At 69.6% G+C, this 98,613-nt stretch carries 83 protein-coding genes and 6 pseudogenes; 41 read left to right on the top strand and 48 right to left on the bottom strand.

Going from position 1 to position 98,613, the window contains the following annotated elements; translation table 11 throughout:
• A pseudogene (locus ACFWHU_RS34295) lies at nt 1-116 on the top strand (ABC transporter ATP-binding protein); the annotation flags it as partial.
• An 84-nt stretch (nt 117-200) separates the two neighbouring features.
• On the opposite strand, the gene ACFWHU_RS34290 reads toward ACFWHU_RS34295, so the two are convergent.
• Nucleotides 201-1,133, bottom strand: a complete 933-nt coding sequence (locus ACFWHU_RS34290; protein WP_385795740.1) for a MerR family transcriptional regulator — start codon at nt 1,131-1,133, stop codon at nt 201-203.
• Between the two features lie 34 nt (nt 1,134-1,167).
• Nucleotides 1,168-1,488 carry a hypothetical protein gene (locus tag ACFWHU_RS34285; RefSeq protein WP_387229795.1) on the bottom strand — a complete coding sequence of 107 codons (321 nt, stop codon included), beginning with the start codon at nt 1,486-1,488 and terminating at the stop codon, nt 1,168-1,170.
• A 158-nt stretch (nt 1,489-1,646) separates the two neighbouring features.
• Between ACFWHU_RS34285 and ACFWHU_RS34280 the strand changes: the two genes are divergently transcribed.
• The 4 genes from ACFWHU_RS34280 to ACFWHU_RS34265 all read left to right on the top strand — a co-directional run bounded on the left by ACFWHU_RS34280 (nt 1,647) and on the right by ACFWHU_RS34265 (nt 6,297).
• The gene (locus tag ACFWHU_RS34280) at nt 1,647-2,414 is read left to right on the top strand and encodes a hypothetical protein (protein WP_385795736.1); all 768 of its coding nucleotides are present in this window, start codon (nt 1,647-1,649) and stop codon (nt 2,412-2,414) included.
• The gene (gene cseB / locus ACFWHU_RS34275; RefSeq protein ID WP_387229793.1) at nt 2,414-3,154 is read left to right on the top strand and encodes a two-component system response regulator CseB; all 741 of its coding nucleotides are present in this window, start codon (nt 2,414-2,416) and stop codon (nt 3,152-3,154) included. The genes ACFWHU_RS34280 and cseB overlap by 1 nt, the downstream gene beginning before the upstream one ends.
• A gap of 2 nt (nt 3,155-3,156) precedes the next feature.
• Entirely contained in the window at nt 3,157-4,392 is a 1,236-nt protein-coding gene (locus tag ACFWHU_RS34270; protein WP_387229791.1) for an ATP-binding protein, read from the top strand.
• A 150-nt stretch (nt 4,393-4,542) separates the two neighbouring features.
• Nucleotides 4,543-6,297: a transglycosylase domain-containing protein gene (locus tag ACFWHU_RS34265; protein ID WP_387229789.1), complete on the top strand. Its 1,755-nt coding sequence runs from the start codon at nt 4,543-4,545 to the stop codon at nt 6,295-6,297.
• A gap of 82 nt (nt 6,298-6,379) precedes the next feature.
• On the opposite strand, the gene ACFWHU_RS34260 is transcribed toward ACFWHU_RS34265, so the two are convergent.
• The gene (locus ACFWHU_RS34260; RefSeq protein ID WP_385795728.1) at nt 6,380-6,841 is read right to left on the bottom strand and encodes a DUF5954 family protein; all 462 of its coding nucleotides are present in this window, start codon (nt 6,839-6,841) and stop codon (nt 6,380-6,382) included.
• A 58-nt stretch (nt 6,842-6,899) separates the two neighbouring features.
• On the bottom strand, nt 6,900-7,751 hold the full coding sequence (locus tag ACFWHU_RS34255) for an NmrA family NAD(P)-binding protein (protein ID WP_387229787.1): 852 nt from the start codon (nt 7,749-7,751) through the stop codon (nt 6,900-6,902).
• A 217-nt stretch (nt 7,752-7,968) separates the two neighbouring features.
• Here ACFWHU_RS34255 and ACFWHU_RS34250 point away from each other — a divergent pair, with 217 nt between their 5' ends.
• On the top strand, nt 7,969-8,376 hold the full coding sequence (locus ACFWHU_RS34250; RefSeq protein WP_387229785.1) for a nuclear transport factor 2 family protein: 408 nt from the start codon (nt 7,969-7,971) through the stop codon (nt 8,374-8,376).
• A gap of 48 nt (nt 8,377-8,424) precedes the next feature.
• Here the strand turns inward: ACFWHU_RS34250 and ACFWHU_RS34245 are convergent, their stop codons facing one another.
• The 5 genes from ACFWHU_RS34245 to ACFWHU_RS34225 form a co-directional block, all read right to left on the bottom strand.
• Nucleotides 8,425-9,915: a UDP-N-acetylmuramoyl-L-alanyl-D-glutamate--2,6-diaminopimelate ligase gene (locus ACFWHU_RS34245; protein ID WP_387229783.1), complete on the bottom strand. Its 1,491-nt coding sequence runs from the start codon at nt 9,913-9,915 to the stop codon at nt 8,425-8,427.
• 551 nt (nt 9,916-10,466) lie between these two features.
• Nucleotides 10,467-11,483 (bottom strand): DUF2510 domain-containing protein, encoded by a 1,017-nt coding sequence (locus ACFWHU_RS34240; RefSeq protein WP_387229781.1) that lies wholly within the window; start codon nt 11,481-11,483, stop codon nt 10,467-10,469.
• Nucleotides 11,484-11,546: 63 nt separating this feature from the next.
• Complete coding sequence (locus tag ACFWHU_RS34235) at nt 11,547-12,923, bottom strand: carboxyl transferase domain-containing protein (protein WP_385795719.1); 1,377 nt, start codon at nt 12,921-12,923, stop codon at nt 11,547-11,549.
• Nucleotides 12,916-14,370 (bottom strand): acyl-CoA synthetase, encoded by a 1,455-nt coding sequence (locus tag ACFWHU_RS34230; RefSeq protein WP_385795717.1) that lies wholly within the window; start codon nt 14,368-14,370, stop codon nt 12,916-12,918. Before ACFWHU_RS34230 ends, ACFWHU_RS34235 begins: the two co-directional genes overlap by 8 nt.
• A 52-nt stretch (nt 14,371-14,422) precedes the next feature.
• Nucleotides 14,423-15,700, bottom strand: coding sequence for an SLC13 family permease (locus ACFWHU_RS34225; protein ID WP_385795715.1), 1,278 nt, complete (start codon nt 15,698-15,700; stop codon nt 14,423-14,425).
• Between the two features lie 171 nt (nt 15,701-15,871).
• Here ACFWHU_RS34225 and ACFWHU_RS34220 point away from each other — a divergent pair, with 171 nt between their 5' ends.
• From ACFWHU_RS34220 to ACFWHU_RS34205, 4 genes are all read left to right on the top strand, one after another.
• A complete protein-coding gene (locus ACFWHU_RS34220; protein ID WP_387229778.1) occupies nt 15,872-16,579 on the top strand; it encodes a FadR/GntR family transcriptional regulator in 708 nt (235 codons plus the stop codon).
• A 357-nt stretch (nt 16,580-16,936) separates the two neighbouring features.
• Complete coding sequence (locus tag ACFWHU_RS34215) at nt 16,937-17,578, top strand: histidine phosphatase family protein (RefSeq protein WP_385795711.1); 642 nt, start codon at nt 16,937-16,939, stop codon at nt 17,576-17,578.
• 213 nt (nt 17,579-17,791) lie between these two features.
• Nucleotides 17,792-18,391: a hypothetical protein gene (locus ACFWHU_RS34210; RefSeq protein ID WP_385795709.1), complete on the top strand. Its 600-nt coding sequence runs from the start codon at nt 17,792-17,794 to the stop codon at nt 18,389-18,391.
• 113 nt (nt 18,392-18,504) lie between these two features.
• Nucleotides 18,505-19,266: a fibronectin type III domain-containing protein gene (locus tag ACFWHU_RS34205; RefSeq protein ID WP_387229776.1), complete on the top strand. Its 762-nt coding sequence runs from the start codon at nt 18,505-18,507 to the stop codon at nt 19,264-19,266.
• Here the strand turns inward: ACFWHU_RS34205 and ACFWHU_RS34200 are convergent.
• The gene (locus ACFWHU_RS34200) at nt 19,263-20,420 is read right to left on the bottom strand and encodes a fatty acid desaturase family protein (RefSeq protein ID WP_387229774.1); all 1,158 of its coding nucleotides are present in this window, start codon (nt 20,418-20,420) and stop codon (nt 19,263-19,265) included. The genes ACFWHU_RS34205 and ACFWHU_RS34200 overlap by 4 nt on opposite strands.
• A 439-nt stretch (nt 20,421-20,859) precedes the next feature.
• Between ACFWHU_RS34200 and ACFWHU_RS34195 the strand changes: the two genes are divergently transcribed.
• From ACFWHU_RS34195 to paaI, 4 genes are all read left to right on the top strand, one after another.
• A complete protein-coding gene (locus ACFWHU_RS34195; RefSeq protein ID WP_387229772.1) occupies nt 20,860-21,609 on the top strand; it encodes a TetR/AcrR family transcriptional regulator in 750 nt (249 codons plus the stop codon).
• Between the two features lie 49 nt (nt 21,610-21,658).
• Nucleotides 21,659-23,221, top strand: coding sequence for an MDR family MFS transporter (locus ACFWHU_RS34190; RefSeq protein ID WP_385795753.1), 1,563 nt, complete (start codon nt 21,659-21,661; stop codon nt 23,219-23,221).
• A gap of 226 nt (nt 23,222-23,447) precedes the next feature.
• Nucleotides 23,448-24,824, top strand: a complete 1,377-nt coding sequence (locus ACFWHU_RS34185; protein WP_387229770.1) for a cytochrome P450 — start codon at nt 23,448-23,450, stop codon at nt 24,822-24,824.
• Between the two features lie 74 nt (nt 24,825-24,898).
• Entirely contained in the window at nt 24,899-25,321 is a 423-nt protein-coding gene (gene paaI, locus ACFWHU_RS34180) for a hydroxyphenylacetyl-CoA thioesterase PaaI (RefSeq protein ID WP_387229768.1), read from the top strand.
• A 73-nt stretch (nt 25,322-25,394) separates the two neighbouring features.
• On the opposite strand, the gene ACFWHU_RS34175 is transcribed toward paaI, so the two are convergent.
• The 4 genes and pseudogenes from ACFWHU_RS34175 to ACFWHU_RS34160 all read right to left on the bottom strand — a co-directional run bounded on the left by ACFWHU_RS34175 (nt 25,395) and on the right by ACFWHU_RS34160 (nt 33,126).
• Nucleotides 25,395-28,859 carry a phosphodiester glycosidase family protein gene (locus ACFWHU_RS34175; RefSeq protein ID WP_387229766.1) on the bottom strand — a complete coding sequence of 1,155 codons (3,465 nt, stop codon included), beginning with the start codon at nt 28,857-28,859 and terminating at the stop codon, nt 25,395-25,397.
• A 274-nt stretch (nt 28,860-29,133) separates the two neighbouring features.
• Nucleotides 29,134-30,822, bottom strand: a pseudogene (locus ACFWHU_RS34170) (SpoIIE family protein phosphatase); the annotation flags it as partial.
• 121 nt (nt 30,823-30,943) lie between these two features.
• Nucleotides 30,944-31,627, bottom strand: coding sequence for a TetR family transcriptional regulator (locus tag ACFWHU_RS34165; RefSeq protein WP_387229765.1), 684 nt, complete (start codon nt 31,625-31,627; stop codon nt 30,944-30,946).
• Nucleotides 31,624-33,126 carry an MFS transporter gene (locus ACFWHU_RS34160; RefSeq protein ID WP_387229763.1) on the bottom strand — a complete coding sequence of 501 codons (1,503 nt, stop codon included), beginning with the start codon at nt 33,124-33,126 and terminating at the stop codon, nt 31,624-31,626. Before ACFWHU_RS34160 ends, ACFWHU_RS34165 begins: the two co-directional genes overlap by 4 nt.
• 195 nt (nt 33,127-33,321) lie before the next feature.
• On the opposite strand from ACFWHU_RS34160, the gene ACFWHU_RS34155 reads away from it, so the two are divergent.
• Entirely contained in the window at nt 33,322-33,594 is a 273-nt protein-coding gene (locus ACFWHU_RS34155) for a chaplin (protein WP_385795690.1), read from the top strand.
• 166 nt (nt 33,595-33,760) lie between these two features.
• On the opposite strand, the gene ACFWHU_RS34150 is transcribed toward ACFWHU_RS34155, so the two are convergent.
• The 3 genes from ACFWHU_RS34150 to ACFWHU_RS34140 all read right to left on the bottom strand — a co-directional run bounded on the left by ACFWHU_RS34150 (nt 33,761) and on the right by ACFWHU_RS34140 (nt 36,184).
• Entirely contained in the window at nt 33,761-34,627 is an 867-nt protein-coding gene (locus ACFWHU_RS34150; RefSeq protein ID WP_385795688.1) for a tyrosinase family protein, read from the bottom strand.
• A 21-nt stretch (nt 34,628-34,648) separates the two neighbouring features.
• Nucleotides 34,649-35,053, bottom strand: a complete 405-nt coding sequence (locus ACFWHU_RS34145; protein WP_387229761.1) for a tyrosinase family oxidase copper chaperone — start codon at nt 35,051-35,053, stop codon at nt 34,649-34,651.
• Between the two features lie 279 nt (nt 35,054-35,332).
• The gene (locus tag ACFWHU_RS34140) at nt 35,333-36,184 is read right to left on the bottom strand and encodes a glycoside hydrolase family 19 protein (RefSeq protein WP_385795751.1); all 852 of its coding nucleotides are present in this window, start codon (nt 36,182-36,184) and stop codon (nt 35,333-35,335) included.
• A gap of 353 nt (nt 36,185-36,537) precedes the next feature.
• Between ACFWHU_RS34140 and ACFWHU_RS34135 the strand changes: the two genes are divergently transcribed.
• Nucleotides 36,538-36,666, top strand: a complete 129-nt coding sequence (locus ACFWHU_RS34135; RefSeq protein WP_385795684.1) for a hypothetical protein — start codon at nt 36,538-36,540, stop codon at nt 36,664-36,666.
• A gap of 10 nt (nt 36,667-36,676) precedes the next feature.
• Here the strand turns inward: ACFWHU_RS34135 and ACFWHU_RS34130 are convergent, their stop codons facing one another.
• Nucleotides 36,677-37,207 carry a GNAT family N-acetyltransferase gene (locus tag ACFWHU_RS34130; protein WP_385795682.1) on the bottom strand — a complete coding sequence of 177 codons (531 nt, stop codon included), beginning with the start codon at nt 37,205-37,207 and terminating at the stop codon, nt 36,677-36,679.
• 10 nt (nt 37,208-37,217) lie between these two features.
• Nucleotides 37,218-38,012 carry an SDR family NAD(P)-dependent oxidoreductase gene (locus ACFWHU_RS34125; RefSeq protein ID WP_387229758.1) on the bottom strand — a complete coding sequence of 265 codons (795 nt, stop codon included), beginning with the start codon at nt 38,010-38,012 and terminating at the stop codon, nt 37,218-37,220.
• 196 nt (nt 38,013-38,208) lie between these two features.
• On the opposite strand from ACFWHU_RS34125, the gene ACFWHU_RS34120 reads away from it, so the two are divergent.
• Nucleotides 38,209-39,195, top strand: a complete 987-nt coding sequence (locus ACFWHU_RS34120; RefSeq protein WP_385795676.1) for a fibronectin type III domain-containing protein — start codon at nt 38,209-38,211, stop codon at nt 39,193-39,195.
• Between the two features lie 21 nt (nt 39,196-39,216).
• On the opposite strand, the gene ACFWHU_RS34115 is transcribed toward ACFWHU_RS34120, so the two are convergent.
• Both ACFWHU_RS34115 and ACFWHU_RS34110 read right to left on the bottom strand, forming a co-directional pair.
• Entirely contained in the window at nt 39,217-40,323 is a 1,107-nt protein-coding gene (locus tag ACFWHU_RS34115) for a DUF6397 family protein (RefSeq protein ID WP_387229756.1), read from the bottom strand.
• A gap of 96 nt (nt 40,324-40,419) precedes the next feature.
• Nucleotides 40,420-40,833, bottom strand: coding sequence for a roadblock/LC7 domain-containing protein (locus tag ACFWHU_RS34110; protein ID WP_385795671.1), 414 nt, complete (start codon nt 40,831-40,833; stop codon nt 40,420-40,422).
• 587 nt (nt 40,834-41,420) lie between these two features.
• Between ACFWHU_RS34110 and ACFWHU_RS34105 the strand changes: the two genes are divergently transcribed.
• Complete coding sequence (locus ACFWHU_RS34105; RefSeq protein ID WP_387229754.1) at nt 41,421-43,430, top strand: ATP-binding cassette domain-containing protein; 2,010 nt, start codon at nt 41,421-41,423, stop codon at nt 43,428-43,430.
• 106 nt (nt 43,431-43,536) lie between these two features.
• Here ACFWHU_RS34105 and ACFWHU_RS34100 read toward each other — a convergent pair whose 3' ends face one another.
• Together ACFWHU_RS34100 and ACFWHU_RS34095 are read right to left on the bottom strand one after the other, a co-directional pair.
• A complete protein-coding gene (locus ACFWHU_RS34100; protein WP_385795665.1) occupies nt 43,537-44,331 on the bottom strand; it encodes a SigB/SigF/SigG family RNA polymerase sigma factor in 795 nt (264 codons plus the stop codon).
• A gap of 200 nt (nt 44,332-44,531) precedes the next feature.
• Complete coding sequence (locus ACFWHU_RS34095) at nt 44,532-45,941, bottom strand: NADP-dependent succinic semialdehyde dehydrogenase (protein ID WP_387229752.1); 1,410 nt, start codon at nt 45,939-45,941, stop codon at nt 44,532-44,534.
• 102 nt (nt 45,942-46,043) lie between these two features.
• On the opposite strand from ACFWHU_RS34095, the gene ACFWHU_RS34090 reads away from it, so the two are divergent.
• From ACFWHU_RS34090 to ACFWHU_RS34080, 3 genes are all read left to right on the top strand, one after another.
• Complete coding sequence (locus ACFWHU_RS34090; protein ID WP_387229750.1) at nt 46,044-46,643, top strand: class I SAM-dependent methyltransferase; 600 nt, start codon at nt 46,044-46,046, stop codon at nt 46,641-46,643.
• A gap of 101 nt (nt 46,644-46,744) precedes the next feature.
• Nucleotides 46,745-47,050, top strand: a complete 306-nt coding sequence (locus ACFWHU_RS34085) for a hypothetical protein (RefSeq protein WP_385795656.1) — start codon at nt 46,745-46,747, stop codon at nt 47,048-47,050.
• A gap of 113 nt (nt 47,051-47,163) precedes the next feature.
• Nucleotides 47,164-48,051, top strand: coding sequence for a hypothetical protein (locus ACFWHU_RS34080; RefSeq protein ID WP_387229748.1), 888 nt, complete (start codon nt 47,164-47,166; stop codon nt 48,049-48,051).
• A gap of 96 nt (nt 48,052-48,147) precedes the next feature.
• Here ACFWHU_RS34080 and ACFWHU_RS34075 read toward each other — a convergent pair whose 3' ends face one another.
• Complete coding sequence (locus ACFWHU_RS34075) at nt 48,148-48,330, bottom strand: hypothetical protein (RefSeq protein WP_031228443.1); 183 nt, start codon at nt 48,328-48,330, stop codon at nt 48,148-48,150.
• A 126-nt stretch (nt 48,331-48,456) separates the two neighbouring features.
• Nucleotides 48,457-49,536 (bottom strand): fatty acid desaturase family protein, encoded by a 1,080-nt coding sequence (locus ACFWHU_RS34070; protein ID WP_385795650.1) that lies wholly within the window; start codon nt 49,534-49,536, stop codon nt 48,457-48,459.
• A gap of 314 nt (nt 49,537-49,850) precedes the next feature.
• On the opposite strand from ACFWHU_RS34070, the gene ACFWHU_RS34065 reads away from it, so the two are divergent.
• From ACFWHU_RS34065 to ACFWHU_RS34020, 10 genes and pseudogenes are all read left to right on the top strand, one after another.
• Nucleotides 49,851-52,922, top strand: coding sequence for a DEAD/DEAH box helicase (locus tag ACFWHU_RS34065; protein WP_387229801.1), 3,072 nt, complete (start codon nt 49,851-49,853; stop codon nt 52,920-52,922).
• Nucleotides 52,919-54,268: an SWF or SNF family helicase gene (locus tag ACFWHU_RS34060; protein WP_387229745.1), complete on the top strand. Its 1,350-nt coding sequence runs from the start codon at nt 52,919-52,921 to the stop codon at nt 54,266-54,268. Before ACFWHU_RS34065 ends, ACFWHU_RS34060 begins: the two co-directional genes overlap by 4 nt.
• 250 nt (nt 54,269-54,518) lie before the next feature.
• Entirely contained in the window at nt 54,519-55,787 is a 1,269-nt protein-coding gene (locus tag ACFWHU_RS34055; RefSeq protein ID WP_387229743.1) for a GAF domain-containing protein, read from the top strand.
• Between the two features lie 256 nt (nt 55,788-56,043).
• The gene (locus ACFWHU_RS34050) at nt 56,044-57,513 is read left to right on the top strand and encodes an aldehyde dehydrogenase family protein (RefSeq protein WP_387229741.1); all 1,470 of its coding nucleotides are present in this window, start codon (nt 56,044-56,046) and stop codon (nt 57,511-57,513) included.
• A complete protein-coding gene (locus ACFWHU_RS34045) occupies nt 57,510-59,156 on the top strand; it encodes an APC family permease (protein ID WP_387229739.1) in 1,647 nt (548 codons plus the stop codon). The genes ACFWHU_RS34050 and ACFWHU_RS34045 overlap by 4 nt, the downstream gene beginning before the upstream one ends.
• Nucleotides 59,157-59,227: 71 nt before the next feature.
• Entirely contained in the window at nt 59,228-60,799 is a 1,572-nt protein-coding gene (locus ACFWHU_RS34040) for a GMC family oxidoreductase (protein ID WP_385795636.1), read from the top strand.
• 128 nt (nt 60,800-60,927) lie between these two features.
• Nucleotides 60,928-62,451, top strand: a complete 1,524-nt coding sequence (locus tag ACFWHU_RS34035; protein ID WP_385795633.1) for an aldehyde dehydrogenase family protein — start codon at nt 60,928-60,930, stop codon at nt 62,449-62,451.
• Between the two features lie 1,417 nt (nt 62,452-63,868).
• Nucleotides 63,869-64,048, top strand: a pseudogene (locus ACFWHU_RS34030) (helix-turn-helix transcriptional regulator); the annotation flags it as partial.
• A 630-nt stretch (nt 64,049-64,678) separates the two neighbouring features.
• Nucleotides 64,679-65,113 carry an MMPL family transporter gene (locus ACFWHU_RS34025; RefSeq protein WP_387229799.1) on the top strand — a complete coding sequence of 145 codons (435 nt, stop codon included), beginning with the start codon at nt 64,679-64,681 and terminating at the stop codon, nt 65,111-65,113.
• 96 nt (nt 65,114-65,209) lie between these two features.
• Nucleotides 65,210-65,464, top strand: a pseudogene (locus tag ACFWHU_RS34020) (transposase); the annotation flags it as partial.
• Nucleotides 65,465-65,637: 173 nt separating this feature from the next.
• On the opposite strand, the gene ACFWHU_RS34015 reads toward ACFWHU_RS34020, so the two are convergent.
• The 9 genes from ACFWHU_RS34015 to ACFWHU_RS33975 form a co-directional block, all read right to left on the bottom strand.
• Nucleotides 65,638-66,300, bottom strand: a complete 663-nt coding sequence (locus ACFWHU_RS34015; RefSeq protein ID WP_387229736.1) for a hypothetical protein — start codon at nt 66,298-66,300, stop codon at nt 65,638-65,640.
• 597 nt (nt 66,301-66,897) lie between these two features.
• Nucleotides 66,898-68,733 (bottom strand): asparagine synthase (glutamine-hydrolyzing), encoded by a 1,836-nt coding sequence (gene asnB / locus ACFWHU_RS34010; RefSeq protein ID WP_387229734.1) that lies wholly within the window; start codon nt 68,731-68,733, stop codon nt 66,898-66,900.
• 476 nt (nt 68,734-69,209) lie between these two features.
• Nucleotides 69,210-69,731, bottom strand: a complete 522-nt coding sequence (locus ACFWHU_RS34005; RefSeq protein ID WP_385795625.1) for a YcxB family protein — start codon at nt 69,729-69,731, stop codon at nt 69,210-69,212.
• Nucleotides 69,673-70,527 (bottom strand): RHS repeat-associated core domain-containing protein, encoded by an 855-nt coding sequence (locus tag ACFWHU_RS34000; RefSeq protein WP_387229797.1) that lies wholly within the window; start codon nt 70,525-70,527, stop codon nt 69,673-69,675. The genes ACFWHU_RS34005 and ACFWHU_RS34000 overlap by 59 nt, the downstream gene beginning before the upstream one ends.
• Before the next feature lie 12 nt (nt 70,528-70,539).
• Nucleotides 70,540-70,902, bottom strand: a complete 363-nt coding sequence (locus tag ACFWHU_RS33995; RefSeq protein ID WP_387229732.1) for a hypothetical protein — start codon at nt 70,900-70,902, stop codon at nt 70,540-70,542.
• A 197-nt stretch (nt 70,903-71,099) separates the two neighbouring features.
• On the bottom strand, nt 71,100-71,645 hold the full coding sequence (locus tag ACFWHU_RS33990) for a hypothetical protein (protein WP_387229730.1): 546 nt from the start codon (nt 71,643-71,645) through the stop codon (nt 71,100-71,102).
• Entirely contained in the window at nt 71,642-72,502 is an 861-nt protein-coding gene (locus ACFWHU_RS33985; protein WP_387229728.1) for a DNA/RNA non-specific endonuclease, read from the bottom strand. Before ACFWHU_RS33985 ends, ACFWHU_RS33990 begins: the two co-directional genes overlap by 4 nt.
• Nucleotides 72,472-72,897, bottom strand: a complete 426-nt coding sequence (locus tag ACFWHU_RS33980; protein ID WP_387229726.1) for a hypothetical protein — start codon at nt 72,895-72,897, stop codon at nt 72,472-72,474. Before ACFWHU_RS33980 ends, ACFWHU_RS33985 begins: the two co-directional genes overlap by 31 nt.
• A gap of 314 nt (nt 72,898-73,211) precedes the next feature.
• Nucleotides 73,212-75,077 (bottom strand): CocE/NonD family hydrolase, encoded by a 1,866-nt coding sequence (locus ACFWHU_RS33975; RefSeq protein ID WP_387229724.1) that lies wholly within the window; start codon nt 75,075-75,077, stop codon nt 73,212-73,214.
• A gap of 220 nt (nt 75,078-75,297) precedes the next feature.
• On the opposite strand from ACFWHU_RS33975, the gene ACFWHU_RS33970 reads away from it, so the two are divergent.
• Nucleotides 75,298-75,765: a zinc-binding dehydrogenase gene (locus ACFWHU_RS33970; RefSeq protein ID WP_387229722.1), complete on the top strand. Its 468-nt coding sequence runs from the start codon at nt 75,298-75,300 to the stop codon at nt 75,763-75,765.
• A gap of 322 nt (nt 75,766-76,087) precedes the next feature.
• Nucleotides 76,088-76,573 (top strand): hypothetical protein, encoded by a 486-nt coding sequence (locus ACFWHU_RS33965; RefSeq protein ID WP_387229720.1) that lies wholly within the window; start codon nt 76,088-76,090, stop codon nt 76,571-76,573.
• A 410-nt stretch (nt 76,574-76,983) separates the two neighbouring features.
• Here the strand turns inward: ACFWHU_RS33965 and ACFWHU_RS33960 are convergent, their stop codons facing one another.
• The 3 genes and pseudogenes from ACFWHU_RS33960 to ACFWHU_RS33950 form a co-directional block, all read right to left on the bottom strand.
• Complete coding sequence (locus ACFWHU_RS33960) at nt 76,984-77,370, bottom strand: hypothetical protein (protein ID WP_387229804.1); 387 nt, start codon at nt 77,368-77,370, stop codon at nt 76,984-76,986.
• Nucleotide 77,371: 1 nt separating this feature from the next.
• On the bottom strand, nt 77,372-77,932 hold the full coding sequence (locus ACFWHU_RS33955) for a GNAT family N-acetyltransferase (RefSeq protein WP_387229718.1): 561 nt from the start codon (nt 77,930-77,932) through the stop codon (nt 77,372-77,374).
• 226 nt (nt 77,933-78,158) lie between these two features.
• Nucleotides 78,159-78,351 (bottom strand): annotated as a pseudogene (locus tag ACFWHU_RS33950) (sulfite exporter TauE/SafE family protein); the annotation flags it as partial.
• A gap of 207 nt (nt 78,352-78,558) precedes the next feature.
• Here ACFWHU_RS33950 and ACFWHU_RS33945 point away from each other — a divergent pair.
• The 3 genes from ACFWHU_RS33945 to ACFWHU_RS33935 all read left to right on the top strand — a co-directional run bounded on the left by ACFWHU_RS33945 (nt 78,559) and on the right by ACFWHU_RS33935 (nt 82,173).
• Entirely contained in the window at nt 78,559-79,200 is a 642-nt protein-coding gene (locus tag ACFWHU_RS33945) for a GNAT family N-acetyltransferase (protein ID WP_387229716.1), read from the top strand.
• Between the two features lie 553 nt (nt 79,201-79,753).
• Nucleotides 79,754-80,386: an SMI1/KNR4 family protein gene (locus tag ACFWHU_RS33940; protein WP_387229714.1), complete on the top strand. Its 633-nt coding sequence runs from the start codon at nt 79,754-79,756 to the stop codon at nt 80,384-80,386.
• Between the two features lie 1,232 nt (nt 80,387-81,618).
• Complete coding sequence (locus tag ACFWHU_RS33935; RefSeq protein ID WP_387229712.1) at nt 81,619-82,173, top strand: peptidoglycan-binding protein; 555 nt, start codon at nt 81,619-81,621, stop codon at nt 82,171-82,173.
• 396 nt (nt 82,174-82,569) lie between these two features.
• Here the strand turns inward: ACFWHU_RS33935 and ACFWHU_RS33930 are convergent, their stop codons facing one another.
• Nucleotides 82,570-83,058, bottom strand: coding sequence for a hypothetical protein (locus tag ACFWHU_RS33930; RefSeq protein ID WP_387229710.1), 489 nt, complete (start codon nt 83,056-83,058; stop codon nt 82,570-82,572).
• A 242-nt stretch (nt 83,059-83,300) separates the two neighbouring features.
• Between ACFWHU_RS33930 and ACFWHU_RS33925 the strand changes: the two genes are divergently transcribed.
• Both ACFWHU_RS33925 and ACFWHU_RS33920 read left to right on the top strand, forming a co-directional pair.
• Nucleotides 83,301-84,290, top strand: a complete 990-nt coding sequence (locus ACFWHU_RS33925) for an NAD(P)-dependent alcohol dehydrogenase (protein ID WP_387229708.1) — start codon at nt 83,301-83,303, stop codon at nt 84,288-84,290.
• A gap of 611 nt (nt 84,291-84,901) precedes the next feature.
• On the top strand, nt 84,902-86,131 hold the full coding sequence (locus ACFWHU_RS33920; protein WP_387229706.1) for a PQQ-binding-like beta-propeller repeat protein: 1,230 nt from the start codon (nt 84,902-84,904) through the stop codon (nt 86,129-86,131).
• Between the two features lie 262 nt (nt 86,132-86,393).
• On the opposite strand, the gene ACFWHU_RS33915 is transcribed toward ACFWHU_RS33920, so the two are convergent.
• The 5 genes from ACFWHU_RS33915 to ACFWHU_RS33895 form a co-directional block, all read right to left on the bottom strand.
• Nucleotides 86,394-87,062 (bottom strand): hypothetical protein, encoded by a 669-nt coding sequence (locus ACFWHU_RS33915; RefSeq protein ID WP_387229704.1) that lies wholly within the window; start codon nt 87,060-87,062, stop codon nt 86,394-86,396.
• A 221-nt stretch (nt 87,063-87,283) separates the two neighbouring features.
• Nucleotides 87,284-87,490, bottom strand: a complete 207-nt coding sequence (locus ACFWHU_RS33910) for a hypothetical protein (protein ID WP_387229702.1) — start codon at nt 87,488-87,490, stop codon at nt 87,284-87,286.
• Nucleotides 87,487-87,675, bottom strand: coding sequence for a hypothetical protein (locus ACFWHU_RS33905; protein ID WP_387229700.1), 189 nt, complete (start codon nt 87,673-87,675; stop codon nt 87,487-87,489). Before ACFWHU_RS33905 ends, ACFWHU_RS33910 begins: the two co-directional genes overlap by 4 nt.
• 210 nt (nt 87,676-87,885) lie before the next feature.
• Nucleotides 87,886-88,575: a response regulator gene (locus ACFWHU_RS33900; protein ID WP_385795587.1), complete on the bottom strand. Its 690-nt coding sequence runs from the start codon at nt 88,573-88,575 to the stop codon at nt 87,886-87,888.
• Nucleotides 88,572-89,870 (bottom strand): sensor histidine kinase, encoded by a 1,299-nt coding sequence (locus ACFWHU_RS33895; RefSeq protein ID WP_387229698.1) that lies wholly within the window; start codon nt 89,868-89,870, stop codon nt 88,572-88,574. The genes ACFWHU_RS33900 and ACFWHU_RS33895 overlap by 4 nt, the downstream gene beginning before the upstream one ends.
• A gap of 220 nt (nt 89,871-90,090) precedes the next feature.
• On the opposite strand from ACFWHU_RS33895, the gene ACFWHU_RS33890 reads away from it, so the two are divergent.
• A complete protein-coding gene (locus ACFWHU_RS33890) occupies nt 90,091-90,783 on the top strand; it encodes an ABC transporter ATP-binding protein (protein WP_387229696.1) in 693 nt (230 codons plus the stop codon).
• A complete protein-coding gene (locus ACFWHU_RS33885; RefSeq protein WP_387229694.1) occupies nt 90,780-93,230 on the top strand; it encodes an ABC transporter permease in 2,451 nt (816 codons plus the stop codon). Before ACFWHU_RS33890 ends, ACFWHU_RS33885 begins: the two co-directional genes overlap by 4 nt.
• A 198-nt stretch (nt 93,231-93,428) precedes the next feature.
• Here ACFWHU_RS33885 and ACFWHU_RS33880 read toward each other — a convergent pair whose 3' ends face one another.
• The 4 genes and pseudogenes from ACFWHU_RS33880 to ACFWHU_RS33865 all read right to left on the bottom strand — a co-directional run.
• The gene (locus ACFWHU_RS33880) at nt 93,429-93,887 is read right to left on the bottom strand and encodes a peptidase inhibitor family I36 protein (RefSeq protein ID WP_385795577.1); all 459 of its coding nucleotides are present in this window, start codon (nt 93,885-93,887) and stop codon (nt 93,429-93,431) included.
• 55 nt (nt 93,888-93,942) lie between these two features.
• Nucleotides 93,943-94,887, bottom strand: coding sequence for a hypothetical protein (locus ACFWHU_RS33875; RefSeq protein WP_387229692.1), 945 nt, complete (start codon nt 94,885-94,887; stop codon nt 93,943-93,945).
• 94 nt (nt 94,888-94,981) lie between these two features.
• Nucleotides 94,982-95,980, bottom strand: a complete 999-nt coding sequence (locus ACFWHU_RS33870; RefSeq protein ID WP_387229690.1) for a helix-turn-helix domain-containing protein — start codon at nt 95,978-95,980, stop codon at nt 94,982-94,984.
• 347 nt (nt 95,981-96,327) lie between these two features.
• Nucleotides 96,328-96,476: pseudogene (locus ACFWHU_RS33865) on the bottom strand (IS481 family transposase); the annotation flags it as partial.
• 48 nt (nt 96,477-96,524) lie between these two features.
• On the opposite strand from ACFWHU_RS33865, the gene ACFWHU_RS33860 reads away from it, so the two are divergent.
• Entirely contained in the window at nt 96,525-97,295 is a 771-nt protein-coding gene (locus ACFWHU_RS33860) for a D-Ala-D-Ala carboxypeptidase family metallohydrolase (RefSeq protein WP_385795571.1), read from the top strand.
• Nucleotides 97,296-97,672: 377 nt separating this feature from the next.
• Here the strand turns inward: ACFWHU_RS33860 and ACFWHU_RS33855 are convergent, their stop codons facing one another.
• Nucleotides 97,673-98,056, bottom strand: coding sequence for a hypothetical protein (locus ACFWHU_RS33855; protein ID WP_385795569.1), 384 nt, complete (start codon nt 98,054-98,056; stop codon nt 97,673-97,675).
• Nucleotides 98,057-98,613 lie beyond the last annotated feature (557 nt).

The raw sequence follows: 98,613 nt of genomic DNA, 5'->3' as shown, positions 1-98,613 counted from the left end.
TCCTCGCCGACGGCCGCCTCGCCGGACACATCGACCACCCCACCGTCGACACCGTCGCCGAACGCCTCGCCCACCTCGGCGACACCATCCACCAGAGCGTCGCCTCGGGGGTGTGAGTCGTGTCGGGCGAGGGCACCGCCTGCCGGGTCCCGCGCACACCGGCCGTCGAGGCGGGGGGACTTGCCGCGTGACCTGACCCGTCAGCCGGCGATCTCGGCGCGAAGTGCCGTGACCAGCCAGGCGAACTCGTCGGTGTACGCGGGCTGCGGCTCGCGCCCGCGCACCCGCGCGACGAGTTGCCGGTACCGAACGGCGCCCGCCGCCGAACCGGCCTCCAGACGCAGCAGCACCTCGGCCGGGTCTGCGTCCCCGAACAGGTCGTGGAGCACCCGGGAGGCCTCCGGTCCGGTCGGTTCGACCCCGCGTTCCCGCGCCTCGCCGACGACCTCGACGACCTGCTTCGCGAACCAGATGGAGGCGCCCGGCGCCGGTTCACCGCTGCCGGGCAGCGGCGAGTTGAGCCGCATCATCGTCCGCATCCCGGTACGGAATTCGGGGTCCTGGAGCAGTTCCGCCAGCTCGATCCAGGCGTCCACCTGGTCGGGGGTCGGATCGTCCGGCAGGTCGATGGAGGCGCGCCGTACCCGGTCGCGCAGTTCGGCGTCGATGTCAAGATCACCGAAGACCTCCTCCGTGAAGTCCTCGATGATTCGCCTGCGTTCGTCGGCGGAGAGCCTGGCCAGTCTGTTCATGAGTGCTGTCTCCTCGGTCGTGGAACCACGTTTGGCGACGGACGACAGGACGGCTCTGCTCACCCTGAGGGCACGGATCTGCGCGTCGAGGGCGGCCACATGCACCGCTGCGACCTCGGCGACGCTCGTCTCGCCCGCGAGGACCCGCCGCACGTCGTCGAGTCCGAGGCCCAACTCGCGCAGTGTTCGCACGAGTTCGAGCCGGGCCACGGATTCGGCGTCGTACAGCCGGTAGCCACCGGGCGAGCGGCCGACCGGGGGCAGCACCCCGAGGTCGGACCAGTAGCGGATGGTCCGTACCGACATGCCGGTACGGCGGGCCAGCCGCCCGATGGTGAGCTGGTCGTTCAGACCGTCGTTGTTCGGACCGTCGTCGTTCATGCGACCGAGTCTGCTGCTTCCAGCGGGTGGAGACTCAAGCCGATTCGGGCCCGTTGATCTTCTCTATCGCCTGCCGGGCGTGTTCGCCCGGTGTGCGGCCCGCGAGCGACGACACCGGGGCCGGTGGCGCCCCGACGGGCCGGCCCGGCTCCTGCGCGGGCTTGGCGTGTGTGGCCGAGCGAGTGCGCAGCCGGTGGCTGACCGCCTCGTCGAGACTCACGGGGCGCTGCATCTGGTGCGCCAGTCGGCCGGCCTCCTGCCCGAGCGCGGCGACGTCCTCCCACTGAAGACGGACGACGAGGCGGAGTTCGGCCTCACCGTCGGGGAGGGCTTGCAGATTGATGTACTCGTTCATGGGCTGGTCTCCTCGGCATGGCGGGGACGGAGGTGCACAGAGGGATACGGGCGTCTTCGCCGGCATGTTCAGGACCCCGGCCACCCGGCCGCTCCGGTCGGCGCCCCGGCGGACGCGCGCGGGGCCCGCCGTACCCGCCCCGGTACGCTGACCTGTCTATGCGCCGTCTCCCCCACTTCGATCCCTCGCATCTCGGGCGGCCCGTCGTCCTCGCCGCTCTTGCCGCAGCCGCGGCCCTCATGGGTGTCGCGGGCTGCGCCGCCGAGACCGGGGCACGGGACGACGGTCCGGCGCCCCGGCTGTCGCCGCCGGTCAGATCGGCGCCGCTGTGGCCGGACTACGCGCCGCCGGTGCCGCCCACGGACGGGAACGCCGATCTGGCCTTCGAGCCGTATCTGCCGGTGAGTGACGTCAGTGTGCCGGCGGGCGGGCTGAAGGATGTGCCGGTGCGGAAGTTGCTGGCGAAGGACCCCAACGTGCCGGAGTTCGTGCGCGTCGCGCTCCGGAACTGCCCGGGGGCCGAGTGTGGTCTGCGCGACGCCGTGTACCGCGATCTGACGGCCGACGGCCGGGACGAGTTGGTGGTGGCGCTGGACGAACCCTCCTCCGGGCTGACCCTCATTCAGGTCTACCGGGCGTCGGGCGACACCGTGCGGCCGGTGCTGATCAACTGGGGTCCCGAGGGTCTCACCGGCGAGACCTTCGGCACGGACCTGATCCTGACCTCGACGGGCCAGAACGGCCGCGTGACCACCCGCTATCGGTGGAACGGCGAGGTGATGACCGTCGAGAACCCGTGGAAGTCGTCGGACGACGGGACGCGGGCGCCCGACCCGCTGGCTCCCGAGAAGGCGGTGCCGCGACAACACGCCGGGCCCGTTCCCAAGCCGCGGACAGGTATTGACGCCGGGGAGCGGACACCGTGATGAGGTCGTCGGCACATTCCTCCCCGCCCGCCACGGCGGCCGAGGCGCGTCTGCTGCTGGTCGAGGACGACGAGGTGATCCGCAACACCGTACGGATGCTCCTGGAGCGCTACGGATTCACCGTGTCCACGGCGGAGGACGGACTCACCGGGCTCGAGATGTTCCGGGAGACCGACCCCGATCTGTTGCTGCTCGACATCATGCTGCCCGACCTCGACGGCATCGGACTGTGCCGCCGGGTGAGGGAGTTGAGCCTGGCGCCGATCCTGATGATGTCCGCGCGCGGTGACGCGCTGGACGTCGTGGCGGGTCTGGAGGCGGGGGCCGACGACTACGTGGTCAAACCGTGCGAGAGCGCGGTGCTCGTCGCCCGTATCCGGTCACTGCTGCGGCGGGCGTCGTTCACCCCTGCCGCCGCCGGAACGGGTGCGGGCAACGGCGGGCAAGTGGATTCCGCCGTGCTGGCGTTCGGCGACCTGACGGTCGACACCCGTGGCATGGAGGTACGCCGCGCGGGCGAGATCGTCGCGCTGACGCCCACCGAGCTGCGGATGCTCCTGGAGTTCGCGGGTTCACCCGGAGTCGTACTGGAGCGCCGGACCCTGCTCAGCCGGGTGTGGGACCACGCCTGGCACGGCGACACCCGGGTGGTCGATCTCCATGTGCAGCGCCTGAGGGCGAAAATAGGCGCCGACCGGATCGAGACGGTCCGCGGCTTCGGCTACAAACTGCGGCGCTGACGGTGGCCCTGAGATGGCGCATCGCCGCTCTGGTGGCGGCTGCCGCCTGCGCGGTCGCCGCGGCGGTCGGTGTGCTGGTGCACCAGTTCTCGCGGGACCGTGAGCTGTCGCAGGCGCGTGAGGCCGCCCGTGTCACCCTCGACCGGGCCGCGGTGACCTACGCCCGGACCGGCGATGTCGAGGGGTCGGGAGCGGTCCTCGACGCGCCGGGGCTGCCCGGCGGTCTGCGGGAGCTGGTCGCGGAGGGGCACCGGGGAACGGAGTTCACCAGCGGCTCCACCGGGCCCGCGATGTGGGCGGCCAGGCCCGCCGGCGGCCGGGTCCTGTCCGTACGGGTCGACCTCACCACCACGATGCGGGACATCGGCGCGCTCGACGCGAGCATCGTCGTGGCGGGTCTGATCACCACCGTCGTGGTGGTGCCACTGGGGGTGCTGACCGCCGGCCGGATGAGCCGCAGGCTGCGTACCGCCGCCGGCACCGCGCGCCGTATCGCCGCCGGGGACCTGGACGCGCGGATCGCGGCGGGAGCGCGTCCGCGCGACGAGATCGCCGACATCTCGACGGCCGTGGACTCGATGGCCGGCGCGCTCCAGAAACGGCTGCTCGGCGAGCAGCGCTTCACCGCCGACGTCGCGCACGAGTTGCGTACGCCGCTGATGGGTCTGGTGACCTCGGCCGAACTGCTGCCGGAGGGTGAGGCCGCCGGATATGTGCGCGACCGGGTGCGGGTGCTGAGCACGCTGGTCGAGGAGTTGCTGGAGATTTCCCGGCTGGACGCGGGGGCGGAGCACGCGGATCTGTCACCGTGTCCCGTGGAGCCGCTGGTCAGGGATGTCGTGGCGCGCGCCGGGCTGGACGCGAAGATCCTCTCGGCGGGTCAGGAAACCGAGGCGGCGACGGTACGGACGGACTCGCGACGGCTGGAGCGCATCCTCACCAACCTGGTGGTCAACGCGCACCGGCACGGCCGGGCCCCCGTCGAGATCACGGTGTCCGACGACGGCAGGACCGTGGACGTACGCGATCACGGCCCCGGCTACCCGGCCACGCTGCTCGACGACGGCCCGCAGCGCTTCCGGACCGGCGCGCGCGAGCGCGGTACGGGCCATGGGCTCGGCCTCACGATCGCGCTGGGCCAGGCCCATGTCATCGGCGCCGCACTGTCGTTCGCCAACGCGCCCGACGGCGGGGCGCAGGCCACTCTCCGGCTGCCGCAGGGCACGTCCGGCGATTGACCACAACACGCCTGCCCTGCCCGGCAGTTGAGGACGAACCGCCCATCACGGCCGCCCCGCGGACCGCTGATACACGGCCGATACATCTCCGCGCGCCAGTCGACACGTTCCTTCTCCTTGACGAAGATCTTCGGCGCCGAGGATCACACCATGCGTATGCGTATCCGTCGCCTTTTCACCTGGCGCAAGGCTCTGGCCGCCTGCGTCACCGCGTGCCTCCTGCTCATCGCGGCATTCACCGTGATGTATCTGGTCATCGACATCCCGAGAGCCAATGAGCAGGCGAAGGCCCAGAGCAATGTCTATCTGTTCGCCGACGGCACCAGACTCGCCCGCACCGGAGAGGTCAACCGCGAGTCCGTACCGCTCGGCAGAGTCCCCGAGGACGTGCGCCAGGCATTCGTCGCCGCCGAGAACAAGGACTTCTACAGCGACTCCGGTGTCTCACTCTCCGGCACGGCGCGCGGCATCTTCAGCACGGTGACCGGCGGCGGCAAGCAGGGCGGCTCGACCATCACCCAGCAGTACGTGAAGAACTACTACCTCAGCCAGGAGCAGACGGTCACCCGGAAGGTGAAGGAGCTGTTCATCTCCCTCAAGGTCGACCGGCACAACTCGAAGGACGACATTCTCGCGGGATATCTCAACAGCAGCTACTACGGCCGCCTCGCGTACGGCGTCCAGGCGGCCGCGCGTTCGTACTACGACAAGGAGGTCGAGGACCTCACCGTCGAGGAGGGCGCGTATCTCGCCGCACTGCTCCAGGCGCCCAGCCAGTACGACTGGGCCGTCGCCTCCCCCGCCGACAAGAGGAACGCGAAGGCGCGTTGGGGCTATGTGCTGGACAACATGGTCGGCGAGGGATGGCTCGACGAGAACGACCGGTCGGCGATGCGTTTCCCGGTGCCCCTGGAGCCGAAGGCCTCGGCGGAGCTGGCCGGGCAGGCCGGCTATCTGGTGGACACCGCTCGGCGTGAGCTGATCGCCGCGGGCGTCGGTGAGCAGGAACTGGCGGGCGGCGGCTGGCGGATCACGCTGAACATCGAACCGAAGAGGCAGCAGGCGCTGCGCGAGGCGGTGGCCGCCGGGCTGGGCGCGTCGGGCCCCGCCCCTCGGTCGAAAGCGCCGAAGGAGTCGAAGGCGGATCCGGACCGGCAGGTGGGCGCCGCGTCCGTGAATCCGAGGACCGGCCGCATCGTGGCGCTGTACGGCGGCGACGACTATCTGCGGCACTACCTGAACAACGCGACACGCGCCGACTACCAGGCGGGGCCCACCTTCGCGCCCGTGGCTCTCGCGGCACGGATGGAGGCCGAGCGGGGCCACGGTGCGGTGGACGCGAGTGCGATCAGGCGGACCGCGAAGCGGCTGGGAATGACCGCGGACAAGGCCGGCTTCGCCGCACCACAGGCGACGTCCCTCGGGCTGATGGGCGCGAGTCCGCTGGAGATGGCCGGGGTCCACGCCACCCTGGCCAACGACGGCGAGAAGGTCACCCCGTCGATCGTGAAGTCCGCGCGGCGCGGCGACCGGACCGTCGAGCTGCCCGACGCGACCGGCGACCGGGTGATCGGCAGCGTGGCCGCGAAATTCGCCCACGCGTCTGTCTCGGGGAAGGGCCCGGCGGGAGAGACCCGTTGGCCGGACGAGTCCGTGCCGCCGCTGTCGGAAGCGGCGGACGTGGGTGTCGGTACGGGGGCCTCGGGCCGCACCGACGACGGGAAGGCGAGATGGTTCATCGGTGCCACCCCGGACCTGGTGTCCTCGATCGGACTGTTCGGCGAGAGCGCGAAGACGGGCAAGCAGGTCGCGCTCAAGAACGTCGGGGACGACCCGACAGCGCTGATCTGGAGCGCCTATCTGGTGACCTCGGCGGCCGAACCGGTTGCCGTGAAAGGTTCCTGACGGTACGTCAGGAAAGGAGTGCGCCGCCCCGCCCCACCCCCGTTCGGGCGGGACGGCGCACTCGATCCCCCTGTCCCGGACGTCAGTCACCGGCCCCGGGCCGCTCGTCCAGTTCGTCGGGAAACTCACGGTCGCCGGCCCGGGGGGTCTGCGGCCCGTGACCCGTCATGATGACCGTCTGCTCGACCCGTACCATCCGGAAGACGTCCTCCGCGATGATCACCTGGTCCTCACCACGTTCCACCGCGTCGGCCGCCCGGCCGAAACGGCCGGCGAACTCCCCCGCGTGCGCGCCCCGCGCGCGCAGCACGGCGCCGAGATCGAGCCGCGCCTCCTCCTCGAAGGGCACGGCCGGGAACAACTGCCGCCAGCCGCCCTCCTCGTGAATCATTGCGGCGTAGGCCGTGTAGTGGGAGACGGACATCCGCTCCCACTCGGGGCCGTCCACCCGGAACTCCTCGCGGAGTTCCTCCTCACGCTTCCCGACCTCCAGCAGCCGCCGGGCCGCCGCGTCGTCGAATGCATCGTCTGAGCTCGCGTCCATACCCCCAGCGTGCCGCACCCCGCGCCTACCGGCGCGCGGAATCATCGATATGGCCGGGTCAGGGCCGCCAGACGCCGGTGCGCGCGACGTCCGCGGCGAAGTCGGTGAAGTCCTTGGGCTCACGGCCGAGGGCTTCTTCGACGCCGTGCACGAGATGCGCGTTGCGCCCGTCGTTGATCAGCTCGAACAGTTCGGCGAAGGCGGCGGGAGCGCCCACCGAGAGAAGGAAGTCGCGGTACGCATCGAGCGTGACCGGTGCGTACGTGATCTCCCGGCCGGTGGCCCGGGACAGTACGCCGGCGATCTCCGCGAAGCCGAGCAGCCGGGGGCCGGACAGCTCGTACGTCCTGCCGATGTGCCGGTCGTCGGTGAGCGCCGCCACGGCGACATCCGCCACGTCGTCGACATCGACGAAGGGCTCGACCGCGTCCCCGGTCGGCAGCGCCAGCTCCCCGGCGAGCACGGACTCCAGGAAGAAGCCCTCGTCGAAGTTCTGGTTGAACCAGCTCGCCCGGACGACGGTCACATCCGCTCCGCTGCTCCGCACCTTGCCCTCGGAGATCAGGGCACCTTCCTCACCACGCCCGGAGAGCAGCACCAGGCGGCGTACGCCCCTGGCGACGGCGCGCTCCGCGAAGGCTCCGACTGTCTCGGCGGCGCCGGGGAAGGCGAGGTCCGGGTAGTAGCTGATGTAGACGGCTCCGACACCGTCCAGTGCGTCGTCCCAGGTGTCGGGCTCCTCCCACACGAAGGGGATCTCGCTGCCGCGTGAGGCGATACGCACCGGCAGTCCGCGCTCCGTGAGCCGGGCGGCCACGCGCCGTCCGGTCTTGCCCGTGCCACCGGTGACCAGGGTCGTCCTCTCCGCCGCTGCCCGCGTGTTCTCTGTGTTGTGCGTGTTCTGTGTCATGCGTTCAGTCAAGTACGGGGCGGCCCCGCCGGACATGGCCGTGAAGCTCACTCGCATAAGCGTGCGTCTACGCCGGTGGTAGCACTTTCGTCCCCGCGCTCCCCCGGTACTCCCCGCGCAGTAGTCGCGGGCCATCCGGCGAGCGGATGCGCCCTGAGCCGTACCGGTGGAGTCTGGGGCGACGACGGAGCACGTGTGGCGGACGGGGAGAGAGCGGATGGACAGGGATCTGGCCGAGTTCGGCCGACGGTGGGCGAAGGCCGAACTCAACGGCGACATCGACACGTTGGACCGGCTGCTCGCGGACGACTTCCGCGGGGTCGGTCCGCGCGGATTCATCCTCGACAAGGCGCGGTGGCTGGAGCGGTACGCCTCGGGCGACCTCATCCATGACTCGTTCGACTGGACGGAGGTCGAGGTGCGCCGGCACGGCGACGCGGCCGTGGCCATCGGTGTGCAGTGCCAGCAGAGCATCGTCGACGGCCGGGACGCCGACGGACGCTTCCGCGCGACCCAGTTCCTGGCGAAGGCCGGAACCGCCGTAGATGGAGACGGGGACGGAGACGGAGACGGGTGGCGGCTCGTCGGCATCCATCTGAGCGCCATGGCCGAACCGCTGCCCTGAGCAGCCCCCGCCCGGTCCGGGCGCCGGGCTGTCAGTCGCGTACGGCGATCAGCCCTGTACGGCGGCCAGTTCGCGCACGGTCGCCATGTCGCTGAACGGGATCAGCGTGTCGCCGACGGTCTGATACGGCTCGCTCCCCTTGCCCGCGATCAGGACGATGTCCCTCTCGCCCGCCACGGACAGTGCGAACTCGATGGCGGCGCGGCGGTCGGCGTATCGCTCGAAGCGGGTGCCGGTGGCCGCGATCCCGGGCGTGATCTGGTCGAGGATCGCCTCGGGGTCCTCGTGGCGGGGGTTGTCGGAGGTGAGCACGCACAGGTCGGAGTGGGTGCCCGCGATCTCGCCCATCTCCGCGCGCTTGGTGATGTCACGGTCGCCGCCGCAGCCGAACACGGTGATGACCTGCCCGGTGGCGAAGTCGCGGATGGTGCTCAGCACCTTGTCGAGCGAGTCCGGGGAGTGCGCGTAGTCCACGATGACCGAAGTGCCGCGCGGGGTCTCGAAGCGCTCGAAGCGCCCGGGGACCGGCGGCATCGTGTCGAGCGCCGCGACCAGCCCGCGCAGGTCGTGCCCGAGGAGATGGCAGGCGGCGACGGTGGCGAGCGCGTTGGCGACGGAGAACCGGCCGGGTACGGGAATCGCCGCAGGGTACTTGCGCCCCGCGTGGTGCAGGGTGAAGCGCGTACCGAAGGCGTCCATCGTGAGGTCGGTCGCCCGGTAGTCGGCGTCGGTGTCCAGCGCGTACGTGGTCACCGCGCCCGGCATGAGCGCACCGATCCCGGCGCCCACCGCGTCGTCCACGTTCACCACGGCCCGCCGGCAGAGCCCCTGGAACAGCCGGAGTTTGGCGTCCCGGTAGTTCGCCATCGTGCCGTGGTCGTCCAGGTGGTCCTGGGTGAGGTTGGTGAAGATGCCGACGTCGATGTACGAGTGGTCGATCCGGTGCGTCAACAGCCCCATGGACGTGGCCTCCAGGACCACGGTGCTCACGTCGCGGTCTCGCATGACACCGAGCAGGTACTGGAAGTCGGGGGACTCCGGGGTGGTGAGAACCGAGCGGGGCATGGGGATCAGTTCGTCCCCGATGCGGCTGCCCGCCGTGCCGATGACACCGACGACGGCCTGCTCGGCGATCCGCAGCACGGACTCGACCATGTACGAGACGGAGGTCTTGCCGTTGGTACCGGTGATGGCGACCATGTCCATCGCGAGGCCGGGATCGCCGTGATAGCGGGAGGCGACGACGGCGGCCGCGGTACGGGTGTCCGGGACCCGTACGACGCAGACGGCCGGGTCGGACATCCATGCCGCGGTCGGCAGATCGGCCGTCGCCCCGTCGATGAGCACGGCGACGGCGCCGCGCGCGATCGCGGGGCCGACGGCTTCGGGGCCGCCCTCGCGGTGGCCGGGAACCGCGATGAACAGGGAGCCGGGTGACACCCGGTGGGCGTCGAAGCAGGTTCCGGCGGTGATGACCGTACCGGGGTCGCCCTGCAGAATCTCGTGGTCGTGCCCGACGAGCAATTCGCTCAGCTTCACAGGGGGATCCTCTCGAAGGTACGGCTCGGTCGCCGCCCGGCGGCCACCTTGGAGGCGCCGACGGCACGCCGAGACGTCGCGGGGGTGCGGCGCGGGCGCGAGTTGCGAAGTGCGGGTGTCGCTGGGGAGAGTGGTGCGGCTCTGGGAGCGGGCGGCTCAGCGCGAAGGCGCGGACAGCGGAAGGACGCCTCGGGGAGGAGTCCCACCGGGCGCCGGAGGCCGAGAATCGGCGGCGAAGTTGCTAGCCGTGACCGTGCAGGGCATGACACTGCGCGCACGAGGAACGCCGAAGGCTCTCCGTCGCGGCGTGTGTATTACCCATGAGTGGAGTGTACGTCCCACGAGAGTGTCCCGGCTCCGTCGTCCCGCGCGTGCGGCCCGTCCGGCGATCGGGGACAGGCGCGGCCCACCTGCCGCGCGACCCGGCCGAAGCACCGGAGGCGTGCCGCGAGAACGCCGGAGGCCGGTGTCCGGTCGTGACGACCGGACACCGGCCTTGGGTTGGATCCGTACGCCCTGCCCGGCCCCCGCCGCTCGGACGGGGTCCGGTCTCAGACCTTCTCGCCCGCGCCGGCGCCGCCGCCCGCCGCGACCTTGATGCCGCCGGTGATCTCGTCCATCACGGGCAGCTTGGGCGCCTTGTCGTTGATGTCGAATCCGGAGCGCACGATGATCAGCATGTCCTGTGCGCCGGGGGCGGGTGACGGGAAGGCGAGCGACTGTACGTACCCGTCGTCGCCCTTGCCGGTGACGACCTTCCACCGCACGAGATAGCCCTTCTTGCCCGCGACGGTCACCGCCTCGGACTTCAGTTCCTCGTGCGAGGAGATCTCTCCGTAGCTCTCGCCGCCGTAGGACTCCTCGGCGTTCTTCTTGATGTCGGCCTCGGCCGCCGCCTTGGCGGTGGTGGCCTTGATCTCCAGTGCGATCGCCGGGACGGAGTTCACCCCGCCGCGTACGCAGGACTCGTCCGGGTTACCCGGGCACGGGTGCTCCCCGGTGCTCACTCCGGCGCCGACGGGCCCCGATTGGCCGCTCCAGCCGTCCGGCACGGGGATGCTGATGCCGCTGGCCATGTCGGTGGCGTAGCCGTCCTCGGTCGGGATCTCCTGCTGGGGTCCGCCGTCCTCGCCACCACCGCCGCCTCCGTCGGGCGCGTCGGGGCCGCCGGGCGGCTGCGATTCGCCCGGCGCCGGCCGCTCCTGACCCGGCTTGCTGGGTGCGGTCGACGGCGTCGAACTCGCGTTGTCCGGCGAGCTGTCGCCGTCGTCCTGGAGGAGCAGGAAGCCTCCGACGACGGCCAGCACCACGACGGCCGCGGTGGCGGCGAGGGCGATCCGCCGGCCGCGCCCGCCGGCGCCCGGTGGCGGCGCCGCCGGGTAGGGCGGCAGGCCGGGCGCGCCGGGGCCGGAAGGTGCGCCAGGTCCGGAAGGCGCGCTCCAGGCCGTCGCCGAGTCGGCGCGGACCATGTCGGTCCAGGCCGACCCGTCCCACCACCGTTCCTGAAGCGGGCCTTCACCTTCATGTCCTGGGTCCGGATACCAGCCGGGCGGAGTCGTCTGCGTCACCCACTCACCATAGGCATATGGTCCGACAAACCTGGTGAGAGGCCCATGAGAAATCGGCGGACTTCACTTCTCCGCCGGTGGGACGATCCCCCGGATCACCCCCAGCGACAGCAGGTCCTGGGGGCGCAGTTTCAGTTCGTCGGCCGTCGCGCGGGTCTCCTCGGGAGGCCGCTTGAGGATGGCCGTCGCCAGTTCGGGCGCGATGACGGAGAAGTAACTGTCCGGCGTGGCCCATGTGTTGCCCGGCGCCGCCAGCGCCAGCGCTCCGCCGGAACCACCTTCGCCGATCAGCAGACTGGTGACGGGTACGCGCGCCGTGGCCACTGCGGCGAACAGATCCGCGATCGCGCCCCCCGCTCCGGAGCGCTCCGCCTCGGCGTCGTTGGCGGCGCCGGGGGTGTCGACGAGCGTGAGGACGGGCAGCCCCAGCCGGTCCGCGAGCCTGATCAGTCTGGCCGCGGTGCGGTAGCCGGCCGGGAGGGTCGCGGTGCCGCACTGAGCGGCGTAGGCGACCGTACGGCCTTGGTGTACGCCGAACCCGCACAGCATTCCGGGGTCGGTGCCACCGCCGCGGTCGCCGTGGATGGCTTCGCGGTGGGTGAAGTACGCGGCCAAGTACGCCTCGGCGCGGGGGCGTCGGGGGTCACGGGCCAGGCTCACCGCTTCCCAGCCGGTGGCGGGCGGTGCGGCGTGACCGAGTCCGGCGGGGGGCTCGGCGGGCGTTACGGAAGCGGGCCCGTTGGCACCGCCCGTCAGCAGCGCCAGCCAGCGGGCGACGGCGCCCCGCAGGTCCTCCTGCCTTACCACCGCGTCGATATGACCGGCCGTCAGTTGTGCCTCGGCGGTGTACGCGTACGGGTCGGCGTCCGGCGGCCGTACCCGCGAACCCGCGAATCCGATCTGGGCGCCCGGCAGGGCCAGGATCACATCGGCGCCGGCGCCGAGGGTGGCCCAGCCACCGCCCGCCGTCGGGTCGCGCACCACCGCGATCTGGGGCAGACCCGCCGCCCTCGTCAGCGCCGACTGCCGTGCCACACGCTGGAGTTGGAGCAGGGCGAGCATGCCTTCCTGCATACGGCTGCCGCCGGTGGCGATCAACGAGACGACGGGCAGCCGCCGTTCGCGGGCGTGGGTGTACGCGGCCTCCAGCCGGTCGCCGGTGCGCTCCCCCAGCGATCCGCCGAGGAATCCGAACTCGAAGGAGATCAGGACCGTTTCGGTGTCGCCGACGCGTGCGGTGCCGCAGATGACCGACTCGTCCTCGCCGGTGCGCCTCGCCGCGCGGGCGCGGGACTCGTCGTACCCCTGCCAGGCCAGGGGGCCGTCCGGGGCCGATGTGTCCTTCGGCGTGGGCAGTTCGGTGAAGCCGACCGGAGCGCCCTGCGGGGTCGCTCCGGTGAGGGAGGCGACCGCCTGGCGCGCGCTCATCCGCTCAGCCACGGAGGGCCCGCTTCATGATCTTGCCCATGTCGTTGCGGGGCAGCGCGTCCAGATACCGCACGGTGCGCGGCCTCTTGTGCGAAGCCAGCTGAGCCCCGACGTGCGCCGCCAACTCCTCGGCCGACGGCGGGGCGTCGGCCTGCGCGGGGACGATCCAGGCGACGATCCGCTCCCCCAGGTCCTCGTCGGGCTCCCCGGTGACGGCCGCCTCACGTACCCCCGGATGCTCCAGGAGCACGTTCTCGATCTCACCGGCGCCGATCTTGTAACCGCCGCTCTTGATCAGGTCGGTGGCCTTGCGGCCGACGATGCGGACGTAGCCGTCGGGGTCGCGGATCGCCATGTCGCCGGTCCGGAACCAGCCGTCGTCGAAGGCGGCCTCGGTGGCGTCAGGGCGGTTCAGGTACTCGGTGAAGAGGTTCGAGCCGCGCACCTGGATCTCGCCCACGGTCTCGCCGTCGTACGCGGCGATCGCGGCGCCCGTCTCGTCGACCAGCCGCAGCTCCACCCCGGCCAGCGGTACGCCGACGGCGCCGGCCCGCGGTTCGCCGTCCGCCCGCACGCTGGTGTTCATCAGGGTCTCGGTCATGCCGTAGCGCTCGATGACGCGGCGTCCGGTGGCCGCCGCGATGCGCTCGTGGTCATGGACGGGCAGCGCGGCCGATCCCGACACCAGCAGACGCGCGCCGGTCAGCGCCTTCGCGAGCGCGGGATCGTCGGCGAGCGCCTCGGCGATGCGGTGGTACATCGTCGGTACGCCGAAGAGCATCGTGGCTCCCGAGGACAGCTCGCGCGCGACGCCGTCCGTGGCGAACCTGCCGAGATGGCGTACCGAGCCGCCGCGTCGCAGCGGACCGAGGATGCCGAGGATCAGGCCGTGGACGTGGAACAGCGGCAGCGCGTGGACGAGGACGTCGGACTCGGTCCACTGCCAGGCGTCCTCCAGCGCGTCCAGCGTGGCGGCGACGGCGCGGCGGGGCAGGACGACGCCCTTGGGGGGTCCGGTGGTGCCCGAGGTGTAGACGATCAGCGCGGGTGCTTCCGGGGAGGGCTCGGCGGGCAGCGGTGTGGCGGGACCCGCCGCGCCCGGGACACCGGTGACGTCGGTGTCCAGGCGCGCCAACCCGGCCAGGATCGGCGGCAGTTCGACCCCGCGTTCGGCGAGCACGAGGGCCGGCGAACTGTCCGTCACGATGTGCGTCAGCTCCCGTTCGCCCGTCTTGGGGTTCACCGGCACGACGGGCACTCCCGCCAGCAGCGCGGCCACCACGCCCACGGCCGTACCGAGGGTGGGCGTGGCCCAGACGGCGACCCGTGGCGCACCGGCGATACGGGCGGCCAGGGCGCCCGCCACCGTGGCCAGTTCGGCGTGGCTCAGCGCCTGGTCGCCGAATTGGAGTGCGGGCCGGGTGGAACCCGCGGCGAGGGCCGGGAAGAGAGGGGACACGCGTCGTTCTCCTTGCTGTCGACGAGTCTGACCGGTCGTCCGGGTGACCTGATCATCCGAAGCCTGGCACCACCAGTACGAGCCACACGGCCGCGGGTACCACCGCCACCACGATGCCTCCGTACACCATCAACTGCCGGAAGAAACGCTCCCGGTCGACATCGGGTGCGGCGGCCAGTACGAGGGCGCCGTTGGTGGAGAAGGGGCTGACGTCCACGACGGTCGCCGAGACGGCGAGCGCGGCGATCATGCCGACCGCCCCGATCTCGCCCTGGGCGAGGAAGGGCACGGCGAGCGGGATGAGCGCGCCCATGATGCCGACGGAGGACGCGAAGGCGGAGATGACGGCGGCGATGTAGCAGAGCAGGACGGCGGCGAGCAGGGGGACGCCGATGTCGCCGACGGCGTTGCCCGCGTAGTCGATGGTGCCCATCTCTTCCAGGACGCCGACGTAGGTGAGGACACCGCAGATGAGCAGCACGGTCGGCCAGGCGACCTCGCTGACGGCCTTGCGGCTCGCGTCCGGCCAGAAGGCGCTGAGGATGACGGCGAGGGTGATGGAGGAGAGTCCGGCGTCGAGGTCGAACACGAGGACGGCGACGACGAGTGCCGCGAGGGCGGTCAGGGTGGCGATACGGGCGGGGGTGAGGTGCGCGGAGTCGGCCGCCAGGGTGCCGTCGCTGTCCTTGGCCTCGGCTTCCCTGCCCTCGGTGGCGAGGTCACGGCCTTTCAGTTTCAGCCCGCCGAACAGGACGAACACGACACTCGCGATGATCAGGTTGACGACGAGCGAGGCGAAGAAGAGTACGAGTTCGTTGCCGGGCAGGTTCTCGCGTTCCACCACACCGTTGACGATCGAGCCGTAGATGCTGATGGGTGAGAAGCCGCCGGCCTGGGCGCCGTGCACGACGAGCGCGCCCATCAGCAGGGGGCTGATCCCGTACCGCGCGGCGAAGCTCAGCGCGATGGGCGCGACGATCGCGACGGCCGCCGGGCTGACGGCGCCTATCGCGGTCAGTGCTCCGGTGATCGCGAACATCACCCAGGGGATCAGCACTATTCGGCCGCGTACGAGCCGGATCGCGGCATGCACCAGCCAGTCTGTGGTGCCGTTGGCCCGCGCGATGGCGAAGAGGTAGGTGACGCCGACGAGCACGACGAACAGGTCACCGGGAAATCCGGCGAAGATACCGTCCGCGTCCAGGTCGGCGACGAGTTCGCCGACCCCGAAGGCGGCGGCGAAGGCGAGCGCGCCCATGTTGATCGAGCGGGTCGTGGCGATCACGAAGACGACCACAAGTACAAGGATCGAGATCAGTTCGGCGGACATCGGGGGGCTCCCGTCCCTGGGGCCGTTGATTACTGGCCAAGCGGTATTGGCCAAGTGGCTGGACCACTTTGAACACCGGTCCACCGAGGCGTCAAGGGATTCGACAGGAATTGGCTCAGCCACTTGGCCGCCCGGTGTTAGGCTGCGAACGACCAGTTATGGGGGGTTCGTGTGTCCGACGCACTGCGGCCGATGACCCGGCCACGACTGTACGAACAGGTCCTCGACAGGCTCCGCCACCATGTGGCGGAAGGCGATCTGCGGGCCGGCGACCGACTGCCGCCCGAGCGTGAACTCGCGGCGCGACTGGGCGTCAGCCGCGCGTCGGTGAAGCAGGCGATCGTCGTCCTCGAAGTACAGGGACTGGTCGAGGTACGGCACGGCGGCGGTACGTATCTCGTCCGCGACAGCCTCGACGCCGAACCGGTCGAACAGCTCGTGGAACGCAAGCGCCGGCTGCCCGACGTCCTTGAGGCGCGCGAGGCGCTGGAGACCAAACTCGCCGAACTGGCCGCCGAGCGACGTACCGCTGACGATCTGACCGCCATGCGGGGCGCGCTCGATCACATGGCCGAGGAGATCGAGGCGGGCGGTCCCGGCGTTGAGGGCGACCGGCTCTTCCACGCCGCCGTGACGGCGGCGGCCCACAGCGGTCTGCTGGCCGAGTTCATGCGCTCCATCGCCGAGCAGATCACCGAGAGCCGTAACGAGTCGCTGCGCCAGCCGGGCCGCCCGCACCGCTCGCTCACCCAGCACCGGGCGATTCTCGAAGCGATCGAGTCGCAGCGCGGCAAGGCGGCGGCGACGGCGATGCGCCGTCATGTGCGGACGGTGGCGAAGGTGCGCCTGCTGGACTGGAATCCGGGCGACGACGCCTGAGCCGTACGGCCCCGACTCCGCCCCTGGGCCGGGACGGCGAGAGCCCCGGCTGGTTCGGGGGATGGACCAGCCGGGGCTCGTTCAGGGTGGCCGCGGAGCCGTCACTTCTACCTCCGCGACCACATATGGATGAACGCTCAACCACGGCACGGTGTTCCCTCCGCCTGGTGGGGGCCTGTGAGTCGCACCACGGGCACGCGCTCCCGCGCCGGGCGCGCCCCCGGGCGCACGGAGCCCGGCGTGATGGGATCGTGGAGCCGGACCGGCCCGAAGATCGGCTCAGCCGCACGAGGGCCCGCGCATCAGAGCTCCAAGTACTCCTCAGTACGCCCCAGTACGAACGAACGGACAGCACCCATGGGCGAGTTGATCCTCATCAGACACGGCGAGACCGAGTGGTCGCTGTCCGGGCAGCACACCAGCCACACGGATCTGCCACTGACCGCCCACGGTGAGAACCAGGCCCGCGCCCTGGTCCCCCTGCTGGCCGACCGGCGGATCGGTGTGACCCTCGTCAGCCCCCTCGCGCGGGCCCGTCGCACCGCCGAACTCGCCGGGCTGCGGTCCACCCGCATCAGTCCCGATCTGCACGAATGGAACTACGGCGGATACGAGGGCGTGACCACCGAGGAGATCCGCCGAACGCTCCCGGACTGGAACCTCTGGACGGACGGGACGAAGCCGGGACCCGGCGACCATCCGGGCGAGAGCCCTTCGGACGTCAGCGACCGCGCCGACCGCGTGCTCACAGAGGTCCGTGCCGCCGCCGAACGCGCGGGCGACGAGGACATCGCGCTCGTGGCCCACTCACACTTCCTGCGGGTGCTCACCGCTCGCTATCTCGGGCTCACCGCGGCCGAGGGAGCGCTGTTCCAACTGGAGACCGGAACGGTGTCCAGGCTCGGTACGGAACACGGCAACCCGGTCATCACCGCATGGAATCTGGCGCTCCCCGAGACTCTGCTGCGCACCGTCCAGGACCTGCCGCACAGCGCCTGACGACGGGCCGCACCCGGAAAACTCGTTCATATACATAGCCCCGCCGGTCGCATATGACCGGCGGGGCGTTGCTATATGCACCTTTCATTACCAATGCACTTTCATGAACATGAACCTTGTGAAGTTCCGCTGAATCTCTTGTTGCTTGACGTGGACACTTCTACTCTGATGCGACTCCAGCGCGATGCCCCCACCGAAACGGAGAAACGAGACGTGCCCAGAATCAAGCGCACCGTCACTGTTCTCTCGGCCGCCACAGCGATGCTGCTGACGGCGCCGAACGCATACGCGGAAGTCGAACCCGGAGGGTGGACCTCGACGTCACCCTCCTTCACCGTCCAGGAGAGGGGCTGCGGCCAGGTCGACAACCTGACCTTCACGCTCACCTGTTCAACCGGCAGCGGCGACCAGCGCGCCGAGCGGCGGTACGCCACCTACACCGGAGGGACCCGGCAGTTCGAGGGCTACTTCCGGATCGCGAGCATGGGCGGCACCCGTATCAGCCTGAAGCAGACGTTCAACGAATCGGCCTCCGGGCCGTTCTTCATGCTGGCCGGCGAGCGCGGCGGACGCCTGTACGCGGTCCACGGCGGCGCCACCTTGTCCAACGCGGGCACGGTCGGCGCGACCGTGCGGGTGAACACCGTGCACCAGGTCGGCAGCGAGCACCGTACGTACATCAACGGCTCGCTGAAGCACAATTACGCGAGTCCTGGCGGCAGCTTCTACGACAAGTTCGGTGCCTATCGCACGAACAGCGGCAGCGGACCGGCCACCGTGGTGTGGAGCGGCGTCAAGTTCTGGCGCAAGTAAGGCGGTCGAGGCACCTCCCGGCCCGGTGACCGCGCGGCGCGACGCCCCGCTAGCGCATGCCGCGCGGTCACCGGGCACTCCCACACGCGCCACAGCCCGGAAGGACGGACACCGTGCCTCTTCGACTCCGCGCCGCCAACGCCGCGGCCCTCACCGTCCTGACGCTGGCGGGCTGTTCCTCGTCCCCGGAGGAGAGGAGCGAGCCGGATGCCTCGGCGCCGCTCGCGGCGACGCTCGACTCCCCCATCGACATCACACTGCGCTGGAAGGACGACGAGCCCGCGGTGGCGGGGCGGGCGGTGGAGTTCGCGACGGAGAAGGCGGGCCCGTACACGGTGCTGGAGTTCATGCCGCCGGGCCGTACGACGTACCGGCATCCGGATCTGATGCCCGAGACGCCCTTCTACTACCGGCTGCGCCCCTACTTCGGTCCGGCGTCCGCGGCGGTCGAGGTGTCCCTGCCACCGGGTGAGCCCTCGGAGAAGGAACTCACCGACAACCAGGAGTGGATGACTCCCCGCACGGTCAAAGGTCCCAAGGTGCGGACGGCGCCGCTGACGGCGCGTGGCGCGGGCGGCGCCGACGCTAACGCGTCAGCCGCCCCGACGGACTTCGAACCGACCGTCAAGCACGCGACCGGCATCCACTTCACCTGGACGGACCGCGCCGCCGGCGAGGACGGTTACCTCCTGGAAGTACGACAGGCCGGCAGCGAGGGCTACCGGCCTGTGGCACTACTGAATCCGGACATCAATTCGTTCGGACTGATCACCCTGCCCGAGGAGAAGCGGGCGTCGTACCGCGTACGCGCCTTCGCCTACGGCGAGCAGTCCAACGTCGTCCATCTCACGACGGGTCCGGACCCCGAAGCCTAGGCGTCGACCTTGACCTCGGCCTTGGTCTCGGGCTCGATGTCGACCTCGACGTCCGCCTTGGCGGCCGCCGACTCCCTGATCGGGGCGCCCGCGTCGTGCAGGCTCCGCAGGGCCTGGCTGTACGAGGTGATCAGGCTGGTCTCCAGATAGCTGATGCCCAGCTCCTCGCAGTGCTGCCGGACGATCGGCTGCGCCTCGCGCAGCTGCGGCGACGGCATGTTCGGGAACAGGTGGTGCTCGATCTGGTAGTTGAGCCCGCCGAGCGCGATGTCGGTGAACCAGCCGCCGCGCACGTTGCGGGAGGTGAGCACCTGACGCCGCAGGAAGTCCGGGCGGTCGTCGCCGGACAGGGTGGGCATTCCCTTGTGGTTGGGCGCGAAGATCGAGCCCAGGTAGAGACCGAACAGGCACTGGTGGACGGCGAGGAAGGCGATGGCCTTGCCGGGCGGCAGCACCACGAACAGCGCGCCGAGGTAGAGCGCGAAGTGCGTGAAGAGCAGGATGCCCTCCGAAGTCCGCTGCTTCAGCGAGCGGTTGGCCAGCGCGCGCACACCGGCGACATGCAGGTTGAAGCCCTCGAGCGTGAGGAGCGGGAAGAACAGGAAGGCCTGCGAGCGGCCGATGAGGCGGGGAAGCCCCTTGGCGGCCCTGGCCTGCCCCTGCGTCCAGACGAGGATGTCGGGGACGACGTCCGGGTCCAACTCCTCGTGGTTCGGGTTTGCGTGGTGCCTGGAGTGCTTGTCCTGCCACCATCCGTAGCCCATGCCGATGCCGAGGTTTCCGGCGATCTTCCCGGCGCGCACACTTGCCTTGCGCAGCCGGAACACCTGACGGTGGCCCACGTCGTGAGCGACGAGCGCGACTTGGCCGAAGACCACGGCGAGGTAGGTGGCGACGGCGAGCGTCCACCAGCTGTCGCCGACGAGCGCGAAGGCGACCCAGCCGGCGGCGAAGAGGGCGGTGATGATGCCGATGCGCAAGGCGTAGTACCAGGGCCGGCGCCGCATCAGACCGGCCGCGATGATCTTCTTGGAGAGTCGCGCGAAGTCGCTGCCCGTCTCCTTGCACGCCTGTTCCGCGGCCTCACCCGCGGCATCCGCGCCTGGCTCCGTTACCGCGGAATCCTCCACGGTACCGGCGGTGTTGACTGACATACGGCCACGCCTTTCGAAATGGGTCACGACCGTGTGCCGGTGTATGACGGCGCGGCAGGCAGGTTGGCAGGTGGGGACACAAGCCAGGGGGGACGGCGCTGCCGGTCGTGGACGGGTGGGCGACTGCATCACGCAGTTCGATCACTGCGTGCGGTTGGACGTGGACCACTCCGGCGACGCGACAACTGGGTATGGCCGCTGCGAATGCCGCTGACATCCTCACCGAGGACCAGTGCTGCTGCCCACACTCATGGGGCAGCGGGAAGTCAGGGGCTGGGGCCTCCTGATCTCCAGTGTAGCCTGCGCGGGAATTGTGATTCTTACACCGCACGGACAATGGGCCGCAAACGGTTTCTGAACAGCGCCAATACCATTCCGAGCGCCGACCGGCACAGCCGCGCCCTTTATTAATTTTGCAGAGACTGCACATTTGCATACCATGCAAAGTGTGACGACCAAGGGTGCCGGAGCGGGTCTCCGGGAGCGCAAGAAACAGGCCACGCGTGCGGCGCTGAGTGAGGCGGCCGTACGGCTCGCCGCCGAGCACGGCGCGGAGAACGTCACTGTCGAGGCCATCAGCAACGCCGCCGGTGTCTCCCCGCGGACGTTCTTCAACTACTTCGACAGCCACGACGACGCGTTCGTCATGATGGACACGCAGATCGGGGAACGGATCCGGTGCGCCGTAAGGGACGCCCCGGCCGAACTGTCCCCCCTCGACGCGGTACGCGAGGCCATGGCCGCCGAGCTGGCCGACGTCGAGCAGCGGCACGAGGTGTGGAGCCTGCGCGCCAAGGTCCTCCAGAAGTCCCCGCATCTGCTGGCCCGCGGTCTCGGCCTGCACATGGCCGAGGAACTCGACCTGGCGCGGACCATCGCGAATCGGCTCGACGCCGGCGGCGGTTCGCGGGGCGACCTCGGCGCCGGGAGCGACACCGGGGCCTCTGACACCGGGGCCTCCGACGGCGACACCTGTGGCGGCGCCGACATCGGGCTGTATCCGCGGCTGCTCGCCGCCGTCGCCGGCACGGCCGTACGAGTCTCCGTCGAGCACTGGTACGCGCAGTCTCCGCCGGTCGCGTTCCCCGACATCTTCCGGGACGTCTTCACGCATCTCTCCGCCGGGCTGAGTCAACCGCCCGCACAGACCGACGACGGTCCCTCCGACCGTCGTTCCACGGAATCATAAGAAGGCCACCTTGACCGCAATCGAGGCGCCCGACCAGGCGCCCACCTCCATGACCAACCGGCAGATACTCCAGGCGATGTCCGGGCTGATGGCCGGCATGTTCGTCGCCATCCTGGCGGGCACCGTGGTGGCGAACGCGCTGCCGCGCATCATCGCCGACCTGGGCGCCAGCCAGTCCGCGTACACCTGGGTCGTCACCTCCGAACTGCTCGCGATGACCGCGACGGTGCCCCTGTGGGGCAAGCTCTCCGACCTCTACAACAAGAAGCTGCTGCTCCAGCTCTCGCTCGGCATGTTCGTCGTCGGCTCCCTGCTGGCCGGGTTCTCACAGGGCGTCGAACTGCTCATCTTCAGCCGTGTGATGCAGGGCATCGGCGCCGGCGGTCTGACCGCGCTCGCACAGGTCGTGATGGCGGCCGTGATCCCGCCGCGCCGACTGGGCAAGTACGCGGGCATGTTCGGCGCGGTCTTCGCCGTCGGCACCGTCGCGGGACCGCTGGTCGGCGGTGTCATGGTCGACACCTCGTGGCTGGGCTGGCGCTGGTGCTTCTTCATCGGTGTGCCCTTCGCGCTGATCGCGATCGCGCTGCTCCAGCGCACGCTGCACCTGCCGACCGTCCGCAGGGACGTGAAGATCGACTACCTGGGCGCGTTCCTGATCGTCGCCGGCGTCTCCGCGATCCTCATCTGGACCTCCCTGGCGGGCAACCAGTTCGACTGGGCGTCCTGGCAGACGGCCACGCTGACCGGTGGCGGTGTGCTGCTGCTCGTCGCCGCGGTCTATGTGGAGGCGCGGGTGCCGGAACCGGTCATCCCGCTCACCATCTTCCGCAACCGCACCGTCACGCTCACCACGATCGCGAGCCTGCTCGTCGGTGTCGCTATGTTCGGCGGCACCGTCTTCCTCTCGCAGTACTTCCAGATCGCGCTCGGCAAGTCCCCGACCGTGGCGGGGCTGATGGGCCTGCCGATGATCCTGGGCCTGCTCGTCTCGTCCACCGTCGCGGGCCAGCTCATCAGCTCCACCGGCAAGTGGAAGGTCTATCTGGTCGCGGGCGGCATCATCATGACCGCCGGTCTGGCCATGCTGTCGACCATCGACGCCGACACCGGCTTCGGACTACTCAGCCTCTATATGGCCGTTCTCGGTGTCGGCGTCGGCCTGCTGATGCAGAACCTGGTCCTCGCGGCCCAGAACGACGTCCCGGCCTCCGAGTTGGGCGCCGCCACCTCCGTACTGTCGTTCTTCCGCAGCATGGGCGGCACGATCGGCACCAGCGTCCTGGGCGCCATCCTCGCCAACCGGGTGGCCTCGGAGATGGCCAAGAGCCTGGGAACGGGCGACGGAGCGGCGGCCGGCGGATCGAGCGACGCCGTGCCGGACGTGACGAAACTCCCCGCGCCGATGCGGGAGATCGTGGAGAACGCGTACGGTCTGGCGACCGCGGACCTGTTCCTGGTCGCCGCCCCGTTCGCCGCGCTCGCGCTGGTGGCCGTGGTGTTCATCAAGGAGAAGCCGCTGAAGACGACCAGCGGCATGGAACGGCTCGCCGAGGAGGCCAAGCAGGCGGCGGAAGGCGACAAGCCGTCCGCGCCGACGCCGGTGAGCTGAGCCGGGGCCGAGGAGGCCCGAAGCCGAAGTACCGTTCCCCCCACCGCCGTTCGGCGGTGGGGGGAACTTCTGTGTCACGCACTCCCGCCGGGCCCCGTCGCACGCCGGATTCGGACCGCGGTCGTGCGATCACGGGCCGAATGTCGTCTGGCGCGCGGCGCGCGTGGCGGCTTTGCTGATGCCGTACGGAACATCGGTACGCCGCCTCCAGCGCCTAGGACTTCAGATGACCACGGGTACGTCCTCCCCCACCGGCCACGACACGCCCGGACCAGAGCTCTCCGCCACACCGGTGCCCGGCCCCCGGCAACTGCCGCTGATCGGCAATCTCCCGGCCTTCTCCCGTGACCCGCTCGGTTTCTTCGCCCGGCTGCGCGCTCACGGCGACGTCGTCTCCTGGCGGCTCGGCCCGCAGCGGGCGCTGTTCCTGTCCCAGCCGGAACACATCGGGGAGCTGCTCAAGAAGGTCGAGACCGACTACCGCCACCCCGAACTCGGCTGGGCGTTCAAGCTGGTGCTCGGCGACGGCGTCGTCACCTCGGAGGGCGCCGCGTGGCGGCGCAAGCGCGCACTGGTGCAGCCGGTGGTCCGCCCCCGCCAGGTCCGCAGCTACGCGGTCACCATGACCGACTGCGCGTCCGCGCTGGCCGACACCTGGCAGCCGGGCCGGCACATCGACGTACGGCGGGACATGCTGGGCCTCACGCAGCGCATCGCCGTACGGACCCTCTTCGGCACGGACACGGCGGGCCGTGAGGACACCATCGGCCCGGCCATGGACATCGCGCAGCAGGCCATCGGCGACGAGTTCAGGGGCCTGACCCTGTTCCTCCCTTCGTGGATCCCGACGCCGGGACGGCAACGGCTCAAGAAGGCCGTCGCGGTCATCGACAGCGAGGTGAACCGGGTGACCGAGGAGCGGCACCTGAGCGGCGCGGACCGTGACGACCTCCTCAGCAGGCTGCTCGCCGCGCGCGACGAGCAGGGCGACCGGCTGAGCGACAAGGAGATCCGGGACGAGGCCGTCACCCTCTACATCGGCGGCCATGAGACGACCGGGACGACGCTGACCTGGGCCTGGTATCTGCTCTCGCGCAATCCGCAGGCGCGGGAGCGGCTCGCCGAGGAGCTGGCCGACGTCCTGGACGGCCGTACGCCGGGCTTCGACGACTTCAAGGATCTTCGCTGGACCGAGCAGATCATCAAGGAGACCCTGCGCCTCTACCCGCCCGTGTGGCTGATGACGGCGATCGCGAAGGACGGCTCCACGCTGGGCGGGCGGCCCGTTCCGGAGGGGACGGTGCTGTGGGCGAGTCAGTGGAGCGCGCAGCGCGACGAGCGGTGGTTCCCCGAGCCCGACGAGTTCCGCCCCGAGCGGTGGGACGAGGAGGCGCGGCCCGCGCCCGACCACGCCTGGTTCCCGTTCGGTGGCGGCGCCAGGGCGTGTCTGGGCGCGCGCTTCGCGACGGTCGAGGCCGTTCTTGTTCTGGCCACGCTCGCGCAGCGGTTCCGTCTCGACCTGGACCCGGGTGAGATCACGCCGAAGACGGGCCTGACGCTCCAGCCGAGTGTCCCGGTACGCGCGACGCTGCGGAGCGCCTGACCGGGGGCTCTCCTCGGCGTCCCCCATCGCCCTCGATCGCGGGCCGGGCCCGGCACGGCACTACGATCGGCCGTATGACCAGTGCGGGTGACACCCCCGGCGGCGACCCCGGTCGGGACTACTTCGCCGCCGACCCGACCTCGCGGAGCCTCGGCATCGCTCTCGTGGGGACCGGTCCCGGCTGGGCCACCCTGCGGATGAGCGTGCGCGCCGACATGGTGAACGGGCACGGGACGGTCCACGGCGGCTATCTCTTCCTCCTCGCCGACAGCGCCTTCGCGTGCGCCTGCAACAGCCACGGTCCGGTGACCGTCGCGGCGGGCGCCGACATCGACTTCGTACGTCCGGCCCACGAGGGCGACGTCCTGACCGCGACCGCGCGGGAGCGGACCCGGCTCGGGCGTGGCGGCATCTACGACGTCACGGTCATGCGCGGGGACGACGTACTGGCAGAGTTCCGTGGCCGCAGCCGTGCCCTCCGCAACGACCGGAACTGACCCGCCCGACAGCGACCGACGAGGGCCCGCACCCGGTACCGGGTGCGGGCCCTCGTCATCGCGTACGGCCGGCCTATCCGGCGGCCGTGATCCGGATCTCCGCGCGCTCCGTGACGCCGTTGACCGTCACGGCGAGGGTGGCCGCCCCGCGCCGCAGCGCCGTGAGCGTCCCGGTGACCGGGTCGAACGCCGCCACGTCGCGGCGGCTCGCCCGGTCCGGGTCACCGATGTACACGTTCGGCGACGCCGTCCAGTCCGCGCTCAGCGGGAAGCCGACCGGTACCTCTCTGGTCCCCTGGACGACGGTCGCGGCGACCGGCGCCTCGTGTCCGGCCGCCAGTGTCCCGGGCGCGTCCAACTTCAGCGCGTCGGTATGCGCACGCGTCTGTACGGAGACCCAGTCGGGTCCGCCTTCCCAGGGCTCGCGCCGGGCCTCGGACTGCTCGCTCCTGGAGACCTTGTCGACGCCGACGAGCGACCAGCCAGTGAACCCGCCCTCGTCCGCCGGGGCCGCCGGGTTCTTCCCGGAGTTGCCGTTGATCAGATACGGGACACCGTCGACGCGCGAGGCATCGAAGACCCCTACGTGGCTGCCGATGAAGCCGGCGCCCTTGCCGGTCGTACGGCGGAACTCGGCGAGCCAGTCCTCCAGCAGCGCCGCCTCCTTGCGGTCCCCGAGCTGGCTCCCCTTCTGCACGGTCGGGTCGCGCGGCGGCACATGCTCGATGACCATCACCGAGCTGACTCGGGAGTCGTCGGCCGCCGCGTCCAACTGGGCGCGCAGGGCCTTGATCTGGGCGAAGCCGCCGCCGCGCAGGGAGAGGCTGGAGGTGTCGAGCGTGACGAAACGTGTCCCGCCGTGGTCGAACACCCGCTGCGCGGGGCCGAATTCGCCGACGAAGTTGTCGATCTTCCCGCCCATCACCTCGTGGTTGCCCGGCACGTAGTACCAGGGCACCTCGTCGCCAAGCTCCTCGGTGAGCACCCGCCGCGCGAACGCGAGGTCCGCGGGCGAACCCTCGTCGACCAGGTCACCGTTGACGACGAGGAAGTCGGGCTTCGCCGCCTTGATCTCGCGCAGCGTGCGGCGGGCCTGGACCACGATCGCGCTGTCCGGCTCGCGGGCCACGAACTGCGCGTCGGACATCACGGCGAACTGCCAGTCCCGGCCCCCGGTCTCGGCGGCCGGGTCGATCAACGGGTCGGCGGCGGGCCGCTGTTCGGGCAGGTCGACGGTGGGCGGCACCTGTGCCGTCAGCCCGTCGATGACGATCTCGCCGGTGTACTGCTTGTCGGCGGCGGTCTCCGCGAGATAGAAGCGGAACACGGACAGCGGCATCGCGGCCCCCTGCGGCACCGCGAACGTCACCTGCCGCCAGCCGGTCCAGGTGACGTACGGCCCCCGGAGCAACTGGTCGGATCCGGCGACGTCCTTGAGGTGCAGGGTCGGCCAGGCCCCCTTCCCGTCTCCCTTGATCCACATCGTGAATGACTGCGGCTGGCCGGGCACGGTGATCTGCTGCGGCGGGCTCGCGTACGCGGCGCGGGTCGCCGTCGAGAGTGAGAAGTCGTAGGTGAGCTTCAGGCCGGTGCCGGTCTGTCCCTCGGGTGTCGCCGCGACCGAACCGGCGGCGCGGGCGTGGCTGAACTTCCAGGCCGCGGCGTCGTCGAAGGCCGAGACCGGCTGTTCCTCGAGTCCGACGCTCACCGCGAGGGCGGTGGTGACGCCGTTCACGGTGGCCGTGATCCGTCCGGCGCCGCCGCCGGTCCTGGAGGTGACGGTGAAGGCACCCTTGCCGTCGTCGGCGATGGCGAAGAGGACGCGGTCGTAGGCCAGTTCCACGTCGCGCGGCTCCACCGGCGCGGACGCGCCGTGCGCGTCGAGACCGACGATGCCGAACGTGCCGGTGGCCTCGCCGTCGGCGAGGCCGACGCGGCTGGTGGTCGGGCGGATCCGCGCGAGGTCGTCGAGGACCGTCAACTCGATGGATCCGTCGGCGCGTCCGCGCTCCGCGCGCACCTCGGTGGTGCCGCTGCGGCGGGCGGTGAACAGGCCGTCGTCGCCGACCCGGCCGACCGACGACCGTTCGGTCCGCCAGCGCGGTTCGCCCTGCGCGGGACCGTACGTCTCGTCGTAACCGGCCGCTGTGAGGGCTCGCGTCAGTCCGGGGAAGACGCGTTCGGGGTGGCCGCCCCTGACGGGGTCGTCGCCGGGCGCGGTTCCGGCGGGCGTACGGGTCTCGACCCAGAAGCCGTCGAGACGTCCGCTGCCGTCGGGCGCGGTGAGGGCGAGGCCGTTGGGCACGGTGCGCTCGCTGCCGTCGGACGGGGCGTTCTCCACCTGGAGGGCGTCGCTGCCGGGTTCGCGGGCGACGAGTGTCGAGGAGCCTCCGCCGTCGAGGTTGAGCGCGCTGTAGGCGCCGGCCCGCTTCATCATCACGGCCAGCTCGGTGAGGGTGACGCCGCCGCTGTCGGCCTGCCGGCCGTCGACGGTGATCACCCGCATCTCGCCGCCGTCCTTGGTGAATCCGACGGCGGTGCGGGGCGCGGCGGTGTTGTTGCCCTGTCCCTCGTGGTTCTGCGCCACGCCGTCCACGACGAGGAGTTCGCGTCCGCCGACGGCGGTGCGCGGCAGGGGTCCGCCGTTGGTGCGCGGGCTGTACTCCATCGCCACCGGGTCGCCGGGGCGCAGCTCCTTGAGCTGTACGGCGCCGGCCTCCCGGCCGACCAGCACGGTGGTGCCGGGCTCGATCGGACCTGTGCCGGGTGTGCCGGTGACGGTGACGACCTTGCCGTCCCGTACGGCCACCTCGGCGGTGGGCGTCGCGGTGTCCACGGTGAGCGCGCGGTTGGCCTGGCCCCAGGCGGCGGTGTAGGCGCCGATTCCGCCGGCCGGCACGTTCGCGGCGTTGTACGCGGCGAGGGGGTGCGGTCCGGTGGGCAGTGTCAGGGTGCCGTCGAAGTACAGCTCCAGGACGCGCCCGGCGTTCTCGGGGCCGATGCCGACGGCCCGGTTGGCACCGGCGGCGGGCGACTGTGTGAGTGCGCCGTCCTTGATGCCGGCTCCCTGGGGGGCGCCGGTCTCGTTGATGTCGAAGAAGTCGGCGTTGATGGCGGCGACGGTGCGGCGGCCCTTGCCGGGGTCGTGCGCGGCGGCGAGTTCGGAGACGCTGCGGCGGTCGGCGACCTTGCCCGACGAGAGGTAGTCGGCCCGTGCGCCGCCGTCGAGGTCGACCGACAGCGCGTCGACGCGCAGCCATTTGTCGGATTCGAGGCGGTCGTACGAGGTGAGGCTGACGCCCGGCGCGATGGGGCGGGTGCCGCGCGCGGTCTCGATGCCGTCGCCGTCCACGACGGATCTGGGGGTTCCGGCCGGTCTGCCGGCCGGCGGTGGCGCGACGGGGCGCAGCACCTCGGCGGCGTTGCGGGGACGGGGGTCGGGGGTGGAGTCGGCGACGGACGGGGTGATGGCTCCCGTTGTCAGTGCGGTGACCGCCGCGAGCAGCACGACGGACCGGCGGGCAATGCCTGGGCCCACAAGTTCTCCTGTAGTACGGGGGGTTGGCGCGGGTAGTAAGCGCTGTCAGCCGCCCAGCATCGCCGTGTGTGCCCCGGTTCGCCAGGGGTTCACGGACACGTCGGGGAGAACAGGGGGCACCGTGGAAGTGACGTGGGGTGCCTGCCGAGGTGCCCGCGCACACCAACCGGATCAACTGATGAAGCGTCAGAAGAACGCGGGGGACGCTCAGATCCGCCGACGGGCGTTCACGTGCCACGGGCGGCGCACGGCGCCCGTCTGCCACCCGTCAGATGCCGTTCGGCGCGGGGTCCCTGCGCATGAGCAGCAGGGCCATGTCGTCGCCGCCACCACCGTGCTCCCCCACCATCTCGCCCAGACGGTCCGCCAGTTCCTGAATATCGGCGGGGCCGTCCTGTACGGCACGTGCCAGGCGTTCGAGTCCGTCGTCGAGGGTGGCGCCCGGCCGCTCCACCAGTCCGTCGGTGTAGATCAGCAGCGTCTCGCCGGGAGCGAGGGTCGTCAGGGTGACCGGATAGTCGGCGCCGCCGCGCCTGCGGGAAGTGTTCGTGATCCCGAGCGGCAGTCCGCCCTCGGTGTCGATGGTCACGCATCTGCCGTCGCCGTCGCGCACCATCGGTTCGAGGTGTCCGGCCCGGACGATCTGGAGCGCTCCCGTCGCCAGATCGGCTTCCACGTATGTGCAGGTCGCGAAGCGGTCCGTGTCCAGCTCATGGAGGAGGGTGGAGGCGCGTGCCATGGCCGTCGCGGGCGAGTGGCCCTCGGAGACGTACGCCCACAGCACGATCCGCAGCTGCCCCATCACTGCGGCGGCGTCCGTGTCGTGCCCCTGGACGTCGCCGATCATCAGTCCGACCCGGCCGCCGGGCAGCGGGACCACGTCGTACCAGTCGCCGCCGATGTCACGTCCGGCCCTGGCCGCCCGGTAGCGGACCGCGATGCGGGCGCCGGGGACCTCGGGGATGTGGTGCGGCAGCATGGCCCGTTGCAGGCTGTCGGCGATATCGTGCTCCTGCTCGAAGAGCATCGCGCGCTGGAGGCTCTGGGCGATGCTGCTGCTGAGCGTGACCAGCAGGTTGCGTTCCTCGCCGGTGAAACCGCCGTGCCGGGAGTACAGCATTCCGAGCGCGCCGATCGTTCTGCCCTGCACGATCAGCGGCAGATAGGCACCCGAGGCCACCGGGAGATGCTGGATGTGGTGCCACAGCGGGGGGAAGGAGCGCCGGAACTCCTCACGCGACGTGATGTATCGGGGCTGTAGCGTGCGGACGACCTCGCTCATCGGGAACCGCGCGTCGATGCGTGTGTACTGGAGTTCAGGGACGTACAGACCCAGCCGCCCCTCGGTGACCGTATGCACGTGCCCGTTCTCGACGACGCCGAGCATCACGCTCACCGCGCCGAGGTTGCTCAGCGCCTCGGCGTCCTTGAGCGCGTCGGTGACGTCCTGCACGGTGGTCGCACGGGCCAGCAGGGCGGTGACCCGGCGGACCATGCCGGTGAGCCGGCGGCGGGTCTCGACCAGCTCCGTGCGCTTGGCGGCGTCGTCCAGTTCCCGGGTGGCGTCGCGCACGATGCCGATGGCCCGGCGGAGGTTGCCCTTCGAGTCGCGCAGGACATGGCCCTGGGTGTGGAGCCAGCGGCGTGATCCGTCGCGGCAGCGGATCCAGAAGTACGCGCCGTAGACGCTGCTGCCCTTGTCCAGCGTCCGCCGGATCAGCGTGTCCAGGCGCTCCAGTTCCTCGGGCGGCACCCGGTTGGCGACCTCCATGCTGCCGTCGTATTCGTCGGGGCGGAGATCGAACACCTCCAGCGCACCGGGGTCGAGATGCATGTACTCGCGGACGAGATCGATGTCGAAGCTGCCCATGCGGTTGTACGCGAGGGTGAGGTCGGGGCCGGCGGGCCAGTCCGGCTCGGACCCTCCGGGGAGTGGAAGGCCGGATGGCGGTTCGACACTCACGGGCCCCTCTTCCCAGTCGCGGGCACGGCCGGTCGGTTCGTTCTGTGCCTTCTGGTGTCAATTGTGTGCGCGGTACCGGCGCGGACCGCAAGCGGACGGGCGGCCGGGTTCGCGCCGACGCTCAGCGGCCGGCCCGTCCGGGCTCCTGGTCGGGGTGTTCGGGCTGCCCGGTGATCAACCGCTGGAGCGCGGGGGCGTACAGGTCCGCGAGCAGCTCGGGAGTGGCCTCCTCACCCGCACCGGGGCGGTGGAGGCTGAGGGTCGCGCCCAGCCCGAGGAGCTGGCCGGTGATCAGCTCCGCCCTCAGCTCGCTCCGCTCCCCGCCGATGAGACCGGCCAGCCGGGCGGTGACCTGCTCGCGGAAGCGCTCGCGCAGCAGGGTCCGCTCGTCCATGTTGCCGAGGGAGAAGACCACGCGCAGCAGGGGGTCGGAGTGGTTCTCGCGCCGCAGCCGGACCATGGTCAGCACCAGGTGCCTGCCGAGGACGGCGGGCGGTGCGGCGAAGAGTTTGTCGGCGGCGGGGCCGAAGTCGGCGACGGTGTTGAACAGCCGTTCCTTCGTGCCGAAGCGTTTGACGATGAGCGAGGCGCTGACGCCGGCGTCGGCGGCGATGCCGCGCATGGTCACCTCGGCGTACGGGCGCTGGGTGAACGCGCGGCGCGCGGCCCGCAGAATCGCGAGACGGCCGGTGCCGGGGTCGGCGCCGGTGTCTTTCCCGGGGTCGGCGCCCGTGTCCGACCTTGGATCGGCGCCTTTGTCCGCCACCGCGTCCGTCGTCTCGTCCGCCGCATGTCCGGTCGTCACGCGCCCTCCTCGGCGAACGTACGGCTTGCTGTCTGCTCCTTGCCGACGGTACCCGCCTCGGCCGCCGCCGCGCGGCCCGGCAGGCACAGTGTGACCGCCAGGGCGAGCAGGGCCGCGCCGGCCGCGATGAGGAAGACCAGCAGATAGGCGTGGAGGGTGGGCGCGGTGCGGCCGCCGGCCTGGAAGGTGATGTTGGCCAGCACGGCGGCGACCACCGCGCTGCAGAAGGCCTGCCCCACGGACCGCATCAGGGTGTTGAGGCCGTTGGCCGCGCCGGTCTCGCCCGCCGGTACCGCGCGCATGACGAGCGCGGGCAGGGCCGAATAGGCGATCGCGGTGCCCGCCGCGACGACGGTCGCGCCGCCGATGATCGGCCACAGGCTGTGACTGGTGAAGAAACGCACCACGTACCCGACGGCCATCACGCCGGCGGCGAGCGCCAGGGCCGTCTTGGGGCCGTACTTGGCGGAGATCCGTGCCGACACCGGCGACAGCGCCACCATCGCGAGACCGCCGGGCAGCAGACACAGTCCGCCCACGACGATGGAGGCCCCGATCCCGTAACCGGTACTTGTGGGCTCCTGCACCATCTGCGCTGTGACCAGGGAGTTCGCGTAGAAGGCGAAGCCGATGAGGAGGGCGGCGATATTCGTGAGCAGCACGGCGGGGCGCGCGGAGACCCGCAGGTCGACCATGGGGGATGTGGTGCGCAGCTCGTAAGCGCCCCAGAGCAGACCGACGGCGAGCGCGGCGACGAGCAGGCCGACCGTGCGCACGGAGGTCCAGCCCCAGTCCGCGCCCTGGGTGACGGCGATGAGCAGGCTGACGAGCGTGGCGGACAGGCCGAGGGTGCCGATGACGTCGAACCGGCCTCGGGAGCGCAGGGGTGACTCCGGGACGCAGCACAGGACGAGCACGATGTCGACCAGTCCCAGCACGGCGGAGGCCCAGAACATGGTGTGCCAGTCGAAGTTCTGGACGACCAGGGCGGCGACCGGCAGGCCGACGGCGGCGCCGATCCCAAGGGTCGAGCTCATGAGGGCGACGGAGGACAGCAGCCGTGCGGGCGGCAGTTCGTCGCGCATGATGCTGATGCCGAGCGGTACGACGGCGAGCGCGGCGCCTTGGAGTGCCCGGCCTGCGATCAGCACACCGATGTGGGAGCTGACGGCGCACATGACCGAACCGGCGACGAGTACGCCCAGCGAGGCGATGAGGACCTTGCGCTTGCCGTACATGTCGCCGACGCGGCCGAGTACGGGGGTGAAGACCGCGCCCGTCAGGAGCGTGATCGTGACGAGCCAGCTCGCGGCCGCGGGGGTGCTGCCGGTCAGGGCGGGGACGTGCGGCAGCAGCGGTACGACCAGCGTCTGCATCACGGCGACCACGACGCCGCAGAAGGCGAGGACCGTGACGAGGAGTCGGCGGCGCCGGCCTTCCACGGGTTCGAGTCCCGGTGCCGGTGCCGACGCGGGCTCCGGTATGGGTGCTGCGGACATCTGCTCTCCGGTCGTCTGTGATGGCGGGGGTGCACAAGCGTTCACCCCGAGGGTAAACACGCGTGCACCCCTTTGTCACATGACAGTTCCTCACCGATTGGCTCAATTTCGTTACCGAGGGTGAGTTTGCGCGTTGAACGTGCGTGAAGGCCGCACATCGTGCGGCTGTGTTCGAAACGTTCAAGGAGAAACTTGATGTCGCGTATTGCGAAGGCAGCTGCTGTTCTCGCCGGCACGGGCGCCGTGCTGGCCGGCGGTGCCGGTATGGCCGCTGCCGACGCCGGCGCCGAGGCCGCGGCCGTCGGTTCGCCCGGAGTCCTTTCCGGCAACGTGGTCCAGGTGCCGGTGCACGTCCCGGTGAACCTCTGCGGCAACACCATCGACGTGGTCGGTCTGCTGAACCCGGCGTTCGGCAACCAGTGCGTCAACGCCGACGGCAAGCAGCACGGCGGTGGCTACGGCCGCTGAGCCTCCACCGCCCGGGGACATGGGTCCCCGTCCGCGATTGAGGCATGAGGCATGAGGCAGCGGCCTCCCGCATCCGATGCGGGAGGCCGCTGTGCGTCCGGGTCGGGGCGTGCGTGCGGACCGGGTGTGCGCGAGGCGCCGGGGAGGCGCACTCGCGCGAGCCCGATCAGGCGTCGTACCGGTACAGACTCCGGTGGCTGAGCATCTCCGACGGCTTCGTCCGCCACGGCGGCATCGGCTCGTCCGCGCTGATCGCCTGCCCTCGCTGCGGATCGTTCCCGCCCAGCTTCCGCTGCGGAAGATAGGTCGACTTCGGGTGCTTCTTCTGCCAGCGGTCCCAGAGGAGGTCGACGAAGGCGTGGTGGAGCCAGAAGACCGGGTCGTGCGGCGCTGTCGCGCCCAGCATCTGGCCGCCCACCCATCGATGGACGCGGTTGTGATTGCGCCATCGCGTCTTGTCGCTGCCCGCCGTCCAGCCTTCGAGGCGATTACGGAAGCCGCGCGGGGCCGTCGAGTCCCAGGGCGCGGCGTCGTAGACCGACTCGTCCATCGCCCAGGCCAGTTCGTCCTTGGTGGGCAGCGCGATCGGGGAGGTGGGACGGCCGAAGGCACGGACGAGGAACTTCCGCTCCAACACACCGTCGTTGATGGTCCAGTTACCCGCCCCGTAGGCGAACGCCCCGGTCGTGACCTGCCCGTCGGAGGAACGGCCGTCGCCGCCGAGGAAGTCCTCGGACCACAGGGACGCGGCGGGTGTGTTGTCCGTCGTCCAGTCCCAGTACGGCACGGTCACCTTGGGGTCGATGCGCTGAAGCGCCCGCTCGAACTCCAGCAGGTACTTGCGGTGCCACGGCAGGAACGACGGTGCCATGTGCGCGGCGCGCAGCCCGTCGTCACCGTCGGCCCGGTAGTACTGGACATGCTGGCGTACGAACTCGTCGTAGCCGCCCTGGCGTTTGAGCTCAAGGACAGTGGCGACGAAGCGCTTCTTCTCCGCGCCGGTGAGGTTCCGCTGATTCTTTCTGATGTGCACCGTGGAGGGTCCTCCCTGCGGTCAGTGGGATGCCGGTCCGGCGAGCGAGAGCTGGGCACCGCCGAGGTCGTCGACCGCCGCGCGGGCGGTCGCGAGGGCGGTCGGGAACGACTCGTAGTGGTTGACCACGCTGAGATAGCCGCCGTCGGCGCGCCGCATGACGTGCAGCGGTCGGCCGTCGATACAGACGCCCGCGTCCGTCCCCTGGATGTGCCGGCCGCCGTACATCTCGTCGAACAGCTCGATCGGCTCGGCCGGTTCCGCCGGCGGGCCCGCGGCCTCGACGGGCGGGGCGCCGGCTGTGCGGGGGTCCGCCCGGAGGACGGGCAGCAGGGCGGTCGCCGTACCGCCGATCACTCCGACGGCGAACGCCGCACGCAGAAAGAGACGCCGGGAGCGGCTGGGCGGGGGTGGGGGCGACGGCATGGGCGCGCGCGATACGGGCGGCTCATGGCGCCGAAGCGGCCGGGGTGGCGCGAGGGCCACAGGTTCCGCAGGACGGGCCTCGACGGGCCGCGCCTGCAACTGGGTACCGCCTGGCATGGCGAACCTCCACTCGTCCGCCGTGCCCCACCGCTCGCGGGCGGCGGGGCACGGACACTGATCCGGTTCGGGGCAGACGGGTCTCTGCCCCGAACCGGTCAACGAGGAGGTCGCAGAACAGTTCTCTGAACTACGTCCGATTGTCGTAGTGACGCCCCGGACTCAGCAGCTGAGGTTGCCGCCGGGGGTGGTGCCGAGGATCTGGACGAAGCTCTGGTACTTGGCGATCCGGCTCTGGACCTGTCCGGGGTTGCCTCCGTTGCACTCAAGGCTGCCGTTGATGCTGCGGATGGTCTCGCCGAATCCGCGGCTGTTGACCATCGCGTTGTGCGGGGTCATGGTGCCGGGACCGTTCTGGGTGTTCCAGTACCAGAGACCGGTCTTCCAGGCGACGGCCGCGTCGTTCTGGACGAGCCAGGGGTTGCCCAGCAGGTCGATGCCGAGGGCGTCGCCCGCGGCCTTGTAGTTGAAGTTCCAGCTGAGCTGGATGGGACCGCGGCCGTAGTACGCGGCCTGGCCGGCCGGGCAGCCGTACCACTGCGAACTGTCGCAGTAGTGCGGGTAGTTGGCCGTGTTCTGCTCCACGATGTGGACCAGACCGCCGGTCTCGTGGCTGACGTTGGCGAGGAAGGCCGCGGCCTCCTGGCGCTTGATGGTGTCGCTGCCGGTGGTCGCGAAGGCCGGGTAGGCGCTCAGCGCGGCTTTGAGACCGTTGTAGGTGTAGAAACCGTTGCGGCTCGGGAACATCTGGTTGAACTGCGCCTCGCTGACCACGAAGCCACCGGTGGGCGGCGGGTCGGTCGGGCCGCCACCACAGGCGCCGTTGTCGGCCCAGACGTCGACCGTGCCGGGTCTCTCGTTCTGGGTCCACCACTTCGCCGTCCAATTGCGGCCGTTGTACGAGGCGGTGTCGCCACCCCAGTAGACGGTGGACGCGTTCCATCCGGTGGTACACGCGGCGGCCGACGTGGCCGCCGCCGAGGTCGAGGCGGGCAGGAATACCGCGAGAGCCATGGCCGAGACCAGCGCGGTGAACAGTGCAAGAATCCGCTGTCGCAAGCGACTCACTCCTTCGCGCGGCCGTCGTTGAGCGACGGCCGCCATGGGGGTGAGGGAACCAAACCGGAACTCACACTACCTGTCAAGGTCTAGACCAACCCTCGAGTTTCGGCCGGTCGCTCGACCGACCGGCCGTCACCCCCCGTCCCCGGCGGTGGGGATGAGCAGGACTTGTCGGCCGCGCGGTTCGCGGCCGAGCCGTCCCACCTCACAGAACTCACGGCGGTTGTCGGTGGTGTCGACCCCGTCGCACGGCGGATCTGACGCGATCTCGCCCCTGGCCCGCCTACGGCGTAGTCGGCCTGGACATGACCGTCCTGGTCAAGTACGCCGTGATCCCGGTGACTTCACTCGCGCTCACCGTGGTCGCGTACGACGCTCCGGTACGCCGCACACGCGTCACCCGGTTCATGTTCGGCATGCGGGCGCGGCCGTAGTACGCCCGCGTCAGTGGGCCGCCGGATCCGGCTCCTTGGCGGGCGCGGGGATGCCACCTTCGCCGGGCTCGGGGTGCCAGCTGTAGCGCACGTCCGGTTCGTTCTCCTCGTTGCTCCGGCCGTCGGTCTTCTCCACCGGGACGAAGCCGTGGCGCTCGTAGAAGCGCCGTGCGGGCCCGTTCACCTGGAACGTCCACAGCGACAGTCCGCCGGGCCGGCGCCGCTTCGCCAGGTCGAGCAGGCGATCACCGATACCGCAGCCCCGATGGTCCGGATCGAGGTACAGCTGGTCGATGTCCCCGCCCTCGATCACCATCATGCCGACCACCGTCTCCTCGACGGTCGCCACCCAGGTCTCCTGGGTGGGCAGGACGATGTCACGGATCCAGGCGTGTACCTGCTGTTCGCTGTGGGGGCGTGTGACATTCGGGAGGGCGGCCGCGAACGATCTCAGCCAAACTCCGGAGATGCCGGACGCGTCGGCAGGCGCCGCGCGACGGACGACAAGCGTGTTGGTCTGCACAGCGACCCATCCTGTCATCAATGAGAAATCATGGAACGATCGAGTCGATGTATCCACCGTCGACGCGCACCGCGGCCCCGGTGGTCGCGGACGCGAGCGGCGAGCTGAGGTAGACGACCATGTTCGCGATCTCCTCGGGTTCGATGAGCCGCTGGAGGAGCGACTGCGGCCGGTGCTGGCGCATGAACTCGCGCTGGGCCTCCTCCCAGGGAAGGGACTTGTCGACGAGTTCGTAGACGAAGTCCTCGACGCCACCGGTGTGCGTGGGTCCCGCGAGCACGGAGTTCACGGTGACGCCGCTGCCCGCCGCCGCCTTCGCGAAGCCGCGCGAGACCCCCAGCAGCGCGGTCTTGGAGACGCCGTAGTGGATCATCTCGGCGGGGACGACGATCGCGGAGTCGCTGGCGATGTACTGGACCCGGCCCCAGCCACGCTCGGTCATCCCGCCGAGACAGGCGCGCGTGAGCCGGACCGCGGCGAGGACATTGACCTCGAAGTAGCGCCGCCACTCGTCGTCGCTGATCTCCAGCGCGGGCCGGGACCCGAAGATGCCCAGGTTGTTGATGAGGATGTCCACCCGTGGCACGGCTTCGAGAACCCGCTCGGTGCCGCTCTCGGTGGAGACGTCCCCCGGCGCGGCCAGGAACTCGGCGTCCGGACACTCGGCGCGCCGGCTGTCGAGGGCCGCGGCCACGGATTCCTCCGAGCGCCCGTTCACCGCGACACGGGCTCCCGCGCGGGCGAGTCCGGTCGCGATGGCCGCCCCGATGCCCTGTGTGGAGCCGGTGACCAGGGCGGTCTTGCCTGCGAGATCGATCTGCACGTTCAGTTCCTTCCATCTGCCGGTGCATCAGGGTCATTGTGCGTGGGGGTCCGTGTACGGCCCGGTCCGCGGGCCGGGCGGAGTGTCGGCTTCCCCTGATTTCGCATTCCAACTGGCACCAGCTCTTGAAGTGAACCCGACACTGTGTCATATATGTCTAGACCATTGCCCCTCGCCTTGGACGGAGGAGACGATCGTGCGACGGACCCCCACCCAGGTCGCGCTCGTTACCGCTACCGCTCTCACTCTCGTCGCCTGCGGCGGCGGCGGTGACGACAAGGACTCACAGCCGCCATCCGCACCGACCGGCCTCAGCGTTGAGGCCGGCAGCGCCCTGTCCGCGCACGTCATGTGGGAAGCGGCCAAGGACAATGTCGCGGTCAGCGGCTATGTGGTCTACCGAGGCGACACCAAGGTCAAGGACGTTCCCCCCGAGAAGCTGATGATCGACGTCACCGATCTGAAGCCGTCCACCGCCTACTCATTCTCGGTGCGTGCCAAGGACGCGGCCGGAAACCTCTCGCCGCACAGCGAGAAGAAGCCGGTCACCACGCCCGCGGTGGTCGCCGAGGACAAGGAAGCTCCGGCGAAGCCCACGAAACTGCGCGGCAAGCACGACGGTTCGCACGCCGCCGAACTGACCTGGAGCGCACCGGGCAAGGGCCAGGGCATCACGTCGTACGACATCCTCCAGGGCGGCTCGAAGATCCACAGTGTGGGCGGCGACGCGACCACGACCAAGGTCACGGGGCTGCGCCCCGGCACCGACTACTCGTTCACCCTCCAGGCCCGTGACGCCGCCGACAACACCTCACCGGCGAGCGCCCCCGTGAAGATCAGCACCCCGAAGGGGCCCGGCGACGACCCCGACACGGCGCCCCTCAGCTTCGAGGTCGCACGGCACAAGAGCGCCGAGGATGGTGCCTACTACCTCGATCTGTCCTGGCTGCCTCCGAAGGTCGACGGCGAGGTGCCCTCGTACGAGATCCATCTCAACGGGAAGCTGACCACCACGCTGGTCTGGGGCAACAAGGCGCCCGTGGGCAAGACCACCGAGAGCGTCTTCGCGGGCAAGAAGCCCGGCGTCAGCTACAAGGTGAAGATCCGCGCGAAGCTGCCGGACGGGGAGTGGGGCAGCTTCTCCCCCGAAATCACCATGGTCACCGGTGAAGCCAAGTCCTGACCGGGCCAGGCCGGTCAAGACTCATCGGTAGGAGCCGCCGCCTCGGGACAGGGCGACCTCCCGGTCCCGCACTCGCACTCTCCTGATCCTCAGCCGGGTCAGCAACGGACGCCCGCGTCCGACGCCGTACGGGACCGGTTCGGACGTCACGGCCGAACCGGTCACCCGCACCAACTCGGGTGTCGGCGCCGACTCCGCCGCGGACACCACTTCCGGTGTGCGCGTCGGCGCGGGAGCCGTTCCGCTCGGGCGCGGCGCCTGTCGGTCCCGTCGGGCGTCGGCCAGCAGCGCGGTCAGGCTGGAGCGGTGCCAGCTGATCTCGTCCGGATCGTCTGCGATCAGCTGCCGCCCCATGACCTCGCGCCCCGCCTCCGACGCCGGACGGCCCGGCGCGAGGTCCGGCCGCAATCGGTTCAGACACGCGCGCTCGTACGGATCCGGTACGAGCTCGGCCAGTTGGACCGGATCCAGCACGGAACCGACGATCGCGGCGCGCTCCCACCGGTCGTCGCTCTCGTGCAGCAGGAGACCGATACGGCGACCACGCCAGTTGCGCGGACGGCAGTCCTCCTCCCCCGACGCCCTCGCCTCGACCACCTCTGCCGCCTCGGCGTCGAGCGCCGCGTCCGTGTCCGCATCCGTGGCTGTGCCGGAGCGGGAGCCGGAGTCGGCGCGGGCGGTCCGCGTCCGCGTCCGTGGCTCCGTACACGTTCCGGATCGCGGCAACCGGCCCGCCAGCAGGCCCGGTTCACTGCTCGCGAACGCCCGTAGCTCCTCGGCGAGATAGAGCCAGACGACCGCTCGGTAGCGATTCAGATAGAAGCGCACCGGCACCAGATACCCCGCACGCGCGAGCCGGGTGAAGCGGCCGGGACTGATGTCCATCAGCTCCGCCCCCTCGGCCGTGCCCACCGTCCGCACCCGCTCGCGCAGCGCGTCGGGAAAACCCGCCGCCCTCCGCAGCCGCTCGACCTCGCCTCGCGCGACCCGGCGGCGGCCACTCAGGGCCCCACCGACGGTACGCACATGCCCCATCTGCGTCGCCAGCTCGAACTCGCCCCGCTTCAGGCGCAGTTCCTGGGCCGCTCGGCCGGCCGCGAGTGTCTCCGAGACTTCCTTGACGGACATCTACGTCCTCCCCCGTGAGTCGAATACTACTCTCGGTGACGACCGTAGCCCAGCGTCAAATTCCTCGCTCACCCTGTGGATAACTCTCGGAGGCCCTCAGGCGTCGGTGACCGCCGTGTGGCCCGACTGCCGCACCGCGATGCCGAGATGCTCGCCGACCCGGTTGACCATCAGCGTCATCTCGTAGGCGATCTGACCCACATCGGCTTCCGCCTCGCTCAGCACGCACAGACAACTGCCGTCCCCCGCCGCGGTGACGAACAGCAGCGCGTCGTCGAACTCGATCATGGTCTGGCGCGCCTTGCCGGCGTTGAAGTGCCGACCGGATCCCCGGGCGAGACTGTGCAGACCCGACGAGACCGCCGCCAGATGCTCGGCGTCCTCGCGCGCCAGACCGGAACTCGCACCGGTCACCAGCCCGTCGTTGGACAGCACGAGCGCGTGCCGTATGGGCTCGACCCGACCGGTCAGATCCTCCAGAAGCCAGTCAAGTCCGTCTTCCAGCGCCATTGGTGACCACTCTCCCCGTTCAGACAGGTACCGCGCCCTGTGCCCCGTATCTCCCCCGTCACTCGCAAGCCTCGCGCACCGACCTGCTCACGGGCAAGCGATCCAGCGACCCGGCAAGGTCACACGGAACCGGCCGTTCCCGTAACTGAAACGATCAATATTCGGCCTGGCCGTATGCCTTCGCAACGCCTCGCCCTCCCGTCGGCGGCAGACCGCGCCCCTTGCGCAGCCTCCGGCGCCGGGACACCACTTCCGTCAATTCACCACCGCAACGCAATCCCTCGATCGGGTCACCCGTCACTCCGGAGTGAAACGAACACAGGATTACGGTCACTTACCGGGACGTCTGCCCATGTCTGCCGTCAACTCGAACTTTCCGCCGGGAATTCGCGCGATGCTCCCCGTTACGGCCACTTGATCAGCGGCGTTCATCAAACACCGTGCACATCGACGTCGCCTCCGGGAGGAACCATGAAGCCCATCACCCCGCCCTTGGACGTTCACCGCGCGTTCGAGAGACCGCCGATCACCGACAGGTCCCCGATCGGGCCCCCGATGCGTCAGGTTGACGCCGGGGGTGGCGCCGCATGAGGTTACTGAAGCGTCCCAGGCCCGCCGAGAACGTGGTGTCGGACAGCGAACGCGAGTTGTTCGGCGGCCCGCTGCGCTACGACACCGGCTGGTCCGACCACGAGTGGGCACCGCTCGAACTCGGGCTGCTCTCCTCGGTGCGCGCCATGCCCAGAATGGTCACGGGCACCCTGCGCCTCGCCTGGCGGACGGACCGGCCGGCGCTGGTGACCGTCGGCATCGCCGAGGCCGGCCAGGGACTGACAGCCGCGCTGAGCCTGCTGGTGGTCAACTCCGTACTCGGCTCGCTCCTCAGCGGCGGGAGCGCCGCCGACCGGGTCTCCGACGCGCTGCCCGCGCTCGTGGTCGGCGCGGTCGTCGCGGTGGTGGGCGCCCTCCTGGCTTCGTGGTCCACGTCGGCGGCAGGGCGGCTGGAGCCGAAGGTGGAACGGGCCGCGAACGAGGAGTACTTGCGCGCCGCGGTCCGGGTGGAGCTGGAGGCGATCGAGGACGGCGAGTTCCGTCGGCTGATCGACACCGCCCAGTACGGACCACCGTCTGCACGCAACATGATCGGCGCCTGCGTCGCCACCATGAACGGGCTCATCTCGCTGCTCGCCGTCGGCGGTGTACTGACCGTGCTGCACCCACTGTTGCTGCCGATGCTCCTGCTGATCGCGGCGCCGCGCGGCTGGGGCGCGATGCGCGTGTCCCAGCGGCGGTATCTGTCGGTGATGTCCTGGGTGGAGCATCTGCGCGCCAGCCGCCTGATCGCCGGGCTGCTCACCTCCCGCTCCGCCGCGCACGAGGTGCGCGTGCACGGCGTGGGCCGCTTCCTCCTCCGGCACTACCGCAACATGGCCGAGAGCGCGGAGACCGAGGCGACGCGGCTGGCCAAGGACAAGGCGGCCACCGAACTGCTCGCCGCCGCGCTGTCGGGGGTGGCCGCGCTCATCACGTACGGAACGATGGCCGCTCTCATCATGTCCGGGCGGATGGACCTGGCCGTGGCGGGCACGGCCGTGGTCGCGGTCCGGTCGGGCTCGGCGAGTCTGTCCGCTCTCGTGGTGACCACGAACTCGCTGCACGAGGAGTCCCTGTACGTACGTGACATGGAGAGGTTCCTCGCGGAGGCCGGCGACAGGTCCATTCCGTACGGAGGCCGCCCGATCCCCGAGCCCACGAAGGTGATCACCCTGGAGGACGTCTCCTTCAGCTATCCGGACCGGGAGACGCCCGCGCTCACCGGGTTGTCCCTGACGATTCCGATGGGCTCGGTGGTCGCCCTGGTCGGTGAGAACGGCTCCGGCAAGAGCACGCTCGTGAAGCTGCTCGCCGGGCTCCATCTGCCCGACGGCGGGCGGTTGGCCTGGGACGGCGTCGACATCGCGGAGGCGGACCGCGACCAGATCTTCGACCGGGTGTCGCTGCTCACCCAGGATTTCGAGCGCTGGCCGGTGACCGCCCGGACGAACATCGAGATCGGCCGGCCCGATGCCGCCGGGGGCGATCTGGACGCGGCGGCCGGGTACTCGGGCGCGGACCGGATCGCCGAGAGTCTGCCGAAGGGGTTCCACACGCTGCTGGCCCGCGTGTTCCGCGGGGCGTCCGAGCTGTCCGGCGGACAGTGGCAGAAGTTCGGCCTGGCCCGCGCCCACTACCGGGACGCGCAGGTGATCGTGGTGGACGAGCCCACGTCCGCCCTGGATCCGGAGTCGGAGATCGAGGCCTTCGACCGGATCCGGGGGCTGGCCGGCGAGGGCAGAGCGGTCGTACTGGTCACGCACCGCATGTCCGGTGTGCGGCACGCGGACCTCATCTACGTGCTGCACGAGGGCAGGCTGGTCGAACAGGGTGACCACGAGAGCCTGTTGGCGGCCGAGGGCAGATACGCCTCGATGTTCCACATGCAGGCGGAGCAGTACGGCCACGGGGCGGGCGCAGGGACCGGTGGTGTGCCGCGACAGGCGGATGTCGCCGGGCGCGGCGGCCGACCCGTCGACACAACCGCCGAAGAGTCCGTGTGACACCGCCCTGACCGGCCGGTCCGCCTCAGGGTGCCGGACGGGCTCCAAGCCTGTCCGGTGCCTGCGGACCGACCGGCCGGCCCGTACGGCGCTCGAGGAGACGCCCCTACGCGGCGTCGCGCATCACATCCCTACGGATGCGCGCGCAGCAGTCGTTGATCAGCCGTGAGACGTGCATCTGCGATATGCCGAGGTCCTCGGCGATGCTGCTCTGCGTCATCCCGCGGAAGAACCTCAGGTAGAGGATCCGCCTCTCCCGGTCGGGCAGCCGGCGCAGCCGCGGCTTGACCGACTCGCGATCGATCACGGCGTCCAGCGCCTCGTCCCAAGCTCCCAGGGAGTCGCCGAGCGTGGGGCCCTCGTCCGGGGAGGACAGGCTCGCGTCGAGCGACAGCACGTTGAAACAGTCCATCGCCTCGACTCCCATGACCACTTCGTTCCGCGTCATCCCCGCGTGGAAGGCGAGCTCGTCGACCGTCGGCGCCAGAATGCCGTGCCGCTGGGCCAGTTCGTCGCGTGCGTCGCGCACACGGGCCCGCAGCTCCTGCACCCGCCGTGGCACATGGACGGACCAGAGGCGGTCGCGGAAGTGCCGCTTGAGCTCCCCGGTGATCGTGGGCACGGCGAAGCTCTCGAACGCGGTGCCCCGGTGCGGGTCGTACCGCTCCACGGCCTTCACCAGTCCGATCGCCGCGACCTGCCGCAGATCCTCCAGCGCCTCGCCCCGGTGCCGGAACCGCCCGGCCAGCCTGTCGGCCATCGGGAGCCAGGCGCACACGATCTCCCCGCGAGTCCGGTCCTTCTCTGGGCCGTCCGGCAGTCCGGCGGCCCGCTCGAAGGCCGCGGAGGTGTCAGGGACGTCCTCGTGCCTCACCCGGTAGGCCATCACCCGAGGGGTCATGCTCTTCAGCTCCTCGCTCGACGCGGCCGTCGTCACCGGAGGAGCACACAGCGGCCACCGGGCGACGCCCGGAGCGGTACGCCGCTCCACGGACGTGCCTCCTGTCCGAAGCACGACCAGCGTGTGCCCCTGAACACCCTCGGCAAACAAGGGTGCTCAGGGACGGAGGTCCGGCTTCGAGGAGCGCGGGCGCGCGCCTGTCAGCCGTTGCCGTCCGGTTCGGCGCCGTGCCAGACGGTCGTGATGTTGCAGAATTCGCGGATCCCGTGGTCCGACAGTTCCCGTCCGTACCCGGAGCGCTTGACGCCGCCGAAGGGGAGCGCGGGATGGGACGCGGTCATGCCGTTGAAGAAGACACCGCCGGCCTGGAGGTCGCGTACGCAGCGCCGCACATCCTCGTCATCGCGCGTCCACACGTTGGAACTCAAACCGAACGGGGTGTCGTTGGCAACGTTCACCGCCTCGTCGAGATCGGTCACCCGGTACAGGGTGGCGACCGGGCCGAACGCCTCTTCGTGGTGGATGCGCATGTCGGGGGAGACATCCGTGAGGACGGTGGGTTCGTAGTACCAGCCGCGGTCCAGCCCGTCGGGGCGGCGCCCGCCGCAGCGGGCGGTGGCACCGCGGTTGACCGCGTCGTCGACCAGCTCCTCCAGGTCGGCGCGGCCCTGTTCGCTCGCGAGCGGGCCGACGTCGGTCGACTCGTCCATCGGATCGCCGACGGTCAGCTTCCGCATCCCGTGGACGAAACGTTCACCGAAGGCGTCGTAGACGTCGGCGTGCACGATGAAGCGCTTGGCCGCGATGCAGGACTGGCCGTTGTTCTGCACCCGGGCGGTCACCGCGGTCCGCGCGGCGCGGTCGATGTCGGCCGACGGCATCACGATGTACGGGTCGCTGCCGCCGAGTTCGAGTACGGTCGGCTTCACCTCGTCACCGGCGATCGCGGCCACGGAGCGCCCGGCGGGCTCGCTGCCCGTCAGGGTCGCGGCGGCCACCCTGCGGTCGCGCAGGATGCCCTCGATCGCGTCGGACCCCACGAGCAGCGTCTGGAAGCAGCCCTCGGGAAAACCCGCCCTCCTGAAGAGGTCGCCCAGATACAGGGCGGTCTGAGGGACGTTCGACGCGTGCTTGAGCAGACCGACATTGCCCGCCATGAGGGCGGGGGCGGCGAATCGTACGACCTGCCAGAGGGGGAAGTTCCACGGCATGACCGCGAGCACGACGCCGAGCGGGCGGTAGCGGACATACGCGCGTGCGGCGCCCGAGTCCTGGACGTCGGCGGCCGACGGGTGCTCGTCGGCGAGCAGCTCCGCCGCGTGCAGTGCGTACCAGCGCATCGACTTGGCGCACTTCGCCGCCTCCGCGCGTGCCGCGCCGATCGGCTTGCCCATCTCGGTGGTCATGGTGCGGGCGATCTCGTCCCGGTCCTCTTCGAGGAGGTCGGCGGCGCGGTTCAGCAGCGTGGCCCGGTGGTCGAAGTCCGTGGTGCGGTGCTGTTCGAACGCGGCGGCGGCCACGGCCAGCCGCCGCTCGATCTCGTCGGACCCCAGGGCGTCGAACGTCTTCAGGGTCTCGCCGGTGGCGGGATCGACCGTGGCGATGGGCATGGGACAGTCCTCCTCCGATTCGGTTCTTCGACACTCGCGCGGTACGCACGGGCTCGCAACGCGGACGGGACGCGGCGATACGCGACGGGGGATCATGTGCCCATGGCCCATGACCACACGCACGTACAGGAATTCTTCGGCGTCCGGGCGGCGGACTGGGACGCTCGCTTCCCCGACGACGGCCCGGCCTATGCCGCAGCGGTGGCCGAGATGGGGCTGCGTCCCGGCGACAGCGTCCTGGACGCGGGCTGCGGCACCGGACGGGCGCTGACCGCCCTGCGGGCGGCTGTGGGGCCACGGGGCTCGGTGCTCGGCGCCGATCTCACCCCCGAGATGCTCGCAGCGGCCGCAAGGAGCGGTCGCGACGCGGTCGGCGCCCTGCTGCTCGCCGATGTGGCGCGCCTGCCGCTGCTCCCGCGCTCCTTGGACGCGGTCTTCGCCGCCGGGCTGATCGCCCATCTGCCCGAGCCCGCCACGAATCTGCGGGAGCTGGCCAGGGTCGTACGGAGCGGTGGGCGGCTGGCGCTCTTCCACCCCGTCGGGCGGGCCGCGCTGGCCGCCCGGCAGGGCCGGCAAATCACACCGGACGACCTGCGCGCCGAGGGCATGCTCCGTCCGCTGCTGGCGGGGGCGGGATGGCGGCTGCGGTCGTACGTGGACGAGGACGACCGTTTCCTCGCGCTCGCGGTGCGTGAGGGCTGATTCACCGGGGAGGGCCCGTACCGAGTGCACTGTCGCGTCAACGGGTATCGAACCTGTGTAGGAGGCGGGGGCCCGAAGGATGTGCGGAAGGTGGACGGACGATGTTCGACAAGCTGCGCGGACTCTTCGTATCGAACCGGACCGCTCCGCCGGTCGCCGAGCCGGCCGCGTCGTCCAAGAGCCGGACACGGCAGCACAACCTGTTCGAGGCCGCGGCGACGTATGTCGCGGCGACCGCCGACGACGACCAGGACCGGATGGACGAGGCGTCCGGCTGGGTCTCGCCCGAGGCGCTGTCCTTCGGGGTCAGCGAGCTGGCGTGCCGGGCTGTGATAGCGCTGGCGCGCGAGCGGGACGAGTCGCCCCAGACGGTGGCACGCAGCCTCCTCGGGCTGCCCGCGGCCTGACGGCGGGGCACGGAACGGTGTGGGCGGCCGTCGACCTCTCGACGGCCGGGTGGCCGACTGGCTAAGGTGCGCCGACAACCGATCGGACACGACCGATCGGATCGGGAGGTGCCGTGTCAGGTACGGACAAATCCGCCGATGAGGACGCGCTGTTTGTGCTGTCGGCCGTACTGCTGACACCGGCGCAGTTCCCCAGCGTGCTCGGGGACGATTTTCCCGAGGCGTGCGCGGCTCTCGGGCTGGAGCCGTACGACCGCGGGTACGGGCTGGTGCTCGGCCAGGACGGCACCGGCGGGCGCTGGACGGTCGCTGTCGACGACGTGTCGCTGGTCGCGGTCGCCATCGCCGCGTGGGACTGCGGTATGGAGTACGACCTGTCTCCCGGCGAACGTACGGTGGTCGCGGCCATTCCCGGTTGGCCGCTGGCCCTCGCGGTGGCTGCGCCGGGAATCCCCGCGCCCCACGATCCCGATCCGGAGCCGGACGAGGAAGCCGACGGGGCGAGACCGTCGCTCGCACCGCCCGACACGACGAGCTGGGGGCCCGCGCAGCGGCGCCTCGGCGCGGACGAGATCGCGCTTCAGTGGGAGGCGTGGCGTGATCAGTTCGATCACGAGGACGAGCGGCAGCGGGCTGAGACGGGCACCGAAGCAGACGCGGACACAGGCGCGAAGCCGGACGCGGATTCCGCCGCCGCCGCGGCTGCCACCGACGGCGGCGGCCCGGAGATCCTTCACGACGGGGTGAGGCGCGTGCTGAAGGAGCTGCACGGCTATCTGGAGTCGTCGCCACCGCTGGGCAGGGTCCGCTCCCGTTTCGCGCCCGCCGGCGCGCGGATGCTGCGGGCCGACGGCCCCGGCTGGTCCCTCGTCGCGAGGACCGACGACATCGCCTACATCCTGCTGGACGACGAACCGAACGAAGTACTGCCGGTCGGCCGCGGGCCCGAGCTGCCCAAACTCCTCGAAGCGCTCGACAGGATCGCTGTCCGCCCGTCCTGACCGACGCCGCGGCTGACGAAGCCCCCGTACGCGTCCTGGACCCTGCCAAGGGTCCGGCGTGGCATACGGGGGCTGTTTTCGCAGGTCAGCGCAGGGTCAGCGGCCGATCTCCTTGCGCGTGATGCGCTTGAGCCGACGGCGCTGCGACGGGTCGAGCATCAGATAGGCCACCGCGGGCACGCCGAGCACCACCAGCAGCGACATCCAGAATCCGATGAATGGAATCAGGAGAAGACCGACGGCCACTCCCCCGACAGCGATCTTTGCCCTAGTCGACATTTTCGACGCCTCCTTCAGCGGCCGAGGCCGCTCCCTGCTGATTGAACGCTCACGGGCGTCCGCCAGTTCCACTATGCAGCGCTCGCGTGCGCGGCGCTGCGATGGAACGGCGCTCCGTCGTGCGGATCAGGCCGCGGCGCGCAGCGGCGCTCCGACCTCGTGCAGATGCCCGAGCGCCTGCCGGTAGGAGTCGACCAGGCCCGTCTCCACGTAGGAGACGTCCGTCTCGCGGCAGTGCGCGCGAACGAGCGGCTGGGCGAGCTTCAGGTGGGGACGCGGCATGCTCGGGAAGAGGTGGTGTTCGATCTGGTAGTTCAGGCCACCGAGGAACCAGTCGGTGAAGAAGCCGCCCCGGATGTTGCGGGAGGTGAGGACCTGCCTGCGCAGGTGTCCCCAGCTCGCGAACTCCTCCTCGGTCGGGATCTTCATGCCCTTGTGGTTCGGGGCGAACGCCATGCCGAGGTGGAGGCCGTACATCATCTGGTGGATCAGCAGGAAGACGACTGCCTGGCCGACGCTGAGCGTCGTGAAGAGCAGGGCGAGGTAGGCGACGACGTGCGTGATGAGCAGCGAGCCTTCCAGGAAGCGCTCACGCGGCGTCTGGCGGCTGACGCCGCGGGAGAAGACGCTCCGGAATCCGTAGACCTTGAGGGCGATGCCCTCCAGGGTCGTCAGCGGGAAGAACATCGCGGCCTGGTGACGGGTGAGCCAGCGGCGCAGTCCCTTGCGGCCCTCGGTCTGGTGCTGCGCGAAGACGAGGATGTCCGCGCCGACGTCGGGGTCCTTCTCCAGGTGATTGGGGTTGGCGTGGTGCCGGTTGTGCTTGTCGTTCCACCAGTCCTGGCTCATTCCGAGCAGAAGATTGGCGTGGAAAAGCTGGACGAGACGGTTCCGTCCGCGGGTGGCACATATCTGGGCGTGCCCCGCGTCGTGCGCGACGAACGACATCCGGGCCGACAGGAGCGCCAGCGGCGGAGCCAGCAGGAGCGCCCACCAGGACGCTCCGATCAGCACCATGCCGGTCACGACCGCGGCGAGCCCGAGCAGGTTGACGGCGATACCGCGGGCGTACCAGGCGGTTCGCCGTTCGAGGAGGCCCTGCTCCCTGACCGTCCGCAGAAGGGGCGCGAAGTCGCTGCCGCCTGTGCGGGCGGCGGCGGGGCCGGGGGTGGTGGTCTCCGCGACTGCTGCGGGGGCCTGGGGCATGTCGGTCTCCGGTCTGTAGGCCGACGATCGTGTAGATCGTTTAGGTGTGAAATGGGAGGTCTGAGAGGCCGTTCGAGTGGCGCCGCTGGAGCTTGATCGCGGCGACCGGATGAAAACTACGCGGAGTTGGCCCTCCAAGGCCATGCGGCCAACACCCCGAGGTGACGGGGGTTATTCCCGACCGAGGGGGTGGGGCTGCCTACACCCCCGCCGTGGCCCATGATTCTTGTCACCGTCGGGCGCCACCCATCGGCGTCGCGAGCGAGGTAGCCTCGGCCGCTCCACCTTCACTAGTCAAACTTGAGGAATGTGTCATCGCCGTACACAGGCCCCCTGCGGCTACGCCCTCCCAGATCACCGAACTCGCCCGCTGCGACGCGCTCTTCCTGCCGGCCGACCCGGCCCGAGCCGGCCGGATCGCCTTCTGGCACCCGGACGGCGCCGCTCCGCCTGAGTGGCCCACCCCGCCGGACACCTCGGGCCCGACCGACCCGACAGACCTGACGGAGTCAGCGGCCTCGGCGGCCTCGTTCGACGACCTGACCGTCGTCGGCGACGACGTGCGGCTCCGTACGGTTCCGGCCCTGCTGCTGCCCGTACGGGACGCCCTGCCCGTGCTGACCCGAGCGAGGGCGTCGGCACACGCCTCGCCCGCCGCGGCCTTCTGGGGAGCCGCGTCGCTGCTCGCCCTGCAACTCGCCGCGCGCGGCAAGCTGTTGCCCGGACTCTCGGCGGCCGGCCACGACGCCTGGCGGGCCGGCCCCGTCGCCGCCGACGACCTGGAGCGCGTCCGCGCGCTCGCCGCCTCGATGCCGCCCGCCTCACACGCCGTACCTCTCGACCCCGAGGCGACCGGTCCGCTCCTGCTCGCCGATCCGGAACGGTTGTTGCGGCAGTTCCTCGACGCGGTCGCCGACGGTCTCGTGCGCACGCCCGCCGCGCGGATCGCCGCCGGGTCGCCCGCCTTCGCCGCGCCGGAGCCGCGCCGGCTGCCCGAACTGCGCGGCTGGGCCGCCGACGTGGCGGCCGGGCACGACGCGGGCGTACGGCTGTCGCTCCGGATCGAACTGCCCGGCCTGGCAGCCTCGCCGGACGGCTCTTCCGAGGAAGACGGCTCCCCGGACGGTGACGCTTTCGGATCCGCCCCCGCGTTCCGCGCCGTCCTACAGATGCACAGCGTGAGTGACCCGACGGTCGTCGCCGACGCCGCCGAGGTGTGGGCCGGTACGGGGGCCACGCAGGCCACGGGCGAGGCGTTCGGCCCCCGGGCCCGGATGGACGCCCTGCTGGCCCTGAGGCGCGCCGCGCGCGCCTGGCCGCCGCTGGCACCACTCCTGTCGGCCACCGTGCCCGACGTGATCGACCTCGCCGACGAGGAGGTCACCGAACTGCTCGGGGAGTCCTCCCGCGCGCTGGCCGCCACCGGCGTCCAGGTGCACTGGCCGAAGTCACTGGCACGCAAGCTGACGGCGCGCGCCGTCATCGGCCCGCCGGACGACGCGCAGAGCTCCGGCCCGTACGGAACTCGGCGCGACACGCCGCACGACACGCCGGGCGCAGGCCATGACGACCAGGACGACACGCGCGGGAACGGGCGCTCGGACGCGAGCGGTTCGGGCCTGCCTTCCTTCCTGTCCGCCGACTCCCTCCTCGCCTTCAACTGGCGGTTCGCGCTGGGCGACCAGGAACTCACCCGCGCCGAACTGGACCGGCTCGCCGAGGCGACCCGCCCCGTCGTACGGCTGCGCGACCAGTGGGTCCTCATCGATCCGGAGGAGGCCAGGCGCGCCCGGGAGAGCCAGGACCGCAAGCTCACGCCCGTCGACGCGCTGGGAGCCGTTCTCACGGGGTCCACCGAGGTGGACGGGCGCCGGGTCGAGGTGCAGGCAACGGGATGGCTGGAGGCGCTGCGCGAGCGCCTGGCCGACCCGGAGGGCACGGACCAGGAGATCGGCCAGCCGGCGGCTCTCACGGCCACGCTGCGCGACTACCAGCTGCGGGGGCTCAACTGGCTGCACCGGATGACCTCGCTCGGCCTCGGCGGCTGTCTCGCCGACGACATGGGGCTCGGCAAGACCATCACGGTCATCGCGCTCCACCTGCACCGCCAGACCGAGGAGTCGGCGGCGGGCCCCACCCTGGTGATCTGCCCGACGTCGCTGATGGGCAACTGGCAGCGCGAGATCGAGCGGTTCGCACCCGGCACACCGGTGCGCCGCTTCCACGGCGCGTCGCGCGGCCTGGACGCCCTGGCGGACGGCGAGTTCGTCCTCACGACCTACGGCACGATGCGGCTGGACGCGCGGAAACTGGCCGGCGCCGAGTGGGGCATGGTCGTCGCCGACGAGGCGCAGCACGTGAAGAATCCGTACTCGTCGACCGCCGGTCAGCTGCGCACCATCGGCGCCAAGGCGCGCGTCGCGCTGTCCGGTACTCCGGTGGAGAACAATCTCTCCGAGCTCTGGGCGATCCTCGACTGGACGACGCCGGGCCTTCTCGGCCGGCTCGCCACCTTCCGCACGCGCTACGCGCAGGCGGTCGAGGGCGGTGACCCGGGGGCGGCGGAGCGGCTGTCCGCGCTCGTACGGCCGTTCCTGCTGCGGCGGCGCAAGTCGGATCCCGGTATCGCGCCCGAGCTGCCCCCGAAGACGGAGACCGACCGCGCGGTGTCGCTGACGACGGAGCAGGCGGGTCTCTACGAGGCCGTCGTACGCGAGACCCTCGCGGCGATCTCGGAGGCCGGCGGCATGGAACGCCGCGGCCTCGTCATGAAGCTGCTGACGTCGCTCAAACAGATCTGCAACCACCCCGCGCAGTTTCTCAAGGAGGACGACTCGGCACGCGTCGCGGGGCGTTCGGGGAAGGTGGAACTGCTCGACGAGCTGCTCGAGACGATCCTCGCCGAGGAGGCGAGCGTCCTCGTCTTCACTCAGTACGTACAGATGGCGCGCCTGCTCGAACAGCATCTGGCGGCGCGCGGCGTCCCGACACAGTTCCTGCACGGCGGCACACCGGTGCGGCAGCGCGAGGACATGGTGCGGCGGTTCCAGGAGGGCGAAGTGCCCGTCTTCCTGCTGTCGTTGAAGGCGGCGGGCACCGGTCTGAATCTGACCCGCGCAGAGCATGTCGTGCACTTCGACCGCTGGTGGAACCCGGCCGTCGAGGCCCAGGCGACGGACCGCGCGTACCGCATCGGCCAGAACCGGCCGGTGCAGGTGCACCGGATGATCGCCGAGGGCACGATCGAGGACCGGATCGCCGACATGCTGGCGCGCAAGCAGCAACTGGCGGACTCGGTCCTCGGCGCCGGCGGCGAGGCGGCCCTGACCGAACTGACGGACGACGAGCTGGCCGATCTGGTCGAGCTGCGAGGGAGTGCGCGATGACCGGAGCCGACAGCGGTAACAGCGGCGGTCGCGGTACGGGTCGGGGTACGGAAGGGGCCGAGCGCACCTTCGCCGCCCTGCCGCCCGCGCGGGGCCGCGGCTTCGCGCAGACCTGGTGGGGACAGGCATGGCTGAAGGCCCTTGAGGACACGGCGCTCGACTCACAACAGCTCAAGAAGGGACGCAAGCAGGCGCGTGACGGCGCGGTCGGCGCGGTGTCCGTGCGGCCCGGCAGGATCACGGCCGTCGTACGGGACAGGGACGGCACGGCGCAGCGCAGCGACGTGCTGTTGCAGCAGCTCAGTACGGAGGAGTGGGACCGGTTCCTGGACATGGCGGTCGAGCGTGCGGGGCACATCGCCGCGCTGCTGGACCGGGACATGCCGCCGCATCTTGTGGAGGACGCGGCGGGCGCCGGGGTCGAACTGCTTCCCGGCATCGGCGACCTGGAGCCGGAGTGTGCCTGCGACGCCTGGGACCTGTGTCCGCACACGGCGGCACTGTGCTACCAGGTGGCGCGGCTGTTGGACGAGGATCCTTTCGTCCTCCTACTGATGCGCGGCCGGGGTGAGCGCCAGCTGCTCGACGAGTTGCAGGTGCGCTCCGCGCGGGCCGCGCGGACGCGCCAGAGCCCGACCGAGGGCACGGCCACAGACGCGGGTGGAGGGACGGCCGAGGAGCCGGCGGGCATACGCGCGGACGAGGCGTTCGCGGCACGGGGCATCCTCCCGCCGCTGCCCCCTCCCCCGCCGGTCCCGGAGGAGCCCGGCCTGCCACCGTCGCTCGACACGGAGGCGGAGCCACCGCCCGGGATCGACGCGGACGCTCTGGAGTTCCTGGCGGCCGACGCGGCGGGACGCGCGCTGTGGCTGCTGATCGACGCGCTGTCCTCCGGGCACGAACGGCAGCCGATCGAACCGGAGTTGACACCGGGTCAGGACGCCGTGCGGCTGGCGGCCTCGACCGACGATCCACTGATCGCGGTGCGGCTCGCCGGGGGCACGGGCCGACAGCGGGCCGAACTGGACCTGGCGGTCGGCGCGTGGCGCTACGGCGGTGCGGCGGCTCTCGCCGTACTGGAGGAGGAGTGGCAACCGGAGCCCGAGGCCCTGGCACGCGCGAAGGCGGACCTGGCGGGGGCGTGGGAGGACAGCGAACGCCCACGGCTGCGCGCGGGCGCGGGCGCGGCGGGCCGCTGGACGGTCGTGGGGGCGGACACACAGCTGCGCTACGGGCGCGACGGGCGCTGGTGGCCGTACCGCAAGGCGGGGGTCCGCTGGGCCGCTTCGGGTCCGCCGGCCGCCGATCCGGCGGCGGCGCTGGCGAGCCTCGGGGCGGAGGTCTGACGATCCGGCACGGCTGACGCGGGGCGGGGGCAGTGAGAGGCGCGGTGCGCGGGGACCGGCGGTGCGGCCTCCGTACGAATGGGACGCCGTACGGCCACCGCACCGCCGCCCCGCCCCACTGCCGCCCGCCCCGCGGTCGTTTCGCCCCGACACGACCGGCTCGCCCCGTGTGTGACCGGAGCCTTGCCCGGTGGCGCACGCGGGGCGACCATGGTGGAGGCCGGTGCAGTAGTGGCCTCGGGAGGCCGAGTTGACCGACACATGGGTGGCCCTGGAAGAAGGAGCGGATCCGGCGGAGCGACGCGGCGCGCTGCGTCGCGCGTACGAGTCGTTCGCGACCGCGGGCCGGGTCGACCGCCCCGTACGCCCCGTGGTGGCCGATTCCTGGCAGCGTTCCGCCCGCGCGCACGTCCGTCCCGAAGGGACGGCCAGTGTCGAGCTGTCCGACGACGACCTCGGCGCCTACAGGGACGCGCACCCGCTCACACGCGTGATGCCCCTCTTCCGCGAACTGATGGGCGCCTACGCGTCGGACGGCGAACATCTGATCGCGGTGTGCGACGCGCACGGACGGCTCCTGTGGGTCGAGGGCCACACCGCGACCCGCGCGCAGGCGGGCGGGATGAACTTCGTACCGGGCGCCCGCTGGTCCGAGGCCGCGGCGGGAACGAACGCTCCGGGCACCGCCATCGCCGTCGACAGGCCCGTCCAGGTGTTCGCCGCCGAACACTTCCTGCGGCCCGTGCACCCCTGGACCTGCGCCGCCGCGCCCATCCACGATCCGCGCACCGGACGGCTGCTCGGCGCCGTGGACATCACCGGCGGCGACCGGCTGGCCCATCCGCACAGCCTCGCGTTCGTGGGAGCCGTCGCCAGGGCGGCCGAGTCGCAGCTCGCCCTGCTGGCCCCGCCGCAGGCGTCCGGGGCCGTACAGCTGTCGGTCCTCGGACGGGACGAGGCGCTGCTCGTCGTGGACGGCCGCAAGACGCGGCTCAGCCGCCGCCACAGCGAAATCCTGACGGTGCTCTCGAACCGCCCGGAGGGCATCTGCGGCGACGAACTGCTCATGGAGCTGTACGAGGACGAGTCCGTCACGCCGGTCACCCTGCGCGCGGAGTTGTTCCGGCTGCGCGGACTGCTCGGCCCCGACCTGCTGCGGTCACGCCCGTACCGGCTGACGGCTCCCGTCGACACGGACTTCGACACCGTCACCAGGAAACTGGCGTCCGGTGCGGTCACGGGCGCCATGAGCGCCTACGCGGGACCGCTGCTGCCCGCTTCCCTGTCCCCCGCCGTCGTACGGCTGCGGCGCAGACTCGCCGACCAGCTCAGGGCGGCCCTGATCGCGCGTGGGGATCCGGGGCTGCTGGCCGACTGGGCGTACAGCCCCTGGGGTGAGGACGACCTCGCGGTGTGGCGCACCCTCGCCGACGCGCTCCCCGCGCGGCAGCGCCCGGCCGCCCTCGCGCGCGTGCGCGAAATCGACGCGTGGCAGGGAATGAGCCCGTCCGGCGCTTGAGGAAACACCGCCGCTTGAGCCCGTCCGGCGCTTGAGGGGCGGCTCGCGCCTGAGGAAACACCGCCGCTCGAGCCCGTCCGGCCCTGAGGACCGGCTCGCGCCTGAGGACGATCCGGCCGCCGCCGTCGTAGGGGCCCGGCTGAGCCCTCCGGGCGCTCCCGAAAGGCGGACCCGGCCTCTGCTCCTTACTCTCTGTTGATGGAGCACCACAGTCGACTCTCGCGGTGCCCGCTCATCCGAACCCGAGGAGTCCGCCATGCCGGAGCTGTTCATCGGTGGCAAGTGGACCACCGCCGTGGGCCGTCAGGTCCGCGAGATCCGCTGCCCGGCGGACGGCACGCTCGTCGCGACCGTTGACGAGGCGGGCGCCAAGGACGCGGCCGCCGCGATCGAGGCGGCCCGTGACGCGTTCGACAGCGGTCCCTGGCCCGGCACACCGACCGCCGAGCGCGGTCGGCTGCTGCTGCGCGTCGCCGAACTGCTGGAGCGCGACAAGGCCGCGTTCGCGCGGGCCGAGTCCCTGGACACGGGGAAGCGGCTCGTCGAGAGCGAGTACGACATGGACGACATCGCGAACTGCTTCCGCTACTTCGGCAACCTGACGGCCGCCGGCGGCACCGACCGTGTCGTCCACACCGGTGACCCCGGCGTCGACAGCCGCGTGGTGCACGAACCGGTCGGCGTCTGCGCGCTCATCACCCCGTGGAACTATCCGCTCCTCCAGACCTCCTGGAAGGTGGCCCCCGCGCTCGGCGCCGGCAACACCTTTGTACTGAAGCCGAGCGAGCTGACCCCGCACACCGCGATCATGCTGATGCGGCTGCTGACCGAGGCAGGTCTGCCGGACGGCGTGGCGAATCTCGTCCTGGGCGCCGGTCCGACGGCGGGCGCGCCGCTGACCGAGGACCCGCGCGTCGACATGGTGTCCTTCACCGGCGGTCTCGTCACGGGGCGCCGCATCATGGCGGCCGCAGCACCGACGGTGAAGAAGGTCGCGCTGGAGCTGGGCGGCAAGAATCCCAACATCGTCTTCGCGGACGCCGACTTCGAGAGCGCGGTCGACTACGCGCTGACGGCGGTGTTCCTGCACTCCGGGCAGGTCTGCTCGGCCGGCGCGCGGCTGCTGATCCAGGACGAGCTGCACGATGCGTTCGTGGACGAGCTGGTGCGCCGGGCCAAGGCGATCCCGATGGGCGGCCCGTTCGACGAGCACGCCCGCACCGGGCCGCTGATCTCGGCGGCGCACCGCGAGAAGGTCGAGGCGTACGTGGCGGCGGGGCTCGCCGAAGGCGCCGTACTGCGCTGCGGCGGTAAACGCCCCACCGACCCGGAGCTGCGCGACGGGTTCTACTACCCGCCGACCGTGCTGGACGACTGCGCTCCGGGGATGTCGGTGGTGCGTGACGAATCGTTCGGTCCCGTGCTGACCGTCGAACGCTTCAGGGACGAGGACGAGGCGGTCGCGCTCGCCAACGACACCGTCTACGGCCTGACCGGGGCGGTCTGGTCGCAGGACACCGGGCGCGGGCAGCGCGTGGCGTCGCGGATGCGGGCGGGCACCGTATGGATCAACGACTTCCACCCGTACGTCCCCCAGGCCGAATGGGGCGGGATGAAGCAGTCCGGCTTCGGGCGCGAGCTGGGGCCGGCCGGGCTGGCCGAGTACCAGGAGGCCAAGCACGTGTGGCGCAATCTCTCGCCGAGTCCTCAGGGGTGGTTCGAGTGAGCACGCCAGACACGCCGAACGGCCGCGGGGACGGGCAGGGCGCGAACGGTTCCGGCGCCGCGGGCCCCGCGGACCGGGAAGCCGCCGCGAGGACCCAGCTCCAGGACGACGACGACGCGCTCGGCGCGCTCGGCTACCGTCCCGAACTCAAGCGGACCCTCGGCAACTTCCACACCTTCGCCGCCGGGATCAGCTACATCTCGATCCTGACCGGCACCTTCCAGCTGTTCTACTTCGGTGTCAGCTTCGGCGGCCCGGCGTACTGGTGGTCCTGGCCGATGGTCTTCATCGGCCAGCTGATGGTGGCCCTGTGCTTCTGCGAGCTCGCCGCCCGCTACCCGGTCGCCGGCTCCGTGTACAACTGGGCCAAGAACATGGGCGGTCCGCACATCGGCTGGCTCGGCGGCTGGATGATGATGACGGCGACCATGGTGACGCTGTCGGCCGTGGCGCTGGCGTACCAGATCACGTTGCCGCAGATCGACAGCCGGTTCCAGTTCATCGGGGACGGCAGCGGCAAGTACGACGCCGCGGGCAACGCCGTACTCCTCGGCTCCGTCCTGATCCTCTTCTCCACCACGGTCAACGCCTTCGGCGTCAAGCTCATGGCGCGGATCAACTCCGCCGGGGTCTTCATCGAACTGATCGCCGCCGTCGCGCTGATCATCTTCCTGGCCGTGCACATCACCCGCGGCCCCAGCACCGTGCTGACCGACACCCAGGGGCACGGCACGGGCGAGACGCTCGGGTACTTCGGCGCGTTCCTCACCGCGTCACTGGCGTCCGCGTACGTCATGTACGGCTTCGACACCGCTTCGTCGCTCGGCGAGGAGTCGCACAACCCGAGCCGCAACGCGCCTCGCGCGATCCTGCGCGCGCTCGTCGCGTCGTTCCTGATCGGCGGACTGATCCTGCTGTTCGCCCTGCTGGCGGTGCCGAATCTGGCGGACAAGCGGCTGGCCACGGACGGCCTGCAGTTCGTCGTACTCGACACGCTCGGGTCGACCATCGGCGAGATCTTCCTGTGGTGCGTGGTCATCGCGATCACCGTCTGCGTGCTGGCGGTTCAGGCGGCGGGCATCCGGCTGATGTTCGCCATGGCACGCGACAACAACCTGCCGGCGGGCTCCGTGCTCGCCCGGGTCAGTCCGCGTTTCCACACGCCGGTCGTGCCCGCCATGCTGATCGGTGTCGTGGGTGTCGTCATCCTGGTCATCAACATCAACCAGCCGCAGATCTTCTCGGTGATCACGAGCATCGCGATCATCATGATCTATGTGGCGTATCTGATGGTCACCGCGCCGATGCTGGTCAAGCGGCTGCGTGGCCAGTGGCATCCGGTGAAGGGCAGCTTCACGCTGGGCCGGTTCGGGCTGCCCGTCAACATCATCGCCGTGTTCTGGGGCGCCGCGATGTCGCTCAACCTCGCCTGGCCGCGCGCCGCGGTGTACAACGCGACCGGTCCGCAGCACTGGTATCTGCGCTGGGGCGCGTTCCTGTTCGTCGGCGTCGTCGCCGCCGGCGGCTTCGCCTACTACTGGTTCGTCCAGCGGCACAAGACGGGGGTGCTCGCAGAACACCGGGTGCAGGTGACCGACCCGACGTCACCCACCAAGCCGCCGCCCAACACCCCCGCCGAGTAGCCGCCGCACACTCCCCCGCCCCCAACGCCTCCCGCCCCCGCGCCCCCACACCCTCTGCACCTGGAGAAGCGATGTCCGCAGCACGCCCCGTGGCCGAGTTCGACTACGTGGTCGTCGGCGGTGGTACCGCCGGCGCCGTCGTGGCCGCTCGCCTCACCGAGGACCCCGATGTCACGGTCTGCGTACTGGAAGCCGGCCCCTCGGACGTGGGCGACGACAACGTCCTCAAGCTCGACCGGTGGATGGCGCTGCTGGAGTCGGGTTACGACTGGGACTACCCCATCGAACCGCAGGAGAACGGCAACGACTTCATGCGGCACGCCCGCGCCAAGGTCCTCGGCGGGTGCTCCTCGCACAATTCGTGCATCGCCTTCTGGGCGCCCGCCGAGGATCTCGACGAGTGGGGCGCGCTCGGCTGCACCGGCTGGAGTGCGGCGGACTGTTTCCCGCTCTACCAGCGGCTGGAGACCAACGACGCGCCCGGCGACCACCACGGCCGCTCGGGCCCGGTGAACATCATGACGGTACCGCCGAACGACCCTTGCGGCAGCGCCCTGTTGGAGGCGTGCGCGGCGGCGGGGATCCCCACCACACCGTTCAACACGGGTCGCACGGTGCTACGGGGAGCACACTGGTTCCAGATCAACTCCCGTCCGGACGGCACCCGTTCGTCCGCCTCGGTGTCCTATCTGCACCCGATTCTCGGCAAGCGGCCCAATCTCGAGGTGCGCACCGGGCTCCAGGCCAAGCGGCTGCTGTTCGACGACACCGCCGATCGGCGCCGCTGTACGGGAGTTGAGTATCTCGAGCCGGACACCGTGCACAGCGGCGCCGTCTCCGCGCGCCGCGAGGTCGTTGTCAGTTGCGGCTCGATCGACTCGCCGAAACTCCTCATGCTGTCGGGCATCGGCCCGGCCGATCATCTGAGGGCGAGCGGGGTCGACGTACGGGTCGACTCCCCCGGCGTCGGCTCCCACCTCCAGGACCATCCGGAGGGCGTGATCATGTGGGAGGCGAAGCGGCCCATGGTCACCAGCTCCACCCAGTGGTGGGAGATCGGGATCTTCGCCGACACCGAGCCGGGCCTCGACCGGCCCGACCTGATGTTCCACTACGGCTCGGTGCCCTTCGACATGAACACCTACCGACGCGGCTACCCGACCACCGACAACGCCTTCTGTCTGACGCCGAACGTCACCCGCGCGCGGTCGCTCGGCACGGTCCGGCTGCGTTCGCGCGACTTCAGGGACAAGCCGAAGGTCGATCCGCGCTACTTCACCCACGAGCACGACATCCGGGTGATGACGTACGGGCTGCGCCTCGCCCGCGAGATCGCCGAACAGGAGCCCATGGCGGGGTGGCGGGGCCGGGAGCTGGCACCGGGGCCGGACGCGCGGTCGGACGAGGAACTGCTGGACTACATCCGTAAGACGCACAACACCGTCTACCACCCGGCGGGCACGGTGCGGATGGGGGCGGCGGACGACGCCGACTCACCGCTCGACCCGCGGTTGCGGGTGAAGGGCGTGACGGGGCTGAGGGTGGCCGACGCGTCGGTGATGCCGTTCCTGCCGACGGTCAATCCGTGCATCACGACGATGATGATCGGCGAGAAGTGCGCGGACATGATCAAGGCGACCTGAGCGGCGGGGCGTTGAGGGCTGCGGGACTGGGCCGTACGGCGCGCAACCTGGTCGCAACGTCCGCGCTCCTAGCCTCGCGGTGAGCGCCGTCCAAAGGCGGGCGGCACCCTCACCGGGAGGCCACAGAGATGACCCGATACGCAGCGCCGGGCACCGATGGCGCGATCGTCTCGTACGAGTCCCGCTACGACCACTGGATCGGCGGCGAGTACGTACCGCCGGCCCAGGGCAAGTACTTCGAGAACCCGAGCCCGGTCAACGGCCGCCCCTTCACCGAGATCGCCCGAGGCACCGCCGCCGACGTCGAACGCGCGCTGGACGCGGCCCACGGCGCCGCTCCGGCCTGGGGCAAGACGTCGGCCGAGACGCGCGCGGGCATCCTCAACAGGATCGCCGACCGCATGGAGGCGCATCTGGAGGAGCTGGCCGTCGCCGAGACCTGGGAGAACGGCAAGCCGGTACGCGAGACGCTCGCCGCCGACATCCCGCTCGCCATCGACCACTTCCGCTACTTCGCGGGCGCGCTGCGGGCCCAGGAGGGCTCGCTGAGCGAGCTCGACGACGACACCGTCGCGTACCACTTCCACGAGCCGCTCGGCGTGGTCGCGCAGATCATCCCGTGGAACTTCCCCATCCTGATGGCGACATGGAAGCTGGCACCCGCGCTGGCGGCCGGCAACGCCGTCGTCATCAAACCGGCCGAACAGACCCCGGCGTCGATCCATCTCTGGATGAGCCTGGTCGCCGATCTGCTGCCGCCGGGTGTCGTCAACATCGTCAACGGCTTCGGAGCCGAGGCGGGCAAACCGCTCGCCTCCAGCGCACGGGTGGCGAAGGTCGCGTTCACGGGCGAGACCACGACGGGGCGGCTGATCATGCAGTACGCCTCCGAGAACATCAAGCCTGTCACGCTGGAGCTGGGCGGCAAGAGCCCGAACCTCTTCTTCGACGACGTCTGGGCCTCGGACGACGACTTCCGTGACAAGGCACTTGAGGGCTTCACGATGTTCGCCCTCAACCAGGGCGAGGTGTGTACGTGTCCCTCGCGCGCGCTGATACAGCGCGGGCACTACAGCGAGTTCCTGGAGGCGGGCATCGCCCGCACCGAGGCGATCGTGCCGGGCCACCCGCTGGACACGGACACGATGATCGGCGCCCAGGCGTCCAACGACCAGCTCCAGAAGATCCTTTCGTATCTGGACATCGGTCAGCAGGAGGGCGCAAAAGTCCTGACGGGAGGTCAGCGAATTGAGCACGAGGGCGAGTTGGCCGGGGGCTACTACGTCCAGCCCACGATCTTCGAGGGCGACAACAGGATGCGGGTCTTCCAGGAGGAGATCTTCGGCCCGGTGCTCGCGGTGACGTCCTTCAGCGACTTCGACGACGCGATCAAGACGGCGAACGACACGCTGTACGGCCTCGGCGCGGGAGTCTGGACCCGCGACATGAACACCGCGTACCGCGCGGGCCGCGCGATCCAGGCGGGCCGGGTCTGGACGAACTGCTACCACGCCTACCCGGCCCACGCCGCGTTCGGCGGCTACAAGCAGTCGGGCATCGGCCGCGAGAACCACCGCATGATGCTGGACCACTACCAACAGACGAAGAACTTGCTGGTGTCGTACTCACCGAAGAAGCTGGGCTTCTTCTAGACGCTGAGAAAGGGCACCTGACCTGGGCGAATGTCGGTCAGGTGCCCTGGTCACACACGCCTCAGCCGCAAGTCGAAAAGCCCCCTTACTCCCACTGGTATCCCAGCTCTGACCAGCAGTTACGGGGCATTTCCGGGCCAGGATGCCGATGAGGCGCCCTCCTCGTCGTCCGCGGGCTCCTCCCACCGCCGCATCGACGTCTCGATCAAGTGGTTGGCATGATCCCGCGCCTACGCCAAGAACTTCGCATAGTGGCATAAGAGGACCTGAATGCTCTGCCCGGCCCGGCGCGCACACTCTGCAGGATCGACGCCAGAAGCAAGCCAGAACGAGATGCCGGCGTGCCGTAGGTCGTAGGGGCGCTTTGCCAGCTCAAGGAGATGTCGTCGAGAGTGAGAGCAGTCTCGCGCGCTCGCCCCCACGTGATGCCGTACGCAGAGGCATCGATGTACTTTCCCGCGGCGTTCCGGAAGAGCCGGCCATCCGGTGCGACGCCGAACTGTCGCATATGGTCACGCAACATGAAGACGAGCACCGGAGGGATGGGCACCGCCCGTGTGGCTTTGGCCGCCCGCCTCTTGAGCGAGTGGGTCTCGTGAACGACGCCGTTGTCGGTCCACTGCTTGCCCGCAGTCACGACACCGCCCTTCAGGTTCAGGAGCCCCCACCCACTCGCCGGGAGGCGGCACTGGGATTTCTGCAGATGGATGACCTCAGCTGGGCGCATACCGGCGTAGTACATGCAGCCGAAAAACGCGTAGAGATGTGGACGCGACCGGGTAGTGCCCTGACGGCGGCAAGCAGTCTGGCGACTTGGGCGGGGTTAGGCACACAGTCCGGGTCGACTTCCTCCGCGACTTCCGGTGCCGTCCAGCGAAGCCCGTTGAGCGGGTTCTGTGTGAAGTACCCGCGTTCAACAGCTGCGCCGAACACCTCGTTGGCCGCGGCCTTCTTCCGCTTCACGGTCTGACCGGCAGCGAGTGACGCTGCAGCCAGTCCAGTGCGACCTGCCACTCCTCGGGTGGGTCGGTGGCACAGGCTTTTTTGTTGAACGCCCATGGGTACAGGGCGCGGCGCAGCACGCGGGGTCCCGGGGTGCTGCGCCGGGCTCAACGAAGGCCGGCGTGATCGTGGCCAGAGCGTCGGCAAGAGTGCGGCGTGTGTTTCCCGGCGTTCGGTCCCAGCGCTGCTCGATATACTCACCTGCCAGGGCATACCAAGTGGTTCGCTGCTTCAGATCCCGGAGCTCAGCAGCGGGCAGACCAGTCTGCGGGTCGAACGGTTCGCCGTCGCGGGCGGCAATAATCAGCTTCCCCCGCCGGCTCTCCGCGAGTCCCTTAGTGAGGTAGGACTCAGATTTCTCCCGGCCACCAACGGTCCATCGGACCTCAAAACCCTTGCGGCGGTCGGGGCGTTAATGCCCCGTCCTCCCGCACTGAAGCTCTCCGAAGTTCTGGCGGAGATTCGCATGAGTCCATCGGCCTTCTACCGGCTGCGCGCTCGTGGTCAGGCTCCCCGAATGATCAAGCTGCCCAATGGTGAACTGCGCTGCCGCCGATCCGATCTGGACGCATGGTGGGAAGCGTGTGAAAGGGATACGCCTGCATGGCGACGAGCTACAAGGTTCGGTTCTGGGAAATCCGTGACTATCGCCGGTTTGGCTAACCGGCGATAGCGGTCTCTGTTGCTCGCCGCATCAGATGAATCCGGCAGCTTCTCAGCTCGCTGCCAGGAAGCCAGCCGGTATGAGCGCAGGGCCCGGGTCGCGCCGTCCGTGACAAGCACCAGCAGGCCGTCACGTGTCAGGCGGTCAAGGTCTCGCACTGCGATGCGCTCGGGTGCCCCAATGGCGTGAGCCACGTGGCGAGTTGAAGCTCAGGGTATGCCGCGACGTGTGCAAGGACAGCTCCGTCGTGCGGTAACCGTGTTGCAGCAGGTCCTCGCCGAACAGTCCAACTGCGCAGACGCAGACGCACAACCCGGTGGGCACAGCACTGTAGTCACCCGCCACCTGGCCGGACCAAGCGCTCAGCGCGCCGAGCACAAAGAGAGCGGAAGAAGTGAAGCGGGCAGATCGAATCCAGCAGAGGGGGCCTCCTACTCAGCGACCATGCCAGCCAAGAAGTCTGATGTGCCGCGAGACTGCGAATCACGCGCAGCCCTAGTCGCAGCGAATTACTGCACCGTCCGACCTGGCGTGCTGGTGTAGGGCTTCCAGGACGGTCATCTGGAGGGATTCGTCGGCGACTTCACGGTCACCGACACGATCACCTGGACCGTGCCGGTGCTGCTGTTCTGCATCGCGTTCGGCATGTCGATGGACTACGAGGTCTTCCTGCTCTCCCGTATCAAGGAGGAGTGGGACCGCTCGGGCGACAACCAACTCGCCGTGGCGCGCGGGCTGGAGCGCACCGGTGCGATGGTGACCGCCGCGGCGGGACTGATCGCCATCGTGTGGCTGGGCTTCGTCCTGTCGGGGATCTCGTACCTCAAGGCCATCGGTCTGGGCCTGGCGGTCGCGGTCCTGATGGACGCGACGCTCGTACGCGGCGCGCTGGTGCCCGCGTTCATGCGCCTCGCGGGGCGCGCCAACTGGTGGGCGCCGGGGCCGCTGGCCCGCTTCCACCGCCGCTTCGGACTGCGGGACGCCGGGCACACGTGACGAGAAGCCGACGGGCGAAAGCGGAGTTAGAAGTCCTAACGAAATGATCTTCAAGGTGGTTCGATCGCTCCAGGACTGATGATCTGGGAGTGTGGGATGGCACGGCCGAAACCGTGGGAAGTCGACGACGAGTTGTGGGCGGCGATCGAGCCGCTGCTGCCGAAGGTGGAGCGTCGGGCCCGGCACCCCGGGCGCAAGCGGCATCCGGACCGGCTCGTGTTCCACGGCATCCTGTTCGTACTGCACACGGGGATCTCCTGGGAGTACCTGCCGCAGGAACTCGGCTTCGGCTCGGGCATGACCTGCTGGCGCCGCCTGGCCGAGTGGACCAAGGCCAGGGTGTGGCCCCGACCGTGCTTGCAATGCTCAGGACCGGGGCCTCCGATCACGGATGAACAGCCCTTGATTCGGGCGCCGCTGCACGAATACGCATCCGGAGTGTCGGGATACCCGCGAGACTCTGGCGCGGCAGTCGTGACAGCTTGCGGACATGCCAGAGTTGCACGTTCACTCAAGCCGTCAAGTCAATAGGAGTAGCGCCTGCGGGGGACCAACGCCCCGAGCGCGAAACCCGCAAGCCCCACCCCGGCACCGGCCCAGCCGAGCCATGCGGGGATCCTACCGAGCGCCACCGAGCCGGCGGGCTGCGCGCCGTATTCGAGGCTGGTGGCCCGGTCGCCCATGATGTGTGCGTCCACCGAGGCCGGCATCGCGGCCTCGTCGCGATCCAGGACACCGTCGCCACGGTAGCTCTGAAGCTGCTCCTCCGACAGGCGGACAACGACGGACACCCCCTCCTCGGACGCCCGGTGACCGCTGCACTCATTCATGATCACGTCGCAGAACAGCGGGCGGCTCATTTCGACCTGCCCCGGCTCGCCGTACCTCCAGACGTACTCCGGCTCGTTGCGCTCGATCGATCCCATGGTCGCCAGCGCCCCGGCCGTCAGACCGACCCAGGCCAGGAGCAGCGCCCAGACGGGGGCCTTGCGAAAGGCGGGCATCCTACCTTCGGAATGGGCGTAAAAAATTGCGGGGATCACGAACACCCCGGCGAAGCCCACCAGCGCGGCGAGCAGGATCATCCCGGTCAGCCGCGTCTGTGGGTCATCGAGCAGTTCCCACACAGCGAAAGGCAGCGCCAACACGGGCGGCAGGGCCCACAAGGCGATGGTCCGTTTCGACACGCCTCTACCCTGGCACGCTCGCCCCGTACGCATTACCCCCGTACGAGACAGAAAGAGGGGTGCCGTTTACGCCGTGGTAGCTGCTGCCACGTGCTTCGCGCGGACGCCGTCCAACCGCCCCTCAGCAGCCGCCGCGCCGGATGGAGGGTGCCAACCCGGGACGACCTGTACGTCATCCTGGATGCTCACCAGGACGTCGCCCTCCAGGTCCTCACATGACCGCGCGCAGGGCTGCGGTAGCCCCACCGCGGCACTCGAACAGGTCGTGGTTCGTGGAGGTACATCGGCAGCGCACGCCGATCGAACGGATCCATCAAACCGACCTGGAGGCCGACCCATCGTTCTCCTCGGCTGTCAACTCATCGGTTCCTCTACCTACAGCCACAGCGGTCAAATGCCGCCCGGAGCGGCCGTCGTCATGCGACGCGAGGCGGTCCTCCATCACAAGTGCCAAAGTGATCCGCGTCGGATGTAAACGGCCGCCCCGGGGCTCATTTGACCCCGATGGCTGAAGGCGGGGAGTGCGCTGACCGCCGACGTGTACGACCGGCCGGCTTCTGCGACCGTCGGCCTGGCCGAGCGCGCTGTGAGCGCTGCTCAGATGTGCAGGGTGATCCGGTGGGTGGTGAGCCAGGTGTTGAGGTCAAGGGCGAGTTCGGCGGCGTGGCGCAGGGCGGATCCGGGTGCGTGGGTGACCAGTTGGCCGGCGGTGGGGAGGTCGAGGAGGGGGCGGACCGGTGCGTGCGGGTCGGTGAGCAGTTCTTTCATGGTCTGACGCAGGGCGTTGGTGTAATGAGGGTCTTGTGTGGCGGGGTAGGGGCTCTTGACGCGGTGGGTGACGGAGGCGGGCAGGATGTCGGATGTTGCCGCGCGGAGCAGGGACTTCTCCCGGCCGTCGAAGGTCTTCATGGCCCACGGGGTGTTGAAGACGTACTGGAGGATCCGGTGGTCGCAGAAGGGAACGCGGACCTCAAGGCCGGTGGCCATGCTGGTGCGGTCCTTGCGGTCGAGGGCGATTTGCAGGCAGCGGGTCAGGTGCAGATGACTGACCTCCCGCATCCGCCGTTCCGTGCCACTCTCGCCCGGCAGGGCGGGTACGTGGGCGAGTGCTTCGTGGTAGCGGGCCTGGGTGTATCCGGGGAGGTCGACCGCGTGGAGCAGGGCGGGTGCGAGGATGCTCTCGCGCGCGTCGAGGGCGGGGCGTACGGCGTGGAGCCAGGGGAACGTGCCTGCGTGGACGGCCTTCTCGTCGTGGAACCAGGGGTAGCCGCCGAAGACCTCGTCGGCGCACTCACCGGACAGCGCCACCGTGGCGTGCTCGCGTACAGCCTTGAAAAGCAGGTGCAGGGAGGTGTCCGTGTCGCCGAAACCGTGGGGAAGGTCGCGGGCGGCCAGGACGCGGTGCCGGGTAGCCGTGTCGAGCAGTTGGGCGGTGTCCAGGGTGATGTCGCGGTGGTCGGCGCCGACGTGCGCGGCCAGGGTGTGGGCGTAGGGCCGGTCGCGGGTGGGGCGCAGGTCGTCGGGCCGGAAGTCGTTGTCGTGGCCGGTGAAGTCCACGCAGAAGGAGCGCACCGGTCCGCGTCCCGCCTTGGTCAGGGACCTGGCGGCGAGGGCGGTGATCGCGGAGGAGTCGAGGCCGCCGGAGAGCAGGGTGCCCAGGGGCACGTCCGCGATGAGCTGGCGTTCGACGGTGTCTTCGAGCAGGTCGCGTACCCGCGTGATGGTCGTGGGCAGGTCGTCGGTGTGCTCGTGCGACTCCAGGGCCCAGTAGCGGTGTTCGGTGCTGCCGGTGCGGCGTAGGCGCAGGGTGTGGCCGGGGCGCAGCTCGCGCATGCCGCGGTAGACGGCGTGGCCGGGGGTTTTTGTCAGGGTGAGAAGTTCGGCCATGCCGTCGGCGTCGACCACCGCGGGGATCTGCGGGTGGGCCAGGATCGCCTTGGGTTCGGAGCCGAAGACGATGCCGTCGCAGGTCAGGTGGTAGTAGAGCGGTTTGATGCCCATGCGGTCGCGTACCAGGAGCAGTTCCTGCCGGCGTACGTCCCACAGGGCGAAGGCGTACATGCCGTTCAGCCGCAGGATGGACTCCTCGCCCCACCGGAGGTAGGCGTGCAGGACGACCTCGGTGTCGCTGCCGGTACGGAAGGAGTGCCCGAGCCCGCTCAGTTCGGCGCGCAGTTCTTGGTGGTTGTAGATCTCGCCGCTGTAGGTGGTGACGAGCAGGGGCTGTCCGCCGGTGTCCACCGTCATGGGCTGGGCGCCGCCGACGAGGTCGATCACGGCCAGTCGCCGGTGGCCGAGAGCGACGTGGACGTCCGCCCACATTCCCTCGTCGTCGGGCCCTCGGCAGGCCATGGTCCTGCTCATCGCCGCCACCGTGGCGCCCTCGCGCCTCAGGTCGCGCCCGTAGGAGATCCAGCCGGCAATTCCGCACATGAGACCGCGCGTGCCCCTCACGATCGTCGGTGAGCAACCGAGGGCTTCCCGGTTACGACACCTTCATGGCACGGGCGGCACGCGCAGGGGGCCGTTCGGGCGGGGAAAACGCCGGCTCTCACCCGGACGGCGCACGTTCGGCGAGGTGGTGGATTCCCGGCGAAGCCGTTCGATCTCGGCGTACTGGGCCGCGATCCGGGAGGCAGCCTGCTGCTGGGACCTCATGAGGTCTGCCACTTCAGCGTCACGTTCGGCCAGCCGCCGCTTCAGGGTGGCCTGGTCGGCTTTCAGGCGCTCGATCTGGGCTTCGCGGGGGTCGGCCTCTCCCAGTTCGCGCTGAGTGGCCAGGCGCCGCTCGAACTCGTGGGCCAGCTACGCAGCAGCCTGGAGCGGTCAGTCCGAGCCCTCGGCCGCAGATGCGAGGCGGTGCTCGGATGACCGCGCCGCCCAGTGCTTCTTCGTCATATTTGGTGTGGTCACGCGGCTTCGAGATGCTTGGTGATCAGCGATCGCAGCTGTTCGGAGTCCTGCGGGTCACCCAGACCGCGTTTGGGGAGGATCAGTACTCCGGTTCCCCAGATGTCCGGCGTGAGCAGCACGAATACCCGGCGGCTCTCGACGCTGCGCCCGTAGAACCCCCAGTTGGTCTGATTCGAATGCCGCTCGGAAATGGTACTGATCCCGTCCGCGTCGATTGTTACGCGGTGTTCGCCCAAGTGCCGGGCGTAGGCGAGCAGGGCGAGAGCTGTAAGCCAGCGGAGGACTATGAAGATGAGGCAGAGAGTCAGAAGGAGCTTCCACACCGCCCAACCCATGGCATCAACACCTCTGGTCAACAGGTTGGCTGTGCTCAGCAGGCCGAGCAGTGCGACCAGTACCCACAGAGCGCGGAAGAGCCATCGTCCGACCGGGCTGTGGCGCATCTGAATCTTCAGCCCGTCAGATATCTCGCGCCATGTCACTACATAGGTCAGTTTCACAGAGCCGTCGACAGTCATACGCCGTCCCTCTCGCATCGGTGTCAGGTGGTTCCCAGCCCGACCGGGTGCGAACCAGCGCGGTGACGCGCGAGCAGGCTTTCGTTCGGTGCGCCTTCGAGGGGCGAATGCGTCTGGTGGGAACTGGGCGGTTATACACCATCAGATTTGACGCGGTCGAGCGGGCGGACATAGCGGGTGAACCGTCGAGGTCCCCATGCCACCCGACGATAAAGGAGCACACCCGCCGCCCGTGCGGGCTTCGCCAGGAACGGCAGCAGCCCAGGTGCCGCCCGCGAAGCCCCAGGGCGGCGTAAGGGATCATTCCCGCCGCGGAGATTCCGGCGTCGACCCGGTTGCCCTCGGCCGCGTACCAGATCGCGTTCGCACCGTCGGCGACCTCACCGATCACCGGCACCTGACCCGCGACGTCCAGCACCGCGTGCCCGATGTCCGAGATGTCGACGCCGAAGAGGTGACCGTCCAGCTCCACGAACGCGATCGGGTTGCCGCCCGCGAACGCGTACCGGTTGCCCGTGTACGGGTCGCTGCCCAGCGTCATGTCCGCCAGCGCGCCGTTGCACATGTCCCGCGTCAGGAACCGGTTCAGCCCCGGGTCGTAGTTGCGGAACCCCATGTCGTACGTACCCGACGCGGCGTCGTAGCGCTTCCCGTTGTACCGGTACTCGTTGTACGGATCCGCCGCCGGGTTCTGGGCGTCCGGCTTGTCCGCTCCGGTGAAGAGACCCGACTCGTCCGAGCCGTACGCGGTGTAGCCGTACGTCGCCCGGGTCGTGCCGTCGTCCTTGTGTTTGATCTGCGTCAGCTACTAACCCCACGGCGACCACTGGTAGGACTTCGTGGCCTTGCCTGCGACCTCCTCGCGCAGGACCCTTACTGTCCATGCCCAGATAGGTGAAGGCCGTGGTCTTGCCGCTCGTCCTCGCGTGGTCTGTGACTGCGTACGGTCGAAGGCGTCGTAGACGTACGAGGTCCTCGTCTGCGAACCGCCGCTGCCCGCGGTGTGCTTGGCCATCCGGTCGAAGCCGTCGTAGGTGTACACCTCCTGCGTCGACCCGTTGGAGGACACCGTGTCCAGGCGGCCCAGCGGGTCGTAGTTGTACGTCGCCGCCACTCCACCCGTGGTGTTCTTCAGCAGGCGGTTGCGGTCGTACGCCGAGGACGTGGTCACGCCGCCGACCGTCTGGTTGGCGACATCCCGTCGAGTCGACGAGCGCGACCTGGTTGCCCGCCGGGACACCGTCGTCGGAGTGAGTTCGATGGTCCATCGCGGCGCCCTCTTGCGGGCGATGCGGTCAAACGAGCCGCACCTGAACTGCGACCGCCCGCTGGATGTGCCAGGGGGCGGTCGCGTGCCAGGGGAACGGCTCAGCCGTCAAGCCCCAGCACCTGGGGGTCATCACCCGGGAAGTTCTTCGGCATGCCTGGCACATGGATGGTGCGCCGATACACGCCGACCAGGAATTCCACGGCGCCGACCGGGAACTCCGACCAGTCGCCGTTGTCGCCGCGGACGACCACCGGCCACGCGTCCGGGTCCGCGGGGCTCGTCCTCCAGTAGAAGCCGTCCCCCGAATAGGACTCCGCCCAGCAGATCAGGCCTCCCGGCTGCGGGTAGGGAACGTAGTCCTCGGTGTCGCCCATCTCGTACAGATCCTGAAGGATCTCGTTCTCCCTGGACCCGGACGCCCACGACGCCTCGGCGCCGGGCCGGGGAAGGGACACCATGAGGAAATCGTCGACGACCAGCGTCGGGTACGCCTCGGTCAAGGAGCGGTAATCCGCAGGCAGCCCGGTACCCAGGCCGCTCTCGAGGGCGGCCCAGTCCACGTCGCGGCGCGAAGCCGCACGCCACCGCGCCATCGACGGGAGTGCCGCCTCCAGCTCTGCGATCCTCAACATGTCGTCTGTCATTCCGTGATGTTCTTGACCGTTACGTTATCGAACAGTACTCCATTCTCGGTGCGGGCGGACATGGTAATACTGTCCGGAATACCCTCGGTATGGCTGTAGTTGACCTTTCCGGTGTATTGCACCCAGTTCCCTGCCGCGAGCTGTCTTTCCATCTTGATCTCGCAGCGTCGCATTCCACTGGTGTTCATCCGCTGGAATCCGGTGAACAGATTGCGCTCGGTCCAGTCACCGCTCATCTTGTCGCCCACGATGTGCACGCGGTTGAAGATGACCTTGTCCTTGAGGTCCTTGTTCTGGGCAGGGTCCGGGAATCCGTACACGTTCACCGTCCCGCCGTCGTCGCGCGGCGTGCCCGACGCCTTGAGGTCGCTCGGGCAGATAAGCGCCGTCGCGCCTTGGGCACGGCCCTCGCCGTCCAGCTCGTCGTACTGGAACCGTGACGACTTCGGATCGGAGCCACAGCGCTCCTCCTCGTCGTCGCTGCCAGTGTCGCCGCCCGTGTCGCCGCCCGGGCGGCCCCTGGGAGCAGGGGCGGGCGTCGGTTCGTCGTCCTGGCCGGCCTCTTCGGCGGCCTCGCGAATGGCTGTGCCGGCCTCCTGAGCCGCCGTGACCACTACCGCGGTCGTGACCGTAGCCACCACCGCTACGGCTACGACCTTGACGACGGGGATCGCGACCAGGATGAGCGGGAAGATGTGACCGTCGATCTCGACGTTGCTCACTGGGTTGCCGCCGGTGAAGGCGTAGCGGTTACCGGTGAAGGGGTCGGACCCGAGCCGCATGTCGGCGAGAGCGCCGTTGTACATGTCCCGCGAGGTGAAGCGGTTCAGGCCCGGGCTGTAGTCACGGAAGCCCATGTCGTAGGTTCCCTGGCGGCGTCCCAGCGCTTCGCGTTGAAGCGGTAGGAATTGTGCATCTCCTTTTCGGGCTGGGCGGCGTCGGGCTTGTCGATGCCGGTGAACTCGGAGGAGTCGTTGCTGCCGTAGGCCGTGTACCCGTACGTGGAAGCGGTGTTGCCGTCCTTGTCGGTGAGAGTCTCGGTGTCGGTGTGGCCGTTGTAGCCGTAGACGCCCAGGTCTTCGGTGCCGTCGCTGTTGCGCTTGATCTGCGACAGGCGCTCGCCCCACGGGCTGTACTGGTACGACTTGGTGATCTCACCGGCGACACGCTCGTCGAGTATCTCCTCGGACATTCCGAGGTAGTTGAAGTCGGTGGTCTCTGTGCCCTCCGTCTTGGCGGTGGTGCGGTCCAACGGGTCGTAGACGTACTTGGCGCCCTGGGCCTGGCCGAGGGGTGAACCACCGCGGCGGCTTGACCGCGATCCCCCATTCCGACGGATCCGTACTCGCCATCCGACTGCTGCCGGGCCAGCCTCGTCCGCGCCGCTGATGGCCGGACCCGCACCCAGACTCGAAGCCGCTCGGCACAGACGCGCCCGACCTGGCCCCTCTGGCGTTCCGCTGCCCACCACTTCGGTCAGGTCGGCGAAAGCAGCGTGCCGCCGTCGGTGATCGGCGGCGGCACGCTGTTCGGGTGGGCGCAGGGTCGGCGACGCCGACCCGGGGATCAGCGGCGCCCGACGGAGGGGATCGTGAACGACGCGGGGCCGGCCGGCAGGTCCACCGTGTACTGGCGCAGGTAGGTGTCCAGGAACGGTGAGCGGGCGCCGGCGGTGGGGCGGTCGTCGGCCGGGGCGTCCAGGGCCAGTTCGAGCCGCGCGTTCTTGATCTTGATCGTCTCGCCGGAGGGTGTGTCGCGCCATGAACCGGTCTGGATGGAGCCGATCTCCACCGCCAGGACGTGCCCGGAGGCCAGGGTCCAGTCGGTCGCCTTGAGGTCAACGGTCAGCTTGCCGGAGTCCAGCAGGGAGACCTGCTCGTCGAACATGACGGCGGTGCCGTCCGGCGCGACGCCGTACAGCTTGACCATGACGTTGCCCGTGCCCTTGGCGGCCAGGGAGACCTGCGGGGTGCCGGTGACACGCACGGCACGCTTGACCGGCTTGGACCACACGAAGAAGCTGGAGGTGATCTCACCGGCTGTCTGGCGCTTCGCCTGCCCCTTGGCCAGGCCCTTCGGCGCGGCCGGGTCGAGCGCGGGAGCGTTCTCCATGTCCCACTCGCCGGAAGGCTGTTCGCGGGGCTGCGGCGTCGCCTCGCCCGACGGGGCAAGGCCTACGCGTGCGGAGGCACCGCCGTCATCAACGTACGAGCCGTCGCCGAGCGGGAGGGCGGCGGACCGTTCCACGACAGGCCAGATCTTCTGGGCACGCCAGGTGCCGGTGGAGTCCTGGACCGAGTAGGCCGGGTAGTCGACCTTCGGTTTGATGCCCTTGAGGTACTGGTCGTAGAAGGAGAGCGTCTCCTCGTACCAGCCCTCGCGCCCCATGGCCAGGCGCCCGTCGCTGGTGCGGTCGCCGCCACGCACGTGGTCCCACTGGCCCAGCCATCCGCGCTCGGGGCCCTTGTGATTGGCGAGGTACTCCTGCATCTCCTCGGGCTTGGTGTTGTTCTCGATAAAGCCCTGCGTGACGAACAGCGGGGTGTCGGTGCCCTTGGCCATCCTGGCCAGGTCGCGGGAGGTCCAGTGCTTGTCCCGCTGGTCGGCTATTCGGTATCCGGCCGAGTTCTCGGTGAGGCACTCCGGGTGGGTCTCCTCCCACCGGGAGTTGGCCAGGTAGCGCGGGTCGTCGTCCGCCATCTGGTCAACGGTGGCTATGGAGTTGTAGGCGTTGGCGGTGCCGGTGACGTTCGGGCGGGGCACACCGTTGGAGTAGATGTACTGGTACATGTCCCACACGGGCTCCTGGGCGACGACGGCCTTGAGCGCCCGCTGGTCCAGGTTGTTGCCGATGAGGCCGGTGACGGCGTCGTACGACTTGCCGTACATGCCGACCGCTCCGGTGGACCACGGCTGCTTGGCCGCCCAGTCGATGGCGGCCTTGACGTCGGCCTGCTCGCCCGGTCCGCCCCAGTCGAGGCAGCCGGTGGAGCCGCCGAAGCCTCGCAGGTCCACCATGACGAAGGCGTACCCCTCGTCGAACAGGTCCGTGCCCTCGATGAAGTCCTGGAAGCGGTTCGAGGGACCGGTGTGCGTCCAGTCCTCGGGGCCGGTCTGCCCCGAGTGGCCGAAGTACGGGCCGACCGACAGGATGACGGGCACGCGCTTCTTCTTCTTCGCCAATGCCTCCGGGAGCAGGACGTCGGCGTGCAGCTCGGTGCCGGAGTTGTCGGAGGACGGGAAGTAGCTCTGCGTCCAGACGGAGCCCTCGGGGACGCGGTCGTTCTCCGCGTGCGTGACGGGGTCGGCCGCGGTGGCGACCTCACCCGCCCGATCCTGCGCCGCGGCCACGGGGCCCGTGAGCGTACCGGTCAACGCGAGAGCTGCGACGATTGATGAGGCGGCCCAAGTGGTCGCGCGACGTCTTTTCACATGCGTCTCCCAGAGTTGTGGGTGCGGAGCAGTGCGGGTGTCACAGTTGGGCGGTGGCTCTGACCTGCGATGGAGTGGGCGACGGCAAATCCCCTGCGGTCGCAGGGGGTTACGCCGTGGACATGGCCGGAACTGACGGCGAGGCAGCTTACGATCATCGCTAAATCACGTCAACGGGGCGGCGCACTTTCAGGTATGGGCGAAAGCCCGCCCGGATCGCATGGTGGGCAGCAGGCGTACGAGATGTCGTGGGTCCCGGAAGACTGGCCCCAGGAGGCTCTCCCGGACGAGCTGGGGCGGACTCGGTCCGCAGACCGGCAAAGGGTGCATCAGGCCTGACGGCAGGACTCGCAGACGTGGCTGCCGATCGCGGTCACCAGATTCGCAGCCGCCGCCCGCACGGCGGCGTCCTCGTCACCGAGCCACAGACCAGATCGCTCAACGCCGAAGCACTCTTCCGCGCGCCACCGAAAGCCACCAGCGAGAGCCGGCCCGGAACCTCGGCCGCCACACCCGGATCACCCAGATCGAGATGCGCTACGACCGGATGAGCGAGTTCGCCCGGCTGGCCGACGAAGGCGTCCTCGCCGTATCGGTGGCCCGCACCTACACGCTCGACGAGATCCAGGAGGCGGCCAAGCTCAGCCAGTCCCGTCGGCCCGGCGGCAAGCTCATGCTCGTCCTGTGATCGGGCGGTCAGCGGACGTAAAGGCGTGCTGCCTCCGCATGTTCCCCCGCCTGCTCAAGTTCCCGGGCGCGATTGCGGTCGTTGACGTGGTTACGGCCAAGTGGTCTGTATGGCGAGGGCGTTGAGTTCATGAGGATGGTCACAGCGCGGGGTGGGTGGAGATCAGGTCGGCGGGGTCTGGCTCTGCGAACGGACAAGCTTGCCATCCTGTACCGGGCAGCGCTCTACTTGGCTGCCATTCTCATCTGGGCCCGGGGGTAGGGCCGTCGGGCCGCATAATTTGGAGGGGCGCCTCCTCAGTCCAGCGTGGCAGCATGCGGCAATGGTCTTTCGACACCCCGGCGGCGACTACGCGATCACCACGATGTACTCCGTGCCCGATGACGCCTGGTATCTGGAACTGGATCTCGTGGCCGGGCAACGGACTCTCGTGACCGCAATCGTCCCCGACGAGGATCCGGCACGGGAGCCGACGGTGTGCTTCAACCCGCACGTAGGGCACGCCGACGTCCCTTACGAAGTCATGCGCTGGTTCATGCACCAGGTCGATGAAGAGATCCGTACCTCCCGTGCCTGGATGCGGCTGGGACCGAACCTCGTCGAGATCATCTACCAACTCCGTCAGGAGCACATGGGCGTCATCGATGATGACGACTTTCCTCAAGTTCTGGCGGACGTGCGCACCACGGTCCCCGAGGAAGACCTCCCAGCCGTTCCAGAGGCCGCCTTCGGGCGGAATCCTGACAGCACCACCATGGACCACCCGCAAACGCCCCAGCCTGTAGACGGTCAAAAAGACAGGGCCTAGCTGTCTATGAAGCCTCTTGTTGAAGGGCGTCCTTCTGGGTTTGGTCCGCCTTTTGTTGTCGGTTCGAATTCCAGGGTCTCGACACCCGTGGTCAGAAGCGCAGCCCGACCGATTATCCACCGTGCCGTTGCCAAGGCTTGGGTGCTCGCCATCTGACCAGCACCGTCGGCACAGCTGTCCGCGAGAAGCCGCCAGCATCGTTCCAATGACCGTACGGCATCAAGCATGACCACGTGCCGATGGCAGGACCTGACTACTCATCAGTGAGTCGGGAAAGAGTAAGCAAGTTTCAGGAGCCGGTAGGCGGGCGCCGGCGTAGTTCCCATCGCAACGCAACCAAAACGCGGACGGCCGGAAGCAAGATCCGGCCCATGCACGGGCCGGCGTTGCCCCGATCGCGCCATCAACCGCTATCTCCGCTGGTCGCCACCAGCGCGACAGCTGTACCACCAGCAGACGAAGAACTTGCTGGTGTCGTACTCACCGAAGAAGCTGGGCGGCTTCTTCCAGGCACCAAAAAAGGGCACCTGACCAAGGCAGACAGCCATCAGGTGCCCTTTCCTGCCCTCACCTGAGCAGTGGTCCTCCCATGCCGTGTTCGACGAACGAAGGACACGCTCGTCCTCGGACGCGAACAGCGTTGCAGGCCAGAGGAGTTCGTAGTTGCTCAGGTCCAGACTCACCGCGACATCATCGCCCACCTGGGCAGGCTTCAACTGGTCAACAGGACATGAGCATTCGGCCGGGAAATGGTCCTTGGTGCTCGGGCTGCTCGTGCCCCCGCCGTCTCCGCGCACGTCACTTGGGTCCTCCAGTCCATTCGTGCCGCAGCAGTCCGAAGACCAGCTCGTCGATGCGTCGCCCGTCGCGGTGGATGCTCTCGCGCATGACGCCCTCGCGCACGAAGCCGGCGCCTTCGAGTAGCCGCACGGACCGCGTGTTGTCGGCGAAAACCTCCGCGGTGATCCGCTCGAGATCGAGCACATCGAAGGCGTGGTCGACCGCTTTCACCACCGCCAGGTGCCCGTAGCCGTGCCCCCACAGGTCCTTCTCACCGATGACGATGCCCAGCCGGCACCGTCGGTGCTCCCGTTCGATGAGCGCCAGGTGGAGGAACCCGATGGGTTCCGCGCGGTCGGCGAGCCCGATCGCGAGGTGAACGGTGTCTTCGCTGGGACGCATCCACCGCTCCAGCGTCGCGGCCACCTGTTCGCGGCTGTACGTGTGTGTCTCGTGGTCGCTGAGCCGCTGGATCTCGATGTCGTTCTTCCAGCGCAGCAAGGGTTCAAGACTCGCCGGTGTGTGGGACCGCAGCTCGACGTCGTCGTCGCCTACAGGGGACGTCGGTCTGTCGTCCATCGGGTCTTTCGCTCCTTGATGAGTTCGTGGGCGCATCGCATCGCGATCTCGTCGGTCGTGCCATGAGCGGGATCGATTAGCTGAGCGGATGTGCTCGACGGGCACGTGGTCAGGCAAGTTGGACCATGGTCAGGAGGTGATCCGTGGGAACGTAGTCGATCTTCCGGTCGGCGTAAACGCCCACGGCGCCGTCCTTCTGGCATCGCAGCCCAACCGTCACCCAGCGGACCGACCCGTCGCCGGCGGCCACGACGTTGTACAGCAGGTTCGTCAGTGTCACTGCCGGACTCGGCACGCCTAGGACACTGACTTGCACGGGCAGGAGGAAGACCGCTCCGGAAAACGCCCACGGGCGAGGTGGCCACCGAAATCAGAAGCCCGGCGACGAACCCGAGCAACTCCGTCGGCCCCGGCCCGATCCAACCGCCTCCCGAAGTGATGAACAACTGCGGTCCAGGCTCAGACTTGTGAACGAGGCCAAGTGTCCGCTGTCATCCAATCGAGGCGTCTGACAGCGAACCCAGTCGTCCCGGCTTCCTTACCGGCGAGTCCGCTTTTTTTCGTGAGCGTGGCAACCTGATCACGGAGCGAACCGGGATACAGCTTCAAGGGGGAGCGACGCGAACATGGGCCAGACTCTGGCGGAGATACTGGATGCGGCGGCACGCGGGAAGTTCCCACCGCCCGACGGCACCACAACGGTGGTGCCGCAGCCGAGCCACCGCGACGCCGGAGTGATCGCGTTCACCGCGCACTCCGTGGTGTTCACCGACGAGGACTCGCTGTGGGTGCGTGAAACGCTGGCGTCCCTGGACTGCGACGAGTTGGCGGGCACCATGAACCCGCGTTTCCTGGCCGCCCTTTTGGGCCGTACCGGTCGGTCAACCGACACGATCGACCTGCTGACGGTGGCCGCCTCCCTGCCGGGCGAACTCCCGCTGGAACTGCGCGAGATCGCGGACCCGGACCATCCGCGGGTGTTGAGGGCACGCAAACGCAGGGATGACGTGCGCGTCTGGGCGGCCGACGGCGGGGTGGTCATTCTCGGCCGGGGCGTGGCGGGCCGCTGGGAGACGGCGATCGAGGTGGACGAGGAGGTACGCCACCGGGGCCTGGGTCGGGCGCTGGCGACGGCCGCGCGGCATCTCGTGCCCGCCGGGGAGCCGGTCTGGTCGCAGCAGGCTGCGGGCAACGCGCGCAGCGTACGCGCCTTCCAGGCCGCCGGATTCCGGCCAGTCGGCGCGGAGGCGCTCCTTATCGCGTCATAGGGGTGCCGCTGATCGGCAAACTCCACGAGCGCGGGCCGGGTTCACCTCGCTGAGAAGAACAACTGACGGGACCGTCCTCGGGGTCCTTGCCACGCAACTTGGTCCGCCGAGGTGAGACGGCACTTCAACTGGCTTACTTCGCTGACAAAGAACACCAAGCTGGGCGGTGTGGTGGGACCGGAGGCAGTGGTGTCCGGCCCCACCTGTCGTGTCTTCCGCAGTGGCGTCAGCGACGGCCTCCGCGACCGCCGCGTGAAGGTAGGTGTCCGTCACAGCCTCCTCCCGCGCCGCGAGGATGAGGGCCGCGTGGGAGGGCGACACGGTGATGCTGAGGTCCCGTACCGGCGCGTCATCGGAGGACCCGTTCGCGGTGAAGCCGAGGATGGCCCGGAAGCTGACGACGAGCCCGCCCGAGGCAGTCGCGCGCTGCCTCGCATGTGCTCTGAACTGCGGTTGCCACGCGGTCGATCCGGGCCGAACGACAGACCGCCGGCTGACCTCGCCTCATCGGCCGGCAGGGGCGTTGTCAGACGTGTGGGGCAGGATGGGCGCCATGGCACAGCTGATCTTGCCCCCGTCGGAATCCTGGCGCCTGATCGATGCCTGGCTGGAGACGCACGTGGCCGCCGATTTCGCACTCCTCAATCCACCAGCGACACCGGACGAGATTCGACATGCGGAGCGGATCCTCGGCGCACGGGTCCCCGGTGATCTCGTTGAGTCTCTGCAATGCCACAACGGCGTGAGCACCTGGACAACCATCCTGCCGGAGCAGTCCCCACTCGCCTTGAACGGCATCGTGGAGCATTGGCAGACCTGCATGGAGGTCGCGGCAAAGAACGACGGACTGACCCCGCGCCCTTGGGAAGACGAGCCTTGGTGGCACCCACTCTGGGTTCCCTGGGCTGAGAGCGCCGATGGCGCGGCACAGATCATCGACCAACGTCCCGGCCCTGACACGGGGCGCCTCGGCTGGGCGGGCCACAGCGGTGGCGGCGACTTCACCGAATCCTGGCCTGACCTGGCGAGCCTTCTCCACACAGTCGCACAAGCGCTTCATCAAGGCGGAGACGTCCGCGGGCTGCACCCCTACCTCACCACGCATGGTGGGATGTGGTGGGACGAAGAGGGCTGCCGCGAGGTGAACGGTCACCCGCTGAAAGCCGCCCCGATCGGGCTGCCCTGACCACCAGCCATCGCAGACCGCTACCGGAGCGTCGAACAGAGAGTCGTCGCTCTCATCGAAGAGGTTGATCAGGCGAAGAACCTCCGCGCCGAAATACCGCGCAGCAACGGATCCACCCGGTCATGCAAGGCGGCGGCTGCATCCCAGACGGTGCGGTCGCGCCGCTGCTGGAGCGTGTAGACCGGAACCCGGACAGGCCTAGGCCGTGTCTTCAAAGTCCCGCCTGGCCCGCGACGCCTGGCACGGCACCTCGCCGCGTTGTCGGAGTCGGCCAAGTACGGCCGGTCCATCCACAAGACCGATCCTCCGCCTTGCGATGCACCGCACCAGCCGCCACGCGCCCCGCCCTGCGGACGGACGGCGCTACTTTGAAGACACGACCTAGTCGGTCGCGAGGTTAGTGGCTCACACAGCCAGGACCTGGGGAGTCACGGGCTCTGGTGAAGATCGCGATCGTTGGCGGGGCGAGACTGCGGCCTCGGCGTCAGCCATCAAGACCCGGTGTCAACAATCAAGACCAGGATCCACCTTCCGTGTCACGGCTCACGACACAGCACACTCCAGTCGCCAACTGGAGCGCTCATGAGCCGAAGCTCAGTGGTTGTCACCGGCAGAGCCGGATGAGCTGGCGAATAGGATCGGTCGAAGCAGCTTGGTTGTCACAAACGAGGCGCACGGCTTGTCACAAGTGCTCGTTCAGCAGCCTTTCCGTCACGAGAAAGGATCCGGATCAGGAGTCGTTCGCCGCAGCCGCCGAGGTCGCCGTCGCCTGGCGCTGCATGGTTGCCGCCCGTTGGCGGGAGCACGCCTTCGCGGGGCGGGACGCGCTGGTCCTGCGGCGCCGGCTGGGCGAAACCGCTCCGGCCCGCGCCGTCAGACCATCGAGACCGCGGACTCCCACTCACGACCAGCACGAGCACCCCAACCGAGCCTCACACCAGAGCCTCCTAGCAGCACGTTCGAAGATGACGAAGACGCCTTGTGGGCCAAACGACCGGCACGCTCAGCGACCGATCCGGGCTACCGTGCCCGTCGTACGGGGCTGACACCCGCCCGTGGCGGGCGCGCATGACCTCACTTTCACGTTTCCGTTCATGACCCGGGCCACGGTGCGTGCTGCGTACCGGGCCCCTTGTGTCATCTCCAACATTGGCCCCTCGCGGGACGCTGACACACGCTCACACCAACCCACCTGATCTGCACGTTGATGCACGGCACTCACTGGAGAAACCATGTCATCGTCCCGCACCCGCAGCCTCCGCCGAGCCGCCGCTCCCCTCACCGCCGCAGCCCTCGTTCTCGGCATCAGCGCCGCCCTCACCACCCCCGCAGCTGCCAGCGGCACCTACCATGGCGGCGCCTACGTCAACGGCTCGGGCAGCATGACGAACGGCGACTGGAACAACGAGGGCGTCGTCAACGTCAGCACCCACCGGAACTCCAACGTCGCCTGCCTGTGGCAGACCGTACTCTGGGCGGACGGCTACATGTCCGCCTCTGACATCGACGGCATATTCGGCGATCAGACCCATGCCGCCACGGTCCGGTGGCAGCGGGACCGCGGGCTGGTCGCCGACGGCTCGGCCGGCAGGAACACCTGGACCAAGGCAGGCCAAAGGCTCAACAACAGCAACACCGAACGCAGCCCCGACGGGTTCTGGTACGGCGGCTACGCCGGCAAGAACACGAGTTTCATGGTGCGCAGCAGCTCCGCCGGCAACTGGGGGTTCGCGGAGCCCGGCAGCAGCATCCGGTGGGCCTCCTACAACACCAGGACCTGTAGCTGACCCCTGCCCGTGCGCGTGCCTGACTGCGGCGAAGCCCCGCCAGACCGACGGCGGGGCTTCGGCAGCGTAAGGCGTCGCCCTTGACGGCCGATACGAACGCCGACCACTGGTCAGCACCGAGGAAGTCCGGCCAAGGGCGATCACGACACCGCTACTCCCCAGAAGTTCGCCCAGGCGCTCACCGATCTCGCCGACCGTCTGGATGTCGCCTGCATCGAGTACAGCGCCGACAAGAGTGGCACACGACCTCAAGATCCCCATCTGTTCCGTCCTGAGGAACGCGCCGCGCTCAGCGGAGCTCAGAGTTCTGTCGGAACGGTCAGCCTTCCGTGCACCTACGGCCTCGCTGGTGGCAACAAGCCTGCCTTGGTGACAACTACCGCGCTTCGGCTCAGCTCAGTCGCGGCGGGCATTCGATGGTCTTGCAGATGTACGGTGAGTCGCCGGAAGCGCCCGTCGTCGGTCGTACCGACCGCCGCGGTGTACCCGAACCGGGCACCGGGATGCCGCCGGGCGCGGCGGCTTGGCGCTGCCGGCTCGCTCGCGCAGATACGCGGTTGTGACGGCCGGCGCGGTGAGGATGTCGTCGACGGTGACGGGGAACCCCGCCCCGGCCAGGCGCTCGGCGATCGAGGCGCGAGTCCGCGAGGTCGGGTTGGTGACCAGGGCGAAGGGGCGCCCCGAGCTGCGGAACACCGCGAACAGAGCTGATCCGAGAGCACGGATGCGCCTGCCGTCTCTTCCGAGAGGGGGCGAGGACTGTGTTGTTCGCCGACCATGTGGACGCCGGACGACGTCTCGCTGGAGCAGTGGAGCACCTGCGGGAGGAAAGGCCCAAGGCCATCCCCGCGCCCGCGGGGATGGCCCCCACCGCCAGGCGTGCATCGCCCCCTCGGCAGAGTGCTCCCCGCACGAGCTGGGATGGTCCCTCCAACACCGAGCTGGGCATCGTCAACTCGGAAGAGAGGCCCGCTCCCCCGGGTTCGCTTCGGGCCAGCCATACGGGTGATGGCCGCGTTGTCGGCCGGCGGCCATTGACGGCGTTACCGCGCACTCTTACGTTGCCCTCACCCGTACGCCGGACATGTGCCGGTCATGACGGATCCCGAGGACATGGGGGCAGGGCGATGAAGGCAGTGCTCCAGGAGCGGTTCGGGCCGCCGGACATCCTGCAGCTGAAGGAAGTCGACCGGCCCCAGGCCGGGGCCGGCCAGGTGCTGGTACGTGTGCACGCTGCCGCGCTCAACCCCTACGACTGGCACATGATGCGCGGCGATCCCTACGCGGCGCGACTGATGGGCGGCATAGGGCTGACCCGTCCCAAGTACCGCGTGGCCGGCATCGACGCAGCCGGAGTGGTGGAGGCTGTCGGCGCCGGCGCGGGAGGGCTCCGGCCCGGCACCCCGGTACTGGGTTTCTGCGCGGGGGCGTTCGCCGAATACGCATGCGCTCCGGTGGAGTTGCTGGTACCGAAGCCCGAGCGTCTGTCCTTCGAGCAGGCAGCAGCCACGCCGATGGCAGCGGTGACCGCCCTGCGCGGCATCCGGACGGTGAGCCGGGTCCGGGCCGGGCAACGGGTACTGGTCAACGGGGCGGGCGGCGGTGTGGGCACCTTCGCCGTACAGATCGCGGCCGGCCTGGACGCGGAGGTCACCGGGGTGTGCAGCGCCGGCAGCACCGAGATGGTGCGCTCGCTGGGCGCCACGCACGTCATCGACTACCACCGCGAGGACTTCACCGAAAGACACGCTCGCTACGACGTGATCCTGGACAACGTGGGCAACCTGCCCCTCGGTCGCCTGCGTCGGGCGCTCACCCCTACCGGAGTCCTGGTGGCCAACGGCGGCGGCTCACCCGGCCGGGTGTTCGGGGCAATCGGCTCCATGCTGAAACTGACCGCGGTCAACACAGTCACCCGGCACAGCCTGCGCCCGATCATCCCGGCAACCCCGAGCGGTCCGGCCCAGGAAGATCTACTTGCCGTGACCGCGCTCATCAACGCCGGTCAGGTCACCCCCGTAGTCGGCCGGACCTACCCCCTGACCGACACGGCCGAGGCCATGCGGCATGTGGAGGAAGGCCACTCCCGCGGCAAGACCGTGATCACTGTGCACTGACGGACGACCACTCCCTACCCCTGCGGGCCCGGGTCGCCGCCGCGTTCGTCCTCCTCTACGCCCAACCCGTCACCCGCATCGTCCGCCTCACGGTCGATGACGTCCTCGACGACGGGGCTACCGTCGCCGTCCGGCTGGAAGATCCGCCGTCCCCCCTGCCGGCGCCCGTCGCTGAGTTCATGCGGGCCTACATCCAGTCCCGCCAGCACTTGCCCTACGCCAGCAGCAGAAGCTCACAGTGGCTCTTCACTGACGTCTCGCGAACGCGAGCGCCGCGTCGCACGGTTCAATTGGCGGATTGCGCCGGAGCGATCGGGGGGTTCCCGGGAACTCCTCGTGAGTCATCTGCGGACGGGTCGGTGACCACGGGCGCTACTCGGCGATCCGCGACTGGAACCTGAGCGACGTGCACCGACGCGACCTGCGGTCGGCACCACGACCAGGCGTGCGGGGATGATGTCCCGGTTGGTCCACGGCGTTGTCCCGGTTGGTTCACGGCATCCCCCGTAGCGCCCGGCGGTGACTAACGTTCATGGTCGCAGGGCCGTAGGACGGTATGGCATCGGTCTGTGCATGTTTCTGCTTTTACGACTCAACGGGGGTACGGCGAGATGGCCATGGGAATCAGTGCGTCAGGTGGCAGGTCTTCTCGGCGGCAAGTATTGAGGCTGGCCGGGGGCGGTCTCACGCTGGCAGTCCTGACGGCCGGGACGGCAGGCTGCCGCGAGGACGCGGCGGAGGCGGGGGGCTCAGAAGTATCCGAGGGTGACAAGCCTTCCGGGGGCGACGCCCGCGGGGCCGGACAGGCTCCCGAGCCGCAGTGGACGAAGTCGACCTCGGCACAGACCTACGGTGACAACGACGAACTCGTGGCCGTGGGAGGCGTGGTGATCGCGAGCGGTGATCCGCTCGTCGCCTTCGACGCGGCAACCGGCAAGGAGCGGTGGGCGCTGGAGAGCGGTGCGGTCCCCGGTGCGCCGATGCTGGTCGGCAACGGCACGCTGTACCTGGCCAGCGGCAAGTACGACGGCTCCGTCGCCGGTTACGACCCGGCTTCGGGCAGGGAGACCTGGCGCAGCCACCTGGGCAAGGGCTACCGGCAGCCGAAGCCGATGGCGGTGGACGACAAGCAGGTGTATGTGATCGCCGAGATACTGGAGGACGACGGCTCGTCCCGGACCAACGTGATCGCCGCGCTGAACAGTTCCACGGGCAAGGTGGCGTGGAGTGAACAGCGCGACCTCGGCACCATGGAGATGGGGATCCACGCCGCCGTCAAGGGCCGCTATCTCGTGTACACCGACTTCAAGAAGAACCTCACGGTGCGCGACACGGCCACCGGTTCGCAGGTGTGGACACACAAGACGACAAAGACGAACTACGGCTTCTTCGCTGTGCACGAGGATCTGGTGATCGTCCCGCAGGGACAGACGCTTCAGGCCTTCAACCTGTCTGACGGCAGAGAGAAGTGGTCCATGAAGACCGAGCGCCTCACCACGTTCAAGGAGCCGGCCGTCGTGGAGGGCGTGCTCTACATCGCCGACAGCGACCGCACTCTGCGGGCCCTCGAGCCGGGTACCGGCAAGGAGATCTGGCAGTCCAAGGCCCTCGCGAAGGGCGAGGTCCAGGTGCCCAGGCAGTACGTCAAGGTGGGTGGCGTCCTTTACGGAGCGACGAGCCTCGACGAACAGGGCGGTGTCGTCGCCATCGACGCCAAGACCGGTGAGCTGCGCTGGACCTTCAACGACAAGTCCGGTGACTTTCACGCGTGGTTGGTGGCCACCGACGGTAAGCGTGTCTTCGCGCTGCATGGCAAGAAGCTGCATGCCCTGCCCGCATAGGGGATACGTCCCCGACACGGCGGCGTTGTGATCACCTCGCCGACCGAGCCGGAGGCCCCAGGCCGGCATGCGCTGTTTCGGGTGCCGGCCACCACCACCGGGGCGGGGGGCTGCGGGCCGGAGGAACAGGCCTCGATCCCCCGCCGCGTGCGCGAGATGCACAACCGGCCTCTTGCTGGAACCGTTTGGCCGTTGCCGAGAAACCGGGTTCGAGCCGGCGAAACCGAGCGTTGTCCAAGGCGGGTCACCGCGTGGAGCGCGCTCAGGCGTGAACGATCCTAGGGAAGGCCTTGTCCGTCTCGACGTAGTACTTGCGGACCAGCGGGCCGAATCCGTCCTGCGAGTCACCGAGGATCATGGCCTTGACGACCTGAAGGCTTTTCGCTTCATCGAACTTCTGTGCCCTCGCCTCGGTGCCACCGAGGACCAACGGTTTCCACTTCGCTCGAGACTCCGCAGTGGCGCTGACGTCCGGGTCGAAGCCCAGATAGTAACGGCGTCCGGAGGGCTCCTGCCCGACGGCCAAGAAGACGATCACATGAAAACCGGTGTTGCGCTTGTTGTTGAACTTGCTCTCGCTCCCGCCCACGTGTCCGGTCGAACCGTTGATGATTACGGCACGGTCGGCCTTCACAGCTTCGTCGACAGCGGCCCATTTGCCTGCGATCTCCAACGGCACCGAGAGATCCGAGGACTCGTACAGCCCCCTTGCTCCAGGGCTCAACAGAGCGCCGACCCTTTGAGCGCGCACCTGGCAGTCGTTGTCCAACATCCCCATGAACATGGAATCGGTCGGCATCTGCAACCAGAACTTGAGGCGATCGAGGGCGGGGCCCGTCGTCGCGTCCACCGCCTGCGAGATCCGAGCCCTGATGGCCTGGATCGTCGGTGTGGTCTGGTCGACGGCTTGAACGTACGCCTGCTCGATCATGAAAGATCCCCCCGCTCGACTCCCTTGTTCAACTATGGCGTACGGAATGTGCCTCCGGTAGAGCGGAGAGTGAAGAGCGGAGGCCGAGGAACGCACCGCCGTGGCCGTCAGCCAGGTCCTCCTCGTGAGGCCCATTTCGAGCTCGGCGATGTGCTTCTCGGCGAACCGCAGGTTTGAGCGGGCGCCCTCAAGACGCTCGGTCAGCGTGCGGTGTTCCCGGGTCAGCTGCTGGACGCGGTGCTTGAGGGTGGCTTCTCGGTGGTCAGGGCCTGGACGGACTCGCCTGGGACCATCTGGTCGAAGTCGCGCATTTTTCCCATCAGTTCCCCGATCTGCCGCCGCGCCGACCGGCAGGCCGCCGACGACTGACCGGGCAGCGTGTGGTGGGGGCCGACGCGGTACTGTCCGGCCCCAGCCCACTGCGTCATCCGCAGTGGTTCGCGATCTCGTGGAGGTTTCGGTCGCCGGGTGCGGGGCGGGCGGGGAGGGTGTCGGAGACATCGGGCCGGTTGGCCGCGGCGGCGATGAGCCCTTCGACGCGTTGGCGAAGTCGGGTGCAGGGCCGGGCCCGGGTACGGACGAACCAGGCCACGAAGGGGGCCGGTTCGGTCATGGTGACCACCCGGTGCGGCGAGGCCCCGGAGACCATGGGGGCAGCCGCAGCGACCACCGTTGACGACACCCGCTACCTGCTGCCGACCCTGACCTGGCAGATTGCCGCCGAGGTGGCAAGAGCCGCGCCACCACCGACCGCTGTCCCGGGCACCTGCGGGTCATGTCCCTGCCCGCATACGCGCTGGACGGCCACTGACCTCGGAATCAATCATCTGGGCGCCTCGCCCGGGGCGATCAGCCCCGTCTCGTAGGCGAAGACGACGGCCTGGACACGGTCGCGGAGGTCCAGCTTCGACAGGATGCGTCCGACGTGGCTCTTGACCGTGGTCGGGCTGAGGAACAGCCTGGAGGCAAGTTCGGCATTACTGAGGCCCGTCGCGAGGAGGCGGAGCACCTCGAGCTCGCGCGGGGTCAGGCCGGACAGATCGCGGTGGGGGGCGATGGTCTGCGGTTCGTCGCGATGGGCGAAGCGCTCGATCAGCCGGCGAGTGATCGTGGGCGCGAGGAGAGCGTCGCCGGTCCGCACCAGGCGTAGGGCGGCAACCAGATGTTCGGGGGTGACGTCCTTGAGCAGGAAGCCGCTGGCGCCGGCCGTGAGCGCGGCGTAGACGTAGTGGTCGAGGTCGTACGTGGTGAGGATGATGACCCGCGTTCCGGCCGGGCCGGCGTCGCCGATGATGCGCCTGGTGGCTTCGATGCCGTCCATCTCCGGCATCCGGATGTCCATGAGGACGACGTCGGGCCGCGTACGGCGAACCGCTGCGACAGCCTCGGCCCCGTCGGCGGCCTCGGCCGTCACTTCGATGCCGTCCGCCGCCAGGATCATCTTGAAACCGGTGCGTACGAGGGCTTGATCGTCGGCGATGACGGCGCGCAGAGGTGGCTGGTCCGCGGTCATACCGCGCTCCGTGGGATGCGGGCCGTCACCCGGTAGCCGCCGGCCGGCGTCGGTCCGGCCGTCAGCTCGCCCTTGTAGACGGCCAACCGCTCGCGCAGCCCCATGTGGCCACGGCCGTTGCTCTGCACCGGCGGAGAATCCTCGGCGCCACCGGTGTCCGTGATCTCGATCTCCAGACAGGCGTCGGTGTAGCCGATGGCGACGGACGCCTGCGCACCACGCGCATGTTTGATCGTGTTGGTCAGCGCCTCCTGTACGACGCGATACGCCGCGAGGTCCACCCCCGGTGGCAGCGGATCCGGCGGCAGCGACACCCCGACGCTCACAGGCGTACCGGCGGCGCGTACTCGTGCGACGAGCGCGTCGAGCTGCGCGAGCCCGGGCTGGGGTTCCAGGCTGTCGGGCCTCTCGTGGTCCGGGGCGGCCAACAGGCCCATCACGTGGCGGAGTTCGGACATGGCGGCCCGACCGCCCGCCTCGACGGCCAGTAGTGCCTCCTTGGACTGCTCGGGCGCCATGTCCATCACTTTGCGGGCCGCGCCGGCCTGGATCACCATCACGCTCACATTGTGGGTCACCACGTCGTGCAGTTCGGCGGCAATGCGGGCACGCTCCTCCTCGACGGCGCGGCGCGTGGCCTCCTCCTGAGCGGCCCGCAGTTCTGTCATCCGGTCCCGGCTGGAGGCCAGCCGCAGTTGCAGAAAGCGGACGAGGCTGGCCAGCATCCCTGCCACCAGGAGCACGAATCCTGGGCTGGACCATCCGGGCAGCACGGGTTCCGCGTCGCGGAAAGCGAAGCCGGACAGCGCGGCGGCGAGTACCAGGACGGCTATCGCGGTTATCCGGTAACGGCTGTATACGACGGCGCTGTAGGCGCCGATGACACAGGCCAGGACGGTGATCCAGGAGGCGGAGCCGCCGATGACCAGTGCTGCTCCCAGCACCACCACGAACAAGGTCAGCGGATACCGGCGCCGGGCTGCCAGCGGCAGCGTCGAGAGGACGACCAGGGACCAGGGCACGGAGGAGGGTTCTTCCTCCACGGGCACCTGGCCAGGGTCGGGCGGCGAGGGTGGGGCCGGGACACCGGTCCCGACGTCCACCGTAGGCGGGTTGATATTCACCGGCCCGTCGCCGGGATAGCGCACCGCCACGAACAGGGCGATGACGGTCAGTACGACCGCCAGCACCACATCGGCGCGGACCGCTCGCCGGGACAGCGGGGCGGCCTTCGTCTCCGGGCGTAGCGCGTCGACGAGTTGCTGATGCCGGCTGCGCCGGTCTTCCGTCTCCACCCGTGCATTGTGCTGCGCTCTGCGCCTGGCCCGCGTCCGCCTGTCTGACCAGGGCATTGCCCAAGAGGCCTACTTCTCAGGTATGACTCCGCGGCCGAATCCTCCGCAGGAAGGGCCTGATGTCGGTTCCGCGGCCGACGCGCCCCATACGCGGCGCTTCTAGGTTCGCAGGACCGACAACGGCATGTGCCTCTCACGACCGCAAGGACGGACTACTCGTATGCAGCAAGTGATCGAACTGGAGCGTGTGGCGAAGCGCTACGACAGCGCCGACGCGCCGGCGCTCGGACCGCTCACGCTCGGCGTCGCCAAGGGTGAGGCCCTTGCCGTGACGGGCCCTTCCGGCAGCGGCAAGTCCACGCTGCTGAACCTCGTCGCCGGCCTGGACAAGCCGACCGACGGCGCCGTGATCGTGGCCGGGCGACGGATCGACCAGTTGAGCGAGCACGCCCTCGCCAAGTTCCGTCGCGAGTACATCGGCATGGCCTTCCAGTTCTTCAATCTTCTCGACGACCTCACCGTCACCGACAACATCCAGCTCCCGGCCCAGCTGACCGGGACCGGTCGGCGCAAGGCCGCGGCCCGCGCGGGTGAGCTGATGGAGATGATGGGCATTCAGAACCACGCCCGCGCCTACCCGGGCCGACTGTCCGGAGGTGAACGCCAGCGGGTCGCGGTCGCCCGGGCGTTGGTCAACCGGCCCGCGCTGCTGCTCGCCGACGAGCCCACCGGTGCGCTCGACACCGCCTCGGGCCACGACGTCCGCGATCTGCTGATGGATCTGCACCGCGCCGGACAGACCATCGTGCTGGTGACACATGATCTGACGCTGGCGGAGGCGTGCGCGAGCCGCACGATCCACCTGGTCGACGGTCACGTCGACCTCGACACGTACGCGCAGGCCGTCCGATGAGCCTGTTCGGCACCGGCGCGCTGGGCCGGGTTGTACGTTCCGGCGTCGGCCGGCGGCGGGTGCAGACCGTGGTGATCGCCGTGGCCACCATGATGGCCGTGGCCTCGGCCGTGGTCGCCGGGTCGCTGATGGTCGCCGCGGCCGCACCCTTTGACAAGGCCTTCAAGAAGCAGCAGGGCTCGCACATCACCGCGCAGTTCGATCCGGCCAAGGCGAGTGCGGCGCAGCTGGCGAAGACCGGGAAGCTGCCCGGCGTCACCGCGAGCGCGGGACCGTACCCGTCCACGGCGGTCCGCCCGGTGGACCGGTCGGGCTTCCAGCTGCCGACGCTGACTTTGGTCGGGCGGTTGGCACCGGACGGCGCCGTGGACCGGGTGGATCTGAAGTCCGGCCGGTGGGCGCAGAAGCCCGGAGAGATCGTACTCGACGCGTCTTTCGAGGGGCCCGCCTTCGGGATCGGCGCCCCCATGAAGACGTCGAACGCCAAGGACGCTCCGACCCTTTCGATCGTCGGCTTCGCCGTGTCGGTCAGCAAGACCGCCGACGCCTGGGCGGCCCCCGCGCAGGTCGACGCGCTGGCGTCGGAGGGAAACCCGGTCACGAGTCAAATGCTCTACCGCTTCGACCCCGCGAGCACGAAGCAGCAGATCCTCGCCGACCGGAAGAAGCTCGCCGCCTCCGTGGAGTCCGGGGCGCTGCTCGGGACCCAGTCCTGGCTGGACACCAAGCGCGCCGCTGATCAGGGTGCGGCGGCGACCGTCCCGTTCGTGATGGCTTTCGGCGCGCTCGGCATAGTGATGTCGGTGATCATCGTCAGCAGTGTGATCAGTGGCGCGGTCGGCACCAGCCTGCGCAGGATCGGCATTCTCAAGGCGATCGGCTTCACTCCGCGCGAGGTCGTACGCGCCTACGTGGCCCAGGCGCTGATCCCGGCCGGTGCCGGCATCACGCTGGGTGTCGTCCTGGGGAACCTCCTGGCAGTGCCGCTGCTGGCCGACACCGAGTCGGTGTACGGCGGCGTCTCGTTCTCGGTGGCCTGGTGGGTGGACGTCGCCGTGTCGGCCGCCGCCCTGGTCGTCGTGTGGCTGGCGGCGCTGATTCCCGCGTTGCGGGCCGGCAGGCTGAGCACGGTCGAGGCCATCGCGGTCGGCCGGGCGCCGCGCACGGGGCGCGGCCGGTGGGCGCACCGGGCGCTGGGGATGCTGCCGCTGCCGCGGCCGGTGACCTACGGTCTCGCCGCCCCCTTCACACATCCGGTACGTACCCTCGCGATGCTGCTCGCGGTGGCGTTCGGCACCGTCGCGGCGACGTTCGCGGTGGGGCTGACCTCGTCCCTGAACGCGATCGGCACCTCGCAGGACCCCGAGAACCGTGCCGCGGTCACGGTCACGACGACCAAGGCGATGGAAGTCGCTCCCCCTCCGCCGCCTCCTGTGGGGGGTGACGCGGGAGATCCGCCTCCCCCCGGCGGCAGCGAGTCGGGCCCGCCTCCCGTGGAAAACAGCGCGGCGAGCACGCCCAAAAAGCCCAAGGTCGCCGACCCGGCGAAGGTGCGGTCCGCCGTCACGTCGCAGCCGGGCATGAAGTCGTACTACGGCAAGGCCCAGACCGAGGTCGCCGTGGCCGGGGTCTCGGGATCGATCCAGGCCAGCCTCTACGAGGGCGATTCGCGCCCCGGCAGCTACGAGATGCTCTCCGGGCACTGGATCACCGGTAAGGGGCAGGTCGTGGTGCCCTCACGCTTCCTGGAAAGGACCAGCACCAGGCTCGGTGACACGGTGCGGGTGACCTACGGGAAGGAGAGCGCGAACCTGCGGATCGTGGGCGAGTCCTTCGACACGTCTGGCAGCCAACTGGAGATCCACGCGGACATGGCCGACTTCAAGTCGGCCGAGCCCAGCACCTTCCTCGTCGAGACGAAGTCCGGCGTCTCCGCCGACGAGTACGCCCAGAAGGTCGCCGCGGTCGTACAGCCACTGGGGGGCGAGGCCACGACCGGCTCCGAGCCGGGGCAGGACGGCGTCATCCTCATCATGGCCGCGATGGCGGTGCTGCTCACCCTCATGCTGATCACCGTGGCCGGTCTCGGCGTCCTCAACTCCGTGGTCCTCGACACCCGGGAACGCATCCACGACCTGGGCGTCTGCAAGGCGATCGGCATGACGCCACGCCAGACCCTGAGCCTCGTGCTCGCCTCGGTGACCGCGACCGGCGTGATCGGCGGGCTGCTCGGCGTCCCGGCGGGATACGCCCTGCACGGCCTCGTCATGCCGGTGATGGGGCGTGCCGCAGGCACCAGTCTGCCGTCGCCGGTCCTCGATGTGTACGAGCCTGTTGAGCTGCTCCTGCTGGGGCTGGGCGGGGTCGTTATCGCGGTACTGGGCGCGCTGATCCCGGCCGGCTGGGCGGCCGGGGCGCGTACGGCCACGGCACTGCGCACCGAGTAGCGCCCGGCGGAGGGCGAGCTGCTGGGGCGGATCCGCCAGGTCTGCGGGGTCGGGCTGCCCATACAGGCACAGGTGCCGAAGTCCCCGTCCAGGCAGGCCCTCTTGAGAGGGACTCGCCGCACCGGCACCAGCGCCGGCCTGCTGCGGCCCGGGTGTCCCGGGCCGCAGCTTTCGGGCTGGGTGTGTGGGCGGGGTGTGTCAGGTCAGCACGCCGGAACCCGAGCAGGAGGTCGCCGTCACCCACTGGTGCGAGGTGATGCGGTCGTTGACCCCGTAGCCGTTGTGGAACTGGTTGTCGGTCACGTCGTCGGCGTACAGCTCCTCCGGGTAGAGGCAGGTGTGACCGCCCCTGTGGTTGATGTCCTCGTAGAACTTGACGATGTCCTTGCCGCCCAGGAAGCCGCGGTTCATGACGGATGTCGCCTTGTCGGTCGCCGAGGCTCCCCAGTAGGAGCTGTTCCCTGAGGTCCTGATCAACAGGGCGCCCTCGCAGTCCAGGTTCTGCCAGGCGTACATGTTGCCGTCACGCGGGCCCCACTCGCTGTCGCAGCCGCGGCCCGCGACGGTGCTTTCGGCCGCGTGGGCGGCGGTGGTCGGTGCGGCGATGCCCAGGGCGGTGAGGCCGGTGAGCGCCGCCGCGACGATGAATTCACGCATGATGGTTTCCCCTCGTTGGTGATGCGGTGACGGTGTGCTGGTGGTGCCTTGGTGGTCAGGTGCGCTCCGGGACGACGTGCACCGCCCGGTCGTACGCGCGGCGGCCGAGGTGGCGGTAGGTGTCGAGCGCCTCGCCGAACCGGTCGCGCAGGAGGTCCTGGTAGTACGTCTCCCGGGCCTTGGCCACGGCCCGCAGGGAGGTCTCGCGGGCGCAGGCCGCGTCCGCGACGGCCGTCTTCCGCTCGGCGGCGAACGCCTCGTCGGCGCGGGCCGCGCCCAGCCGGGCGGTGTTGACCCGGACGGCGTCGCGCGCAGCCTGGGGGTCCTTGTAGGGCTGCCCGGCGCTCTTCATGCACCGGGCCCACGCCCGTACGGACGCGGTGAGCTGACGGTCTTTCATGAGGTCTGCGGAGTAGAGGGAGTTGAGACCCATGGCGATCTTGCTCGTACGGAACCATTCGGCCGGGTCGCCGTACAGCCAACGCTCGGCCTCCTCCGTACAGCCGCCGAGCCGTTTCTGGATCTCTCCGCCGCCCGGCAGCGGCGCCGTGAGCAGGCGGGCGCTGTCGCCGCCGTCGAGTGCGATGTCGAAGGCGGTGCGGTGGGCCGCGGAAAGCCCTTGCCGGTAGCTGCCGTTGGGGTTGCGCTCACGAACGCGCTCGCTCTTCGCGTCGATACGGCCGCCGTACCCGTACGTACGGGCCCACGCCAGGTCGTCCTGGACGTAGCGGACCGGGCGGCTCTCCCGGAGCGTCAGGGTGCGGTCCTCCCAGTAGCTGAAGCCATGGCGGTTCATGCACCGACTGGTCAGGCGTTGCCGTGCGTCGGCGACGCGCAAGTCCTGCTGCCAGGTGAGCGCTTGAGGTCGTGAGTGCGGGCGGGGGTCGTCCTCCGCCGCCCGCACTCCGTCACTGCCGCCGGCGTATCCGATCGTCGCCGCCGCGGTGGCCGCCGCGACGACACACAGGGACACGACCACACGTCCGCGTATACCTGGCACGAGAGATTCCCCCTTCGTTCGTGCCACATTCCTTCCTCACAAGAGGGTGCAGGCGGTCGGCCGGGCTTGTCGTTGTCGGTGCGCGCACAGGTCTTTAGTCAGCGCGCACAGTCGCCCCCGGCGCCGCTGTCGCGCACCGCTCTCGGAACTGGCGCGGCGAGAGGCCGTGCGCGCTGCGGAACGCCTGGCTGAAGTGCGCGGCGTTGGCGAACCCCCACCGGGCCGCGATCGCGTTGATCGGGCGGGCGGCCAGCCGGGGGTCGGCGAGGTCCCGCCGGCACTGCTCAAGTCGGCGCTCGCGGACCCAGGCTGCGACGGTGTGCCCTTCCTCCTGGAACAGCTTGTGCAGGTATCGCAGCGAGATGTGGTGCGCCGCTGCGATCGCGTCCGGGGTCAGCCGCGTATCGCCCAGGTTGTCCCGGATGAAGGCGTGGATCCGGGCCATCAGCGCTCGCCGTCTGGTGTGGGGCGGTACCGTGCGCTCGGCGTCCAGCGCGGTGGCCAGCGCCATGGTCAGCACGTCGAGCGTCAGGGTGGACAGCCGGGCGGCGTCGGACGGGCTGAGTTCGTCCATGTGGCGGGCGAGTTGCAGCATGAACTGCGCGGACAGCCCTCCGATTCCCCCAGCGCCGGGGATGCGTACCCCGCTCAGGCTTCGCAGGTCGCGGGTCGGCAGGGGCAGCAGCGAGCGCGGGAAGCGCAGGAGAAGCAGCCGGCTTACGGGAACGTCCCGCTGGAACTCGGCCTCGTAGGGGCGTGAGGTGTCGAACAGGATCAGATCCCCCACGCCGAACTCCGTGTACCGGCCGTCCTGCGTCATCCCGCCGCCGCCGCGCTCGACGCAGGCCAGTTTGAACACCTCGGGGTCGGACTGGCGGATGAGCTTGGGCGTGCGGTGGACCGTGTGCCGCGCGCTGGTCATCAGGGCCGCCTGCACCGGGCCGAAGTCACTGATACCGGCCTGCGCCCGGAACTCGCTCTCCAACTCCCTTTCGCAGCGCAGTTCGTAGGGCGCGCAGAGCTTCGAACTCATCTCGCGCCAGTACGCCATCCGTTCTCCCGCCGAGACGTCGGCGGTGCTGATCACGTCCATGACTCACCACCTGCTGTCGCTGCTGGGGCAAAGTTTCTGCCGTTCTACCGTCTCCGGGGGCCGCGAAGCGAGGAGTTTGAGTTGGAGCAGGAGTTGTGTCGGGCGGACGGCCGCGTACAGGGGCGCACTCGTCGTGGGGGCGGGCGCTGGGCTGGTCCGCGCGGCGGCTCGGGGCGTCGACGGCCCTAGGGTCTGTCGTTCGGATCAGGCCGGATCAGGGAGCGGGGTCTGGTGCGTGCGGTCGCAAGGCGGAGGAGGGAGACAACGCGGAGCGTTGGCGACCGACGACAACGCGGCGGGCGTGCGTGCCAGGGACCGCGACCCCGGCAAGATCCGAACGACAGACCCTAGGTCGTGTCTTGACCCGGAGGGTTGTTGACGCGGGTGATGGGCGGGTGTCCGTCGAGTGCGGTTTGGCAGCGGTGGTGGTTGTAGGTGTGGAGGAATTTACCGCTCCGTGACGTGTTCTTGACAAGGGCTGCGAGTAAGGCCACTCTCATGCCTCTCCAACCAGTGCCACGAATGAGGAGAGGCAGCCCCCCACATGAGTTCACGTACTGTCAGAGTGCTGGTGTCGGTACTGACGGGTGCCGGCTTGATGCTCGCCGCCCCCACAGCCCTGCCCGCGGTCGCGAACGCCTCGCCGGCCACCGTAGCCGAGGTGTCCGCCGCCGACGGCTGCTACACCTGGAGCGGGACGCTCAGCGAGGGCTCGTCCGGCGAAGCCGTGCGACAGCTCCAGATCCGGGTCGCCGGATACCCCGGCTCGGGCAGCCAGCTCGCCATCGACGGCCAGTTCGGCCCGGCTACCAAGGCCGCGGTGCAACGCTTCCAGTCGGCTTACGGTCTCGGCGCCGACGGTGTCGCGGGCCCGGCCACCTTCGGCAAAATCTACGAGCTTCAGGACGACGACTGTTCCCCGGTCAACTTCGAGTACGGCGAGCTGAACAACTGCAACTCCGACTGGTCCGGCGGCAAGGTCAGCGCGGCCACGGCCCGCGCCAACGCCCTGGTCACCATGTGGAAGCTCCAGGCCATGCGCCACGCCATGGGCGACAGGCCGATCACCGTCAACGGCGGCTTCCGCAGCGTCGCCTGCAACAGCAACGTCGGCGGCGCGGCCAACAGCCGTCACCTGTACGGCCACGCGGCCGACCTCGGCGCGGGCTCGCAGGGCTTCTGCGCCCTGGCTCTGGCGGCCCGCAACCACGGCTTCACGGAGATCCTCGGCCCGGGCTACCCGGGTCACGACGATCACACGCACGTCGCCGGTGGCGACGGCCGCTTCTGGTCGGCCCCGAGCTGCGGTATGTGATCCATCGGTCCGCGCACTGCGCGTGCCTGCGACGCCCGCTCCGGTGCTTCGGCCCGGGGCGGGCACCCGCCGCGCCGTGCGGCTGCTTCCCGCGACGAGCGGTCTCAGTCCAGCACGCGGCAGGCACCCGAGCAGCACGAAGCCCCCCGTCCAAACGGTCGGGGGCCTGTTCCGCGCGGGCTACGAGCGCCAAGCCTCGGAAACCACCGAAAGCTCTAGGGCCTGTCGTTCGGATCTTGCCGGGCTCGCGGTCCCTGGCACGCACGCCCGCCGCGTTGTCGTCGGTCGCCAACGCTCCGCGTTGTCTCCCTCCTCCGCCTCGCGACCGCACGCACCAGACCCCGCTCCCTGATCCGGCCTGATCCAAACGACAGACCCTAGCCCTGGTGACGAGGCGCCTCGGAGAGACCTGCCTCTTCCAGTGCGAGGCGCAGCACCTCGGTCATGGGGACGGTGACGTAGTCGGGGGTGAGGTGGGGCGCGGGCGCGCGGGCGTACCAGACGTTGCCCATGTCGACCCCGTCGACTCTCAGTGCACGAATCGGGTTGTGACTCGTCCCGATCTTCGTGACCTCGATGGTCTGCTCGATGGCAGGTTCGAGGTGCTTACGGACCAGGGCGATGAGTGGGAACTTCAGCTTGGTGTGGTCGATCCCGTTGGTCTCGCACCAGTCGAGCCACGACTCGGGAGTGTCGCCGTCGTTGAAGCCCCACTTGGACAGCAGGCAGGAGCTGAACAGGGTGATGTGCGACTCGGTCACGGGCGCCACACCTCCAGGTGGTCGGGATCGGCGGCGAGCCGGGCCCGGAGGAACCGCGTCAGGTCATGCACCGTCAGCTTCCTTCTTCGGTCGACTCTTCCCCGAACCCTAGTAGCCCTCTATCGGATGATGGACCGCTTCGAAGACTCCCTCACCGACCTCATCCGCGCCACCGAAATCAGTCCCGACGACGCCTGGGGGCACTACGAGAAGGCGGTCGTCCTACGCTCCCTGCAGAATCCGGAGGCCGAAGCGCATCTGGCGCGTGTGTCGAACTTCTTGCTCCCCGTCAAGCCGGAACCGACCCCGGGACGATCGCGGACATAGGGAATCTCTTCCTCGTCCACTGTGCGACGCCTCGCTGGGAGGAGGCAAGACGGCATTTCGCACGCTTCCTGGGGAGCAGTCCGGGACGCGGACAGCTCGATGAACTGCTCTCAGCCGGGAGGAGCTTGGTAAGTGTTAGACCGTGTCCTATGTGGTGAGTTTGAGTAGTCGTTTGTAGCAGCAGAGGGCGGCGGCGAGTCCGAGAAAGGCCAGGTAGTTGCGGGGGTGGC

It is taken from the genome of Streptomyces sp. NPDC060366 (assembly GCF_042725135.1).
GTDB lineage: Bacteria > Actinomycetota > Actinomycetes > Streptomycetales > Streptomycetaceae > Streptomyces.
Note: the sequence above shows the minus strand (reverse complement) of the source record. Positions and strands in the feature narration are given on the sequence as shown.

Bases quoted from the DNA above. Each gene is read 5' to 3' on its own strand.
- ACFWHU_RS34290 (WP_385795740.1), bottom strand. From the start codon at position 1,133: ATGAACGACGACGGTCCGAACAACGACGGTCTGAACGACCAGCTCACC.
- ACFWHU_RS34285 (WP_387229795.1), bottom strand. From the start codon at position 1,488: ATGAACGAGTACATCAATCTGCAAGCCCTCCCCGACGGTGAGGCCGAA.
- ACFWHU_RS34280 (WP_385795736.1), top strand. From the start codon at position 1,647: ATGCGCCGTCTCCCCCACTTCGATCCCTCGCATCTCGGGCGGCCCGTC.
- cseB (WP_387229793.1), top strand. From the start codon at position 2,414: ATGAGGTCGTCGGCACATTCCTCCCCGCCCGCCACGGCGGCCGAGGCG.
- ACFWHU_RS34265 (WP_387229789.1), top strand. From the start codon at position 4,543: ATGCGTATGCGTATCCGTCGCCTTTTCACCTGGCGCAAGGCTCTGGCC.
- ACFWHU_RS34260 (WP_385795728.1), bottom strand. From the start codon at position 6,841: ATGGACGCGAGCTCAGACGATGCATTCGACGACGCGGCGGCCCGGCGG.
- ACFWHU_RS34255 (WP_387229787.1), bottom strand. From the start codon at position 7,751: ATGACACAGAACACGCACAACACAGAGAACACGCGGGCAGCGGCGGAG.
- ACFWHU_RS34250 (WP_387229785.1), top strand. From the start codon at position 7,969: ATGGACAGGGATCTGGCCGAGTTCGGCCGACGGTGGGCGAAGGCCGAA.
- ACFWHU_RS34225 (WP_385795715.1), bottom strand. From the start codon at position 15,700: ATGTCCGCCGAACTGATCTCGATCCTTGTACTTGTGGTCGTCTTCGTG.
- ACFWHU_RS34215 (WP_385795711.1), top strand. From the start codon at position 16,937: ATGGGCGAGTTGATCCTCATCAGACACGGCGAGACCGAGTGGTCGCTG.
- ACFWHU_RS34200 (WP_387229774.1), bottom strand. From the start codon at position 20,420: ATGTCAGTCAACACCGCCGGTACCGTGGAGGATTCCGCGGTAACGGAG.
- ACFWHU_RS34195 (WP_387229772.1), top strand. From the start codon at position 20,860: ATGCAAAGTGTGACGACCAAGGGTGCCGGAGCGGGTCTCCGGGAGCGC.
- ACFWHU_RS34190 (WP_385795753.1), top strand. From the start codon at position 21,659: ATGACCAACCGGCAGATACTCCAGGCGATGTCCGGGCTGATGGCCGGC.
- ACFWHU_RS34185 (WP_387229770.1), top strand. From the start codon at position 23,448: ATGACCACGGGTACGTCCTCCCCCACCGGCCACGACACGCCCGGACCA.
- paaI (WP_387229768.1), top strand. From the start codon at position 24,899: ATGACCAGTGCGGGTGACACCCCCGGCGGCGACCCCGGTCGGGACTAC.
- ACFWHU_RS34160 (WP_387229763.1), bottom strand. From the start codon at position 33,126: ATGTCCGCAGCACCCATACCGGAGCCCGCGTCGGCACCGGCACCGGGA.
- ACFWHU_RS34155 (WP_385795690.1), top strand. From the start codon at position 33,322: ATGTCGCGTATTGCGAAGGCAGCTGCTGTTCTCGCCGGCACGGGCGCC.
- ACFWHU_RS34145 (WP_387229761.1), bottom strand. From the start codon at position 35,053: ATGCCGTCGCCCCCACCCCCGCCCAGCCGCTCCCGGCGTCTCTTTCTG.
- ACFWHU_RS34140 (WP_385795751.1), bottom strand. From the start codon at position 36,184: ATGGCTCTCGCGGTATTCCTGCCCGCCTCGACCTCGGCGGCGGCCACG.
- ACFWHU_RS34135 (WP_385795684.1), top strand. From the start codon at position 36,538: ATGACCGTCCTGGTCAAGTACGCCGTGATCCCGGTGACTTCACTCGCG.
- ACFWHU_RS34130 (WP_385795682.1), bottom strand. From the start codon at position 37,207: ATGACAGGATGGGTCGCTGTGCAGACCAACACGCTTGTCGTCCGTCGC.
- ACFWHU_RS34115 (WP_387229756.1), bottom strand. From the start codon at position 40,323: ATGTCCGTCAAGGAAGTCTCGGAGACACTCGCGGCCGGCCGAGCGGCC.
- ACFWHU_RS34110 (WP_385795671.1), bottom strand. From the start codon at position 40,833: ATGGCGCTGGAAGACGGACTTGACTGGCTTCTGGAGGATCTGACCGGT.
- ACFWHU_RS34105 (WP_387229754.1), top strand. From the start codon at position 41,421: ATGAGGTTACTGAAGCGTCCCAGGCCCGCCGAGAACGTGGTGTCGGAC.
- ACFWHU_RS34100 (WP_385795665.1), bottom strand. From the start codon at position 44,331: ATGACCCCTCGGGTGATGGCCTACCGGGTGAGGCACGAGGACGTCCCT.
- ACFWHU_RS34095 (WP_387229752.1), bottom strand. From the start codon at position 45,941: ATGCCCATCGCCACGGTCGATCCCGCCACCGGCGAGACCCTGAAGACG.
- ACFWHU_RS34090 (WP_387229750.1), top strand. From the start codon at position 46,044: ATGGCCCATGACCACACGCACGTACAGGAATTCTTCGGCGTCCGGGCG.
- ACFWHU_RS34085 (WP_385795656.1), top strand. From the start codon at position 46,745: ATGTTCGACAAGCTGCGCGGACTCTTCGTATCGAACCGGACCGCTCCG.
- ACFWHU_RS34075 (WP_031228443.1), bottom strand. From the start codon at position 48,330: ATGTCGACTAGGGCAAAGATCGCTGTCGGGGGAGTGGCCGTCGGTCTT.
- ACFWHU_RS34070 (WP_385795650.1), bottom strand. From the start codon at position 49,536: ATGCCCCAGGCCCCCGCAGCAGTCGCGGAGACCACCACCCCCGGCCCC.
- ACFWHU_RS34060 (WP_387229745.1), top strand. From the start codon at position 52,919: ATGACCGGAGCCGACAGCGGTAACAGCGGCGGTCGCGGTACGGGTCGG.
- ACFWHU_RS34050 (WP_387229741.1), top strand. From the start codon at position 56,044: ATGCCGGAGCTGTTCATCGGTGGCAAGTGGACCACCGCCGTGGGCCGT.
- ACFWHU_RS34040 (WP_385795636.1), top strand. From the start codon at position 59,228: ATGTCCGCAGCACGCCCCGTGGCCGAGTTCGACTACGTGGTCGTCGGC.
- ACFWHU_RS34035 (WP_385795633.1), top strand. From the start codon at position 60,928: ATGACCCGATACGCAGCGCCGGGCACCGATGGCGCGATCGTCTCGTAC.
- asnB (WP_387229734.1), bottom strand. From the start codon at position 68,733: ATGTGCGGAATTGCCGGCTGGATCTCCTACGGGCGCGACCTGAGGCGC.
- ACFWHU_RS34005 (WP_385795625.1), bottom strand. From the start codon at position 69,731: ATGACTGTCGACGGCTCTGTGAAACTGACCTATGTAGTGACATGGCGC.
- ACFWHU_RS33990 (WP_387229730.1), bottom strand. From the start codon at position 71,645: ATGACAGACGACATGTTGAGGATCGCAGAGCTGGAGGCGGCACTCCCG.
- ACFWHU_RS33985 (WP_387229728.1), bottom strand. From the start codon at position 72,502: ATGGGCTTCCGTGACTACAGCCCGGGCCTGAACCGCTTCACCTCGCGG.
- ACFWHU_RS33970 (WP_387229722.1), top strand. From the start codon at position 75,298: ATGGTGGGCAGCAGGCGTACGAGATGTCGTGGGTCCCGGAAGACTGGC.
- ACFWHU_RS33965 (WP_387229720.1), top strand. From the start codon at position 76,088: ATGGTCTTTCGACACCCCGGCGGCGACTACGCGATCACCACGATGTAC.
- ACFWHU_RS33955 (WP_387229718.1), bottom strand. From the start codon at position 77,932: ATGGACGACAGACCGACGTCCCCTGTAGGCGACGACGACGTCGAGCTG.
- ACFWHU_RS33945 (WP_387229716.1), top strand. From the start codon at position 78,559: ATGGGCCAGACTCTGGCGGAGATACTGGATGCGGCGGCACGCGGGAAG.
- ACFWHU_RS33940 (WP_387229714.1), top strand. From the start codon at position 79,754: ATGGCACAGCTGATCTTGCCCCCGTCGGAATCCTGGCGCCTGATCGAT.
- ACFWHU_RS33935 (WP_387229712.1), top strand. From the start codon at position 81,619: ATGTCATCGTCCCGCACCCGCAGCCTCCGCCGAGCCGCCGCTCCCCTC.
- ACFWHU_RS33930 (WP_387229710.1), bottom strand. From the start codon at position 83,058: ATGCACGCCTGGCGGTGGGGGCCATCCCCGCGGGCGCGGGGATGGCCT.
- ACFWHU_RS33925 (WP_387229708.1), top strand. From the start codon at position 83,301: ATGAAGGCAGTGCTCCAGGAGCGGTTCGGGCCGCCGGACATCCTGCAG.
- ACFWHU_RS33920 (WP_387229706.1), top strand. From the start codon at position 84,902: ATGGCCATGGGAATCAGTGCGTCAGGTGGCAGGTCTTCTCGGCGGCAA.
- ACFWHU_RS33915 (WP_387229704.1), bottom strand. From the start codon at position 87,062: ATGATCGAGCAGGCGTACGTTCAAGCCGTCGACCAGACCACACCGACG.
- ACFWHU_RS33910 (WP_387229702.1), bottom strand. From the start codon at position 87,490: ATGACGCAGTGGGCTGGGGCCGGACAGTACCGCGTCGGCCCCCACCAC.
- ACFWHU_RS33905 (WP_387229700.1), bottom strand. From the start codon at position 87,675: ATGACCGAACCGGCCCCCTTCGTGGCCTGGTTCGTCCGTACCCGGGCC.
- ACFWHU_RS33900 (WP_385795587.1), bottom strand. From the start codon at position 88,575: ATGACCGCGGACCAGCCACCTCTGCGCGCCGTCATCGCCGACGATCAA.
- ACFWHU_RS33890 (WP_387229696.1), top strand. From the start codon at position 90,091: ATGCAGCAAGTGATCGAACTGGAGCGTGTGGCGAAGCGCTACGACAGC.
- ACFWHU_RS33885 (WP_387229694.1), top strand. From the start codon at position 90,780: ATGAGCCTGTTCGGCACCGGCGCGCTGGGCCGGGTTGTACGTTCCGGC.
- ACFWHU_RS33880 (WP_385795577.1), bottom strand. From the start codon at position 93,887: ATGCGTGAATTCATCGTCGCGGCGGCGCTCACCGGCCTCACCGCCCTG.
- ACFWHU_RS33870 (WP_387229690.1), bottom strand. From the start codon at position 95,980: ATGGACGTGATCAGCACCGCCGACGTCTCGGCGGGAGAACGGATGGCG.
- ACFWHU_RS33860 (WP_385795571.1), top strand. From the start codon at position 96,525: ATGAGTTCACGTACTGTCAGAGTGCTGGTGTCGGTACTGACGGGTGCC.